Consider the following 107,619-nt stretch of genomic DNA (forward strand, 5'->3'; position numbering starts at 1 on the left):
CCCTATCGGGCACCTTCTCCCCGTGAACGGGGAGAGGGCTAGGGTGAGGGGCATTGGAGGCTGAAAGAGATTGGCGATATACCGAAGCTTCACATCCCCCGCCGCCCGCGGCCCACCGTCCGCGTCAGCATCGCCGCGATCTGTCCCTCGGACTTGCGGAAACTCTGCGCGTCGGATGCTGTGACGTTGAAGACGACATTCATCGGCGCCGCACCGCCCGAAGCGGCCACGCCGAGCGCGCCGTCAGCACCGCGTTTCAACGGCAAGATAGCCTCCGATCCCGCTTCGCCCATCAGCCCCATCTGCCCGTCCATCGGGAAATAGGTGGGCGCCGAAACGACGCCGCCAGTGGCAAAGGGCGTCACCCGGCCCGGCACCCCGCCATCGGCAAAGGCCGTCGCCCCGCTGAAGCTGCCAGCAAGCCCCGACAAGGCCGAGCCCAGCAACCCCTCCAGCGGCTTCAATCCCGCCGAAAGCGCGATCTCCGTCAACCGTAAACCGGCGCTGCGCAACACATCCTCCAGCCCCTTGCCGCCGCGCGTCGCCGAAGCCAGCGCACCCGTCAGCGCCGAGCCGAACGAGCGCGAACGCCGCTCCAGATCGTCGAGCACGTCCTTCAATGCCTCCGCATCGTCCGCCGCCGCCGAAAAATCCGTCTCGTCAGTCATCGTGTCTCTCCTCTAGGAAATGGCGAATAGCGAGTAGCGAATAGGCGACGAGGTCCCCTATTTCACTACTCACTACTCACTACTCACTACTCACTACTCACTACTCACTACTCGCTGTCCGATCCGGAAACGCCCCCATCAGCGCCTCCAGCCCTGCACGCTCCGGCATCGCCGCGCGTGGTCGCAGCCCGCCCAGCGCCGCCTGCAACTCGCGCGGCGTCATCGCCCAGAAATCCTTCGCCGGAAGCCGCAGCAGGCAAAGCCCGGCATGCATCGCCGCGCTCCATGGAAATGGCGCGGCCTGATGATCCCCCTCGCCCGCTGCGGCCCTCAAGGGTTTGGCAGTTCCTCCGCGCCGCCGAAGGTCGCCGTCAGCAGTTCGCCGGTCAACCGCGCCAGACCGGCAATGCCGCCCTCGACGCTCATCTCGGCGACATCCTCGTCGGAGACCAGATTGCCGCCACCGCGCAAACCGGCGCTCAGGATCCGGATCATGTCCGCCGCCTTCAGCCGGCCGGAGGAAAATCGCGCCGCGAGCTCCATCAGATTGTCGGCCGCAAAAGCCGTTTCCAGCTCGGCAAGACTGCCGAGCGTCAGGCAAAGAATCCGCCGCTCGCCGCCAATTACCGCCTCCACCTCGCCGCGATGCCGGTTGGCCCGGCCCGTAGCCACATTGTGCCGCACCATCGTCAGAGCGCCGCAAAGGTCAGCGCGCCCGCCGATTCAAGCGCGGTTTCAAACAGGATCTCGCCATTGTACTGGCCGGAATATTCGAGCGCCGTCACCTGGAAGGCGCCGGTCAGCGTGCCGAAATCGGGGATGACGATCTCCCAGTTGAGGATCGAGCCGTTGAAGAAGGCCGCGCGCACCAGCGCATCCGAACTCTGGTCCTTGAAAATGCCCGCACCGGAGACCGAAGCCCGCTGCACGCCCGCCCCACCCAGCAGTTCCCGCCACCGCCCCGCCGATTCCGCGTCCGTCGCATCCACCGTCTCGGCATTGAACGCCAGCCGCTTGGAACGAAGCCCCGCCACGGTCACATAACTTCCGCCATTTTCGATCTTCAAAAGAAGATCCTTCCCCTTCTGCGCCACCATGTTTTGTCCTTCCTGAAACGAAAAAAGCGCCCGCGAGGGGCGCCTTTCGAGAGAAAACGAGATTGATTTTAGATCGTAGCTTGCAGGGACATCGCAATGTCCTTCGTCGGCAAGAGCAATGTTCGCTCCAGCCCCTTCGCAGCCCGAAAGCCGTATTTCGCATAAAACATCTCGGCCTCGTCATCCAGCGCATGAACCATCACGGCGCGAAAGGCTACGAGTTGGGCGGTTGATATTACAGACAGCAAAGCATTTTTCAGCAAGGCAAGGCCAAGACCTTGGCCCTGATACCGCCTGTCGACCGCCAGTCGCGCCAGTAGAGCGACAGGAATTTCCTTCGGCGCCTGATGCCCCTTTACCTGCCGCGGGGCATTTTCCCGGCTGATCATTCCAGCACACAGAGAGTGGTAGCCAGCAACCCGGTAATCCGCATCGGCAACGACGAATGTTCGGCTATAGCCCTGATGCTGGTTGTAGAGCGCCATTTCCTTCAGAAAGGCGTCCAAGGAAGGTTTGCCGCTGTCGAAGTCGTCTACCCTGTGATGGTCGCCAAGCGGAGCCGGTTTCCGAAACATCGACGCTCAGTCAATCCACTCGCGGTTTGCCTTGAACAGTTCGACGAGCCTCGGATGCACCTTTGCGGGTTCCGAAAGCAGTGTTTCGACGGCATCGAAGACAGTGGCATCGACACCGACAAACCGATGATCGAGAAGTTCCTTCTGTGCCGAGGAATAGGCTGCCTCTGTCATGAAGGAGGTCACAGATTTTCCGCAGATTGCAGCAGCCCGCGATATGACCTCGCGCGTCCTTGCATCCATGCGCAGACTGATGGTTTCATCTTTCCTTGAGGCAGACATTTTCGGTCACTCCGTGCAGCACGCTCCTTATGTAATGGATCGTATGGACATTGTAAATACATCCACTCACCTAAGGAACAGCGACACAAGGTCAGTCACTCCGTCACCGCCCGGAACACCATTTCCGCGACATGTCCCTTGGCCTTCGCTTCCCTACCAATCCGGGTGCGCCGGTGAAACAGGCTGACGAACGCGAAGCCGTCGAGCACCAGCTTGGCGTCATCCAGCAGAACCCGAACGCGTGCCGTAATCTGCTGCGCCATCCGGTTGCCACTCTCGCCGGTGCGAACCTCCAGCGTGACAAGATGCTCTTCTCCCGCTTCGCTCGCGGTCGAGGCATCGCGGCTCTCCAGGCTGACAATCCAGACGCCGGGCCGGTGCGACCCCGTCTGCAGATGATCCCGCACGCCGCCATCCCCGATCAGCGCGATCAACGCGGCGTCGCCCGCCAGTCTCTCATAGATCGCCTTCTGCAAGGCCGCCGCCGCGCTCATCGTCCCTCCTCCGTGCACTGGCAAACGAGATAGCGCCTCGTCTCGTCTGGGTCGTACCATGCCCGCAGAGCAAAAAGCCGCTCGCCCTTGTGAAACCGCATGCCCGCCACCAGGTCCTCGCGAAACCGGATCCAGATGCGGTGCGTCACGGTGAAAACTTCCTCGTCAGCGCGCTCTTCGTCCTTGAACGAAACCGGCTCGATCCGCGCCCAGAGCGAGGTGACGGCAGCAAAGCCGGGCACGATGCCACCCTGCCCGTCGCTCGCATCATCGCGCCTCTCCAGGTCCAAGCGCGCCGACATCTGACCGGGATCGAGAGCCTGCATGGTCAAAGCCCCCGCCGGCGAAACGGCGCAATCAGCCGGTCGTATCCGGCCGGCACCGCCGCCGGCTGGTCCTCGGGCGTCACCGCGCCGCGAAACTCGTAGAGCAGCGCCGCGTGCAGCAGCATCGCCCGCTTCAGCGTGTCCGGCACGTCGGCGCCTGTCGCCCCGAAACCGGCGGAAAAATCGATCTCGATGCCATTGATCGCCCGCCCCGGCGCCGGCTGCTCAGGCAGGATCAACCGCGCCGGACGCGCCCGGCCGTCGAGCACAAACCCGGAAACATCGATCTCTCCCGGCGTGCCGTCCGCATCGTAAACCGTAACGCCTTCAATCGTTTGCACCGGCCCCCTGACAATCTGAATCACCCGTGTTGGCGGCCAGTCGTCGAGATAGAGCCGGAAGGTGCGGGCCAAGAGCGCCAGCCCCGTCTCCCGCTCCAGATGCTCGCGCGCGGTGCGGATCAGGGATGAAATCAGATCGTCCTCGGCGCTGCCGTCGATGCGCAGATGCGCCTTCGTCTCGGCAAGCGTCAGCGGCTCGCCGACGGGCGGCGTCAGTTCGGTGATGGTCATGGAAATCTCCGTTTAGCGCAATGCCAGGAAAGGTGCGAAGCGGCTTTCCGTCCGGCATTGCGTGAAATAAAGCGGTCGAGCGTTTTCGTGGCTCGGAGAAAACGGAAACGCTCGAAGGGCGGGAAAATGGACGGACGCGGCGGGAGGGGAGCCGCGTCCGCCCTCGCGCCATGCGGCAGGGAAGACCGCCGGCGCGAATGATCTGCATCCCTTTGAGAAAGGGCTGCCCCGCGCCTTTTCAAGATGCTGCGAATTTGACGAGCTTGATAGCCTCGAAATTTTGCACTCCGCCGCCGACGCGCTTGGTCGTGTAGAACAGCACATAGGGCTTGGCGGAATAGGGATCGCGCAGCACCCGCACGCCGGTGCGGTCGACGACGAGGTAGCCGGCGGCAAAATTGCCGAAGGCGATCGAGGTGCTGTCGGCGGTGATATCCGGCATGTCCTCGGCCTCGGCGATCGGGAAGCCCATCAGCGAAGCCTGCTGGCCCGCTGCCGCCGGCGGGTGCCAGAGATAATTGCCGTCGGCATCCTTGAACTTGCGGATTTCGGCCTGCGTCTTCCGGTTCATCACGAAGCTTGCATTCTGCCGGTGCCCGGCCTTCAGCGCATAGATCGTGTCGATCAGCGTGTCGGACGGGCCGCTCGCCTTGAAGGCGCCGGCAGCCCCCGTGGCGATATAGCCGATATTGCCCCAGCTCCAGCTCGCCTCGGCCACATTGGTGTAGCTCAGGAACCCCTTCGGCTTGTTGGTGCCGTCGCCGGACACGAAGGCCGTGCCCTCCTGCTCGCCAAAGGCGATATCGACCTCCGACGCAATCCAGTTCTCAATATCGACCGCCGCATCGTCGAGCAGTGCCGCCGTTGCTGCCGGCATGGCGTAAAGCTCCATCGTCGGGAAGGACAGTTCGGCCAGCTGCGGCGTCGTCGTCTGCGGCCGCGCCGCCGTTTCCGCCACCCAGCCGGTCGCCATGCCCGCAAGCGCAAAAGGCTTCTTCAGCACCGAGCCGGACACCTGCCTGACCGTCGCCATCGCCCGGATCGGCGAGACGACGGAAAGCCGCCGCCCTATCTCGGTATCCGTCTCGTTCGGCACCAGATAGCCGCCGTCACTCGCCGAGCCGATCGAAAACGCCTTGGCCTCCAGCTCGCGCAGCGCCTGCTCGTCGCCCCTGCGGATATAACTTTCAAAGGCCGCCTTGTGCTCGCTCGCCTCCAGGCTCGTCTCGCCGCTGCGGCCAAGCGCCGGCCGCGCCTTCTTCAGCGCCATCTGGTCGACCAGCCGCTTCTGCTCGTCCATCGTGCGGCTGATCCGGTCGATCTTGTCGCGGGTGACGACATCAGCCGTCAGCTTGCTTTCCAGCTCGCCCAGCCGCCGATCATTGGTTTCCTTGAACGCCTCGAAGGCCCCCATGAAATCCTCGAAGGCGGCGGTCATCGTCTCCGGCCCCGTCTTGATCTCTGGAGCTACCTTGATCTCGGGGGCTACCTTGATCTCGGGCGCCACACTGCTCGTCTTACTCATTGGCATATCCTTCTTGTCAGAGCTTCATCATCCGGGCCGCCCGCCGCATGGTGCGCACGAGCTCCGTTTCCTTGTCGCGGAAGAACCGCGCATTCTTCACGTTCGAGACCCGGGCCGATGGCAGCATCGGGAAGGTCACGATCGAGATTTCCCAGAGGTCGGCTTCGAGGATACGGCGCACGCCGCCCCTGTCGGTTTTTGCCTTCACGGTCTGAAAACCGATCGACAGCCCGTCGAGCGCGCCCGCCTTCATCAGCTGGTGCACCTCCTTGGCGCGGGCGACGCCGGGCGAAAGCAGCCCCTCGACATAAAGCCCGCGCCTATCCTCGCGGATCGTCTTCCAGGCGCCGAGCGGCTCGCCCGGATCGTGCTGGAACAGCATGCGCACGCCACCGGCGCCGCGCCGCGCAAGCGATTGTGAAAACGCCCCCGGCTCGATCGCGTCCTTGCCGAGATCGACCTCGCCGAAGATGCTGGCATAGCCGGAAAAACGCCCTTCCCCGGTCACCCCGGCAAGCGTCAGATTGGCGAACTTCTTCGTTCGCCAGACAGGCAGGCTGTCGGTCGTCATGGGTATCTCCGATGTCTGGAATGGGACGGCGATCGCCGCCGTTATTTTCTGCCGTAGCGTTCCGCTACCCGCGCCACCGCGCCGAGCACCCACCAGGCCGACAGGCTGGCAGCCGCCGATCCGGTCAGCATGACCTCGGTGCCGGAAAGGCTGCCAGCGATGCCGAGCTTGGTGACAATCCACAGGCCCGCGGGCCCGCCGAAGATCAGCCCGCAGAGCAGGCCGCTAAAGAAACGGGATCCCGCCTCGCGCTTGCCCTTCGGCAGCATGTAGACAAGCGATACGGCAGCGCCTGCCGCCGAGCCGATGCCCTTGGCCGCCCAAAGGCCAGGGTCATTGCCAAAATCAGCCATTTGTTAAGCCCTTGATGCTATTATTGGAATTGATCATTGTTGACGTAACTGCAACCTTCTCACCGAGGGTCAGGCACCGCTTGACGCTGCGTCAGCCACGGAAATTCCCGAGTCTTTTGAACCGCTTGGCTGCCCCTCTTCGAAAATCGATTCAGGGTGCTCAGAATTTGATTCAGGGTCGTCGCCGATCGAATCCGGATCGCCCGGCAAGCCTCTGAAGCATCTTGCAAATCAGGCTCGCGGCAAGTGCTCAATACCCCACCGCCTGCCGCTTCTCCTCGTCGGTCAGGAAATCCGCGTCCTTCACCCGCGCCCAGACTTCGCTGCGCTCGCCCGTCAGCCCGGTCACCTGGTCGAGGTCCGGCACCAGCTTCAGCGTTTCGCCAAAACGCGCAGACAGCCAGCCGGACAGCGCCGAGGCGGTGCGCCCGATCATCGGCAGGACCGTCAGCCGATAGAAGGCCCGGTTGGCCTCCTGGTAATTGGCATAGGTGTTGTCGCCGGGAATGCCGATCAGCATCGGCGGCACGCCGAAGGCGAGCGCTACGTCGCGTGCTGCCCCGTTCTTCGCCTCGACGAAATCCATGTCCTTCGGCGAAAGCCCCATCGCCTTCCAGTCGAGCCCGCCTTCGAGCAAGAGCGGGCGGCCCGCCCGCATCGGCCCGGAATAGCCCTCGTCGAGTTCCGTCTTCAGCCGGTCGTACTGGTCGGCCGAAAGATTGCCACCCTCCTTCGGCTGATAGACGAGCGCGCCCGAAGGCCGGGCCGAATTGTCGAGCAGCGCCTTGTTCCAGGTCGCCGCCGCATTGGAGAGATCGAGCGCCATCTGCGCCGCCGCCAGCGGCGGAAATCCCAAGTGATCGTCGAGCGGATGAAAGAGCCGCAAGTGCAAGAGCCCTCCCTCGCCCGCCGCGATCCGCCGCACATGGTTGCCGACCCGGTATTCATAGGCCTCCGGCCAGCCGTCGCGTCCCTCGCGGATGCTGACGCGGTCCGGCCGCAGGAGATGCAGTTCGCGCACTTCCTCGCCGACACTGACCGCATCGACATAGGCATTGCCCGACAGCAGCAGGTGACCGTAGAGCGTCTCCAGGAAATCGACACCCGCCATGCGCCCATTCGGCCGTGCCATAAGCGAAAGCAGTGGATGCTCGCTGCGTTCCCCGCTCCCCTCGTAGAGGAGCAGCGGCACCGCTGCCGCCGCTTCCGAAATCAGCCTTACTGCCCGGTGCGCCACCGGGTTCCTCATGAAGCCCTCGCGGGCAAGTGCTGCATAGGACCGCCCGGTCCAATGCGCCCGGCCCTCATGCGCGATCGCGATGAAGCCGGACGTCGCCTTGGTTTCGCGCAGGCGCTCGCCCTCCGCCGGGCGCCGCCACGGCAGACGAAATGGGTTTTTCATGATGTCTCAATCCTCGAATGCACCGATGAGTGGGTCTGAAACCGCAATAGACGACGCGGCCCTTTCACCCCCCTCTGCCCTGTCGGGCATCTCCCCCTCAAGGGGGGAGATTGGCTTGGGGCGGGCCTCTTACTCCCGATCTCCCCCCTTGAGGGGGAGATGTCACGCAGTGACAGAGGGGGTACTCTCAAAACTGTCGTGTCCTGGACTCGGGCTTTCACCGGAGTTGCTCTCCGTTAAGCGGCGGACCGGCCAAGCGCCGACGGCGCGCCGGACGCGAGCCGCAGGGCCGCGAGATACTGTTTGCCGTAGCTTGCCACCAGTTCCGCCTTGTCGCGGCCGTTGATGATCCGGCGGGCGCCCGTCCAGCTCTCCCGGGAAAGAGAGAAATAGTCGCCGAGTTTCTTGCCGGTAAAGGCGCCGCTCTGCATGCCCGCAAACAGGATATCGACGGCGACCGGAAGCTCCATCGCCCGCTCCGGATGCGCCAGCAGGTCGATCCCCGTTGCCGCCGCCATCTTCGCATAGTTCTCCCTGTGCGTCAGTTGCACCAGCCCGCGCCCGAGCCAGCTCTTGCCCTCGCCATCGCGCCGCCAGTACGCAACCGACACCGACGGCAGCCTGCCCTTGCGAAACGATGCCTCCAGAATGGCGATCGCCCGCTCGTCTGTCTTTGCGAAGGTTTCGCGCACCGGCTGCATCGTGCGGCCGGTGTCGTGATGCGCGGTCGCCAGCATATAGGCGAGCCAGCGCCTGTCGGCCGGCGCAGGCATCTGCGCCCAACGATCAAGAATCGCCGTCAACCCCTCGACCTGGCCCTGCTTCAGGACATCGTCGAAAAGTGACGCACGTACCGCTTTGAAAAAGGCTGCCCGATTCATCGCCATTGTCGCTCCACCGCCATTCATCCCGTTGAAAAAAGTCGTGAGTCTAAATCGATTTAACCAATTTAAATCGTTTAAACTATTTAATTCACTGATTTACTTTGTCTTTAGGATGTGGAATTTGAAGACAGCAATATGACATTGCCCTTTCGTCAAGGAGGATCGCATGAACGCAGAGACGAAGATACAGGCCGGCACCATCCGCTCGACGGTCCCCCAGCACATCCTGGACCGGTTCGAGAGCGAATGGCAGCAGATGCGCCTCAATGCCTCCTCCGCCCAAAAGCCGTCCACCGGCAACGACGAAAAACGCTGATTATCCCATCCTGATTTTTCCGCCGGCAACGCCGCGCGGCGCGGAACCTTTCAGCGCCGTCGCCATTACCGGACGTTGCAGAACCAAAGAGAGGATCGCCCATGCCGGCCCAGCAAATTTCCCAGGCCCAGTTCGAACGCCTCGAAAACGAATGGCGCCAGATGCGCGAAAGCGCCTCGGCAAACCCCAAACCCTCCGCCTCCACACCGCGCAAATAGCGATGGCGAACACCCTCCCCTTGAGGGGGAGGGTCGGAGCAAAGCTCCGGGGTGGGGTGAACTTTTGTGCCAAACAGCGGGTCACCCCCACCCGCCGCTTTGCGGCGACCTCCCCCCTCAAGGGGGAGGTGGGTCTCCCTCTTCTCCCCAGCGGGAGAAGTGCCGAGCGCAGGCGAGGCGATGAGGGGGTCTTTCGGCAGGCTTCGCACTCGGTGGCTTCTCATCCGGCCCTGCGGGCCACCTTCTCCCCGGCGGGGAGAAGAGGAAGAATGCCGCGCCGTCTCGCATTGTCGTCGTGCGCTTTCTCCCCACCGTCACGCCTGTCTCAGGCTTGGCCGGGTCGGCGCCCGTCCACCCTCCCCTTGAGGGGGAGGGTCGGAGCGAAGCTCCGGGGTGGGGTGATCTCTCGGTTTAGGTTCAAGTGTGAGCCATTCGGTTTCCACCAGTTCGCTTTGCAAAAGCACCATCAAATCCCCCGCACCCGCGGCTCGCCGCCGCCTTCCAGCATCAGCGCCGTTAGCGCCCAGACCAGCGCGTCCAGCCGGTCCGGCGAGCGTCCCGATGACAGTCCGTCCGGCCCGAAATCGCACATCTGGTCCTCGAGCGCCGGAAACGAGCCGGCATGCACCACCCGCCCCTGCTCGTAGAGGGCCGCAACCGGTTCCGCCCTCAGCCATTTTCCGCGCGACGCCCTGACCGCCGTCACCGGCAATTGCGCGTCGATGCCCTTCAGCACCGCCTGCACCATGTCGCCGCCCTGGTTGACCTCGGCAACGATCCGGTCGGCATCAAACCGCCGATAGGCCTTGACCACCGCGCCGGCCCATCCGGCCGGGCTCGCGCCCTCGACCGAACAATCCGCCAGCACGACGCCGCGCCCGGTCCGGTCGAGGCCTGCCACAATGATACCACAACAGGATTCTCGGCCCCCGCCGGATGGCGGATCGACCGCGACGACGATGCGGCCAAGCGGCCCGGCGTCGCGCAGTTTCAATGCCTCGATCCCCGCCCGCGACCAGAGCCCATCCTCGCGGTCCTCGATCATCTCGCCGTCAAGTTCCTGCCGCCCGAGCCGCGTGCCGCCATAGCGCCCGGCCATGGCGTCGAGGAATCCCGGTGCGAGGTTATCAACGTTGTCGCTGGTGCGGATCCGCCGCGTTACCGTCCCGGGATCGGCGACCAGCGCCTTCAGGGCCGGCACTGGCCGCGGCGTCGTCGTCACCAGCGCCCGCGGATCGTCGCCAAGCCTGAGCGCAAACTGCAGCATATCCCAGGTTTCCTGCCCATGTTTCCATTTGCCGAGTTCGTCGCACCAGGCATAGTCGAACTGCGGCCCGCGCAGGCTTTCCGGATCCTCGGAGGAGAATATCTGCGCCACCGTCCCGTTCGGCCAGACGAGCCTGCGCCGCGATGCCTCGAAGTCCGGCCGGTTTTTCCGCGCGATCCGGCAGATGCCGGAAACGCCGTCAATCATCACCTCGCGCGCATCGCCCAAGGTCTCGGCCACCAGCGCAATGCGCAATCCCGGCCGCGCATCCTTGCCGCCGGCCAGGTCCTGCACCCATTCGGCACCCGCCCGCGTCTTGCCCGAACCGCGCCCGCCCATCAGCAGCCAGACCCGCCAGTCGCCGGGAGGCGGCTTTTGTTCGTCGCGGCGCGAACTGCGCCAGTCCCGGCGGTAGCGAAGGAGGAACGCACGCTCGACGCTGCGGATATCGAAGGGCGACGGCGCGTTGCCGGGGCGATCCGCCTCAGGAATTCCAGCAGACCGCGCCCCTTCTTCCGCCGTCGCCGGCAGTGCGGGCAAAGCGATCGCCGCTTTGCAGTCCGGCAATTTCTCCCTGCCCTCGATCGCGGCGGGGACGTGGTCATTCTCGGGTAGCGGTATATCGCAGCCTCGAGAATGCCCCCCTCCGTCACCTCGTGACGTCTCCCCCTCAAGGGGTGGGATAGGAAGCGAGAGGTCAGCCCCGCGTCGATCTCCCCCCTTGTGGGGGAGATGCCCGACAGGGCAGAGGGGGGTTGAAGGGCCACTGTCGTGTACGGTGTTCTGACACACCGGATCTGCCTCTGCCTGCAGCGTCCGTGCGCCTGCGATGTCGATTATCCCCTGCAGCGTCTCGTTCGCGCGGCGGAAATCGCTGTCGATCCCCTGCCCGCGATATTTGAAATCCACCGTGATCTTCCCCGTCTTACGGCACCTTGCCTTCGTCCGAAGTCGGTCCTCGCGCTGCTCCGGGCGGGCTGTCGCCCGCGGTCCCTCGACTGCTTCGGGCGCCCCCGCCGTCATCATCGACGTCCGCGTCCTGCCCGGCATTTCTGGCGGAGAGGGCTTTGGCGCGCGCTTCGATGCGGAGCTCGATTTCGGCCACGAAGCTTTCATAAGCCTCCTCGTCGAAGGCGGATTCCGCCCGTACTTCCCGGTCATGCGCAATCGTCCTCTGCAGGCTGTCGATCTTTTCAAGCGTGCGCACGATCAGCGACATCGCCTCGATGCTCGCCTTGGCGTCCGCCTGGATCAGCTTGCGGTCGATCTCCTCGCCCGCCTCCACCTCCCGCAGCCGTGCCGCATCGCGCAGCCGCTGGAACTGCTGCATCTGCTCGCGCAGTTCCTTCGTCATGCCGTTCAGCATGTCCTGCAGATCGTCCAGCGAGGTGCGCTCAGCCTTGGTGTCGAGAATGACATGTCGCGCCATAGCCTCGAGTTCTGCCTCACCGCCCGGCCGCAGCCCGTCATAGACCGGCGCCTTCGGCCACAGGCCAAACAGCTCCGGATCAAAATCCAGATCAGACGTCATCGCAATGTCCTTGAGAGCAGCGTTCGTAACGCCGATGATGCCAAGCGCCGGATACCCACCCTCCCCTTGAGGGGCAGGGTCGGAGCGAAGCTCCGGGGTGGGGTGACCCTTTCGAGGAGAGGCGAAACCGCCACCCCACCCGCACTTTTCCGACTATGCCATAACCCTATCAAACCACCGTCACGGCGTCAAGGATTATTTTCCTAATTGTATATTTGACGTATCGCGACTGGAAATGGCATGATTCGCGAGCGTGACAGGCCGGAAAAGATCGTGATCTCCCTAGAAATGCTACAGGCAGACTCAGCCTACCTAAGTTACCGGGATTCTGACAGGCTTTTGGAGGATGCTTCATACGAAGATATCGCAAGCCTAGTCCTTGTCGTCTTGTCGAAGGGGGAAGCGCATGCCGAACTGGATGATATCGTTAGCGAGTACACGGCAGCCTGAAGAAAAATCTATAAGCTCAGACATCCCGATTGGGTTGTCGGGGGAAAAGTCGAGGTTCCCTGCGCTGAAGTATGCAGGCATGAGACGGGGTTCTAGCTCTCCCATTTCCTTGTGAGTCGAGACGGGTTGATTCTTGTGCCAGTGGCTCACCTGCCAGTGGGCGATTTTGTGCCGCATCTCTGACTTGCGCCTAACGCGCTGCATGATTTTGTCAAAGTCTTCCAGATTTCCTCCTGATAGGCAGTGCGGCCCGATGGACCTGAGCATTCGGCATTTGATTTCTATGTGCCGTGCTGCGTCAAATGATAGCAAACTCAATTTACGCGGGGCCGGGTGCATCAGGGTTGCATAGAGCATTGCCAAGAACGACTCCACAGACGAGAAGGCCGCTATGCACTTGCCGACTTCGGCCTGCATCGGTTCCAGTGACGGAAGAACGATAGGTTCAGAATCTGACATGATAGACACAACTCCAAAAGTTGACGAGGAAAAGGGCGACGAAGTCCTTCGGCGCATGCTGAAGACGCCGCCTGAACCAAAAACCCCTCCCAAGCCGAAGCATGGGAGGAACGTTGCGCCGGATGGATCTATGGACAGTGAGGGAGCGCCAAGAGATTGTTAGGCTCGATCCCGTCTGATTCCGTTTTCAGATATTCGCGACCGTTCCTTTCGGCCACGATTATCCAAACAGAATTGTTTTTCTGATCGACGGTCCAAAACTTATCGCCTGCCTTAATAAGGCTAATCAGCGCATCAATCGTCCTGTACCAACCGTCTCCGCCAGGGCCTCCTAGGCCCTGCAGGCGTCTGTCACGATCGTAGTTGTCGGGTTTATGGCATGTGACCTGGAATGTATCGGCCATCTAAGGCTCCTATGTTTTTTACCATAGGACGGCTTGACTAGACCGATTCGAGGATTCAGAGTCTTTACTGCCAACATATCGAGCCGTCCTATGGCTTGGTTGCAAGGTGACACCGAAGTTGCGATTCGGTGTCACCTACTATTTGGCAGGTAGGTTTTCCTTTAAAGCAAGAGGGCGTTCACGGTTTATACCGTGTTTTCCTGTGGGTTCTTAGAATTTTGTGTGCCTTTTGCTTAGGCGCGAGCGCTTTCGTCAATCCGCCGATAAGTAAGACGCTTGCCGCGAGCGCGAGCAAGAAGCTGTTCTGCGCGTTCGGCATCTGAGATTTTCAGAGCGGTGCGCCGGTTATACCTGAAATCAAACTCGGCAAGGTATGGCGAAGGTGGGCTTCGCCGCAATGTTTAAAAGTGAATAAGATTATTTTCCTATTGGGATAATTTTCTTAATTTTGTACATTTGGCGATGCGTGGTAATCTTCCGAAATGAGGACCGAGGACCTGGAAAAGCGGGCTTTGAGCCTGCCGGGCGCGGTTGAAAGCGCCCATTTCGGAAAACGCGATTTTCGCGTTGGCAATCGTATTTTCATGTCCCTGCCGGAAGCCGGCCGGGCCGTCTTCAAGTTTACGCCCGATCAGCAGAGGATGTTGATCGAAACCGAACCCAGCGTCTGCGCCGCGGTCCCCGGCGGCTGGGGCGAAAAGGGCTGGACCTCGGTCTGGTTCATGGATGCCGACGAGGACATCATCGACCACGTGATGGAAACCGCCTGGCGCAACGTCGCGCCAAAAACCCTGCAGAAGACGGAGGAAACCCTTCAGAAGACGGAGGAAACCCCGCAGAAATCCGAGGAGCCTGCGGAATAGCTTACCGTTTCGCCTCCGCCCCCACGGTCAGCGGCCAGTCCACCAGATAATCCTCGAAATCCTCGACACCGACGCCATCCTCGCTGACGGTGCGCCCGCGCGCGGAAATGCCTGCCTGGTGCACCGTCTCCGGGTCACCGGAAACCAGCGGATGCCACCAGTAGAGATCATGCCCGTCGCGCACCAGCCGGTAGCCGCAGGTCGGCGGCAGCCAGGTGAGCGTCTCGACCTCCTCCGGTGTCAGCCGGATGCAATCCGGCACCGTCGCTTGCCGGTTCGGATAGTCCTTGCAGCGGCAAGTCTCGCCGTCGAGCAGCGTGCAGCCGATATTGGTCCAGGCGATCTCGCCCGTATCCCAATCCTCGAGCTTGTTGAGACAACAGAGCCCACAGCCATCGCAGAGGCTTTCCCACTCCGCATTCGTCATCTCGGCCAGGCTTTTTATCTTCCAGAAGGGCTCGGCGCCCATGATTTTCGTACTTTCCTGTGTTGGTTTTCTGCGACAATTTTACAAAAGATTGCCGGTTTTTTAAGGCTCATTAGCGATATCGGCGTAGAATAGAAACCCGCCCCATGCAAATATCGACCGGGAAACCCACTGCATAGCTCCTGAATTCGAACTCGATTTGAGGAATTATGCGGCAGATTGAAGTGCTCCTGCGTCCCTTGCGCATCGAAATTGACGCGCGGCGCAGTAAGCCATCAGGACGCAGACCGCCGTGCAGGATCCAAGCCAAGACGACAACCAGACCCGGAGCGTCCCGCAGGATGATCGCCCAAGGAAGCGCCATATCCTGCTGCGCATCGACAGCTGGATCGATTCGACCGTCTGGAACGCCGGTTTCCGCCTCGGCGTCTGGTGGGAGGACATCACCATCTTCTTCCGCCGCTTTACCGTGCGCGGCTGGAAGAAGGCGCTGTTCGAGGTGCTCGGCGAGTGCATGACCTGGGGCACCGCCGGCTCCGTGCTGATGCTGGCGCTGGCGCTGCCGGCCTTCGAGGAGACCAAGGGCAACTGGCGCGCCCAGAGCGATTTCGCCGTCACCTTCCTTGATCGCTACGGCAACGAGATCGGCCATCGCGGCATCATCCATGAAGACTCAGTGCCGATCGACGAATTGCCGGATACGCTGATCAAGGCGGTACTGGCGACCGAGGATCGCCGCTTCTTCGATCATTACGGCATCGACTTCCTCGGTCTGTCGCGCGCCATCTCCGAGAACGCCCGAGCCGGCGGCGTCGTCCAGGGCGGCTCGACGCTGACGCAGCAGTTGGCGAAAAACCTGTTCCTGTCGAACGAGCGCACCATCGAGCGCAAGATCAAGGAGGCCTTCCTTGCCGTCTGGCTGGAATGTAACCTGTCGAAGAAGGAAATTCTGCGCCTCTATCTCGACCGCGCCTATATGGGCGGCGGCACTTTTGGCGCGGCAGCGGCGTCGCAGTTTTATTTCGGCAAGAACATCACCGATATCAATCTCGCCGAAAGCGCCTTGCTCGCCGGCCTGTTCAAGGCGCCAGCCCGCTATGCGCCGCATGTCAACCTGCCGGCTGCCCGCGCCCGCGCCAACGAGGTTCTGACCAACCTCGTCCAGGGCGGCCTGATGACCGAAGGCCAGGTGATCGCCGCCCGTCTCAACCCGGCGACCGTCATCGACCGGGCGCAGGTCCGCGCCCCCGATTTCTTCCTCGACTGGGCCTTCGACGAGGTGCAGCGCATCGCCGCCGCGTTCGCCCAACACTCCCTCGTCGTGCGCACGACGATCGACATGGGCCTGCAGCAGGCCGCCGAAGAATCGGTTGAATCGAGCCTTCGGCAATATGGCGAAAGCTACAAGGTCAGGCAGGGCGCCATGGTGATGATCGAAAACGGCGGCGCCCTGCGCGCCATGGTCGGCGGAAGGGATTATGGCGAGAGCCAGTTCAACCGCGCCACCAAGGCGCTGCGCCAGCCGGGCTCGTCCTTCAAGGTCTACACCTACACGGCCGCCATGGAAAAAGGCTTCACGCCGGAATCGACCATCAGCGACGCGCCCATTACGTGGCGCGGCTGGTCGCCGCAGAATTACGGCCGCAGCTATTCCGGCCGCGTCACGCTTCTGACCGCCATCGCCAAGTCGATCAACTCCGTTCCTGTCCGCCTCGCCAAGGACGAGCTCGGCACCGAGATCATCGCCGCGACGGCCAAGAAGATGGGCGTCGAAACCCCGCTCCGCACCGACAAGACCATGCCGCTCGGCACGTCGGAAATGACGGTCCTCGATCAGGCGACGGCCTACGCCGTCTTCCCCGCCGGCGGTCTCAAGGCCCGCCGCCACGGCATCAGCCAGATCCTCAATTACGACGGCGACATCCTCTACGACTTCGGCCGCGACGAACCGCCGGCCAAACGTGTCGTCAGCGAAGAAGCCAATGCCAACATGAACTACATGCTGACCCAGATCCCGATCATCGGCACCGCCCGCAAGGCAGCCCTCGACAACGGCATCGTCGTCGGCGGCAAGACCGGCACGACGCAGGCCTATCGCGACGCCTGGTTCGTCGGCTTCACCGGCGACTACACCACCGCCGTCTGGTTCGGCAATGACGACTACACCTCGACCAACAACATGACCGGCGGCTCGCTTCCGGCCATGACCTTCAAACGGCTGATGGACTATGCCGAGCAGGGTATCGAGCACCGCGCCATCCCCGGTATCGAAAACCCGCTGCCTGGCCCCGACGCCAAGAAGAAGGAGGCCGAGGTCGCAGCCGCCAAGCCCGTGGATGAAAACGCGCTTCCGCCTCTCGTGCGCCCCCGCTCGCTCTCGTCCGACGTGACCCGCCTCTTGAAATCGATCGCCGAGAAATTCAACACCGCGCCGCCATTGAAGGTGCCGGCCGACCTTCCCGGCAAGGTCGCCGTGATCGATCCTCAATCGACCGGCGATATCGTCAAGGGAGGACGGAATGCGGGACGCTGAGTCCAGCGCTGAAAGCGTGATGGCAACGGCTGACCGCTCGCCCAGGCGCCCCCCTCTGTCCCGCCGGGACATCTCCCCCACAAGGGGGGAAATTGTTGGCAGGTCCACCCTCCCCTTGAGGGGGAGGGTCGGCGCGAAGCGACGGGGTGGGGTGACCCCTTGTGCGTCCCTGACGATCACCCCCACCCGCAGCTTCGCTGCGACCTCCCCCCTCAAGGGGGAGGTGGGGCCGCCCATCTCCCCCCTTGAGGGGGAGATGTCCCGGAGGGACAGAGGGGGGTATGCCGCGACGAACTCAACACGCCGTTCGCCTGCCATTCAACTTTCATCCCCAAGGTAACCCTCTTGTTCCGCATCCCCCTCCTCGTCGCCCTTGCCCTGTGCGTCGCCTTCGGCGTCGGCATCGTCTCGACTGTATCAGCCTTGAAGGCAACGGTCGGCTTCGGGGCGATCGCGCTCGGCCCCTGGGTCGCCTTTCCGGATGCGCAGACGCAAGACACCGACCCTTATGCCAAGGCGCACCGGGCACGCGCAGGCAAGCTGCTTTATGGCGGCGCCGAAGGCCTGCCGTTCACGGCATCCATCGACAGCGACGGCAAAAAGCTCTCCTCCGGTTGCGCCTACGACATAACCGGCATTACCCCGCCGGCCCGCTTCTGGACGCTCTATGCGACCGGCGCCAACGATCAGCCCATGAAGGCCGATCCAGCCTTGCCCGGCGCGATCAATGCCTGGACGGTCCTGCGCCAGCCGGACAGTTCCTTCGTCATCCATGTCTCACCAGTCGCTGAGCCCGACAACTGGCTGGCAATCAGCCGCATCGGTGCCTTCAAGCTGGTACTGACGCTGCTCGATACCCCGACCGCCGGCTCCTCCGGCCTCATCGATCTCGCCATGCCGAAGATCGTCAAGACGGGGTGCCCGGATGCGTAGTGTTCTCTTCGCCATCCTCGTCGGTCTTGTCGGTGCAGCACTGCTGCACATCGTCATCATCCTGGCGCTGCCGCAGTTCACCGGCAAGGATGCCTATAGCCGGGTGCTCGGTCTCTACGAGATGGACAGTTTCTTCCCGCTCACCAATGAGCCGGGTCCGACCGGCCTTGCCAACGAAGACCCCTTCCTGCGCGTCGCCGTCTGCGGCTTCTCGGTCGATACGGCTCCCGCCCGGTTCCTCGCCAAGGGCCTGGTCCCCTTCTGGTCGCTGTCGATCTACGACGCTGATTCCAACGAGATTTTCAGCATGAACGACCATACGGCAGTGAACGGCAATCTCGATCTTGTGATGGCAACGCCGATCCAGCTGGTCGATCTCAGAAAGACGCCGCCCGAAAGCCTCGCCCAGTCGATCATGGTCGAAATGCCGGAGGAGGAAGGTTATGCCGTGCTGCGGGCGCTCGCCCCGACCGACAGTTTCGAAGAGCCAGTGCGTAATTTTCTCGCCGAATCGAGCTGCGAGCCGTTCCGGCGCTGAAGCGCAAAAGTCAAAATTCAGGGGCGTGTGTCAGAAAAGGTGCGGCGGGGATGAGACGCGCCGGCTCTAAAAATATCTCAATGTTTCTTTGTCTGGTCAGGAACCGGTTTCGGCGGCGTTGCACCCCTATGCCCGTCCAGCCGCTCGTAGCGGATGCCGGTGAACAACAGGATGACGGCGTTGCTCGGCGCAACGGGACCCATCGCCGGCTTCGGCGGTGCCCGCGTAAGGCGGTCCTCTATTCGAATAACTTCTGCCATGCTCGTCTCCAAAAATCTGGTTGAGACGGATGAACTATCGTTTATTTCACCCTGCCCGTTCTGCGGGCCGACGCGTTCCTCAAGCTTTCGCCCGGACATCTGCGCCTTTCTCGTTTGCTCCTTCTTCCGGGACACCCGGATGTCATGCCATTCTTAAAAGCGGGGCCGCCTGCGGATCGCGTGATCTGCCACCGGCTATCCGATAGAGCCATACGATAGTTAATAGCTCCTTAATGGTCAAAACCCTAATCCTAGCGATAGAAATCGCTTCTCTCGGTTAATTTACCGACCTGATTTGCCCGGACGATACCACCGGACAAAGCCTTCCGCTTTCAACATGACAATAGACGAGCAACTGAGGCGCCGCCGTTCCGAAGGGAACAGGGCAACCACCCCGATGATCAGCGCCTTGCCAGCAAGCCGATGACGAAGGCGACCCCGGCGATCGCCAGCAAGGTCGAAACGGGCTCCTCGCGGACACGTTCGCGCAGGCGTTCCGTCAGCACTTCGGCTTCGGACGCCACGACCGCCTTCGCACCCGTGCCGATGGCTGAAACAGTTTCTGTCAGCCGGGTAATTTCGGCGCGCAATTCGGCGATCTGGTTGTCGAGATCGGCCCTTACGGCATTTGCTTCGACGTCGACGTCGTTCGGTACGGATGCGAATTTCTTTTCGACCATGTCAGGGGCTCCTTTTCCAACGTCGTTTCAACGCGCCAGCCTGTCTTTGGTTCCCGGTTTTTCGCTTGCTTTGTTCCCCGCGGACGCCTTTCGCACCTCCTCGGAACGAAGGGCATGGCTTTGGCGTTTCTCCATGAAACACGCACGGCCTTGAAAAGGTGTCATCTCAAAAAAGACATAAAAACAAAGGTGTGTGCGCCAAAGAATGGCACGGCCGCGAGAGCGGATCGACGCCGATCGATAGGGATGGAAAGCTGATGACGACACATCGGAAATACGCATTGAAGGCCGCTTTGCTGGCGCTGGCAGCGTTTCTGCTGCCCGCCGCCGCACAAGCGGCAGCAGGCTTTGCCACGGCCAATGTCAATATGCGATCGGGACCGAGTACGCGCTATCCGGCGGTCAGCGTCATTCCCGTGGGAACGTCGATCGAAATCCACGGCTGCCTTGCCGACATTCCCTGGTGCGACGTCTCCTACTACTACGGTCGCGGCTGGGTCGCCGCCCGCTACGTCCAGGTAGAGTACCGGCAGAGCCGTGTATACCTGGAGCCGGATTATTACGACACGCTCGGCATTCCGTTCGTGACCTTCGAGATCGGCAACTATTGGGACCGCTACTACCGCAACCGCGACTTCTACAGGCAGCGGGACTATTATCGCGGTGATCGCGACGACTACCGCCGCAACCGCGACTACTATCGCCGCGATACCGACGGGGATCGCTATCAGCGCGATCGCCGCATTCGCCGCGACTACGAGGCCTTCGACCGCATGCGCCGTGGCGATGACGACGAGGTCTTCGAGCGCTCCCGCCGTGACCGCGATCGGGCTCGTATCGAACGCCGGCGCGATGACAACGAACGGCAGTTCCGCAACGACCGCGACAACCGCCGCGACAGGGATCGGAACCGCGCCGAACGGCGCCGCGATGATCGGCAGCTCCGCATCGACCGCGATAACCGCCGCAGCGGGTTCGAAGGGCGCCACGACAGGGATATGGACCGCGAGCGTCGGCTCCGCCGGTGCCGCCCGGGTGACGACCGCTGCAACTGACCTGATTTCCCGCAAGCATTGCAACGGGCGGCATGATGCCGCCCGTTTTGCGTTCCAACGCAGCCTTCCGGCGGCCGCGATGCCGCGTCACATACATGATGCCCAATACCGTCCTTCCCGATCGGTAAACGAAATGTTAACCACGTCGCCGTACTCTCTCCCAATCATTCAGCCATGATCGGCAGGGTCGGCATGAACTGTGCAGGTGCCAATGTTTTCAGTGCTTTAGCGGCATTGGCCACGACGTTCGAAGCTATGCCCCTCCGATTTTGCCTGAGATTTCGATATCCCTTCGGATGACCGGAAAGACCGTGCGTCCGAAATCGGGACAGTGGTGTGTATGTACGAGTAGGTGTATCCGTGGCGGACCGGTTTCGTGAGTTGGAAAGGCCGCAGGCAGGACGGCTGAAGGACGTCGTCCTGATGGCGACCGTGACCGGTTTCGAGGGATTGCGCCATCCGCGCCGGTCCGACCTCAAGCAGTTTGCGGAACTGTTCGAACCGCTGTTTGCCGCCTCCAGCGACGAAGCACGCCGCCAGGCGGCAGCCGCTCTCTCGCAATGCCCGCACGTACCGCAATCCGTGGCGCTCGTGATCGGCAACGCGCCGATTTCCATTGCCGCGATTTTCCTCACCCGCTCGACCTCGATCAGCGACGCGACCCTCATGCAGATCATCCGCGCCCAGGGTCAAGCCCATGCGACCGCCATTGCCCGCCGCGACAATCTGTCCGTTCACGTGGTCGATGCGCTTGTCGAGCGCCGCCAGACGGCCAATGCAACGGCAAAAACGGTTGACGTCCCTGCCGCTCCGGAAATGCATCCATCGGACACTGCGAAGCTGCTGCGCGAAGAAAAATTGCGCAGCGATATCAAGGCGCTTGCCCGCGCGCCCAAGCAGGGCGGGCCGGCTGAGCCTGCCATTGAGCCATTAAGCCCGCTTCACGAGGCGCTTCTCGTCCGCTTCGCCCGCTCCGGCGAGGCCAATCTTTTCGCCGCCAGCCTTGCCGCCGCCTTGCCTGCCAGCGTGGAACTCGGCGAACGTATCCTTCTCGACGTTTCCGGCCAGCAACTGGCCATCGCCCTGACGGCGCTTGGCATGCAGCCCGCCGACACGCTTTTCGTCCTTGGCGCGCTCTATCCGGATCTCGGCGAACGCTTCGGCGGCGCCACGCGCGGCGATGCCCTCATCGCTTCGCTCACGCCAGAGACAAGCCGCGCCCGCCTTCAATCCTGGCTGCGCACGGAGCAGGAAGAAACGGCGGCCAAGCCCGAACACCAGCCTTATCTTGCCCCCGAACGCGGTGCGGATCCGCGCCGCACGCCGATCGCCAAGGAAAAGACCGCGCGCGACAGCGCAGTCACCCAGCAGCACCGGACTTTCGGGCGCGGGCGCTGAAATCCGCCGTCAGCCTTCCCTTTCGACGGTGACATCGAACAGATCGCCGCGGCCATCAACCTCGATTTCCACCACCCAGCAATCCGGATCGAAACGCACCTCGCGGGCAATCGCCTGATCGACAGCCTCGCCGTCGGCCTCTTCAAGCCGGATCTCGAACAGCCGGCCGGGTGCGGGACCATCAAAGAAACTCTGGGGTGCGGGGGCATAGAGCGTTTCGCTGCCAAGCCGCGACCGCTGCCGGATGAAAATCGCCCCGGCGTCTTCAGCGCCCTTGCGCAGCACGGCCGCGTAATCGCCCTGGTTAAAAACCCGGCGAAGCAGAGCGGAGACGAAGAGTTCGGATTTCAGGCGCATGGAAGGCAGATACACCGGGGCGGGTTGCGGCGCAAATATTGCTGCGGCCTGCGTCGAAAAACTCTAATAAATAAACAACAATTTATGTCCCGAAAAACCAAGCAACTCGAGAGCGATAGCGAGACGATGGAAACTACCAAAAAAGAATCATCACAACGCCAGACGAAAAGCGCGATATCGCATTTCCAGGACGGAAATTTAGACTGCGCAATTACCTTAGCATCGGCTGCAGAAAATATCCTTCCTACTACAGACGATCCTTATCTCTTCATCTCTCAAGCCTCACAATGCCGAGCTAGATCTCAATCTTGTTATTAACTGGCTGAAACACCCCACAGGGGCAGACACGGCGACGATCAGCGAGTTTGAGGCGGTCATAGTAATTACGAGAGCCATTACGAAGTTTGTAGCGGTCTATCACGAAAGCTGCGAATCCTTCGAGAGCTTTCTGATTTGGGGGCACAACGCCGGCCATCTACCGAAGCTTTACGTCTAAATTTATTCAAAGTGTGACGTGCTCTGGCGCGTTTTGGATGCATGTCGGAGTAGCGAGAGCCCTAAACCCTGATCGCCAACCGGAACCCAACATGCGGCGGTTTCGGCAATTGGCCGTGTTCCGGTCGGCATCTCCCGGTCAGCGCGGATGCGTAGACGCTCCAGCCTCAGAGCGCGCCGATTTCCTTCATCTTCTTCAGCACCTTGTCGCTCGGCTGGCCGGTTTCGGGCAGCCGGTAGTGCTTCTCGAAATGGCGGATGGCCGAGCGGGTCTGTTCGCCGGCGACGCCGTCGATCGAGACGTCGGTATAGGCAAGGTTGCTCAGGCCCTTCTGGATGTTCATCACCAGTTCGCTCGAGGCCGGGATATCAACCTTCGGAATGAACTCAGGGTCGACCTCGGCATTGCGGATCGCGGCAGCGACCGGGTCGAGCTCGCCCTTGCCGCCCTTGACGTTCTCATAGGGCCGTTCGGCAGGCCGGGCGGCGGTCCGCGTCCTGGCTGTGGCCGGCTCCTTCTGCAGGGCGGCGAGCAGCGTTTCGCTGGCCGTGCCGGTTTCCGGGCGGCCGGCCTGTTTTTCGAAGCGCAGGATCGCGGCTGTGGTCTTCGGGCCGGTCTTGCCGTCGGCCGGGCCGTCATAGAGGCCGCGCCGGGCCAGTTCCCTCTGGATGCTCGTCACCAGCGCCGAGCCCGTCACCGGCGTTGCTTCCGGCTGGATCTGCGCCGCTTCTGCCTCAGGTTCCGGCTTTGGCTGGTCGATGGTCGCTGTTGCGGTTTCGGTCTCCCGCCGGATGACGAAGGTCGTTACCTTGCGCGGCGAGGCGCCGCCCGGCTCCTCGTCGAGACCGGCGGTCTGCGGATGCGTGAACGGCAGGCGGGTGCGCAACAGCGGCGACGGATGCGCCCCCGGCTGGTACCACATCGCATTCGCCGCGACGAAACTGAACGCCACCACGAAAGCGGCAGAGCCGCCGAAAAGACGGGGATTGCGCGAGACGAGGCGGCCGGCGACGATCAGACCGCGGCCGATCACCACAAGGCCCATCATCGCAAGACCAGGCCCGCGCTGCGCCTTCTTTTTCCTCTCAGGCTGTTTTCGCTTGCGAGCCGTCATGACCAGCGCCTCCAATCATCACGTCGACATCCGCCCGGTCCGTTTCCGAAATCACCCGGCCGTTCGTTGTCTTGCCTGTGCGCTCCTTCAGGCGCGGCGGAAACTCCACCATTGTCTGTTCCACAACTTCATGCTCGTCCGCGACACGGATGCCGGAGCCATCAAGCGGAATTGTGACCGTGATCACTGTCCCCTCGCCGGACCGGCTGCGCAGGTCGAACTGGCCGCCATGCAGCGCCACCAGTCCCTTGACCAGCGACAGGCCAAGACCGGTTCCTTCATATTTGCGGGTATAGTCGTTCTGGATCTGCACGAAGGGCTGGCCGAGCGTCGCGAGCTGGCTCTCGGCGATGCCGATGCCGGTATCGCTGATGGTCAGCTTCAGATCGCTGCCGGAAACCTCCGCATCGATGGTGACGAGGCCGCCGCGGTCGGTGAACTTGATCGCATTGCCGACGAGGTTGATCAGGATCTGCTGGAGGGCGCGCTGATCGGCATTGACCTCGCCCACCGTGCGCATGATGCGGCTGGTCAGTTGCACGCCCTTTTCGCGCGCCTGCAGCCCGAGCATCGCCTCGCAGGCATTGACCACCTCCGACACCCGGAACGGTTCCGGCATCAGTTCGTAGCGGCCAGCCTCGATCTTGCTCATGTCGAGCATGGTGTTGACGACGGACAGGAGGTGCGCGCCCGACTGGTTGATCAGCGCCACATATTCGCGCTGGCGGTCGTTTTCGAGCTTGCCGAAATATTCGCCGGCAAGGATGTCGGAGAAACCGAGAATGGCATTGAGCGGCGTGCGCAATTCATGGCTGACAGCCGCCAGGAAACGGGTCTTGGCGTCATTGGCCGATTCGGCGAGCCGGGTCTTCTGGACGGCCTCGGCACGCAGGCGCGCCTCCTCGGAGACGTCGCGCGACTGGACGAGGATCGAGGCAAGCCGCTCCCCGCCATTGCCGAGCGCGGTCATCTCGCAGCGCATGTGCACGAACTGCTCCCCCTCGGCAAAGACATTGGGCCGCTCGAACCGGATATCGATCGTCGCCTGGCGGTTGCCCTGGCGCAATTCATCGATCGCCTGCAGGAAGAGGATACGGTCGGAAACGTGGATCTGCTCGATAAAACCGCGGCCCAGCGGATTGCGCATCCATGCCACGTAAGATTCCGCGTCGCGGCCGTGAATGGCAGTGACCGAGCCCCTGATATCGTGGATCGTGACGAGGCCGGCGAAACAATCATAATGCCGCGCGCCGTTGTCGGCAGGCGCGGGCTCGGCCACCGGCAGGACAACCGGACGGTTGCGCACATAGGCGATGCCGCCCGCCGCCGTCATCAGCGCGGCGGCGCCGACCAGTGCCGCACCGACGGGCAAAGCGAGCGAAACCGGCAGGGCAACGGACAGCGCCAGCGGAACCGAGGGGAAAGCAACGAGAGCGGTGGCGGCAACGGCACGAACGACGGCGAGCTCACGGCTTCTCTCCGGCTCGCCGGCCACCCGGCGAGGCAGCCACAGGCGTGCGGCATCGTCGACGCGGGACGCCATCCTGCCAGCAATGTTACGCAATACGCTCACGTTCAGCCCTGTACGCTCGTTCTTTTTTGCGGAATCCATCATGGTTCCGTCCTTGTGCGAGGCCGTCATCTCAGGCCCGAAAATGGGCTTGCCGGAAGATGACTTCGCCTATCCGAATTTCGCACCGGCGGCTTAATGAAAGGATAAATCAAATTGCCGCAAGGCCCGCGGAATCGCCCGAAAGTCCCATTCCGGGACAAATCGCAACAGCTTTGTCTTTTGTGGTTAATGGGGCGTAAGCAACGGATTTCAGGAGGTTTTTCCCAGGCCATTAACCTTTGTGGCAGCACACCCCTTCCGCGCGCCCCGCGTTTGCGGGACCGCCGCCAGCAGCATCGCCATGATCCTTAATGGCGTCCGTTAAAATGCACGTAAAATGCCGTTCAAATGCCGATATCTACACTTTTAGGAAAAGACGGTGCAAATGCGAACGGTTTTGGCAAAGGCATGTTCCGAATCCCCGCCTAAGGTGTGATGACAAGGCGCCAAGAAGAAAATCCGGCAAAGACCGGACGTGAGGCGCCGGACCATAGGATGGGCAAAACAATGTGGTTTCTGATCAAGGGAACATTCTGGTTTTCGCTGGTGCTGGTGCTTCTGCCGTTCCTCGACCCCTCGAGCAGCGCGACGCTTGAGAGGGGTCCGAAGGTGGATGTCGGCGACACGGTGTCGGCAGCGACCGAGGCCTTCGGCTATATCAGCGCGCTCTGCGTGCAGAAGCCGGACGTCTGCGAAAAGGGCGCCGAGACCTTCGTGGCGCTCGGCCACCGGGCCCGCGAAGGTGCCAAGATCGCCTATCTCTTCCTCGACCAGCAATTCGCCGAACCGAGCGACACGGTGACGACCGGCACCATCACCACTCCTGTGCCGGCCACCACCATCACGGCGCAAGAACCTGCCTCCGCCGAGGCCGAGCCACTGTTCAACAAGGTGCCCGTGCCGGAGAAGCGCCTCGAACCGAAAGCGGCGCTATCGAAATAAACCGCGCCGGCTTTCCGTTTATCCTGCCTGAACTGCCGATCTGCGACAGCCGTGGGAACGCCCGTTCCTCACCGCTTTTTCCTTCTACGGTCCCCATTTCCCGGCCAATCGGCGGATTCGGATGCCGGGAACGTGATGTTTTCCGAAAACGCTTCACACTTTTCGGCATCGCGCCTATATGAAGGGCATGGATCAGATGAACATATCGCGGATCACGCCGCTGGCCGAAATCATCGACAATTGCTCCTATCTGGACGATTGGCAGGACCGGATGAGCTATGTCATCGAGCTTGGCCGCAAGCTGCCGGAGATGCCCGAGCAGAAGCGCACGGCCGAGACCAAGGTGCATGGCTGCGCCAGCCAGGTCTGGCTGGTCACCCATGCCGACAGCGCCAAAGGCGATCCGATCCTCACCTTCGAAGGTGAATCGGACGCCCATATCGTGCGCGGCCTCGTCGCCATCGTGCTGTCGATCTTTTCCGGAAAGCCGGCCTCGGATATCGTCAGGATCGACGCGCTTGACCTGTTCGGCCGCATGGGCCTGATCGAATACCTGACGGCGCAGCGCGCCAACGGCCTGCGCTCGATGATCAAGCGCATCAAGGAAGAGGCGGCCCGCTATCTGGCCTGACGCCTGTTACCAGGCCGCTGCCATCCGGCCGATACCCCTCCGCTCCCCAGACATGGCTTTGCCTGCCCGCAGGACGCGGCGGCGCATAGTGACGGGCAAGCGCCATCAGGGCAGCGCGCAACATCAGCTTGGCTGAGCGCACCGGCCATTGCCGCTCCCGCTCGACGAGCTCCAATCCCTTCTGAAAGCAGCAGACATCGAGCGCGACGCCGCAGAGCTCCGGCCCGATCGCCTCCATCGCCCTGCCGACCCGCATGCGTGCTGCAAGCGCCGTGTCGCAGAGGTCGGCCGTGCCGCCAGCCCCTCCCTTGGTCTTGGACGCAAGCCGCGGCTCGTAGGCCATGGTCAGGCGCGGCTGCAATTGCGCCCGGGTGAAATCGGCATGCAATCGCTCGCCTGCGGCCAGCGCTTCGGGGGCCAAGAAGGCCTGGCCCGACTTCTCCTTCAGCCGGGCGATGGCGCCGAGCGGTGATTCCAGCGGGTTGACGCGCACGGTCTGGCGGATGCCATCGACGGAAACGGTGCGGTTTTCAGTGTCCCGATGCTGCTCCTGAAACGCTTCGTCGGGCGCCAGCAAGGCGCGGCGCAGGAAAGCCTGGGCTTCGCTCGTGGCGCGAACCCGGTTGCCGTCGCAGACGACGAGGCCCGACGCGCAGGCTTGGTCCAGCGCGCCTTGCGGGAAATGCCGCGGCGGCCGGTCACCGCCGGAAGAGAGCGTCACGCGCCCCTCCACGGGCTCCATGAAGACCGCCGAATGACTTGCAGCGTATCGGACGAGGCGGACGATGGTCTTGTGACCGGCATCAACGGCATCACTCATGCTCGCGGCCTCCCGGCGCGCCGAAAACCGAGGTGATGACGCGCTCGACCGAGGCGACGAAATCATCGAAGGCCGGATCGTCGCGGCGGTCCTCGACGACATTGCAGGCATGGCTGACGGTCGTCCGGTCGCGGCCGAAGGCGTAGCCGATATCGGTGAGCGAGATCTGCAGCACCACATGGCAGACATACATGGAGATCTGCCGGACATGGCAACTGGTGCGCCGGCGGTCGCGCCTCAGCGGCACCCGCTCGCCGACCAGCATCACCATTTCCGCCGTCAGCTGGCGCACGACGCGGCAGCGCAGATGGGCGGCGACCGGCAAGACCGGTCCCCAGGGCTCGGCAATGGTGACCGTACCGCCGAATGGCGATGGCGAAGCCGACTTGAATTCCAGCGGCGGACGTGGGCCTGCCGCTGCACGGGTGCGGTTCGGCGGCGTAAATTGGTGGGCGGGAAGAGGGTCAGCTTTGCAGAGGGGCATGATCTACTCCTTTAAATAGGAAATAATTCATACACCCTAGTGCGACAACGGGGATGAAAGGAACCGCCTTTCCGCAACCATCCGTTGTTTTTTCGAGGTTTTTAATCATTTATCCGAAGAAAATAGGTATATTTTCCTCCACCCGCAAATCTGATGTCTCTCTCTTGCGGCTCGCGGGTGATAAAAAACCGGCCTGGTCTCGCCGGGCCGGTTTGCTGTTTAAAGGGCTGGAGCGCCCAGCCCCTACTTGGCGCGGCGCTTGCGGCGCTGGCCGAGACCCATTTCCTTGGCGAGGCGCGAACGCGCTTCGGCATAGGCCGGAGCCACCATCGGATAGTCGGCCGGCAGGTCCCACTTCTCGCGATAGTCTTCCGGCGACAGGCTGTGGTGCGTCATCAGGTGGCGCTTCAGCGACTTGAAGGTGCCGCCACATTCCAAACAGGTGATCTGGTCATCCTGAACCGACTTGCGCACGGACACGGCCGGCTTCGGCTTTTCAACGGCAACAACGACCGGAGCCGGGCTGCTGGTGTTGTTCAGGGCGGCATGCACATCGCCAATCAGCGTCGAGAGTTCGGCGACCGGTACGACATGATTGCTGACATAGGCTGCAACGATCTCTGCGGTGAGTTCAACCAGAAGATCGTGGCCCGAGCCAAGCGTTAGATCCGTCATTCTTTCTTTCTCCTATCGGAATTCTTCAAACATGCGCACGACGGGTATCGTGAACACAACCAAAACATGCGAAGAAAATGTCCGAAAAGCGCGGTAAACGACTCTGATCCGAAGATTTCCCTCGACAGAAACCGTAAAACCTCGACAAGCTCTCATATTACTCCTAATTCCGGGGTTTGAATACATCGCCAAAGCGCCGGGACATACCGGCACCTCAAAGCAACAACCAATATACACAACCCATGCTGGAAATTTATAGGGAATTAATATGGAAACGGACACTTTGCCTTTACTCGATTAACACCGATCAAAGAAAAGTCCAATAATAATTTGTGCGATATCTAGCCTATTCATCTTGAAATGTGGCGCAAACCCTCACCGTGATGGAAACATTACGTTACATCCAAAAAAAGACACAGCATTGTGTTGGTGGGCGAGCGATTCTCTACGTCCAAACTGCTGCAGTGTTTGCGGATGCTAGAGACTGCCGGACTTCCGTTTTGCCAATGGCAATTGGTCGGTAACGGACAGATTGGTGAGCCTGTATCCCGCCTGATGGGCGGCCTTGGCGAGAAGATGGGCGGAAACCGGCGCCGTCAGAACGAAGAAGGCGAATCCGGCGAGCGCTCTCAGCAGAATGGCGACATCGAGCGCGTGCAGCCCCGCAGCCAGCAACAGCAGTCCGGAGCCGACAGTGCCTGCCTTCGAGGCCGCATGCATGCGTGTGTAGAGGTCCGGAAAGCGCAGAAGTCCAAGCGCTGCCAACAGGCTGAAGATCGAGCCAACCACCAACAGCACGCTGACGGCGATCGCCACCAGCATATCCGGATCGGTGCTCATCGGCGGCCTCCCTTCTTCTGGCGCCGCGCCGGGGCCAAGGCCTTGCCATGCTTCGGCGCCGGTACGGCACGTCTGTCGTCCAGGGGGCCACTGCCTGATTCCGGCGACAAGCCGCGGGCCAGAATGAAGCGGGCAAAGGCCACGGTCGCAAGAAAGCCGACAAGGCTCAGCGCAATCGCGATGTCGATATAGAGATTGAAGCCGCTGCGGATGGCGATGACGGCAATGAAGCCGATGGCGACGGCAACGAGCATATCGAGCCCGAGCACCCGGTCCGGCAGGGTCGGTCCGCGCACGATGCGGGCCACCGTCAGCAACAGGCCGAGCGACAGGATGACAAGCGCGAAGATGGTCGAGAAGGAAAGGATGGCGGACGCGCTCATGCCGGAAAAGCCTCCCGGATACGGCGCTCGAAGCCGGTGGAGATCGCCCGCCTTTCGGCCGCCGGATCATGGCAATCGAGCGCGTGCACATAGAGCGTCTTGCGGTCGTCCGAGACATCGACCGACAAGGTGCCGGGCGTGAGCGTGATCAAATTGGCGAGAAGGGTGATTTCGAAATCGCGCGTAATCGTCAGCGGAAAGGCGAAAATCCCCGGCCGCAGCCGCATGTTCGGCCGCAGCACCATCACCGCGACCTTGATTGCCGACAGCGTGAGTTCCTTGAAAAACAATCCTGCCAGCAGCAGCACTTTCACCGGGCGGACGCGATGCAGGCTGGCCGGCAACTGCTCGCGCACCAAGAGCAGCGACAAGGCGCCGATCAGGAAGCCGAGCGCCAGATTGTGGAGCGTGTAGCTGCCGGTGACGACCACCCAGACCAAGGTCAACAGCAGATTGACGATGACGAATCTCATGGCGCGCTCCCGGCCGGAAAGACGGAATTGAGATAGGCGGCCGGCTCGTTGAGCGTCAAGGCGGCCTTCTGGACGAGGCCGAGCAATGTCTCGGGAAACAGTCCGATCAGGATGCTCACCGCCGTCAGGGCAATCAGCGGCAACAACGCCGTTGCCGGCAAGGCGGCCTGTGCCAATGATGCGCCAGCGCCCGCCGGCCGCCAGTAGGCGAGCAGGAACAGCCGTCCCGTGGCGATCGTCGTCAAGAAGCCGGTGAGAAGCAGGGCACCCGCCAGCCACCAGATGCCGGCGTCGAGTGCGGACTTGACCAGCATCACCTTCGGCCAGAAGCCGGAAAAGGGCGGCAGGCCGGAGACCGCGAAGAACAGCATCAGCGACAAGGCCGAAAACAGCGCATGACGCGTGTAGAGCCCGCTCAGCGAGGACAGCGAAAAGCCTCCGCCGAGACGGGCGGCAAGGCCCGCTGCCAGATAGAGCGCCGTCATCACCACCATGGAATGCAGAGCGTAGAACACCGCACCGCCGATGCCGCCCGGTCCGCCGACGGCGATACCGGCCAGCATGGAGCCGATGCCGGAAATGACGAGGTAGCCGAGCAGGCGCCGCGTGTCGGTCTGCGCCAGTGCACCGAGCGCGCCGGTGATCATCGTCAGCGCGCCGGCAAACGCAATGACGAAGCTGAGTTCTTCCCGCCCGAGCGGAAACAGCATGACGGAGACGCGGATCAGCGCATAGATGCCGACCTTGGTCAGCAGCCCGGCAAACAGCGCCGAGACGACGATGCGCGGCGTATGATAGGAGGCGGGCAGCCAGAAATTCACCGGGAAGGCCGCTGCCTTCATACAGAAGGCGAAGACAAAGAGCGCGATCAGCGTCGTCAGCGGCGCCGTACCGTGCAACTCGCCGGCCTTGCGGGTGATGTCGGCCATGTTGAGCGTGCCGAAGATGCCATAGAGATAGCCGGTGGCGATCAGGAACAGCGTCGTGGCGACGAGGTTGAGGAAGCCGTATTTCACCGCCCCGTCGATCTGCTCGCGCTCCGAGCCGAGCACCAGGAGCCCGAAGGACGAGATCAGCAAAACCTCGAACCAGACATAGAGGTTGAAGATGTCGCCGGTCAGGAAGGCGCCGCTGACGCCGGCCATCAGCAGCATCAGCAAGGGATAGAAGCCGTAGCGGCGGCCGCTGTCGTTGATGTCGGTGACGGCGGCAACGGCGCCGGCGAGCGCCACCACGGCCGCCATGAGCGCAAACAGCGCGCCGGTGAGATCGACCGTAAAGGCGATGCCGAAGGGCGGCAGCCAACGGCCCATGACCATCGTCACCGGGCCATTTTGCGAGACATGCCACAGAAGTGCTGCGTCGAGCCCGGCAAGAACGCCAAGTGCCGCAATGGCGATCAGCGGTTGGAGAAAGGTCCGGTGCCGCATCATCATCAGGACGGCCCCGATGCCGATGCACCAGGCGACGGGCAGGATCACCAGCCAGTCGAGCGCTACCACCGGTTCGAGAACCAGCGCTGCGGACAGATCGGCGGGGGGTGAGGAAACGGCGGCCATGGTCGCGTCAGTATCCCAGCGGCGGCAACGCGGCGTCTTTCGGCTCGGCCACGCGCATCTCATCGGTGTTGTCGGTGCTCAGCGTGCTATAGGCGCGCCAGGAGAGCACCAGCAGGAAGGCGAAGAACGAGAAGGAAATCACGATCGCCGTCAGGATCAGCGCCTGCGGCAGCGGATTGGCGACCGGCCCGGCGGGCACGTCGAGACCCGGCCCGATCACCGGCGGCACCTCCCGCATGATCCGGCCGCTGGTGAAGATCAAAAGGTTGACGGCATTGCCGAGGATGGCGACGCCGATGAGCATACGGATGATGAATTTCGACATCATGAGATAGATGGCGATCGTCAGGAAGATGCCGGTCAGGAGCGCGAAAACGGGTTCCATCAATCCTCTCCCCTTTCCTCGAGCGACAAAGCGACGGAGGTGACCGCGCCGACGACGACCAGATAGACGCCGATATCGAAGGTCATGACGCTCGACAGCGGCACCTCTTCGCCAAGGATGACCGGATAGGTCCAAAGCCCCGACATGAACGGCACATGGAACACCATCGACATGAGGCCGGACAGCGTCGCAAGCAGCAGCCCAGCCCCCGCAATGGCCAGCGGATGAAAGACGATCGCCCGGCGCACGGTCTCGACGCCGAAGGCGATGCCGTAGATCGACAGGGCGGCAACCGCGATCAGCCCGCCGATAAAACCGCCGCCTGGCTCGTTGTGGCCGCGCAGCAGCACGAAAATCGAAAACAGTACCATCAGGCCGACAATCAGCGGCGCGACCGTGCGGAAGATCAGCGATCTCATCGGCTCGCATTCTCCGCGTCGGGATCATTGTCGGCGATGCGCCGCAGCGATCCGGCCCTCAGCCGGACGAGCGACAGGATCGCCAGCGCGGCAATCATCACCACGGCGATCTCGCCGAGCGTATCCGTGCCGCGGAAATCGACGATGATGACGTTCACGACATTGGCGCCATGGGCGATCGTCTTCGAATACTGGTTGAAGAAATCGCTGAGCCCCGCGTCGAACGGTCCCTCCGTCACCTTGAGCAGAAGCAGCGTCGCACCGAGCCCGCAGGCAGCAGCGATCGCCGCATCCGGCAGGGTCTCGCGAAACGGGCGATGGTCGGACGGCGAAAGCCTGAGCCGCGTCATCACCAGCGCCAGGATGACGACGGCCAGCGTTTCGATCATGAACTGGGTGAAGGCGAGGTCCGGCGCGCCGTAGATGAGGAAGATCACTGCCACCGAAAAGCCCTGGATGCCAAGCGAAACGATCGCCGTCAGCCGGTCCTTGGCAAGCACGACTGCAACTAGCCCGATCACCGCAATGGCCATAATGGCGAGTTCATGCAGAGGAATGTCCTGCGGAAAGACCGGAGCCCGCGCCAGCTCGCCGTAAAGGAAGGGCGGTGCGATGAGGACGACCGCCAACAGGAGGAAGGTGGCCGTCATATAGGTGTCGAGCCGGCCATTCTGCAGCCGTCTCGTCATTTTGGAAGACAGGCGGACAAGGCCGCGCATCGCCTGGTCGAAGCCGCGATCGGGCCCCCAGCCGATAGCGGCGAGAACAGCGGCGATCCCCGCGCGAAGACGCGTCAGCCCAAGATAGAAACCGATGCCGAGAGCGACGGTCAGCACGGACAGCATGAGCGCTACGCCGGCATGCGGCTCAAGCGAGATAGCAACGGTACGCGCCTCGCCGGCAATTGCCGAGGCCATCGGCGAGGAGATCAACGCATGAACGGTGGTGGACAGGAAAGCGGCGACGAGGCCGGCGAGCGCCAGCACGGCCGGACCGAGCCAGAGCAAAACCGGTGCCTCGTGCGGGGCCTGCGGCGTTTCCAGCCGCTTGCCGATGAACGGTTTCATCCCCACGGCGAAGGCGACGGCGAACATCAGCGCATTGCCGACAACGGCCAGAGCCGCAAAAGTGATCGAGCGCATGTCGAAGGAGGACAGCGCCGTGTAGACTTCCTCCTTGGCAAGAAACCCGAAGAATGGCGGCAGGCCACCCATGGAGATCGCGGCGGCGAGCGCAATGGCAAATGTCAGCGGCATGGCGGATCGCAGGCCGCCGAGCCGGGTGACGTCCCGCCCCCCCGTTTCGTGATCGATGATGCCGGCGACCATGAACAGCGCGCCCTTGAACAGGGAATGGGCCACTAGGTAGAGCGCTGCCGCCTCGATCGCGTAGGGCGCACCGAAGCCGGTCAAGAGAACCAGAAGACCGAGCGACGACACCGTCGTATAGGCGAGCATCAGCTTCAGGTCGGTCTGGCGCACCGCCAAAAGCGCCCCGATGATGAGCGTCGCTGCGCCGAAGACCGGCAGGATGAGCTGCCACTCCGTCGTTCCGCCGAGCACCGGATTGAGCCGCATCAGCAGATAGACGCCGGCCTTCACCATGGTCGCCGAATGCAGATAGGCCGAGACCGGGGTCGGCGCTTCCATGGCGTTGGGCAGCCAGAAATGGAAGGGAAACTGCGCCGATTTGGTGAAGGCACCGCCAAGCACGAGGATCAGCGCGGCAAGATAGAACGGGCTCGCCTTGAGCTGCGGGCCGAAGGAGGTGAGCAACGAAAACTGGGTGATGCCTGAAATGTTCCACAGGATGATCAGCCCGGCGAGCAGGAACAGCCCGCCGCCGCCGGTCACCACCAGAGCCTGCAGGGCTGCGCGCCGGGCCGCTTCGCGCTCATGATCGAAACCGATCAGCAGGAACGAGGTGATCGAGGTCAGTTCCCAGAAGACGAACAGCATCAGGAAACTGTCGGACGCCACCACTCCCAGCATCGAGCCCATGAACATCAGGAGGAACGAGAAGAACCGGCCCTGATGCGGGTGTCCCTTCAGGTAACCGCCGGAATAAAGCACGATCAGCGCGCCAATGCCGGAAATCAAAAGGATGAAGGTCAGCGACAGCCCGTCGATCAGCCAGGAGAAGCTGACATTGAAGGACGGCACCCAGATATAGCCGCCGGTCACCACCCCGCCGCGCGCAATCTCGCCCGAGAAGCCGGTAAAATGCAGGAAGATCGCCACGGGAACGAGTGCCAGCACCCAGGCGGCATTGTGACCGAGGATGCGGGTCAGGAGCGGCGCCACGATTGCGCCCAGGAACGGCAAAAGGAGTGCCAGAAATGTCAGATCGGCGACATTCATGGTTCCGATTGTTCCTTTCAAGGGTTGCGGGCGGCAGGAGACGGCAACAAGGCGTAGCGAACGAATGTCGGCGGCGGACAATCTTCGGGATAAGCCAAGCGATGAGCAAACTCAAGGTTACGGCGGGAAAAACGGCCGCTCTCCCCAGATTGCCACGGGTTGGAGCGCAATTGAACGTGGTGATGGGGTGATTGCCGGAACGCCCCGCCCTCCCTATATCTTGGCAGCAAATCCGAGGAGAGACCGATGAGCGACACCAGCACCTTGAAAATATTCAAGACCAATGAGGAATGGCGTGCGCAGCTGACGCCGGAACAGTACCGCATCACCCGCCAGCACGGCACCGAGCGCGCCTTCTCAAGCCCGGATTTCGACTTGAGCAAGAAGGGTGTCTATCACTGTGTCTGCTGCAACCGGCCGCTCTACCTCTCGCAGGTAAAGTTCAATTCCGGCACCGGCTGGCCGAGCTTCTACGAACCGATCTCGCCCGACGCCGTGACGAAACATCACGACACGTCCTATGGGATGAGCCGGACGGAAATCCGCTGCGCCGATTGCGACGCGCATCTCGGCCACGTCTTCCCCGACGGCCCGCCGCCGACCGGCCTGCGCTACTGCATGAACGGTGTTGCCTTGACCTTCGAACAGGAGTGAATTTGCCGGCCGGGCGGGCACCTGACCGCGCACGGCGCGCTTCAGGATGGCTGCCTGATGCTTTCAATAACAGTCTCCGGCGCGGGTGACATGCCGAAGACATGGGCAAACAGAGCGTAAAGACAGAGCGCCAGGACGACAAGCGCCATCAAGGGAACGAACAGGAAGACAAGGATGACCGACCAATTGCGGCCCGTCGTCATCTCTTCATCCGCTTCGCTCCAAAGGGGGACGCCCTTGTCATCGACGCCGTAGTTTGAACGCTCACTTGAGATGTTGCGGTTTGCGGCATTACGTGGCTCTGACATTCTCCCTCTTTCTCGGTGTGTCTCCACCGTTTTGACACAGAATACATGCTTTTCCGGCAAATTCTTCTATATTACTAATATATCGTTAATCGCGTAACCCTTACCACAGTTACCCCAGGCCCCCTCTACGGTTCTAGTCGAAAGATGGTTTTTCAACCCATTGTTTTTTTCTTGCGATTCGCCGTGAATACGTTTCCGGCGCGCTCCGTCTCAAATGAGAACACAATGGCCGCCTGGCGGCGTACTTCAACAACGGAGGCGGCCTTGAGACATGCGCTGTTGCTGATAGCAGCCCTTTCCGTGAGTTCGCCTGCCCTCGCCGCGGACGACTGGACGCGCTATTCCAATCCGCGCTTCGGATACAGCGCGGCCGTGCCGCCGGGGTTCACGCTTCAGCAGGAAGCCGACAACGGCGACGGCGCGACGTTCCGCGCCGACGACGGGCGTTCCGAGCTTTCGATCTACGGCACGACGGTCGAGGGTGGGGAATTTGCCGGCGAAGCGCGCAAGCGCATCGACCGGGACAGGGCTCGCGGATGGACGATCACCTATGACAAGGTGACAGAGGGCTGGGCGAGCTATTCCGGCTCGCGGACGGCAGATGTTCTCTATGTCCGCGGCATCGCGCTCTGCGACGGGAATGCCGCCTATTTTCGTCTTCGGTATCCGCGCGACGCGCTGAAAAGGTTCGACGGCGTGATCGGCCGGATGGTGAAATCCCTGCGGCTCGCCACGGGATGCGATCGGGCACCGCAGAAGGCTCCCGGCGCTGCACCGAACTGACGTGCACCATGGCGGATGTTTCCGGTGAGGCAGCGGCTCAGGCCGAAGCGCTGCTGATGCAGGTGAGAACGGCGGAATAGTGCACGGCGGAAGCCGTTACCACGAAGCCATGCCAGATGGCGTTCTGGAAGCGCAGCTTTTCCCAGACATGGAAGATCACGCCGCAGGAATAGACGATGCCGCCGATCAGGATGAGGATCAGCGTCGTTTCCTTCAACTGCGACAGGAGCGGGCCGGCGGCAAACACTCCGCTCCAGCCCATGGCGAGATAAAGCAGGATCGCCACCTTGTCGAAGCGGCCGGGAAAGACGCATTTGATCAAAACGCCGACAAAGGCGATCGCCCAGATGCCGATCAGCATGCCGAACAGATAGGGATCGTCCCAGCCGCGCTGCAGGAACGGCGTATAGGTGGCGGCGATCAGCACGAAGATCGACGAATGGTCGAAGCGGCGCAGGAACCATTTCGTCTTCGACACAGGATAGAGATTGTAGAGGAAGGAGATCGACAGCGTCGCAACGAGCCCGGCACCGTAGATCCAGGCGGCGGCCAGTTGCCCGGACGTGCTCCAGACGGTCGCATAGAAGATCATCGCCGTGACGCCGATCAGCGCCGAAACGAGGCCGATCCCGTGGATGACACCATCGGCAATCAGTTCAGAGCGATCGTAATCCCATTTGATGCCCTTGATTTCCACCAGAGCCCCTCGACACTTCATTTCAGTCCGGTTTCACGATGCTGCCAGCAAATTGCCCACCATAGTTCGCAGCATCATATCGCCACCGCAAGCGCGCGGCAGCCATACAATCTGACACAGGCAGGCGAGGCGAAAAAGGGCCGGAAAGATCAATCTTTGCAACAGATCGACATCTCACCGCAGCGTGCGCACCGCTGTTCCCCGGGAGACTACTTCAGCCGCGACCAGATGCGTGACAATTCCGACAACTGGTCGCTGCCCTTCCGCAAGGCACTGCAGCGGCGCCTTGCCGACCAGAGACTCTATTCCGGCCCGATCGACGGCGGCCTCGGCCCGCTGACACAGGCGGCGATCGACAACATTTTCGGGGTGCGGTGAGGGTGATGACGAACGTAAACGGAAGAGTTGCGCCGTTGCAGTCATTGCCAGTATTGCGGAAATCCTTATCCTGCGACGTCGCAAATGTCCAATGCAGTGGCAGAGGTAAGCATGTATTCAGCGCGGCCTATCCTAAACACAGACACTGGAAATCTGGTTGAGCTCTGGCGGCAAACATGGATTGCTACCTATACGGAAAGCCTTGGCGCGGATGCTTTGGAAGCCATGCTATCCAACCTTGACGCTCATGGTGCTTCTGCATTGTTGCCAGACAATGGTGAGCAAGGTTACTGCGCGGTTGTGGATGATGAGATTGTGGGGAGTGCGATCTTTGCGGATCGTGGCGGCACAGCATACCTTTGGGGCATGTACGTTAGCCCTCTCCACCAACGAGGAGGAGTCGGAACGCTTTTGCTGGAAGCCGTTTCATCCGCTTCAAACAGTGATCGTCTTGAAATTCGTGTGTTGTCGGCAATCGAGCCGGCACTGAGCTTTTATACGAAGCAGGGTTTTAAGATCACAGGCCAAGAGGAGACCGAGATCATGCCCGCAATTCACGCGAACTCGCTGATCATGTCCCTCAAGATCGATCGTTCGCGAATCTCCTTAGGATTTCTGCGAAGTGCGACCGGCATAATCGGGCGGTAGTTGATATTTGACGTTGTTGTTTCACAGTGTGCAACGAGGGTTAATCCCGCAGAAGACAAGCAGGTGATGCGAATGACCGTTCCTTTCTCACTTGTTGGCATTGATCACCTCGTCCTTCTGGTTGATGACATGAAGGGTGCGCTCAGCTTCTATTTCAGTGTCATGGGCTGCCAGCCTGGCTACTCATATCCAGAGCTTGGCATGGAGCAAGTGTGGTGCGGATCGTCCCTGATAGTGCTGTGGGACATCACACATCCTGGCGGCCGAAAGGCGGCTCCCCCAGTATCAGGCGGCCGCAACGTCGACCACATCTGCATCGCAACCGGCCCTTTCGACCACGAGGCGATGCGGGCACATTTGAAGGGCCATGGGATCGAAATTCACCAAGAGGCCTTTCATGGGGGATCGCGCGGAATGGGCCACTCCTTCTACATTCACGATCCTTTCGGCAACAAGATCGAGATCAAGGGACCAGCGGAATACCCTGACGGGAGAACAACCATCACAACTTGATGAAGCTATCGCACACGCCGGAACCATTCGTTTTTCTGCGTGGCTCTAATGTGGTCAAGATCGAGGTCGGCAATAACAAGCTCTTGGATCGTTCCGCCCATAGTAACGACCTTACCCAAAGGATCGACTGCAAAGGACCGCCCGTCGTCTTTCGGCTCCGGATAGTTGGCCACAGCCACTCCCACGACCGATTGGAAGGCCATTGCGCGCACGCCCGCCACGCGTATGTCTCCGACACCTACGTCATCGACCAGCGGGCTGCTGTTCGGGACGAGAATAATCTCTGCACCAGCCCTCACGAGGTCCGATGCAACATCAGGAAATTCACGGTCCATGCAGATCATAATGCCGATGGCGATCTCGCCGGCTCCAGTCTGAAGTCGGATTACCTCAGAACTCTCACCAGGCGCACAAACTTCCTCCGGGATGGCAAAGAAGCAGATATGTCGCTTCCTTTGATGAAGGACGATCTCGCCGCTGCTATCGATCAGCACGGCGGAGTTGAAGGGTTTGACTTTCCCTCTCTCAAGAAACGTTGCCACAACGGCAACGCCATTCCTGCGGGCTGCGCTCCGAAATTTGTCAATGAAAGTGCCATCAAGTTCAACCGCTGCATCGATCCACGATTTCTGAGATGCCTCATCTTCAGGATCGAAACGGCTATACCCATTTGAAAACATCTCAGGAAATACGACGACATCGGCGCCGGCTTTAGCCGCGGACGCGATATAACCATCGCTGTCGGCGTCCGGCATAACCTGGGCCAAAGCGACACGAAAATAGCTGCTTGCCAATGAACTTCCTCCTCATCTCCTCGATAACACCGAGCTTCATCACTTGTCTTGGAAACGCGGCTTGCTGAAGGCGCGCCGGCATAGTCATGTCGCGAATATCCCTAATACTCGCGACAAAATCGGCCGCATTGAAAGACTGAATTTCCGTCGCAAAAATCGATCGCAGAACTCAGATTTTTGCGACCGAAATTTGCGACACCCGAGTTGCGGCTTCGGACCAAGCGCAGCCGCTGGCGGCAATTGCTGCCGCATAGGCGACAAGCACCTTCGGCCTTCAGCGATCGATCAGCACCGCGCATTTGCAATGGCTGGCGACGCGGCTTGCGGTGGAGCCGATGAAATAGTCGATCAGGCCGGGCCGGTGCGAGGCGATGATGACCAGATCGCCCTCCATCTCTTCGGCAAAGGCGTTGATGATGCCCGCAGCGCCGCCGACGCGGATTTCGACGCGGCCCCTGACGCCGTGTTTGCGCTTGAGGTCGGTCAGCGTGTTGGCCGCATGCTTGCGGGACGCCTCGATCATTTCCAGCGGAAAGTCGACAATCATGTAGCCCTGCGCATAGGCGTTCAGATCCTCGACCACATTCAATAGAATGATTTCGCCACCCTCGTCGAGCAGCGACTTGGCGCGCTCCAGGACCTTCTCGCCGTGCTCCAGCTGGTCCATGGCAATCGGGACGATGATTCTCGAATACATGACTGTCTCCTCGGGTTCGCCGCGCCGGCAGAGAGGCAAGATGTCCTGCCTCATGGGCCGCTGTTTTCACCAACCCTCGCTGCCTTGCGCGGATAGACTAGAATATAGGTGTGTCCGGGAAAAAGTCACAACTTGCCATGTGGCCGCAGGCGATTGTCAACAGGTTGAGAACGGTACTTCCTCAATACGCCCCCTTTCGCGAACGCTACGCGCGCGCCATATAGTTTGCAACAGTTGCAAACGGGATCGCGCCATGGCCAGCTTCGACAGACGCACCTTCATGAAGTTTTCAGCAACAGCGCTGGTGACGGGAACCGCTGCGACCACGGCCAAGGCAGAAAGCACGACGATGACAGAGCAAGCCGCCACACACGCAGTCCGCATGCCGGCCTATATCGATCACTCGCATCTGGTGGTGCGCGATCTGCCGATGGTGTCGTCGTGGTATCAGCAGATCATGGGCCTGACGCCGATGGACAAGACGGCGAGCGGCGAGACGCTCGGCGTTGCCGGACGGCCGCTTCTGACGCTGACGACCGAGGGCAATGCCGCTGTTGCGCCGCGCAATGCGCCCGGCCTCTTCCACACGGCCTTCCTCGTCCCGGATCGCACCGAGCTTGGCCGCTGGCTGGCCCATATCGCCCATAACAACGTGCCGCTGCAGGGCGCATCCGACCATCTGGTGAGCGAGGCGATCTATCTCGGCGACCCGGAAGGCAACGGCATCGAGGTCTATCGCGACCGGCCGCGCGAGGAATGGAACTATATCGAGGACGGCATGGTGAAGATGGCGACGCTGCCGCTCGACCTGCAGGCGCTCTACGACGAGGCGCCGAAGGACAAGTGGGACGGCATGGCGGACGGGACGGCGATCGGCCATATCCACCTGCAGGTGTCGGATATTCCGCAGGCCAACGCCTTCTTCCGCGACGTGCTCGGGCTCGACCTGATGGCCACCTATCCCGGCGCCAGCTTCTTCGCCTCGGGCAAGTATCACCACCATGTCGGCGCCAATATCTGGAATTCACGCGGCGCGCCGAAGCGGCAGGGCAACATGACCGGCCTTGCCGACTACACCGTGCATTTCAACGATCCGGCCAAGCTGCAGGCGGCGATCGCCAAGCTCGACGAGTTGGAAATTCCGGTGACACGCAACGGCGCCACCGTTTCACTGGTCGACCCATGGGGCATCGGGCTGAAGCTGGTGGGGTGAATGCAAAGGACTGAGCAGACGCGTTCCCGGTGCTATGCCGTGGCGAGATGCCAGCAGTTTGCTGGCAATGGCTATCTTGCAACCCCTCATTGAACTGACGCCAAAATCTGCGACGTGACTTCAACCCGTGAACTTGAGCGAGTTCACCAGATAGCGCGTTGGATCAGCCGCCGCAGGCCGCCGCCCGTCCAAGGAGGAAGGCTCGTTCGCGCTCGTTGCGGGTGAGCGCGGCTGCGCGCTCGAACGCGGCCCTGGCTTCGGTCAGCCGGCCGGCCCGGAACAGGAAGTCCCCCTTCGCGGCCGGCATCGGGGCGTAGTCGCGCAAGGTCCCTGCCCGCTCGATCTCGCCCACGAGCGCCAGACCTGCCTGCGGCCCGAAGGCCATGCTGTGGGCCACGGCCCGATTGAGATCGACGACCGGTGACGGCATCACCTCACGCAGCGTGTCGTAGAGCGCGGCGATCCTCTGCCAGTCGGTCTCCTCCGCCTTGCGCGCCCTTGCGTGGCAGGCGGCGAGTGCTGCCTGCAGGGCGTAGGGTCCGTTCGCGCCACCGAGCGCATCGGCGCGTTCGAGGGCAGCGAGGCCCCGGTGGATCAGGAGTTGGTCCCAGCGGGCGCGGTTCTGTTCGGTCAGGGGAACGAGCGAGCCGTCCGGCGCCGTCCGGGCGTTGAGACGCGAGGCCTGGATTTCCATCAGCGCAAGCAGACCGAAGACCTCGGGCTCCTCGGGCGCCAGGCCGGCGAGGATGCGGCCGAGGCGCTGGGCCTCGGCGCACAGAGCCGGACGGATCAGGTCTTCGCCGGCGGTGGCAGCATAACCCTCGTTGAAGATCAGGTAGATGACCTCGAGCACCGAGGCGAGGCGTTCCCTTCGGTCCGGCCCGCGCGGCACTTCATAAGTCAGGCCGGCCCTGCCGAGCGTCTTCTTGGCCCGGACGATGCGCTGGGCGATGGTCGCTTCATTCGAGAGGAAGGCACGGGCGATCTCGTCCGTCGTCAGCCCGCCGATCAGGCGCAACGTGAGGGCCGCGCGCGCCTCCGGGGACAGCACCGGGTGGCAGGCGGTGAAGATCAGGCCCAGCAGTTCGTCGCCAAGGTCGTCATCCATGGCCGCCTCGATGTCCGCGACAGGGTCGACACTTTCGTTCTCAAGGTCCCGGCCGATCTCGGCATGCTTGCGCGCCAGCATCTTTTTGCGGCGGAAGCCGTCGATGGCGCGGCGCTTGGCAGCGGCCATCAGCCAGGCGCCGGGATTTCTCGGAACCCCGGTCTTCGGCCATTCCGAGAGGGCCGTCACGAGGGCGTCCTGGGCCAGGTCCTCGGCCAAACCGACGTCCCGCACCATTCGGGCCAGGCCCGCGATGAGCCTGGCCTGTTCGATCCGGAAGATCGTCTCGATCGTTTGATGGGTTTCGACCGCCGCCATGCTTCCCGCTTAAGGGAGGTGCGAGGGCCACGTCAAGCGGCAGTGGCGACGGATGAGGTGTCAACGGCCGGCCGTCTTTTCGCGGAGCCGCTCCTCCTGCTCGGCGAGCTCCGGCGTCAGGGCATCGCCGAAGTCGGCGGCTTCGAACACCTGGCGGATCTCGATCTCGCTCGGACCCAGCATCGGATTGGGGCAGCGCCTGACCCACTCCACCGCCTCGGCCATATCCTTGACCTCCCAGAGCCAGAAGCCGGCGACCAGTTCGCGGGTCTCGGCGAACGGGCCATCGATGACGGTGCGGCCCGGCCCGTCGAACGCGACGCGCTTGCCCTTGACCGAAGGGTGCAGCCCCTCGCCGGCCATCATGATGCCGGCGTTGACCAATTCCTCGTTGTACTTGCCCATGGCTTCAAGAAGCTCGGTCGTGGGCATGATCCCCGCTTCGCTTTCCTTCGTCGCCTTCACCATAACCATGACGCGCATCGTCTTTTCTCCTCTGATGATGGAAGCCACAATGGCCTTCCTGATCATACGACGAACGCGTGACGGGAAAATCGACATGCCGCCAAAACTTTTTTCAAGAAAAGCGGCGACGCAGCCGCAACAGCTGCAGCCGGCGTGAAGGATCATTGCCGTCGTGCAAGGAATGCGGTTACCGATGGGGCGGTCGGCTCCAGGTCGTAGAAGCCCAAACCTCTGTTCAAACCGTTTTCTTTTCGCTGAAAACGCCGCGTTTCTTCAGCTGGCTGATGAACGCGGTGGCGATGCCGGTCAGAACAATGAGAGTTGCGAGGATGGACACATACCGGGCGTCGGCAGTCGGAACCGAGCCCGCCACGTGCTCGTAAATTTCTGCCAGCAGCAAGCTGATCAGTGCGGCCGACGCGGTTGAATAATCCTTGGCAATAACCCGCTTGAAATTGAAATCCATGCCCTCAGTGGCCTGGGAAAACTTGCCGAAGCGCGGAAGCCAGCGCGGGACATCGGAGCAGTAGGCCTTGTAGCCTTCCCCGAACTTTCCCTTAAGGAACGCCTCCTCGGCGTAGACGATGCATTGGTACATGAAGCAGAACAACAGGATACCGACGACCGTCACCACCGGGTTGCCATGCATGAGGAAGACCGCGCTGTAGATCAGGACGTTGCCGACGTACAACGGATTGCGGCAGATGCTGAACATGCCTTCGGTGACAAGATTTTTGGCGTAGACCTTCTTATTCAGGCCGCCCCGCTGGATGTACGCATAGCCGATGACGATCGCACGGAACGCCAGCCCGGAAAATGCGATAAGCCATGCGACCATGTCCTTGGCATTTTCGAGCTGCTTGCTGCCAAACATTTCCGTTTCCGGCGCGGCGGAGAGAAAGAGCGCGACGATAATGACGGGGAATAGCTGGTTTCGATACCGGAACAGAAAGTTGCCGATGGAGATCATCAAGGATTTCATTTTTTTCTCAGCTATTTGACCGCGATGATGCCGCAGAAGTTGTACCAGCGGAAAAACACCTCGATGTGCTTGAATCCTGTTTCCCGGAGAAGCTGGATATTCTCTTCCAGTCGATAGGGGATGAGGACATTTTCCAGCGCTTCCCGTTTCTTGGATATCTCGATCTCCGAATATCCGTTTCGCCGCTTGAAATCGTAATAATGCTGGATGAACAGGCGGTTGAAGGTCGTGTCCTCGCTCGTCAGCTTTTCGATCAGGACCACGCAACCCTGTTCATTCAAGCCGGAGTAGATCATCTTCATCATTCGCTCGCGGTAGAGCGGACGAATGAACTGAAGCGTCAGCAGCATCGTAACGACGCTGGCATTCTCCATATACAGGCCCTTGTGCAAATCGGCCGTCTGCAGCTCGATCGGCCTTTGCGTACCGGTCTGGGCGATCTTCTGCCGTGCCTTCTCAAGCATATCGGGGGCGTTGTCGACGCCAATGAACGTGACGCTGGGATCCAGAACAGGATCGAGGGCCAGCAGCGTCGTCGCAGTCGAGCAGCCGATATCGTACAAGTTGGTATTGGGCTTGGCAAAATCCAGCGCCAGTTCGCAGACCATCCGCTGCATTTCTTCGTAGTGCGGCACCGAGCGGCTGACCATGTCGTCAAACACGTCAGCCACCTTGGCATTGAAGGAAAAATCGCCGACCGGTGGCTCGTCCTGACTGAAGACGGTGTCTTTCCGCTCAGTTTCGAGGACGATATGCAGTGCTTTCTTCTTCATGTTGTCCACTCTGTCTCGACATATTGGCGCGGCCGCCTGGCCGCACAAATGACGGAAAGGACACCACAAAGCTGACACCCACCTGAACGTATCCTCTGATGTCGGGGCTACAGCGCCGCGCGTCTTTTCAGACGCGCAAAGGTCTCTGTAAGACTTTGACATGCTGCATATTTTTATCCTTAAGTCGATCCCGATTTAAGGAATTATGTGGTAGGCGGAGACACCGACAACGAGCCCTCATCGAGCACGCAGCCGTGCGCCGAAGCGGCAGGGCGACATGACCGGCCTTGCGGACGACACCGTGCATTTCAACGATCCGGCCAAGCTGCAGGCGGCGATCGCCAAGCGTGATGAAATGGAAACTCCGGTGACGCGCAATGGCGCCACCGTCTCGGTGGTCGATCCCCTGGGGCATCGGGCTGAAGCGCGCGGCACAGGCTAGACGCCGGTATCAGCCCAGTCGCATCGGAAGGCCAGCATGGGCTTCGAAAATCCCTTCAGCCGCCGGCGTGTCGCGTGAGCGAAGAGATCGGCGGGGCCGTACTCCCGAAAAATGTTTTCCGACACCAGGATCTGGTCGCCGGAGGCCACAGCGCACAATCGTGCTGCAAGTTGCACCGTAGAGCCGAACAGGTCGTGGCTGTCCTCGATGGGCTCGCCGCAATCCAGCCCGATGCGAATATGAATAGGCTCGGCGTTGCCGCAGTTGTAACGTTTGAATTCCTGCTGGATCGCCCTTGCGCAATCGACGGCTGCGGCTGTCGAGGCAAACGTCGCCATGATGCCGTCGCCGGTGTGCTTCACCTCGCGGCCCGAGGCGTGTCCGACACATCTGCGCACAATAGAGTCATGCGCCCTGACCAGTTCGGTCGCCATGCGGTCGCCGAGGCGCGATGTCATCGCGGTCGAGCCGACGATGTCGGTGAACAGGATTGCCCGGTGGCCGCAATCCATTTCGGCCGAAGTTTGTCCAGGCGCCATCTCGGGGTCTTGAATTCGGCCGAGAAACGCCTCGACCGCCGACAATGCGACCTCGACAACCTCGCCGGCGATGAAGCCGTGCGCCTCGCGGTGCACGCATTGAGCGGTTTCGGCGTCGGGCGCGTCCACTAGGCAAAACGCGGTTCCGCGCCGCTGGTCGAACCAGTAGGTCAGGAACTTAACCCCATACCGGTCCTGAATCTCGATATCCTTGCGATGCGCCTCGGCGGCGTCGGCGGCTGTGATCCCCGCGAGATCATGCCGGTCCATGAAGATAGTCATTTGCGCCTCCTGCCTACAGGAAGGCTTCATTCTACGACCTGGATGCAGCCCGGTCCACCTTTCGGACGGTTTGTGAGGCCGGTGCTTGCCGCTTTCCAGCGCGGCGATGCAAAATGCGTGAGGGGGAGGACACAGGTCGTCCTCCCCTCACCTTTCCGTTTACGTGCTCGCCGCCGCTCAGGCCGCGTAACGGGTGCGCTGCTGTGGCTGCGATGCGCGATTTGCTTCTTCGAGCTTGAAGCGGGCAAGCAGGGTCTGCAGCTGGCGGCTCTCTTCGGCAAGTGTTTCGCTCGCCGCCGTCGTCTCCTCGACCATGGCGGCGTTTTTCTGCGTCATCTGGTCCATGTGGTTGACGGAGGTGTTGATTTCGGCAAGCGCCGTTGACTGTTCGCGCGCCGCGGTCGCGATGCTGTCCACATGGTCGTTGACGCGCAGGACGAGCTTCTCGATCTCCAGCAGCGCATCGCCCGTTGCCCGCACCAGCGAGACGCCACCTTCGACTTCCGAGGCAGAGGCGCTGATCAGCGTCTTGATCTCCTTGGCGGCATTGGCCGAGCGCTGCGCCAGTTCGCGCACTTCCTGGGCGACGACGGCGAAACCGCGTCCCGCCTCGCCGGCGCGGGCCGCCTCGACGCCCGCATTGAGTGCCAGAAGGTTGGTCTGGAAGGCGATCTCGTCGATGACGCCGATGATCTGGCTGATGCGGCTCGAGGAGCCCTCGATGCGGCTCATGGCGCTGACGGCGCTGCGGACGATCTCGCCCGACTTGCCGGCGCTCTCCTTGGTTGCGCGCACCATGTCGCGGGCTTCGTTGGCGCGCGAGGAGGAGGCGCGGACGGTGGCGGTGATCTCGTCGAGGGCTGCGGCGGTTTCCTCAAGCGCTGCGGCCTGCTGCTCTGTGCGCTTGGAGAGATCGTTGGCGGCCGAGCTCAGTTCGGCGGAGCTTTCCTTGATCGTGCCGGCAGCCCCGCGCACATTATGCATGGTCGAGCGTAGCGTCACCATCGTCGCATTGACGTTCTGCTGCAATTCGGCGAAGGCACCCTGGAACCGCCCTTCCATGCTCTGCGACAGATCGGCATCGGCAAGAGCGGCGATGACGCGGCGCACTTCGGCGACGGCGTCGTCGATGCTGTCGACCAGTTCGTTGACGCTGCCGGCGAAGCGGTTGAGGTCGTCGTTCTGGTAATCTTTGCCGATACGGCCGGTGAAATCGCCGGCAACGGCGGAAGCGACGACGGCGCTGATGCTCGACTGCAGATCGCTGCTCAGCGCATGAAGGGCTGCCTCCTGCGCCTTCATATCGCGCATCGCCAGCGCATTGCGGCGGAAGACTTCGACGGCGCGGGCCATTTCGCCGATCTCGTCCTTGCGGGTGGCGTCGGTGCCGGTGTCGTCGAGATTGCCTTCGGCAAGGCCACTCATCGCGGCCGTGATGGCGCGAACCGGTGCCGAGATGCCGCGGCGGGCGACGAGAAGGCTGACGACCGCTCCGAAGATGATGCAGGCCGCGGCCGACGCGAGTGCGATGACAAACGCGATCGACGAGGACTGGAGAGCGTCGGCACGGGCCGTGGCAAGCGCTTCGCCGGAATAGGTGCTGTATGCCTTGACCGCGCTGGTGACCGTCTTTTGCGCGGCGAGCGCCTTGCCGAGCCCGGCCTTGATCGCAGCAGCATCCTCACCGTTCTTCTCGGCGATATCGACCATGGCGCGGATTTCGCCGAAATAGGTTTCGAGCGTCGAGCGGATCGTCTGCAGCTGCTTGAGTTCGGTCTGGTCGGCGGCCGCTTCGATCTTCGGCAGGCGCTCGAGCATTTCCTTGGAGCGCTTTTCCGTTTCGGCGCGGAAATCGGCCGCCTTTTCAGGCTGGGCGGCGAGCTGGTAGGTCATGCGGCTGATGGCGATGATATCGACGCGCAGGTCCATCGCCTCGCGGGCGACCTCCTCCTTGTTGCCGACGGACACCATGGCCTGCTCCAGCGCAAAGATTCCCCTTGCGCCGACAAAGGCGATGACCAGCGAAGAGAGCCCCATGACGAACACGACGAGGCCGATCTTCTGGAGAATGGAAAGATTGCGAAAGGTCATGGCTGAACTCCGGCAGGGCCGATGGCCCGCTAGTTGAACGAAAAAGGGAGGTTCAAGGCATGATGCCTCTGGCAAAGCGCACGGGAAAACGACATCGCGCCCTGAGGCCCAATCTGAAGGAATTGCGCTAACGTACGGTTAAAGCTTTCCTATGTGAAATCGCCGCCTACGCTCTACTTACGAACGGTCACGGTCCACAAGGGCTCTGAGAATACCCCCCTCTGTCACTTCGTGACATCTCCTCCTCAAGGGGGAGATTGGCGTGGGGCCAGCCTCTTGCTCCAATCTCCCCCCTTGAGGGGGAGATGCCCGACAGGGCGGAGGGGGGTGGCCGCTGTCGGGCACGGTGACGCGTTATGCCGCGCGCGCAAAAGACTATCCCACCTCGCCGCGAAACGCCGCTTCGAGCGCGGCCGCGTCGAGCTTGACCATGTCGAGCATGGCCGTCATGGCACGCGCGGCTGCCTTCCTGTCGCTGCTGGCGATGAACTCGGTGAGGTTCTTGGGAACGATCTGCCAGTGCACGCCCCAGCGGTCCTTCAGCCAGCCACATTGCACGGGCTGACCGCCGTCGAGCAGCGCATCCCACAGCCTGTCGACTTCGGCCTGATCGGCACAGGTGACCGAGATCGACATGGCATGCGTATATTCGGCCGGCTCGAAACCGTTCAGCCCCATGAAGGATTTGCCGTCCAGCGTGAAGTCCACCGTCATCACGTCGCCGGTCCGGGCGTTTCGACTATCGATCGGATAGCGCGTAATCCGGTCGACCCGGGCGTCCGGAAAAAGCGACACATAGAAATTGGCGGCCTCCTCGGCCTCGTCCACATACCACAGGCAAGTCGCGATGCTCATCTGATCCTCCATTCGCCATGAACGCGATACTGCGCAACGGCCAACGAGCGAATTTGTTCAGGCGGTCTGCGTAATGTCCGGAGCTTTTTCCTTGAACCTTGCGCACCCGGCCTCTATCTCCGATATACACCCCTCGCATTTTTCCCGGAGACATCCTTGTCCATTTTCAAGAACCTGCCCGCCGCTCCCGTTGCTCCGAAGAAACCGGTGACGGATACCCGCCACGGCATCACCCGGACGGACGACTATGCCTGGCTGCGCGCCGACAACTGGCAGGCGATGTTCAAGGACCCCTCGATCCTCGACCCGGAGATCCGCAAACACCTGGAAGCCGAGAACGCCTATATGAAGGCGGCGATGGCCGATACCGAGACGCTGCAGAAGACGCTGTTTGCCGAGATGAAGGGCCGTATCAAGGAAGACGATAGTTCCGTGCCGATGAAGGACGGGCCATTTGCCTATGGCACCTTCTTCGTCACCGGCGGCGAGCAGCCGCGCTATTTCCGCATCCCCCGCGATGGCGGGACACGCACCGTCCTGCTCGACGGGGACAAGGAAGGCGACGGCAAGGCCTATTTCCGCCTCGCCGGCATCGACCACTCAACCGACCACAGCCGCGGCCTCTGGGGCTATGACGACAAGGGCTCGGAATATTACACGCTGCGCGTCCGCGATCTCGCAACCGGCGAGGACCTCACCGACGTCATCGAAAACACCGGCGGCGGCGGCGCCTGGGCGCCGGATGGCAAGAGCTTCTTCTATACCGTTCTCGACGACAACCACCGGCCGTCGAAGATCTTCCATCATATCCTCGGCACGCCGCAGAGCGACGACCGGCTGGTCTACGAGGAGGAGGATCCGGGCTTCTTCATGGGCGTCGGCGGCTCGATGCTCGACGATTTCATCTACATCGACATTCACGACCACGAGACCAGCGAATACTGGCTGCTGCCGACATCGGACCTGACGGGCAAGCCGCAACTGGTATCGGCGCGCGAAACCGGTCTCGAATATTCGCTGACCGAGGGCGGTGATGTCTTCTACATCCTGACCAATGCCGACGGCGCCAAGGATTTCAAGATCATGCAGACGCCGGTTGACAAACCTGGGCGTCAAAACTGGACCGACGTCGTGCCGCATACGCCGGGCCGACTGATCATCAGCCACATGGCCTTTGCCCGCCATCTCGTCTGGCTGGAGCGGGAAAACGGGTTGCCGCAGATCAAGATCCGCGACCGCAAGACCGGTGAGGAACATGCGATCGCCTTTGCCGAGGAAGCCTATTCGCTCGGCCTCTCCGGTGCCGGCGAATACGACACCGACGTCATCCGCTTCTCCTACTCCTCGATGACGACGCCGAGCCAGCTCTACGACTACAACATGGCAACGCGCGAACGCACGCTCCTGAAGACGCAGGAAGTGCCTTCCGGCCATAATCCGGACGACTACGTCACCCGCCGCGTCATGGCGCCATCCTTCGACGGCGTCGAGGTTCCGGTGACGCTGCTCTACCGCAAGGATGTGGCCCTCGACGGCTCGGCGCCCTGCCTGCTCTATGGTTACGGCGCCTACGGCATCAGCATTCCAGCGGGTTTCAACACCAACTGCCTGTCGCTCGCCGATCGTGGCTTCGTCTTTGCCATCGCCCATATCCGCGGCGGCAAGGACAAGGGATTCCAGTGGTACGAAGACGGCAAGATGGGGAAGAAGACCAACACCTTCAAGGACTTCATCGCCGCGGCCGACTATCTTAATCAACAGAAGTTCACCTCCTACTTAAACATCGTCGCCGAGGGCGGCTCGGCCGGCGGCATGCTGATGGGCGCAATCGCCAACATGGCACCGGAGAAGTTCAGGGGCGTGATCGCCGCCGTCCCCTTCGTGGATGTGCTCAACACCATGCTCGACGACACGCTGCCGCTCACCCCGCCGGAATGGCCGGAATGGGGCAACCCGATCGAGAGCAAGACGGCCTACGAGCGCATGGCGGCCTATTCGCCCTACGACAATGTTTCGGAAAAGCCCTACCCCGCCATCCTCGCGCTCGGCGGCCTGACCGATCCGCGCGTGACCTATTGGGAACCGGCCAAATGGGTGGCGAAGCTGCGCGAAAAAACCACCGGCTCCGCGCCGATCCTGATGAAGACCAACATGGACGCGGGCCACGGCGGCGCCTCGGGGCGGTTCCAGCGGCTAGAGGAGATCGCGTTTGAATATGCCTTTGCGATCAAGGTGGCGGGGAAGATGTAAGGGCGGCAGGCTCAACTTCTGCTACAGCGCCGCGCGTCTTTCAGACGCGAAAAGGTCGCTGTAACACTTTGATCTGCTGCATAATTTTGTCCTTTGATCGTTTCCGATCCAAGGAATTATGCAGTAGCATGAGGCTGCTCTTCGCGTTCATGACAGCTCATTCTCCCCGTGGCCTGCGGGGAGAATAGATGGAGAGATCAAATGCCTGTCCATATCGCTCTTCTGCGCGCCGTCAATGTCGGCGGAACCGGCAAGTTGGCCATGAGCGACCTGAAGACGCTTTGCGAGAAGGCCGGTTTCTCGGACGTGAAAACCTATATCCAGAGCGGCAATGTGCTCTTCCGCTCCGAGCTTTCCACCGCGGACAGCGCGAAGGCTCTGGATGAGGCGCTCGCCGAATTCATGGGCAAGGCACCGGGTGTGATGGTGCGCAGCCGCAGCCAACTGGAAGCGATCGCCGAGAACAATCCCTTCCCGGATGCCAAACCGAACTACCTGATGGTCAACTTCCTGCCAGAGGCGGCGCCTGCCAATGCCCTCGACAAACTCGTCGCGCCGGATGGCGAAGAGGTGCATGCCGCGGGCCATGAAATCTACGTGCATTATCCGAACGGCTCGGGCCGCTCGAAACTGAAACTGCCGGCGCTGAAGCATGCAACATCGCGCAATCTCAACACGGTGCGGAAACTGGCAGAGCTTGCAGCGGATATGGAAAGCACCGGCGGTTGAGAGACGATGTTGTCCCGGCGTCCGGGTCTCAGGCGCTGCGGAACCAGATGGGAAATTGCAGTGCCTGCCCGGCAACAGACGATGGAAGGCGAAATCCGCAAAGAAGCGTTTGAGAAACCCCATAAAATCTTAATGGTTTCTTTCATCTTTCTAACATTAGAGATCAGTAACATTCCTCCCTAATTGCCAGTCCATATAGAGGGGGTAGCTATGCGGCGGCCATTCAAAGCGTACATCGATCATTTCCTTGGTGACGAATCGGGTAATTTTTCCACTCTGACCGCCATTGCATTCGTTCCGGTCATCGGAGCCGCTGCTGTGGTGATTGACCTTGGAGCCGCATACATCGAGGCAACGAAACTGCAAGCGGCGCTTGACAGCGCGGCCCTTTCGGCAGTCCGATCCTTCGGGGAAGGTTCCAGCGAAGACGAAACGACCAAGGAAGCGAGCGACATCTTCTTTGGCAATTTCACTGTTCCGGCAAATTCCGAGCCGCTGCCCGAGGAAGACAACTTGTCGAGTTTCAGCTTGACGCTCGTTGACGGCGCGCTCGAGGATACGGCAACGGCGGCGTACGGCTTCAACTACAAACCAATGTTCCTGGAGCGGCTTCCCTTCGAAATCAGCAAGCGCGCCATTGCGGCCCGGGTGCCTGGAATAGAGGCATGCATTCTTGCCCTGCACCCGACGAAATACAGATCATTCGAAGTCAGCGGCAGTGCGGCCATCGATATGAGCGGCTGTACCATCACGGCGAACTCCACCGACGCAGAGGCGATCTATGTCGGCGGCTCGGGCAGCCTGAAAGCTGAATGTCTCTATTCTTCCGGAGGCATATCGATCGATCCCAATGCGGTACAACTGGCCTGTCCCGATCCGCATGAGAAATCGCCAAGGGTTCCGGATCCCTTCAAGAACAAGAAACTCCCGGTTACCGCCCCGTGGGTCGACCTTTCCGGTTGCGGTCAAAACTTCGTCGATGGCGGTGGCGGCAATGGAAATTGCAATGGAACCGGAAAGACGCCGAACGGCAACAACGCCGGTTACGTCGTCACTTTGAAGCCGGGGACCTATGGAAGCCTCGAACTCAAGGGGGCGATCAATCTCGAGCCAGGTTCATACATCATCGACGGCGGTTCTCTGCAGTTGACCAGCCAATCGGTGGTGACCGGTCACGGCGTCACGTTTTTCCTGGTGAACGACGCCAGCCTCGTAATTCACGGCGGCGCCACGTTCGATATCTCGCCATCACTCTCGGGAGACTGGGCCGGCTTTTCGATCGTGGCAGAGCATGGAAACACGGAACCAGCCGTGATCAACGGCAACAGCTCGTCCTCGCTGACCGGGATCGTTTACATGCCGGATACGCAAGAAATCCAGTATTCCGGAAACGGAGCCACGGGCGGAGAATGCATTCGCCTGGTCGCGCAGGAGATCACCCTGACCGGAAACAGCTATTTTAAAATGGATTGCGATCCGGAGCTGGCAAACACGACAATCAACAACCCCGGCGCGATCCGTCTTGTGCAATGACGACGGCGCGACAATGCCAGCCTCTCGGTATCGAGGGGCTGGACCCGATGCATAACCTCGGCGTGAGGCCAACGCTCAAGCCCTGAACATTCAGGGACACCGGCATGATCCCATCGAACAGCGGCGGAAAACCAAGGCCTTGCAATGCAAGCCCGCACGCACGATATCCGGCTCACCGATAGTTTGCGGATGCGATATCATGCGCAATCCGCTGACGGACACGGTATTCGGTGGAGATCAGGACAGCATGGACCATAGCCAAGCGAAATCCGGGAGAACCGCCGCGATTGCGCCGATCCCATTCGACAACAGCTATGCGCGGCTGCCGGAGCATTTCTTCGCCCGCGCCAATCCGACGCCGGTGGCGGAGCCGTGGCTGATCAAGTTCAACCGGCCGCTGGCTGAAGAGCTTGGCCTAGATGCCGATGCGCTTGAGCGGAATGGCGCCCTGATCTTTTCCGGCAACAGCGTTCCGGAAGGTGCCGAGCCGCTCGGCATGGCCTATGCCGGGCATCAGTTCGGCCAGTTCGTGCCGCTGCTCGGCGACGGGCGGGCTATCCTGCTTGGCGAGGTGATCGACAGGAACGGCGTGCGCCGCGACATCCAGTTGAAGGGCGCCGGCAAGACGCCCTACTCCCGCCGAGGCGACGGGCGCGCGGCACTCGGGCCGGTGCTGCGCGAATATATCGTCAGCGAGGCCATGCATGCGCTCGGCATTCCCGCCACCCGGGCGCTGGCGGCCGTCGTTACCGGCGAGCCGGTCTATCGCGAGCGGGTCCTGCCCGGCGCCGTTTTCACCCGCGTGGCAGCGAGCCATATCCGCGTCGGCACCTTCCAGTTTTTCGCCGCGCGCGGCGATGCGGAAGGCGTCAAGACGTTGGCGGACTATGTGATCGACAGGCACTATCCGCAGATCAAGGGACATCAGCGCCCCTATCTGGCGCTGCTTGAGACTGTGGCCGGCGGCCAAGCGGCGCTGATTGCCCGCTGGCTTTGTGTCGGCTTCATCCACGGTGTCATGAACACCGACAATTGCGCGATTTCCGGCGAGACCATCGATTTCGGCCCCTGCGCCTTCCTCGATGCCTACGACCCGGCCAAAGTGTTCTCCTCGATCGACCAGGGCGGGCGCTATGCCTATGCGAGCCAGCCGGCGATCGGCCAGTGGAACCTGGCGCGGCTGGCCGAAACGCTGCTGCCGCTGTTCGACCCGGAGCCCTCCGAAGCCGTCAATCTCGCCAACGACGTGATCGCCGGCTATGGCCCACGCTTCCAGAACCATTGGCTCACAGGCATGAATGCCAAGATCGGCCTCATCGCTGAAGAAAACGGCGATCTCGATCTCGTCCAGGGCCTGCTGATGCTGATGAAGGAGGGACAGGCGGATTTCACCCTGACCTTCCGGCGGCTTGCCGATGTTGCGGAAAGCGACGCCGCACAGGACGCCTTTGCGGCCACGTTCCGCGATCCGGCGGCGATCGCATCCTGGCTTGCCGAATGGCGTGCCCGCCTGTCGCGCGAGGCGGAGACGCCGCGCGAAAGGGCGCAGGCGATGCGGCTGGTCAACCCGGCTTTCATTCCGCGCAATCACCGGATCGAGCAAGCCATCCGCGCGGCCGAAGACGACGGCGATTTCTCGCTGTTCGAGGCGCTTCTTTCGGTGCTTGCGAAACCCTATGAGGATCAGCCGCGCTTCGCAGCCTATGCCGCGCCACCAGTGCCGTCCGAGGAAGTGTTGAGGACGTTCTGCGGAACGTAAAACTGAAATCCTTTCGCAATTCACCCTTGGCATCTCCAGGAAGGGAAAATCGCCGTCCGCTGGCCGGTCACGCCATCCCGGCGATCAATTTGCCGACCTCGGCGAAGATAGGCTCGAGTTCCTTCACCGGCTTCGTCGCTTCGGCGATATAGACGGACGCCAGGATGGTGTGCCCCTCGCGAGGCCGCATGAAGCCGACATCGCCCGCTTCCCCATGACCGCTGGTGCCGGTCTTCTCGCCGATCGTCCAGTTGGCGGGAAGCCCTGCCCTCAACCGCCGGCCGCCCGTCGTGTTGGCGACGAGCCAGGCGGAGAACTGATCGCGGGATGATGGCGAGAGCACATCCTCAAACAGCAATCGCCCAAGCGTCCGCATTATCGCCGCGGGTGTCGTAGTGTCGCGCGGATCACCCACCTTCGCCTCGTTGAGCGCAGGTTCCGTCCGATCGAGCCGGGTCGTCTCGTCGCCGATTGAGCGCAGCCAGGCCGTCAGCCCCTCCGGCCCGCCAAAACTTGCGAGAAGGATGTTGGCGGCGGCATTGTCGCTGTAGGTGACGGCGGCGTCGCAAAGCTCGCCGACCGTCATACCGTCGGCGATATGTTTTTCGGCGATCGGCGAATGGGAAAGGAGGTCTGCCTTCGCAACGGCGATGCGCCGGTCGAGTTTCTCCTCGCCCTTGTCGACACGCGCCAGCACAAAGGCGGCGGCAAGCGCCTTGAAGGTCGAGCACATGGCGAAACGCTCGTCCTGCCGATGGCCGAAGGAAACGTTGGTAGTGGTGTCGAGGACGGAAACGCCGAGACGGCCGCCGGTGCGCTTTTCCAGCGCGGCAAGCTGTTGATTGATGTCGTTTTCGGCGGAAAGGGCGGTGCCGGCAGCAAGGCCGACAGCGGGAAGAAGCAGACTGGAGCCGATGATGAAAGACCGGCGGCTGAGCGTGAACGGCATGTGATGGGTTCTCCCGTGATGAATCTGGAAGCGACAACAAGCCATTGATAAGAATGACGAATATTAGTCATCCCTCAATGGACCGCACTGTCGCTGATCACGATCGGTAGGCAGCGAATGTGGCTGCTCTTTGCTTGAAAGATGGCGGCCGCGAATCTTGTTTTGGCCGTAAAAATTAACTCTGCCGCGATTTCCGGTTGACAAAATTCCCGAAAAGACGACATTGCCCCCATGATCAGAACCGCGAACATCGCCCGTTGGTATTTTACGCTGCTCCCATAGGTGCGGCTGACTGATCTCGTTCAACAGGCCGCCATCAGGCGGCTTTTGTTTTTGGACGGCACCTGATGGCAGGAAGCCATTCAGGAGCCTCGAAATGCTGCAGACCGCCATCCCGACACATCATGCCCATCCGGCCACACGCGCGCCGATGGTGACCATCCGCACCGCCAGGAGCCGCGACTTGGCCGAACTCCGCGAAATGATTGCCGAGCTTGCCGCTCATCACGGCGACACCGCTGCCGTCACGCCGGAACATCTGGAGCGCGACCTGTTCGGCCGCATGCCCTGGATCACCGCGCTGGTTGCCGAAGCCGGCGGCGAACTGATCGGCTACGCCATCCTCGTGCCGCTCTACCGCGCCCTGCAGGGTGTGCGTGGCATGGAACTGCACCATCTCTATGTCCGCCCGGCCCATCGCGGCACCGGCATCGGCCGCCACCTCGTCGGAAAGGCCCGCGAACAGGCGCGCATGGCAGGCGCCACCTACCTCTCCGTCAGCGCCGCCACCGGCAATTTCCAGGCCCACCGCTTCTACGAATCGGAAAATTTTACGCCAGGCCCAGTGACCGGCATGCGCTATCTGCAGACGCTGGCGTGATGTTGCGTGCACCGGCATGTGATGCCCAGCATGTTCAGCAGCTCGCTCCCAAGAATAACAGCGTTGATTTATACACATCAATGTGTATAAATCAACATATGCTGAGCTCCGATGTTATCAACCGCGCTAAGAAAAGACGGCTGGTTCGAGGTGGCGAGAAAAGGCAGCCATGTCCAGTTCAAGCATGCGGACAAGCCGGGTCGCGTTACGGTCCCCTCATCCCAAGCGCGACATTCCTATCGGAACGCTCAAAAGCATTGAAAAGCAAGCCGGCCTGAGTGTCGGTCCACAAAGAAGTTGAATGATATGAATCGTTTGTGATTCCATGCAGTTGAATTGATTCGATGAGGGCATGGACGCGATGTGGACGAAGGCTAACCGAGGGAAATACAATCGAGATTGTCTGCGCTATCCGAGCGATTTGACGGATGCGGAATGGGCGCTGGCTGAACCCTTGATTCCGCCTGCCAAGCACGGCGGTCGCAGGCGTGAGGTCGATGTCCGGGAGGTTCTCAACGGCCTGCTTTATGTTCTCAGCACGGGTTGCCAATGGCGGGCAGTGCCGAAGGACCTGCCGCCGAAGAGCACGCTGTTCAGCTATTTCGACCTGTGGAACTGGGACGGCACGCTCGGCCGCATTCATGAGGAACTCTACGTGAAATGCCGTGAGGCGATGGGCCGCGAGGCCAGTCCGACGGCGGCAATCATGGACAGCCAGAGCGTCAAAGGCGCTGAAAAAGGGGGCGCTGCATTGACCCGGGCGGGTATGATGCGGGGAAAAAGATCAAAGGCAAGAAACGCCATATCCTTGTCGATACGGTAGGCCTTCTGCTGCATGCGCTGGTTCATCCGGCCGACATCCAGGACCGCGACGGTGGCGTGCTGGTTCTGAAGACGCTGTTCGGGCGCTATCCGTTCTTGAAGAAACTGTTCGCCGATGGTGGCTATCAGGGGCCTGTCTTCGCCAAGGGACAAAAGAAGGCAATGCCAGGACTTGCGACCGCGATCGTCAAGCGCTCCGACACCGCCAAGGGTTTTGAGGTTCTGCCGAGGCGCTGGGTGGTCGAACGGACGTTCGCATGGCTGGGTCGATGCCGCAGGCTGGCCAAGGATTTCGAAAATCTGTCGCGCAACGCGCTCGCCTTCCTCAAGCTGGCGTCTATCCGCCTCATGCTGCGAAGGCTCTGTTCAAAATGAATAACTTTCCGGACCGACTCTAAAACTGAGGTAGCTCCATGCGTCATTACATCGGATTGATCCATAAGGATACTGACAGCGACTACGGCGTGTCTTTCCCCGATTTTCCATGCGTGATTTCGGCGGGGGCCGATCTTGACGAAGCACGGCGTATGGCAGAGGAGGCCCTGGCATTGCATCTCCAAGGCCTCATCGAGGACGGAGTTCCCATTGTGGAACCCTCCAGCCTCGAAGCGGTGATGGCTGACCCGGACAATAGGCAAGGTGTCGCTATCCTCGTCGGGTTCAAGACAGACGCGAAGAAGGCGGTGCGGGTGAACGTGACGCTGCCGGAAGATGTTCTACGACAGATCGACAGTTTCGCCGAGGCGAACGGGCTGACACGATCAGGATTCATCGCGCGCGCAGCGCTTCACGAGATCAACCGCAGCGACGCGCACCGTCAAAGCCGGCTCAAGCCGCTTTCGACGCGGCCTTTGCCAGTACCTCCGCCGCCCATTGATTGAGGCTTTTGCCGGAGAGTTCCGCCGCCTTGGCTGCCTGGGCATGCACTTCCGGATCGACACGGAACATCATCTTGCCGGAATAGGGCTTCTGCGGGTTCTTGCCGATCTTCGCGCAGGTTTCGATATAGTCTTCCACCGCCTCATGAAATGCCGCCTTCAGGTCTTCTACCGTATCGGCATGAAAGCCGATGCCGTCAGTGATGCCCGCCAGTTTTCCAAAGAAAATCTCATCTTCCGCATCGAACTCAATACGTGCTGAATAACCCTTATAGGACAGGACATTCATGGTGTTACTCCTATGCGACGCAGGAATTCTCTGACGGCTCGAACTTGGTATCTCTTTGCTTCCTTGGCCGGATGCGGCCGGTGAAAACTTTCCACATCGGCGCCAAAACAGAACCTCACGCGCGATCCGCTGCCTTCAATCACGGTACAACCGGCTGCGACGAGCAGGCTCTCAATATCCGCCCATTCCAATGTGCCTGAAACAGGATCCTTGAAAACTGCGACGAGCGTCTTCCTGTGTCTGCTGTTCATCGCGGCATCATAACTATGCTTGCAGAAAATGCAAGCATTCCTACTCTCTCGCCGGCACGGCTTTCAAATACGCCGCGATCGCCTCGCGATCGCCTGCGGGCAGTTTGGCCATGTTCTTCTGCACTTCGACCATCGAGCCGCCGACCGAGTCGAAATCGGGTGTGAAGCCGGTTTCGAGGTAGTTGACGATATCGCTTTCACTCCATCCGCCGATGCTCTTGGAGCCGGGCGTGATGTTTGGGATGCGGCCCTTGCCTTCCGGGTTTGGCGCACCCGCCAGCCACTGGTCGGTCTCGAAGCCGCCGAGGGCGTTGCGCGGGGTGTGGCATTCGCCGCAATGGCCGGGGCCTTCGACGAGATATTGGCCGCGGGCGAGCTTCGGATTGCTTGTATCGACGGTCACGCGCGGCTTGTCTGTCAAGAACAGGAGCTTCCAGCCGCCGAGCGACAGCCGGATATTGTAGGGAAACGGCAGCTCATGCGGCGGGGCGACATTGGCGCTTTTCGGCAGGGTTTTCAGGAAACCCCAGAGGTCGTTGATATCCTTGGGCGTCAGCCGGGCATAGGAGCCGTAGGGAAAGGACGGATAGAGATGTTCGCCGTTGCTCCCGACGCCGCGCGCCATCGCATTGCCGAAATCGGCGAGCGTCCAGCTGCCGATACCGGCCGTCTCATCCGGGGAGATATTGGGAACATGGAAGGTGCCGAACGGGCTCTTCAGCGGCAGCCCGCCGGTCAGTACCATCTTGGCCTCGCCTTCCGATTTCGGCGCCGCATGACAGCTGGCGCAGCCGCCGGCCCAGAAGACCTGCTCGCCGCTGGCAAGATCCGGCTCGCCGAGGCCTTCCCAATGGCCGGCCGGCCAAGGCTCGGGCTTGGCAACGAACCAGGCGCCGCCGCCGACAACAACGCCGAGGAAGATCACCGCCGACATCAGTTTTCGAACCCGCGCGCCCATAAGCCCCGCCCTCTGCCTTATCCGGAAAACACTTTTGGCGCGCCAGGCTCAGACCCGGCGCGCCAAAGGATTACATATTCTGGGGGATGCGACCCGCCGTCTCACTTCTTGAGGCGGTAGGTCTCATGACAGCCGCCGCAATTCTTGCCGATGACACCGAGTGCTGCGCCGACAGCGGCCTGGTCTGCGGGAAGCTGGGCGAGCGTCGCATCGACATCGGTGCCAAGCTTGGCGGCCTTGGCCTTGAAGTCGGCCATGCTGTCCCAGATTTTCGGGCTGGCTTCCGATTCCATTCCGGTTTCGGATCCGGCCGGGAACTGATCGGGGAAGGCCTTGACGTTTTTACTGATCATCGTCAGCGACGCCGTGACCACAGCGCCGTCATAGGGTTTTTCACCCTTGGCGATGGCGACAAGCGCGCCCATCGATTGCCCGACCCCCTTCATCAGGCCCTGACGGACCACCTGCGGCTCGTCTGCCGCCATCACGGCGGTCATGCCGCAGCCGGCGATCGCAATGGCAATAAACACGGTTCTCAGTTTCATGAAATTCTCCTGGTCCGACGAGGCCGCGGCAGTTTCCGACGCGGCCATTCCTGTCAATGCGCCGGCATGATTGCATTTTGCGTTCACGAAGGAAGTAACATTTTTTTGAGAGCGAGTTTATTACGGCCTGCTGCAACAACCTGAATTAACAGGAGTTTTTTACTCAAGATTTATCGCTTAGGCAACGGACGTCCAGCCCTGCCAGGCGGTCAGCATTGCCACGACGATCAGCACCAGGCCAACGGATTTACCGACCAGGGCCGTCGCACGCGGGCTGGCGACCAGCATGTCGCGGCTGCGCCCGGCGGCAAGCGCGAGGCCGCCATAGACCGCCAATTGGGTGACCGAGATCATGATCGCCATGATCAGCGCCTGAGACCACAGGGGACCGAACTGCGGCTTCAGAAACTGCGGATAGACCGCCAGCATGAACAGGTAGGCCTTGGGATTGAGGATGCTCGTCAAGGCGCCGCGGCGAAAACTCGTCCAGAGCGACCGCCGGGCGCCCGGTTCGACGGAGGCGATGGCGATGCTGCTTCTCACGAGAGAAACGCCGATCCAGGCGATATAGGCGGCACCGAGCAGGAGCAGCACGTTGAAGAGTTGCGGCACCATATGCAGGAGCAGACCGACGCCGAGCGCAGCATAGAGCGTATGGAAGACACCGCCTGCCATGATGCCCGCCGTCGCCGTCAGGCCCGACGCCCGGCCGCCCGTCAGCGCATTGGCCATGACGAAGACCATGTCCATGCCGGGAACGATGATGATGCCGAAAAGGAGGGTGAAGAAAAGCCAGAGATTTTCCGCGTAGGTCATGTCAGTTGTCCGTCTATCAAGAGATGTGCGTAATGAGCGCAGTGTTTGTTTTTCAAACACTTGAGGACGTGGTATAGCGCGATCCAACTGACAAGGTTCTGTCAGGAGCGTTTCGCCTGATGAGGAAAAGGTGGCCCATGCGCAAGGCATCGCGACTGTTCGAGATCATCCAGATCCTGCGGCTGGCGACAAAGCCGGTGACTGCTGCGCAGATCGCCGAAAATCTGGAAGTGACCGTCCGCTCGATCTACCGCGACATCGCAGCGCTTCAGGCGATGCGGGTGCCGATCGAGGGCGGGCGCGGCATCGGCTATATCCTCAGGCCCGGCTTCGACCTGCCGCCACTGATGTTTTCGATCGAGGAGACGGAGGCGATCGTGCTGGCTTTGGCCCTTCTGGCGCGCACCGGCGACGAGGAATTGAAGGACGCCGCCAAACGCGTCAACCAGAAGATCGCCGGCGCCATGCCCGCGCCGCTTAGGCAAGCGATGCGCTCCAACGCGCTGCACGCCTGGGGCACCATCGCGCCGCCGCCCTCGGGGCTCGACCTCGCCATGGTGCGCCGGGCGATCCGCGACGAGCAGAAACTGCTCGTCAACTATCGCGACGAATTCGGCCGGGCGAGCACGCGCACGATCCGGCCGCTGGCGCTGATCTACTATTCGGCGACCGCCGTGGTGGTCGCCTGGTGCGAACTGCGCACCGCCATCCGCAATTTCCGTGCCGACCGGGTGGAACATTGCGACGTGACGGACAGCCATTTTCGCGGCGAAGGCGACGGCTTGCGCGATCTGTGGATCAGGGGATGGCGGGTGGTGCCGGATGCTGCGGGACAGCATGGCACATGATGCTCGGGAGTGGATCCTCGGGTCAAGCCCGAGGATGACGACCTTGGGGGTAGCAGCCAGGCACCCCGGACCCATGTTTCCGCCGCCAGCATCCCTCCCCTCCGTCATCCTCGGGCTTGCCCCGAGGATCCACGCGCAAGCATCATTCGGCCATTGCGGGCTATGTCTACATCCTCACCAATCACAAGCGAGGAACGCTTTACATCGGCGTGACCTCCGATCTCGAACGCCGCATCTTCCAGCATCGTGAAGGCACGACGCCCGGGTTCACCGCTAAATATGGCTGCAGGCAACTCGTCTGGTACGAGGAGCACGGATCGATCGGCACGGCGATCCAGCGCGAGAAATCACTCAAGCGATGGTATCGGCAGTGGAAGATCGAATTGATCGAGGCGATGAATCCGGACTGGCGGGATTTGTATTATGAGCTTTGGTAGGTTTGGGAATGGATCCTCGGGTCAAGCCCGAGGATGACGACCTTGGGGGGAGGTAGCGGCAATAACCACTTCAACAACCTCCTCACATCGGCGGCTTGCGCGTTTTTGTGCCAAACCCCTCTCCTCCGTCATCCTCGGGCTTGACCCGAGGATCCATGCTCCCGGATGCTGGAGAATTGTGTCGGCAGCGATTGCGTCTGGGTCGGATGACGGAGCAAGAGGCAGCGATCTTCTCAGGCCGGACGAGAATGCCCTTTCCCCAGACCCTCGCCGGTCGTCCGGCTGCCCTGCCCCGTCAGTGCATCATCGCCAGCGCGGCGGTGAAGAAATCCTCGCCGCCGAAGTTTCCGGATTTCAGCGCCAGAAGCATGTCGCCCTGCGCATTGCCGACCGTGCGCAGCACCGGCACGCCGGGTGCGATCTCGGGGCCGATCAGAAATGCGGGAATGGCAAGCCTGTCGACCGCGGCACCCGAGGTTTCGCCGCCGGCGACGACCAGGCGCCGCACGCCTCGTGCCACCAGTTCGCCGGCGATGATCGACGTCGCGGTTTCGATCGCGTGGCCCGAGGCCTCTCGTCCGTATTGCGATTGCAGCCGCGAAACGGTTTCCGGCGACGCGCTCGCGGCGACGACGACGGGGCCGGCGGAAATGCGGTCACCGGCCCAGGAAATCGCCGCGGAAATCTCGTCGGGGCCGGCAAGCAGCTTTTCCGGGTCGAGCCGCAGAACGGGCATCGAGCGTTCGGCGACGTCGAGCTGCCGGAGCGTCGCTCTGGAGCAACTGCCGGCAACGATCGCGGAAAGCCCGCCCACCGGGCGAATGGCGTCCGCCGTTGTTGCCTCCCCGGAGGATGCCCGGCCGGAGCGGACGAGTGCGCGGGCAAGGCCGAGGCCGAGGCCCGACGCGCCGGTGGAAACCGGAGTTTCGAGCGCGATCTCGCCGAGCGTTTCAAGATCCCGTTCGAAGATCGCATCCGCGATGGCCGCAGTGACGCCTGCCGTGCGCAGGGCATCGAGCCTCGCCTTGACGGCGCCGGGTCCGGCCGCGACCGCCGCCAGATCGATGAGCCCGATGGCGCCGCGCGATTGCCGGGCGAGAACCCGCACCAGATTGGCATCATGCATCGGGTTGAGGGGATGATCCTTGAGCGGACTTTCGTTCAGTGGTTGCCCGCCGACAAAAAGATGGCCGAAATAGACGGTGCGTCCCGTTTCCGGAAAGGCGGGCGTAACCAGCACCAAACCGCCGCCGCCAGCGGCGCTCAGGGCCTCCGTCACCGGACCGATATTGCCGGCATCGGTGGAATCGAAGGTCGAGCAGATCTTGTAAAGCACATGGGCCGCTCCGCGCTGGCGCAGCCATCGGTCGGCTTGCGTCGCCGCAGTCACGGCGTCGGAGGCCGCGACCGAGCGGATTTTCAGCGAGACGACGACCGCGTCGACATCCGGCAGCGCCAGCGACGGGTCGGGAATGCCGACCGTCTGCACGGTGCGAAGGCCGTTCTTGGTCAGCGTGTTGGCAAGGTCTGACGCGCCGGTATAATCGTCGGCGATCGATCCAAGCAGGATGGTCATCAGCTAGCTCCGTGCAAAAGGTCTGAACCAGTCGAGGCCGTCCAGCGTGTGGCCCCGGGGGATGTATTCGCAGCCGACAAAGCCGCCGTAACCGAGCCGGTCGATTTCCTTAAACAGATAGGGATAGTTCAACTCCTCCCCGTCCGGCTCGTTGCGTGACGGCACGCTGGCAATCTGGATGTGGCCGATGATCGGCAACAGGCGGCGCAAAGCCATGACGACGTCACCGTGCAGGATCTGGCGATGATAGATGTCGAACTGGAGCTTAAGGTTAGGCAGACCGAGTTCGGCAATAAGCCGCTCGGCCGCGCCGAAATCGTTGAGGAAATAGCCCGGCATGTTGCGCCCGTTGATCGGCTCAAGCAGGAGGTCGATGCCCTCTTCGGCGAGCCGCCCGGCGGCGTAAGCGACCGAGCGCCGGTAACAGGAGGCCGCATCCTTGTCATGAGGATCGGCAAGGCCGGCCATCAGGTGCAGTCGCCCGACGCCCGTCGCTGCCGCATAGTCCAGCGCCCTCTCCACATCCGACTTCAACGCTTCGAACCTTCCGGGAAGGGCCGCGATGCCGCGCTCGCCGGCTGCCCAGTCGCCCGGCGGCAGGTTGAACAACGCCTGCTGCAGATTGTTGCGGGCGAGCCGTTCGGCGATTGCCTCCGGTGCGGCTTCATAGGGAAAGAGATATTCGACGGCGGCAAAGCCGGCATCGGCCGCGGCGTCGAAGCGGTCGAGGAACGGCCATTCGTTGAACATCATCGTCAGGTTGGCGGCGAAAACGGGCATGTTGGCGTTCCCTTACGGCTTCTGCGGCTCTTTTGCCGCACCGGGCAATGCCGCGCCTGAGAGCTGGGCGTAGAGGCGCGCGAGCGAGGAATCGTCGTCACGGCCCATGCCGGCGCCGGAGGCGGCGAGATACATCTGCAGGGCCGCGGCCGCGAGCGGCACCGGATAGCGCTCCGAGCGGGCCATGTCCTGGACGATGCCAAGATCCTTGACGAAAATCTCGATGCTGCTCAGCGGAGTATAGTCTCCCGTCAGCACGTGCGGCACGCGGTTTTCGAACATCCACGAATTGCCGGCCGAGGCCGTGATCACTTCATAGACCTTGTCGAGATCGAGGCCCTGCTTTGCGGCAAAGGTTATGGCCTCGCAGGCGGCCGCGATGTGCACGCCGGCGAGAAGCTGGTTGATCATCTTGAAGGCAGCACCAGTTCCGGCCGCGTCGCCGAGCTCGTAGACCTTGCCGGCCATGGCGTCGAGACCCGGGCGGGCTGTGTCGAAAGCCGGTCTGGAGCCGGATGCCATGATCGTCAGTTCGCCGCGCGCCGCCTTGGCCGCGCCGCCGGAAATCGGCGCGTCGAGATAATGCAGGCCGAGAGCCTCCACCCGTTGTGCCAGATCGCGCGCGACGGCGGGATCCATGGTTGCCGACGAGATGAAGACGGCTCCGGGATTCATCGTGCTCGCGACGCCGTGGGGGCCGAACAGAACGGCCTCGGTCTGCGCGCCGTTGACGACCACGGAGACGACAATGTCGGCGTCCTTTGCCGCACCGGCGGGTGTGGCTGCGCCACGTCCGCCGTCGGCGATGAAGCGGTCCACCGCCGCAGGCGTGATGTCATAGCCGACGACGTCGAGACCTGCGCGCTTCATCGACCGGGCCATTCCAAGCCCCATGGAACCAAGACCGATGACGGCCGCGACAGCGGCGGGGCCTGAGTTTTCAGCAAGCGGTGACATGACGATATTCTCCAGTCTCGTAAGGTGAGGGCTGCGCCCCTCCGGGGCCGTCCCGGAGGGGCTGTGGTTTAGCGATTGACGGTTTTCGGGGGAACCGTCAACACGGCCAGCGAACCAATGACCAGAGCAGCAGCCAGCAGATACATGCCGGCGCTGTTGCTGCCGGTAAGATCCTTCAGATAGCCTACCAGGAACGGCCCGAGGAATCCGGCGAGGTTTCCGACCGAATTGATCCAGGCAATGCCGGCGGCAGCGCCCGTACCGGCGAGAAATGCCGTCGGAAGCGACCAGAACAGCGGCGCGCAGCTGATGGCGCCCGCAGCGGCCAGCGAGAGGCAGACGATCGAGACCGTCGTGCTTGTTGCCGTCGTTGCTGCGACAAAACCACCGGCGGCGATGAGCGCGGGGATGACAAGGTGCCACCGCCGTTCGCGCAGCCGGTCGGCGGAGCGTCCGAGCGCCAGCATGGCGACGAAGGTGCAGATATAGGGGATCGCGGAAATCAGGCCGATATTCAAGTTTCCGGTGACGCCCGAGGCCTTCACGATCGACGGCATCCAGAAATTCAGGCCGTATTGCCCGAGCACGAAGCAGAAATAGATCAGGCACATCAGCCAGACGCGGCGGTCCGTCAGGGTTCCGGCAATGCTGTGGGGGCTCGAGACCTTGGCCCGGTTCTCCGCCTCGATATTGGCCGTCAGCACGCGCTTTTCGTCTTCGTCCAGCCATTTCGCCGCACGGATCGTATCATCGAGGTAGAAGAACGTGGCGACGCCGAACAGGATGGCCGGAATGGCTTCGATGAGGAACATCCACTGCCAGCCGGAAAGACCGTGCGTGCCGTGGAAGCTGTCCATCAAGAGGCCCGAAAGAGGATTGCCGAAAATGGCGGAAATCGGGATCGCCGACATGAAGATGGTGATGATCTTGGCGCGGCGGTGCGCCGGATACCAGGACGTCAGGTATAGAATGATGCCGGGGAAAAATCCGGCTTCCGCAACGCCCAGCAGGAAACGCAGGACATAGAAGGCGGTTTCCGACGAGGTGAACATGAACGCGGCGGAAATGATGCCCCAGGTGACCATGATACGGGCGATCCACACCCGCGCGCCAACCTTGTTCATGATGACGTTGCTCGGCACTTCAAACAGAAAATACCCGATGAAGAAAATGCCTGCGCCGATGCCATAGGCCGCTTCCGAGAGGCCGAGTTCGCTCGACATCTGCAGCTTCGCGAATCCGACATTGACGCGGTCGAGATAGGCGACCACGTAGCAGAGCATCAAAAAAGGAACGATTCTCCAGAATACCTTGCCATAGGCACGGTCTTCCACCGCCTGTGCGGGGTACACGCCATCGACTGGCGCCTGCGTTTGCAGCGTCATGATTTCTCCTCCAAGGGTTTACCGCGATCTCCTTCCGCGGCGCGCCGGGCCAATAATGGCAGCGCTGCCATTTTCTTTAGTCCATTTTGGCAGCGCTGCCAACAGTAAATTGGTAGCGCTGCCAAAAAAACCTTGCTTCTTGAGGAGAGCGGTGAAAAATGGTGACGGCGCGGTTGGTCATCGAGTGGACATGCCGCCACCGAGGCAGCCGCCCGAGAGCTGGATTCAAAAGTGACGATGGAATTCAAACATCAGGCGACAGTAACGCTTGCCGAGGTCGCAGATGCGGCCGGCGTCGGCGAGAGCACGGTTTCGCGCGTGCTGCGCAATCACGGCTCGTTTTCCGGCAAGACGCGGGACCGGGTGATGGCGGCTGTCGAGCGGCTCGGCTATGTGCCGAACCGGATCGCGGGAACGCTCGCCTCCACCGCTTCGCGTCTCGTTGCCTTCGTCATTCCCTCATTGTCCAACATCGTCTTTCCCGATGTGCTCCGAGGCGCCAGCGCCATTCTGGAGGAAAACCGGTATCAGGCGGTTTTCTCCGTCACCGACTATGACCCTGAGAAGGAGGAAGCGCTTGCCGCCGCGATGCTCGCCTGGCGGCCGGCGGCAGTCATGCTTGCGGGATACGAGCACACCGGCGGCACCGTGAAAATGCTGCGCGCAAGCGGGTGCCGGATCGTGGAACTGCTCGATCTGGACGGTGATGCTCTCGATATGGCGGTCGGTTTCTCGAACCGTGCGGCCGGACGCGAAAGTGCCGCGTTCCTGCTCAAGCGGGGTTATCGCCGGATCGGCTATGTCGGCCACGACCTGAACCGCGATACCCGCGCCGGCAAGCGCTTTTCCGGCTTTTGCGAAACGCTCGGCGCGGGCGACGCCCCCCTCGCCGGCCGCGAAATTCTCGCGGGCGCATCATCCGTGGAGAACGGCAGGCTGGGGCTGGAGCGGCTGCTTGCCCGAACCCCCGATCTCGACGCGGTTTATTTCTCGAACGACGACATGGCGCTGGGCGGTTATTTTCACTGTCTGGCGCGGGGGATTTCGATCCCCTCTGAGCTTGCCATTTTCGGCTATAACGGCCTCGATATCGGCCGGGCAACGCCGCAGCCGCTCTCGACCATCCGCACGCCGCGCGTGGCAACCGGACAGGTGGCGGCACAGCTTGTCGTCACCAATGCGCCACCCCAGGTCGTCGATCTGGGGTTCGAACTGATCGAAGGGGCAACCGCCTAGAACAAAGATCGAGCGGTTCCAACGGAAACCGAACACTGCACGACAGTTTTGGGAATACCCCCCTCTGTCACTTCGTGACATCTCCCCCTCAAGGGGGAGATGGGGAGCAAGAGGCACGCCCCACGCCAATCCCCCCCTTGAGGGGGAGATGCCCGACAGGGCAGAGGGGGGTGAAAAGGCAATTGTATGTACTGTGGAAACTGAACCGCTCTGATACTGGAGGAACTGTCATGTCCGACGCGCGCCTGCGTGAGGAAATCTGCCGCTACGGCCGCTCGCTGTTCGAACGCGGGCTGACGCCCGGTTCGTCAGGCAATATCTCGCTGCGGCTGGAGGATGGCGGCTGGCTGGTGACGCCGACCAACGCCTCGCTCGGCTTCCTCGACCCGGCCCGCATCTCAAGGCTCGATGCTAGAGGCCGGCTCCTGTCCGGCGACAAGCCGACCAAGGAAATTCCGCTTCACACGGCGCTCTACGATACACGCGGCAGCGCCCGCGCCATTGTCCATCTTCACTCCACCCACGCGGTCGCGCTGACCATGCTGCCGGAGATCGATCCGCGCGCCGCCCTGCCGCCGATGACGCCCTATTATCTCATGCGCGCCGGCGAGACCGCGCTGGTGCCCTATTACCGTCCCGGCGATCCGGCAGTCGCCGACGCGATCCGCGGGCTGGCGGGAAAATATTCGTCGGTGCTTCTGGCCAATCACGGGCCGGTGGTCGCCGGCGACAGTCTGGAGGCGGCGGTGTTCGCGACCGAGGAGTTGGAGGAGACGGCAAAACTCTATCTGCTGCTGCGCAACCTCAACCCCCGTTATCTCAGCCCGGCGCAGGTGGCCGATCTCGTCAAGACCTTCGGCCTCGAGCTACCGTCGCATCACGATCACGACCATGATTGAACGCGCTATCGCCTGAAACGGGCACTCATTCCTTCACCGCCCCGGTCATGGACGACACGTAATAATCGACGAAGAACGAATAGAGGATCACCACCGGCAGCGAGCCGAACAGCGCGCCGGCCATCAGCGCTCCCCATTCGAACACGTCGCCGCGGACCAGTTCCGTCAGCACCCCCACGGGCACGGTCTTGTTTTCCGAAGACTGGATGAAGGTCAGCGCATAGATGAACTCGTTCCAGGAAAGCGTGAAGGCAAAGATACCGGCCGAGATCAGTCCGGGGACGGCGAGCGGCAGGATGATCTTGATCAGGATCTGCCAGCGCGTCGCGCCATCCACCAGCGCGCTCTCCTCGAGCTCGAACGGGATCGACCGGAAATAGCCCATCAACAGCCAGGTGCAGAAGGGAATGAGGAAGGTCGGATAGGTGAAGATCAGCGCCAGCCTGGAATCATAGATGCCGAACTTGAAGACGATGAAGGCTAATGGAATGAACAGGATCGAAGGCGGCACGAGATAGGCGAGAAAGATCATCAGGCCGACCGGCCGCGAGCCCGAAAACCGCACCCGCTCGATCGCGTAGGCCGCAAAGACGGACGCCGCCAGCGACAGGAACGTCGAGCAGGTCGCCACCAGCATCGTGTTCCACAGCCAGCCGGGATAGGAGGTCTCGAACAGCAGGTACTTGATATGATCGAGCGTCGGCCCGACCACCCAGAAGGGGCTGTAATTCGTATAGTCGGTCAACTGCGAATTCGGCTTCACCGCGGTGATCGCCATCCAGTAGAACGGAAAGAGCAGGACGAAGACGAATACCGCCATCGGCAGATAAACCACCACGATCCTGCGCGGCAGGCGGTTGAGATAGCTCATTCCCTGTACGTCGTCGGTGAGAACGGCGTCGTCGGATTTCACGGTCATGGTCATCGTCATTCTCCCTCAATCAATCCTGGCCGCCCTGCTGCCATTTGCGGCGTTGCAGACCGAAGAAGCTGAACATGATGGCGGCAAGCAGGAAGGGGATCATCGCAACGGCGATCGCCGCCCCCTCGCCTAGCTGTCCGCCGGGAATGCCGCGCTGGAAAGAGAGTGTCGCCATCAGATGCGTCGCATTGACCGGCCCGCCCTTGGTGAGCACATAGATGAGCTGGAAGTCGGTGAAGGTGAACAGCACCGAGAAGGTCATGACGACGGCAATGATCGGCGTCAGCATCGGCAGCGTCACATAGCGGAAGCGTTGCCAGCTCGTCGCACCGTCCAGCGACGCCGCCTCCTGCAATGAGGCCGGAATGGTCTGCAGTCCTGCCAGCAACGAAATGGCAACAAAGGGAATGCCGCGCCAGACATTGGCGGCGATCACCGAGGCACGGGCATTCGTCGGATCGCCCAGGAAGTTGATCGGGCTGTCGATCACGCCGAGCTGCATCAGCGACCAGGAGATGATCGAGAACTGCGCATCGTAGATCCACCAGAAGGCAAGCGCCGAGAGCACGGTCGGAACGACCCAGGGCAAGAGTACGATCGCCCGGAAGAAGGACTTGAACGGCAGGTTTTCATTCAACAACAGCGCCAGCCAGAGCCCGAAGACGAATTTCAGGATCGACGCGACGACCGTGTAGAGAAGCGTGTTGAAGACCGAGAGCCAGAAGACCGAGTCCTCGGCAAGGAAGATGTAGTTTTCGAGCCCGATGAACACCCCGTCGCGACCGATGCGCGTGTCGGTGAAGCCGAGCCAGACGCCGAGACCGAGCGGATAGGTCAGGAAGCAGACAAGGAAGACGGCGGCCGGAAGCATGAAGAGGAAACCGATCATGTTCCTGTTCTGCATGAGCGAGGCCATCGCGGATGGCGGCTTCCTGGATGACACTGTGGACATCGGACATCTCCCGTATAGCGAATTGGGGAACGGGTATCGGCGGGGGCATTTCCGCCGATACCCTGTCTCAGCGGCCCATGCAGGCCGCTTTGGGATTTAGACCCGGTAGTAGCGGTTTGCCCGGCGCTCAGCCTCGACAATCGCCTCTTCCGGCGTCATCTGCCCCGTGACCGCGGCGGCGAACATGTCGACCAGCACATAGTCGGCCATCACACCGGCGGACGCATAACCGAGCGGTCCGGCATAGCCGTTGGGGCGCAGCGTTTCCGAGGCGCGCGCATAGGGCGCGTGGATCGGATCGGAGGTCCAGACGGGGTTGTTGGCGAATGCCTTGAGCGGCTGGCAGCAATAGGCGCTGGAGCCCTGTATCCAGGCGTTCATCTGGTCGGCCTCCATCATGAACTTGATGTAGGCCTTGGCCGCTTCCGGATATTTCGTATGGCTGAACAAAAGCAGCGAGCTTGTCTGATGCAGTTCGACGCTCTGGCCGACCGGACCGACGGGGAAGTTCGTGGTGCGGATGTCGGCCGAGAGTTCCGCCATCGCCGGGTCTTTCTTCGACGCATAATAGAGCGAGACGCCGTTCGCCGTCAGCGACACCTGGCCCGCCAGGAAGGCGCGGTTGTTGTTGATGTCGAGCCAGCTCTCGGTGCCCGGAATGAAGGTCTCGTAAAGCGCCTTGGCGTAGTTGATCGCTTTCAGCGTTTCCGGACTGTTGATGACGACCTTGCCGCCTTCATCGACCATCTTGCCGCCATGGCTCCAGAGCAGCCAATGGGCATAGTTGTTGCCGTCGCCGACGGCCTTGCCGTGCGGGAAACCGGCGGGTGTTCCCTTGGCCTTCATGGCCTTGCAGAGTTCGAGGAACCCGTCAGTATCCTTCGGAAATTCGCTGAACCCCGCCGCCTTCATGTGACTGTCACGGTAGCAGACCGCGTTGCCGATGGCCGTCAGCGGCATGGCGATGAACTTATCGCCGCGCGACGCATAGCCCTTCACGCCATCATACCAGCCGCCATATTTGCCGCCGAGGTAATTGGCGAGTTCGGTCACGTCGACGAGCTTGTCGGGATATTGATGGGCGTCATCGAACCAGCACATCACCATATCCGGCCCGGAACCGACATTGGCGGCAACGGCCGCTTTCGGGCGAATGTCTTCCCAGCTTTCCTTGTCGATGCGGACCTCGACCCCGGTCGCCTGGGTGAATTTTGCGGTATTCGCCAGCCATGCATCCTCGTCACCCTTGACGAAGGGCGTCCAGCGCAACAGCCTCAAGGTTGCACCTTCCTCCGGCTTGTAGGCCGGCTCCGCACCTTGGGCGAAAGACGGACGGATGCCGAAAGGCGAAAGTCCGGCCATGCCTGCAACCGCTGCGGATGCGGCAAGAAAATCACGTCTCTTGAAAGTCATAATGCTCCTCCTGGTGACACGGGACATGGTCCTTTCCGGCACCCGCCGTCCCGTTTGGCGAATGCTTAAGGCAATGGCTTCCGACACTGCCGGAAATGCCGGCCCGAAACCGGATGCGTCAGGGCTCCTCTCCCGACGCAGCGGCAAAACGGGGCGGTATCAGTCGATCAGCCGCACCCCCGTTTCGGCGTCGAACAGGTGAACATGATCGGCATCGATCGACAGGTGGATCGCCTCCCCCGGTCTGGCGTTCACGCGTTCGCGGAAAACGCAGGTGACGTCCGTGCCGCCGAAGCGCACGATCAACTGCGTCTCGTAGCCGGTGGGCTCGATAACCGCGACGGTGACGGGAAACCCGTTCGGGTCGAGCGACATATATTCCGGCCGCAGACCGTAGATGAGATCGCGCCCTCTTGCCGCCGATGGCGGCCGCGCGACCGGCAGTGCCATGCCATCGGTCGCGATAAAGCTGTTCGGATTTTGCGGATCGAGCCGGCCCTTGATCATGTTCATCGCCGGCGAACCGATGAACCCTGCGACGAAAAGATTGGCGGGACTGTCGTAGAGATCGAGCGGAGCGCCGATCTGCTCGACAATGCCGTCATGCATGACGACGATCTTGTCGGCCATGGTCATCGCCTCGATCTGGTCATGCGTGACATAGACGGTGGTCGTCTTCAGCCGCTGGTGCAGTTCCTTGATCTCGGCGCGCATGGCCACGCGCAGTTTCGCATCGAGGTTGGACAGCGGTTCGTCGAACAGAAACACCTGCGGATCGCGCACGATCGCCCTGCCCATCGCCACGCGCTGCCGCTGGCCGCCGGAGAGCTGGCGCGGATAGCGGTCGAGCAGCTTGGAAAGCCCCAGAATTCCCGCTGCGGTGCCGACACGCTTGTCGATATCGGCTTTCGGCGAGCCGTTCAGCATTAGCGAGAAGGCCATGTTGTCGGCGACCGTCATATGCGGGTAAAGCGCATAGTTCTGGAACACCATGGCGATATCCCGATCCTTGGGCGGCAGGGCGTTGACCACCTTGTCGCCGATGCGGATCTCACCCGCCGAAATGTTTTCAAGCCCGGCCAGCATTCTCAGAAGCGTCGATTTCCCGCAGCCGGAAGGGCCGACAAGGATGACGAATTCGCCGTCCTCGATTTCGATGTTCACGCCCTTGATGACGGGAAAGGCTCCGAATGATTTTTTGACATCGACGAAATCAACGCCTGCCATATGCTTTCCTCCCATAGGAATTTCATCTGAAATCGGCGGATTGTCCGGCGGCATTTCCTCATGCCGTTCTCGGACGCCTCCGGTTCCCTCGACTGCCCTTACCCCCGCCCGACCAGCGGCATCTTCGTCGCCATCACCGTCATCGTCAGCACGTTGGCCTCCAGCGGCAGGCTCGCCATATAGACGACGGCCTCGGCGATATGCGCGACAGGGATCGTCGGCTCACTGGCGGTCTCGCCATTCGCCTGCAGCACCCCGGAATTCATCTTCGACGTCATGTCGGTGGCGGCATTGCCGATATCGATCTGGCCGCAGGCGATGTCATAGTCCCGCCCGTCGAGGGCGCTCGACTTGGTCAGCCCGGTGATCGCATGTTTCGTCGCGGTATAGGGAGCCGAGTTCGGACGCGGCGCCTGGGCCGAAATCGAGCCATTGTTGATGATCCTGCCGCCGCGCGGCGCCTGGGCCTTCATCAGCCGGAACGCCTGTTGCGTGCAGAGAAAGGCACCCGTCAGGTTCGCGGCGAGAATGCCGCTCCACTGCTCGAAAGTCACTTCTTCCAGCGACACCGGCGGAACGTTGGAGCCGGCATTGTTGACAAGCAAGTCGAGCCGGCCGAACTCCGTGCGGATCGCCTCGAAAAGGCGGGCGACCGCATTGGGATCGCCTATATCCGCCGAAATCGCACGCACGGTTCCTCCCGTTTGCGACGCCATGTCGCCGGCGGCTTTCTCGAGCACGTCGGCACGCCGGCCGGTGATGACGACGGTATAACCTTCGGCACTCAAGGCCTCCGCGATGCCGCGTCCGACGCCGGTGCCGCCGCCCGTCACCAATGCAATCTTGCCCTCGCCGGATCTCAAACCGCGAACCATGTCAGACATGTCCTCCGAGCTCGTCGTCGATATGGATCCTGATGATCTCGTCGAAATTGGTCTCGGCCTTGAAACCGAGTTCGGACGCACGCCGCGCATCGAAATCGGCCGGCCAGCCTGAAACAATCGAGCGGATAACCGGATCCGGCTTCCGGCGGATGAGCTTGACGGCCTTCTCACCGGCGACGCGTCGAAGCGCCTCGATCTCTTCGCCAACGAGGGCAGAAAGTCCGGGCATGGTCAGGTTGCGTCTCGGGCCGATCACGGACGTATCCATCCGCGCGGCATGAATGAAGAAGCCGACCGCCGAGCGCGGGCTTGCAAACCAGTGGCGCACATTCTCGTCCACCGGCAACACCGCCTCCTGACCGGCGAGCGGCTCGCGGAGAATATTGGAGAAGAAGCCGGACGCCGCCATGTTGGGTTTGCCCGGGCGGACGCAGATCGTCGGCAGCCGGATGCCGACGCCGTCGAAAATATCGCGCCTCGAATAGTCGGCCAGAAGCAATTCGCAGATCGCCTTTTGCGTGCCGTAGCTCGTCAGCGGCGTAGTGAAGAACTCATCGCCGATCTTTTCCGGGAATGGCTGCCCGAAAACGGCGATCGACGAGGCAAAGATGACGCGCGGAATGTAGGGCTCCCGCAGCCCCTCATGGCGGATCGCCTCGAAGAGCGCTCGCGTACCGTCAAGGTTGACCTTGTAGCCCTTGTCGAAATCAGCCTCCGCCTCGCCGGAAACGATCGCCGCGAGATGGAAGATCACGCCGGGCCGCAAAGCGACGAGTTTCTCAGCGGCGGCGTCCTTTGAAAGATCAAGCGCAAGCGTCGTCGCAACGGCCGACAGCGCTTGCGGCACAGGCGGCTCGATCACATCCACCAAAGTCAGCTTGCCGATGTCGTAGCCAAGCGCGCCGTTCTCCGCGGCGAACTTTTCCACCAGCTTGCGGCCGACCATCCCGGCCGCTCCAATCACCATGACATGCATTACCGGCGAACCTCCCTGTCTGCCACCCGGCTACAGCGCCGCGCGTCAAACATGACGCGCAAAGGACGCTGTAGCACTTTGAAACTGCTGCATAATTTTATCCTTAAATCGATTCCGATTTAAGGAATTATGCAGTAAGCCGGATCAAGCTTTAGTCCCGCTCTTGCTTTTTTCCCGCTTCGGCTGCCCGCTCACGCCAAGCAGTTCCTTCGTCGTGTCGTAGATTCGGGTGAGATGCTGGCGAAACGCTGCGATCACCGCATCCCGGTCGCGCCGCTCCAGCGCCTCCACGATCTCGGTGTGGTCGTCATAGCTGGCATCGATGGCGCCCGGCCGAGACATGGCGCTGCGCCGGTAGTCCATCATGTAGGTGTAGAGATCGGTGACGAAATCGGAGAGCAGCGGGTTTCCGCAAGCCCGGTAGATCGCCACATGGAATTCGCGGTCGCAGATCAGGAAGCGCATGGCGTCATCGCCACAGATCTTCTGCGCCTCGAGCAGGCTTCTGAGCTTGCCCAGCGTCTCTTCGTCAATCCTCTCGGCAGCATCGCCGACGACCTTCAACTCGATATGCAGCCGGGCCGCGTGAACATCGTCAAGGTCGTAGCTGTCGATGGCGTTGGGCGACGCGATGGTAACGGTGAGATGGCTGAGATCGACATTGCAGACGCGCGTGCGGCTGCCCTGAGACACCTCGACGATGCCGCGCGCGGCAAGCGTCTGGATGGCGCCACGCACCGTCTCGCGGCTGACATGAAGTACATTGGCGAGTTCGCGTTCCCCCGGCAAGACATCGCCGGGGCGCAGCATGTTGGTGGCGATCAGCACCATCAACTTGTCGACGATGACATCGCGTGCCGTGCGCCGGTCAAGGCTCTGCCCGACCTTCGGCACCTGGGTGAGTATCGGACTGCCTTCCATCGCCGTCTCCAACTGACCTACTGGTTGGTCCAGCAGATCAGTTGCGATGGAACTGCCAAAAGCCTGCCGCGTCAAGGCAACTTCGTCGCTGCACTGCACCAAAAATTTGCACGTAGTACGTGTATAATCAGTCGAGCCGGAATGCAAGTTCTTGTTGCGCTTGGGCCGGAGTGGTTCTGAAAGCCCGCGATCATTGACGCCGGAACCATCGGCCACGTCGCCGACGGCGGCGATGACAACGAAGAAAGGTGCGCGACCGCGCCGGACCTTTCAGCCAAGCGGCATCGATGTCCGGCACGCAGTTTTCCGGTTACTTGCAGATCGCCGCGGCCAGGAAGCCGCGCATGGCATCGCCGAAGGGCGGGCGCATCATGTACTCCGCTTCCACCATCTTGCTCTGATGATAGACCGCGCGCGGATGCGAGAAGGCGAGGAAGCCGAACTTGCCGTGATAGGCCCCCATACCCGAATGGCCGACGCCGCCGAAGGGCAGGCCTTCGGCAGTGACATGGCTCATGCAGTCGTTGACCGTCGCCCCGCCAGAGGTCGTGTTGGCGAGCACACGGGCCTCCTCTTCCTGATCCCGGCTGAAGTAATAGAGAGCGAGCGGGCGCGGCTTGGCATTGATGCGGTCGATGACGTCGGCGATATCGCGATAGGGAACGACCGGCAGCACGGGTCCGAAGATTTCTTCCTGCAGCACGCGCATATCCTCCGTCGGGTCGAGGATCAGGGTCGGAGGCATCCGGTGGGCGGATTGCTGGGAGAAGTTCTCCCCGGCCGGATTGATCTCGATGACGCGCGCGCCCTTGGCACTTGCATCGTCGATCAGGCCCACGATGCGGGCATGGTGGCGGGCATTGACGATCGAGGTGTAGTCCGGATTTTCCTTCAGCGCCGGATACATCGCGCCAACCGCTGCGACCGCGTGTTCGGCAAAGGCCTCGACGCTTTCCTCGGGCACATAGACATAGTCCGGCGCGAGGCAGATCTGGCCGGCGTTCAGCGTCTTGACCGTCATGACGCGGCGTGCCGCATCGGCGAGATCGGCGGAGCGGCCAATGACGACGGGCGACTTGCCGCCGAGTTCCAGCGTCAGCGGCGTCAGGTTTTCCGCCGCCGCGCGCATGACATGATGGGCGATCGCGGTCCCACCGGTGAAGATCAGGTGGTCGAAGGCGAGGCTCGTAAAGGCCGTGCCTGTGGCCGGGCCGCCCTGAACGACGGCGATCTCCGTTTCGTCGAAAGCGCCGGCGATGAGCTCCGCCATCAGCGCTGCCGAGGCCGGTGTGACCTCGGACGGCTTGATCATGGCGCGGTTGCCGGCGGCGAGAATGCCGGCGAGCGGCGCAAGGGCGAGCTGATAGGGGAAGTTCCAGGGGCTCAGGATCCCGACGATCCCCTTCGGCTGATAGACGACTTCGGCCACCGCGTCCGGGAACAGTGCCTCGTGCTTTTCGGGCATCAGCCATTCGGCGACATGGGCCTTGGCATATTTCAGCGAGCCGACGCAGGTGAAGACGTCGAGAAGCAGGCTCGCCTCGACGCTGCGGCTGCCGAAATCCTCCGAAAGGGCCGCGGCAATCGCGTGCTTGTTGTCGACGAGCAGGGCAATGACGCGGTCGATGCGATCGATCCGGGTCTCGATGCCCGGTGGCCCTTCCTTGAGGAAAGAAGCCCTCTGCCGGGCAAGCAGCGCCTTCATGGCTTCGGGACTGGTGTCGGCGGCAGTGATCGGGGTGACGGTGTTCATTGTTTCCTCCCTTGGACGGTGTCAGACGGCCGGCTGGCGCACGACCGGTTTCAATACAATGCCTTTTTCCGAATCCTCGACCGCCTGGTTGATGTCGGCGAAATCATAGAACGTGACGAGCCTGTCGAAGGGGAAGCGGCCCTGCCGGTGGAGGTCGATCAACAGCGGGATCAGCACATCCGGGTTGGAATCGCCCTCGACGATGCCGCGGACCCGCCGTCCGCCCGACAGGATATGGGTGAGGTCGAGCGTCAGCGTCGCGCCGGCGGGCGAGGCGCCTACGATGCCGCAGGTGCCGCGCGGCGCAAGCACGCGCACGCACTGGTCGATGACGGCCGGAACGCCGGAGGCATCGATCGAATAGTCGACGCCGGCGCCAGTCAGCCCCATGATCGCGGCGACCGCATCCGTCGCCTTGCCGTTGACAATGTCGGTCGCGCCGAGCTCTGCAGCAAGCGCGAGCCGGGTCTCGTTAACGTCGACGGCGATGATCCGTGACGCGCCGGCGACCCGCGCCGCCATCACCGCGGCAAGCCCGACCGAGCCCATGCCGAAGACCGCCAGCACCTTGCCCGGTTCAACCTTGAGCGCGTTCATCACCGCGCCGGCGCCGGTCTGGATGCCGCAGGCGAGCGGTCCGAGCAGCGCCAGATCGGCGTCTTTCGGCACTTTCACGATATTACGTTCATGGCAGAGAGCATGGCTGGCGAAGGAGGATTGTCCGAAAATATTGCCGTGGACCGGCGCGCCTTCGCAGGAGATCCCGCTCGAACCGTCGGCGCGCGAACCGAAGAAATTGCGCGGAAAGAATTCGTGGCAATAGGTCTCCTCGTGATCGTTGCAGCTCGGGCAATGACCGCAGGAATTGAAGGTCATGACCACGTGATCGCCAGGCTTCACCTTGGCGACGCCCGGCCCGACACGCTCGACGATGCCGGCGCCTTCATGACCAAGCACGACCGGCTGCGGCACAGGCAGATGCTGGTCGCGCATGACGATATCGGTGTGGCAAACCCCGGTCGCCACGACCCGGACCAGGATTTCGCCCTCGCGCGGCTCCTCCAGATCGAGCCTTTCCAGCGAAAACGGCATATGCGGCGCACGCGCCACCGCGGCATGGATCTTCATTATCTTCCTCCTCCCGATGGTCAGCCCGCGAACGGCCCGGCGTGCCGGGCCCGTTCCCTCAGCGGGCGCGTTTGTAGGCGCCGAGCCCCGGCTGATAGGTCTTGTCGTCGAGGAACTGCTTCAGCCCCTCGTCGCGTCCCTTGGTTTTGTCGAGAAACAGCATCTGCTCGAGCTTGGCATAGATGTAATCGTCGGCGAGATCCCACGGCAGGTCGCGCACGCGCTTGTAGGTGTCCTTGGCGGCCTTCAGCGTCACCGGGTTTTTTTCGAGCAGGCTGGCGCAGATCTTGCGGACCCGGGTTTCAAGTTCTGCGAGCGGCACGGCCTCGTTCACCAGGCCCATTTCGGCCGCCTTGCGCCCGCCGAAAAGTTCACCGGTCATGATGTAGTAGAGAGCGTCGCGATGGCGCATCACCTCGGCGACCGCGCGGGTGACGTTGCCGCCCGGCAGGATGCCCCAGTTGATTTCGGAGAGGCCGAAATTCGCCTCCTCGGCGGCGATGGCGAGATCGCAGGAAACGAGCGGCGTGAAGGCGCCGCCGAAGCACCAGCCATTGACCATGGCGATCGTCGGCTTTTCGAAATACATCAGCCGGCTCCACCAGCCGCCCGATTGCCGCCGCGCCTTCAGCGTGGCGTCGCGCGGCTTGCCGTCGTTGTCGCGGAAATATTCCTTGAGATCCATGCCGGCCGACCAGGATTCGCCAGCACCCCGCAGGACGAGCACGCCGCAGCGCTCATCACCTTCGAGTTCGTCGAGCACCTGAAGCATGCGGGCGTTCAGGGCCGGGTTCATCGCATTGCGCTTTTCCGGGCGGTTGAGGGTCACAAAGGCAATGCCGTTGTCGAATTCGACCAGAACCGGCGATTTTATTTCAGTCATGGGTTACTCCATAGGTTTCGGGGTGAATGGCCGAGGCCGTTTCACAAAGCTTGTCGTTGAAGGGTTTCGTCGGGGTGAACCTGGCGCAGAACATGTTTCTGCACCTTGCCGGAGGCGGTACGGGGAATGGTCTCGACAAAGAGGATGCGAGCCGGGCGCTTGAAGGCGGCGAGCCGTGCCGCGCAATGGCCGGCGATCTCGTCGCCCGTTGCCATCGCGCCCGACCGCAGCACGATATAGGCGACGCCGCATTCGCCCCACCGGCTGTCGGGAACGCCGACCACCGCGGCATCGAGCACGTCCGGATGGCTTGCGAGCGCCGCTTCGACTTCGGCCGGGTAAACATTCTCCCCGCCGCTGATATACATGTCCTTCAGCCGGTCGACGATGCGGTAGAAGCCGTTCGCCTCGCGTTGGCCGAGATCGCCGGTGCGGTACCAGCCGTCGGCGAAGGCAGCGGCGGTTTCCCGCGGCTTGTTCCAGTAGCCGGGCGTCACCGCCGGCCCGCGCAGCCAGAGTTCGCCGATCTCGCCTTCCTTTACCTCGTTGCCCTCTGCGTCGACGATGCGAATGTCGAGCAGCGGCGCCGGAAGACCGACACTGCCGGGATTGTCCTGCACCGCGCGCCGGTCGATCGGCACATGCAGCACCGTTCCTGCCTCGCTCATGCCGTAACCGTTGACCAGCGCCACGCCGTCGGCGAGATAGCTTTCGATCAGCGCCTGGGTGAGCGGCGCGCCGCCGACGAAGATCGCGTGAAGCCCTTCAAGAGCGGCGGCGCTATAGGCGGGATCGTTGCGCAGCGCGAGCGCGATTTGCGGCACGGCGAAATAGTGGGTTATGGCGCGCTGCCGGTCGGCAAGTGCTGCGAGCGTTCTGGCCGGCGTGAAACGATCGGAGATGACCAGCGTGCCGCCCATCATCAGCGTGGTGCGCGCAACCGCGATCAGCCCGATCGTATGGAAGAACGGCAGGTCGCAGAGCGCGACCGAACCCGGCCCGATCTCTCCGACGAAGGAAAAATTGACGGCGGCGAAAAAGGCGTTGCGACGGGTGATGACGACGCCCTTCGGCTGCCCCGTCGTGCCTGACGTATAGAGAAGGATGCAAGCCGCGTCGGCATTGACCGGCACCGGTCCGGCCGGATGGCTTGCCTCGATCCGGGCGGCGAGACCGTCCGGACCGTCAGCGGTCGATATCATCGCCATCTGCGGAACGGCGCTCGCAATGCTGGCCGCCGTTGTCGCGAACTCCTCGTCGTGGACCAAGAGAGCGGGCGTGCAATCGGCAAGGATCGGCCGAAGCTCGGCGGCGTTGAGGCGCCAGTTGAGAGGGACATAAACGGCGCCCGCGCGCTGGCAGGCAAAGGCAAGCACGATCGAATCGATGGAGTTGCGCGCCAGCATGGCGACACGCGGCCCGTCCTGCCGCGCCCCAAGCACCCCGCTCAGGAAGCCGGCGCAACAGGCGATGCGGGCATCGAGCCCGGCATAGGTGAGCTGCCGGCCGGTGGCGATCTCGAACAGGGCCGGACGATCCGGCGCGACCCGGGCCCGGTAAAGGATCGGGTCCTCCTGAACCAGTCCGCAATCTGTCGGCGAAACCATCCCGAAAAAGGATTCTGCCATTTTCTCCTCCCATGCCCGCCACCCCTCCGCGGCAAGCATTTAATTTGTATGTAACACATACTAATATTTTTTGGACGGAATGCAAGAGCCTGCTGGACACGAAACCGATCATGCGAATTGGCGCGCAGAAACGTTTCCGGCCGCCTCAATGCGGAATTTAACCAAACCGCTGATTTTGATGGTTATGATGCCTCGACGAAGCGAGAACAGAATCATGGGTACAAAACCACCGCAGGACGACTTCCAGAGCGACGACGCTGCCGCAATGCCAGGGCTCGACGTCGGCCGGCTTGGCGATCTGCTCGGGTTTCATCTGCGCATGGCGCATGTCGCGATCTATCGCGATTTTTCCGAAACAATGGCCGAACTCGCCCTGACGCAGAAGCAACTCGCGGTGATGGAACTGATCGCCGGCAATCCGGGCGCATCGCAAATCGACCTCGCCCATACGCTCGGTACCGACCGGGCGACGATGATGGCACTGGTAAACCGGCTGACGGCCCGCGACCTGATCGAGCGCCGCCCCTCGTCGGCAGACCGCCGGCGTCAGGAGCTTCATCTGACGAAGGCAGGAAGCGCGATGCTGACCCGGGCGCGCAAGCTTATCGACATCCATGAACAGCGTTTCATTGCCCTCTTTTCGCCCGACGAAATGGACGCGTTGTTGGTGGCACTGAAACGAATATATGCAGAGCGCTGACGGCGCGACGGCAGCCAACAGCCGGTCAATACCGCACTAAAATCTCAGGCGTCGCTCAAAGCCTTTGCAGCAAGGCGCGACCGATGGCTTTTGGCGGCTCGCTGCGCAGAACAAGCGATGTCGTCACCGCCCCGTATCGGGCGATCGTATCGACGATCGTCTCCAGTTCTCCCGGCGTCGGAACCAGCACCTTCAGGAGAAAGCAATCCTCGCCGGTGAGGCGCAAAACCTCCATGACGTGTGGCATTTCGGAAAACAGCTTGAGGCAGGCGCGAATATGCTCATGCGTCGTGCGCAGGCGAATGACCGCCATCACTCCGAGGCCCAGGGCCGCAGCGTCGATGCGCGCCGCATAGCCGGAGATGATGCCCCTCTCCTCCAGCCGCTTGACCCGCTCCGATGTCGCCGGTTGGGAGAGCCCGACCCGTCGCCCCAACTCCGAAATCGCGATGCGGCCGTTCTCCTGCATCACTTCGATAATCGCGATATCGGTCGGGTCGAGGACGGATCGATCCGTTTCGGCAGTTCCCATGTTTCACCTTCAATTCATCGGCAACCGGTGGTGTTTTCCGATGAGTTCTCATTCAAAATCGGCGGCATGTCCATCATCTTCGCAATGGTCCAGATATTTTAAGGAGAGACCATGACGGACATCATCATTCTGCCGGGGATCGGCGGATCGGGCGAAAGCCACTGGCAAACGCGCTGGGAGAAAACAGATCCGCAGATGCGGCGGTTCCAGCCATCGGATTGGGACCGGCCGGAACGCAAGGACTGGATTGCAGCTTTGGAGCGCGAGGTCAGGCTTTCGGCGGACCCGCCCTTGCTGGTGGCGCATAGCCTCGCCTGCCTTCTTGTCGCGCATTGGCAGCGGATTTCGGCTTCGCCCGTCGCTGGAACATTCCTGGTCGCGGTTCCCGATCCCCGCTCCGGGGCCTTCCCGGAGGAGGCACAGGAATTCGCCGATCCGCCAGCCGGAGCGCTGCGCATGCCTTCGTTGATCGTTGCCAGCAGCAACGATCCTTTTGGGACGATGCGCTACGCCAGAGAACGGGCCGAAGCGTGGGGGAGCGATCTTGTCGACATCGGCGCAGCCGGCCACGTCAACGGCCAAAGCGGCCTCGGCGACTGGCCAGATGGCAGGACCCTGCTGACCGCGTTTGCCGCCCGGATTGCGGCGTCGCGTTGCTGAAGGAGATTGCACAAAAAACCCGGCATCACTGCCGGGTTTCGTGTTCATCGTAATGGAAAACCTTACGCGGCTTCGTAGAGTTCGAGCACGTAATCCCAGTTGATCAGGCTGTCGACGAAGGCTTCGAGGTACTTCGGGCGGGCGTTGCGGTAGTCGATGTAGTAGGAGTGTTCCCAGACGTCGACGCCGAGGATCGGGGACGCGCCGTGAACCAGCGGGTTTTCGCCGTTCGGGGTCTTGGAGATTTCGAGCTTGCCGTTCTTGACCGAGAGCCATGCCCAGCCCGAGCCAAACTGGCCGGTTCCGGCAGCGATGAAATCGGCGCGGAACTTGTCGTAGCCGCCGAGATCGGACTTGATCGCCGCATCGAGCTTGGCCGGAAGCGCGGTGCCGCCGCCGCCCTTCTTCATCCACTTCCAGAAATGCACGTGGTTGTAGTGCTGGCCGGCATTGTTGAACAGCGGCTGGTTGGTGCCGTAGGACTTCTTGACGATTTCTTCCAGCGACAGGCCGGAGAGACCGGCTTCCTCGGCAAGCTTGTTGCCATTGGTCACGTAAGCGAGGTGATGCTTGTCGTGGTGATACTCGAGCGTTTCACGCGACATGTAGGGCGTGAGCGCGTCGTAGTCGTAAGGCAGGTTCGGCAATTCGAAAGCCATGATGGTATCTCCTCTTCGTGGCGGGGTCCATGAAAGCCGGGTTGGAATTCATGAAAGAAATCGGTGAGGCGGAACATAGGGACCACCGCTGAAACAGGCAACCGCCGCCATGCCAAATTTCGCTACAGCCATGGAAAATACTTTCGCCGACAGAATGTTCCATCGCGACGCTCTTGCACCCTGCGGGCGCCTTGACGGTCCGCCGTTGCGAACCAACATAGGATTTCGATTGCACAGTCATCGCGAACCTATCAAAATCCTATAGGTTCGCGGTTGCCAGCGCTATTTCCGCCAGGCAGCGACAGACGGCGGACGGTCTGATTTTTCTGCGCATTGATAGTCTTGATGGTCATCATTTCAGGGGGAATTTCCATGGCCAATCCGTTGTCCACGCTCGGTATCGTCCATACCGTCATCAGCGTCGTGCCTGTTGTCGCCGGTCTCTACGGCTTTTCGAAATACGGGGCGATCGTTCCGAAATCCAATTCGGGGCGGATCTATGTCATCACGCTCGTTCTTTCGGCTCTCACCTCCTTCGGCCTGTCGAGCACCGGCGGCTTCAATGCGGGACACGCGATCGGCATCATCGCCATTCTTTCGGTCGCCTTCTCGCTGATCATCGCCAGGCTCGGCCGGTTCGGCCGCCTCAACCGCTACCTGCAGGCGCTGTCGATGTCCTTCACCTTCTTTCTCCTGATGATCCCCGGCATCAACGAAACCCTGTCGCGCCTGCCGCCCTCAAGCCCGATCGGCAACGGCCCGGACTCAGCCCCGGTGCAGACGGTGACAGCCATCTGGGCGGTGATCTTCCTGATCGGCATCTGTCTTCAGGCCTGGACGATGCACCGCCGCGCAGGCAATGCGATGCCGGCCTGATTGTCATCGGCAAGGCCCGGCGCTCTGCTGAAATCTGAATGCCGTGTTTACGAAGGCGTATGCGCTGATGCGCGAGATGGCGGAGTCGGTCGCATTTGCGAAGAAGAAGCCGTTGCGGCTTCCGCTACGCGCGGAACGAGAACGCCAAACACTCCCTACCGCGCTTTCGGACGACTAACGCGCTCTTTGCGCTATCAAGATGGCGATTCGGCGAACAGGCAGCAGCAACGATGCCAACTCCATCAATTGATTGACCCCGGGCAGACGTAATATCCAGCCCGCGAACGCACATAGACCTCCGAGATGCTCCAGCGCGCGGCCGAGCGCCGCAATACCGGTGGCATTCAAATCGGCGTCACTGCTCAAATAGCGCAAACGGTGACGCGCCACCACTGGGCGCACCGGTGCTGTTTCTATCACCAACCCATCGGCGGCATGGCGCATCAACCAGGCAAGCAGCCGCGAATCCCGGCCGGAATCAGGAAAATACAGGGTAGCGGTGCGCGCGATGTAGGGCCTGCTGCGCGGAATCCAATCCCGCACTGCAACCCTGTACTGACCCCAGTCTTCCGGCATGGCAAGTGCGATGTGGGTGCGATTGTACCAGGCGGCAAAGATGCCGTCGAAAATCAGGAATGCCACCGGTATCGCCCATGCGGCGGTGGAACTGGTGAGAATAGCAAGGGACGCCATCACAAGGGCGGATGTGATCTGCATGGGGTTGGCGATTGACGCATAAGGTCCGCTGGTCACCACCCTTTTCGGGGGATCATAGGGAACAGGTGTGCCGCGTCCGACAAGTGCGAATTCATGCGCCGCAGCCCAACCAATGAGCAGACACGGAAAACCAATTGCCAGGACGACGACCCAGCGCATGACAGACGCCGATTCGAGAGCCTCGATGTAGCTTCGCCCCTCCCAGGCCAGCACACAGGCGGGCAAAACCAGAAGCATGTAGCCGCCCCAGCCAAGGCCATGAAAGCAGGTTCTCAGTACGGGCCTGCTGTCGGCCTCCGTCAGCCGCGCAAGAACCAGGCACGGCACAAGACAGAACAAAATTCCAGCGGCCTCTCCGACCAACCAACGTCCACCGACCACGACCAACGGCTCCAGAAGAGGCATCGAGACAACATCGGCAGCAACGAACACGACGATCATCAACACGGTCGGGACTCGCCGCGACAAGATCACAGCAACCGGCCCCCAGAAGATGGACCAGCCAATCCACAGATCGACGGGAAGTCCTAAAACAGCGACGGCATCAGGCTGGAAACGCCACCAGCCGAAACCTTGTGCAGCCATGTTGAGAACGAGAAGTGCCGGCAGTTGCCAAAGGCCGCCGAGCAGCGCCGCAGTCGCCTGTCGCGGAGTGGGTAGAAAGAGGATCAGCAGCAACATCGTCCCGCCAACTGGGCCTAGCAACAAGGCTGCCCGTGCGAGCGCAATCAGGTCGACGCCGGGATATGCATCAATCATTGCCTCGGCCCTCCATCCACCAGCCGATGGCAACGGCGAGCGCGAGCATGGCGGGAACGGCAAGGATCATCGGAGCAAGCAGAGCACCGGCGAACGTGCCGACCGCACAACCGGCAGCGGTCATGCGCTTTGCCATCCGGGAAACCAAGACTGGCGGATCGGGAGCGAAGGCAAGCGTAACACCCATTAGCGCCGGCAAAACAACCATCAATGCGAGCCGATCAACAGGCCAGACGGTTGCGTGCACAGCGAGAGAAACGCCCATGCAGACGAGATTTGACCCGGCAATGATCTGAGACCAACGATTGTGAAACTGCGGCCGCAGCGGCGACAAGCCGTAGGGATAGTCCGGTCTGCCCTGATACTGCGGCATGCAGCCTCCATCGTTTCGGCTGCAACCTAAGGCATAATCGTTGAGAACCATATCTGATAAAAGATAAGATTGTTGGCTTATCCCAAGTGCTGCAGCCACCTCAAAAGCAGGAAAGACGCGTGCGCCTCCGGGGTCGATGAGAGGGCTGGGCTTACAAATCCGGCCGGCCCGCCGAGTGCGCCCAGTCCATGTACAAATCCTTCGCCTTGGCGGCGATCGGGCCTGATTGCAGGTCGCGGTCTTCGAGGCGGGTGACGGGCAGGACCTTGGAATAGTTGCCGGTGGTGAAGATTTCGTCGGCGGTTTCGAAATCGGACACGGTCATCGTCGCCTCGACGACATCGAAGCCCGCATCACGCAGCAGGCCGATGACGCGCAAGCGGGTGATGCCGGCGAGGAAGGTCTTGTTGGCGGCCGGGGTGAAGACGACGCCGTCCTTGACCATGAAGACGTTGGAGGAGCCGGTTTCGGCGATATTGCCGAGCATGTCGCGTACCAGCGCATTGTCGAAGCCGCGCGAACGGGCCTCGGCCAGGATGCGGCCGTTGTTGGGGTAGAGGCAGCCGGCCTTGGCGTCGGTCGGCATGCATTCGATCGTCGGCCGGCGGAAGGGCGATACGGTCACCGACATGCCGCCGTTGGCCCCACCCATCGGCGCCTCGAACAGGCTAAGCGCGAAACGGGTCGATTCCGGATCGACGGTGACGACACTGCTCGCCGAGCCATGCTCACCCCAATACATCGGCTTGATATAGACGGCGGTCTTGCCATCGAATTTCTTCAAGCCCTCCCAGGCGAGGTTTTCGATGTCCTCGGCGGTCACCACGGGCTTGAGCCCGAGCGCCAGCGCCGAGCGGTTGACGCGCTGGCAATGCAGGTCGAGATCCGGCGCAATGCCGTCGAACCAGCGGGCGCCGTCAAACACCGTCGAGCCGAGCCACATGGCATGCGAGGTCGGGCCGATCAGCGGCGGATTGCCGGAAAGCCATTCGCCATCGACATAGGTCCAGGTGGTGCTGCGCGGGGATGTATCGACGGCCATGACGGTCTCCTGTTTTTGTCTTGCTCATATCCGCAATAGCCGGAAAATCGAGAAACGGGGTAAATAGGTACATCAAAAAAAGTCATGGCGGTTATCGCGACGGCTCTCTAGCCAAGCCTTTGAGGAGAGTTTACCCCCCTCTGTCACTGCGTGACATCTCCCCCACAAGGGGGGGGATCGTTCTTTTCCCTCACTGGCTTTCATGTCAGGAGAGCGCAATGGTTGCGGTCAATCTCCCCCCTTGTGGGGGAGACGTCGGCCCCCAGGTCTTGCCTCCGGCAAGCCCGAGGACAGGCTCAGCCGACAGAGGGGGGTTTACGCGGCACGATCTCACGATAGGTTCAACTCTCCGCATCCGCTCCTGCACCGAACTGGTTTCACTGTCACATGAAGGACCATCCGATGAAAGCCATGTATTACGACGCCTTCGGCAAGACGCCCGATATCCGCACCCTGCCCGACCCGACACCGGGCAAGGACGGTGTCGTCATCAAGGTCGAGGCGACCGGGCTCTGCCGCAGCGACTGGCACGGCTGGATGGGGCACGATCCGGACATCGCGCTTCCGCATGTGCCGGGGCATGAACTGGCCGGCACCGTGGCCGCCAAGGGCAGGCAAGTGATGCGCTACAAGGTCGGCGACCGGGTCACCGTGCCCTTCGTCTCCGGCTGCGGCCGCTGCGGCGAGTGCCATTCCGGCAATGCCCAGGTTTGCCCGAACCAGTTCCAGCCGGGCTTCACCCATTGGGGCTCGTTCGCCGAATATGTCGCCATCGACTATGCCGACCAGAACCTCGTGCATCTGCCCGAAAACCTCGACTATGCCACGGCCGCCAGCCTCGGCTGCCGCTTTGCCACCTCGTTTCGCGCCATCGTCGACCAGGGCCGCGTGCGCGGCGGCGAATGGGTGGCGGTGCATGGCTGCGGAGGCGTCGGCATCTCGGCGATCATGATCGCCTCAGCGCTTGGCGCCAATGTCATCGGCATTGACATTTCCGAGACGAAACTCTCCTTCGCCCGCGAAGTCGGCGCCGTCGCCACCATCAACGGCAGCGTCACCGCCGATGTCGCGGAGGCCGTGCGCGAGATCACCAAGGGCGGCGCGCATGTCTCGATCGACGCGCTCGGCTCGCCCGTCACCTGTTTCAACTCGATCAAGAACCTGCGCCGCCGCGGCCGCCACGTGCAAATCGGCCTGATGCTCGGCGAACATGCGGCACCGCAGATCCCGATGGCGCAGGTGATCGGCCACGAACTCGAAATCTACGGCAGCCACGGCATGCAGGCTTGGCGCTACCAGGCGATGATGGCGATGCTGGAAACCGGAAAGCTCAACCCGCAAAAACTGATCGGCCGCCATATCAGCCTCGAAGAGGCGGTACCCGCTCTGATGACGATGGACACGGCGCAGGATCTGGGGATCAGCGTGATCACCCAGTTTTAGCGCAGACCGGCCGCTGCGCATGCGGCGCGCCTTGCGGAGTAGCGTTCTGGCGCCTGCGGCGCCTCAGCGCCACGGCGGCGTCGTGCAATCCCCGCGATTAATTCCGCCCTGCTCCGCTTTCAGTCGGGACGGCGCGCGCTATTTGAGCCATAGTGGCTGCCACGCGCCGTTTTCATGAAGCAGGATTGTTGGCATCATCGGCACGGCGAAAATATCTTGCGATCCACTGACTGCGACGGAAGCGCACTCTGCCGCCACATCCCCTTTAACCTTTCAAAGCGAGTTCATCCCATTGGTCGATAAAAATGCCGTCAAGGCACCTGCCAAGGTCACGGTGCGACGCAGCCAGGACGAGACGTCCGCCGCCGCACTCGGCATCATCAACGCCGAATTGGTGGCGCGAAACAAAAAGACGGCCATGCTGAAAGCCCTGCGTCTCAGTCAGGAACAAAGCCAGGAAAAGCCAGTCAAAAAGGCAGCCTCCAAAAAGAAGTGAGGGCCTTTCCAGATCGCCGGTCACAGCAACCGAGACGGTTATAATTTTTTCGCGAAAACATTATAACCGTCCGATCCTTTGACACTGCGACCATTCTGGTTCGCGTCGGACGTATCGGCAGTTCCGGATTGATGATCCAAGGTCCGTTTCAATATGCTGTAGTCGTCCGGATTTTCGCCAATCTCCTGCATGCCCTCGCGCAGGATGGATGTCAGTTCTTCGTTGCGTTTGGCTGCGAGAAATGAAACTCCCTTTCTGATGCCATCCTGCCATGCTTGCCCGCGGTTCCAGGCTTCGGAAAAGGCGATCGCCAGATCGGAATGACGCCTCGTCTGCCCAAGGGCCTCGAACAACAGAGCCGCCTGCATGACGTCTTTATCCCGTTTCAGGATGCCGTTGTCGTCGTTCTGACGCCGCGACGCCACGATCAGCTTGTGGACGGCGTAGCGCTCTGGCGCGGGAACGTTGACAGAGATACCGCTCTTCCAAAGCATCACGGTTCGCACCGGCTCGTAAATCAGGTAGTCCAGAAAACGAAGCGGTTCCGCCGATGCGCCGCCGAGGGCGGGCATGTCCACCGGCTTGTCCTGATTGTCGTCGCTTCCCGTGTTCGGCGTCAGGAATTCGACCTTGTAGCGGCTGGCGTTGATGAACTGGGTCGACTTCCGGTTATGGTTCATGTGAGGAACCTGCCGAAAGGTCTCGTCAAGCTTTTGCAGCACGTCCAGAATGGGAGGGATGCTGTCGCCGATCGCAGCCGAGATCGAATGGAATTGCGCGAAGTCGGCGTCTGCGGTCTGCATGGAGGACGATGGAAGCCGGACGCCCAGAATTCCGGAATATGTCTGAAAGGCTACGGTTCCCACAAGAACGGATCTCAACCTGAACAGGCCTGCATTTGCCAGCGCCTCCACCACGTCTCCGGTAAACCGCTCGGGTGCGCTCATTCCCGCCTCGCGGGTCAAGGTGGAAACGAGCTTGCGCCTCGATTTGAGGTCATTCTTCACATGGCCAAAAGCCGATACGCGCTTTGTGATTTCTGCGTCGCTTTTCGGGCCGACATACGACCTCTTGTCGCCATTGCCTGTCGGCATATCGAAATACCAGTATTCCTTGCCCTTCACAGGAACGGTGACAAATCGCCCCTCCAGCGGAAAGTCGCTTGCAAAGGTCCCGTCGAGCGATCTTTGCCCGAGTTCAGCGAACATCGTCCTATAGGCAAGATCGATTTCCCTCACGGCCGTCTCCGAGTTATAACTATTTCGCAAAAACATTATAACTGGAAGCCCTTAACAGCGCAATCCGTTTTGGACGATGGCCATTCCGGCGGCATACGTTCCGGAAAAACCCCTCCGCTTCGCTCCGACCCTCCCCACAAGGGGGAGGGTTAAACCGTGTCCGCCGCCCATTTCAGCATGAAAAGCGAACTTTGGAAAACGGGAGCAGCCGGCAAGCGAGGGGCACCCCCTCCCCCTTGTGGGGAGGGTTGGGGAGGGGATTTTTCAGCAGCAACCCTCTCGGGCCAGATCACGCAGCCCGGCGATAGGCGAAGGTCCTGCCGCCGTCGGTGGTGGAGATCAGACCCATGCGGTAGAGCGCTTGGGCCTCCGGCACCCGCCTGCGATGAGCATCTTGCAAGCGGCAAAACACCCGCGATGTCCCGCCGCGGTTGTATTCCTCAAAATCCCTCTTCCCCGCCTCCCTCCCCGCCGCTATTTTCATGACAGCAAAAAGGAATCATGAGGCGACCCATGGCACTTGCAGCTGAAAGGCGGGCGGCTGAGAAGCAGATGGATGCGCTCTACGCGCCCTTGCTTGGCATCAATCCTGACCATCCGAACGGCTGGCCAATCAGGCTGATCGTCGCGTCGCAGACCGAGGCGCGGCACAATCGTGCCCTGTGGGCGCCGAGCCATCTGATCTCGATCCGGGCACAGGGGACGAAACTCCTGTCGATGATCGAGCTGCCCGGGGAGCGGCATCTGGAATTGCTGTTTGGCGATGTCACCGATCCGGACGAGCCGGATGCGGCTCGGATCGAGGCGATCGAACGGACCTTCGCCTTTATCGACGGCCTGCCGGAGGATGCACCTCTCCTGATCCATTGCCTGCGCGGCATCGGCCGTTCCACGGCTTTGGCGCTCGGTATTCTCGCCCGCTACATGGAGCCGGAGGAGGCCGCGGCGGCGCTGCATGGCTTAAGGCCCGAGGCAAAGCCGAACCGGCATGTGACCGGTCTCTGCGACACGATGCTCGGGCTCAAGGGACGATTGGCCAAGCAGGCGCTGCGGTTTCCGGCCAAGGTCTGGAAACCCGCAAGGAGCTGAACCGCTTTCTCTTCGAGAACGATTGTGCGATGCACAAATTTTTGACATGATCCCGGCAAAGAACCGTAGACAAACGGCGATCAAGGCGCTGCCATCTCTCTCGAATTTTAAAAGGGATGAGCGCGAAGGGAAATGACGGGAGGTTTTGATGCATCATGCGGCCTATGTGTTCGATGCCTATGGCACGCTGTTCGACGTGCACGCGGCGGTGCGCAAGCATGCGGGCGCGATGGGGCCTGACGGCCAGGCCTTTTCCGACCTCTGGCGCGCCAAGCAGCTCGAATATTCCTGGATCCGGACGCTGATGGGCGCGCACGCCGATTTCTGGACACTGACCGAACAGTCGCTGGACCATGCCTTCGCGCGGTTTCCCTCGGCCGACCGGAAGCTCAGGACAGCGCTGCTCGACGCCTACTGGCACCTCGACTGCTATCCGGAAGTGCCAGCCGTGCTGAAGAGCCTGAAGCACCGCGGCGCGCGCATCGCCATCCTGTCCAACGGCACGCCGCAGATGCTGCAATCGGCGGTGAAGAAGGCCGGTCTCGACCTCATCATCGACGACATCTTCTCCGTCGAGACGGTCCGGGCCTTCAAGACCTCGCCGGCGGTCTACGACATGGTGACGACCACCTACCGGCTTTATCCGAACGCGGTCTCGTTCCAGTCCTCCAACCGCTGGGACGTGGCAGGCGCGACCAAATTCGGCTTCCGCACCGTCTGGATCAATCGCGGCAACATGCCGGACGAATATGCCGATTTCGGTCCCTCGCTGATCCTGCCGTCGCTGGAAAGCCTGTAAGGCGCGAAAGGCGCTTTTTATTTCGCACCTATCTACGAAACAAAGGCTCTTGCTACAGTTGAGATGTTAGGGCCCTTTCCTACTGCATAATTCCTTAAATCGGAATCGATTTACGGACAAAATTATGCAGCAGATCAAAGTGTTACAGCGACCTTAGGACGCTCCGAACAATAACTGAATCGTCATTTGTCGAGGGTGCGTCTGATTGACTCATGTGCGGGGGATTCCCGGCCGGATCAGATAGACGTATGTCGATGGCATGATCGACGAGGATGGCATCAGATACCGCTGGGAGACAGTGGGGCGCAAGCTCGATGAACGCGGGCGTCGGATGTTCGCGGCGGCCGAGGCGAGCACGGCGGGATGGGGCGGGCTTGCGGCAGTCTCGCGGATCACCGGGTTGGCGCGGTCGACGATCAATCGCGGACAGGACGACCTGGATGCCATGCCTCTGGGGCTGGGTCAGGTTCGGCGTGCTGGCGGCGGGCGCAAGGCGGTGAGCGCGCTTGATCCTGGGCTTGTTGCGCAGTTGAAGCGACTGGTGGAGCCGGCCACGCTGGGCGATCCCGAGCGGCCCTTGCTCTGGGTGTCGAAGAGTATGGATAAACTCGCCGACACGCTGACGGCGATGGGCCACCCGATCAGCGCCGACACGGTGGCCAAGGAGTTGGTGAAGCTGGGCTTTTCGCGTCAGCGCAACCGCAAGGCGGACGAAGGCTCGCACCATCCCGATCGCAACGCCCAGTTCGAGCACATCAACACGAAGGTGATTGCGGCCCAAGCCAAGGGCCAACCGGTCATCTCGGTCGATACCAAGAAAAAGGAACTGGTGGGCAACTACAAGAATGTCGGCAGCGACTATCGCCCGAAAGGCACGCCGATCCGCGTCAAGGTGCATGACTTCGAGGACAAGGAACTGGGCAAGGTGGTGCCTTACGGCATCTACGACGTGACGGCGAACGCGGGCTTCGTCAGCTTGGGCATTACCGCCGATACGGCCGAGTTCGCCGTCCAGTCGATCCGGTGCTGGCTCGATCGCATGGGACGAGAGCGCTATCCCAAGGCAAGTGAACTGACCGTCACGGCCGACTGCGGCGGCTCAAACGGCGCGCGCGTCAGGCTATGGAAGTTGGAATTGCAGAAACTGGCCGACGAGACCGACTTGGTCCTTCACGTCCACCATTATCCGCCCGGCACCTCCAAGTGGAACAAGATCGAACACCGCCTGTTCTGCCACATTACCCAGAACTGGCGCGGCCGCCCGCTCGAAAGCCGCCTGGCCGTGGTCGAACTGATCGGTGCCACCACGACAAAGACCGGCCTCAAGGTCGAATGCGCCCTCGACACCCGCACCTACCACAAAGGCGTCAAGGTCTCCGATGCCCAGATGGCAGGCCTCCATGTCAAAGGCGACGCCTTCCATCCAGAGTGGAACTACACCATCACCCCAAGAAACACGTAGCGGTTATTCTGCGAACTGTCCTTAGCGCGTCTTAAACGACGCGCGGCGCTGTAATGTAGACAGGATCGTCCTCTTCTCCTTCGTCGGCGGTGTTTGATGTCGCGAGGCGAATGGTCTGCCATGCCGTAGAAGCCTCGGCAATTCCGAAATCCTCCTCCATCCACCGGATAAAAGTCCTGGTCCCCATCATGGTGAGGTCTGCACGGACGGCCCTTACAGCATCACGGCAATTTCGGTCGTCGATGACGGCAATGATCTCTTCGACGACCGAAATGGCCTGCTTTAAATCTTGGACAGCCGACAAAAGACTGCGCTCACCGCGATCACTCCATGAAGGACGAAGATCATCGGGCTTGCCAGCTCTCTCCCAAAGCTTCATCTCACGAGCATATCGGATGCCTTCAACCGTCTCCAAAATCGTAATTCTGTCGCGATTGCTTTCCAACCACTCACCGATGTAGGCCCGGACACCACGCCGTTGATCCCGTCCTTCTCCGGGATCGCGAGTTGCCTCAGCGACCACCAGGTCGGTAATCATTACATCGCACCCGGGCTCAAAGAACCAATCCAAGGCCTTTATACATCCCAAGAGGGACAAAGGCGTGTTGTCCATGATTAGGAAGCGAGGTGTTCGAATGTCGCGGCTGTCTGGTTTGTCAATCATCGATGAAGTCCTGGGAACTTTTGCCTTACGGCATCTAGCTCGGCTTCAACAGCATCGTCGTTCACTTCGGAGATAGCCTCGTCCGCCATCTTCTGCGCGACTGCTTCGAAGTCGCTTACGTCATATCCAAGAGGGTCAGGTAGGTGGCGAACCACAACTGGCTTGCGGGGTAGCAAGCCAACGGGGATGGGTTCTCCAGCAACGCGTTTAAGGCGGCAAAACTCCTCGACCGATAACATGACGTTTCGGGGTTTCCCGTGCGCTGTGATGACGGCACCTTCTTGGGTTGCCGCACGCTGTACGTCACCGGTTTGCTTCTGAAGATCAATCGAGCTGAAAGTCAACATGGGCACCTCCTTCTGAAAATACGTATTTTACGTCTTTTTATCATCGGCGCAAGATGTAACGCTATGGCATCCTCAATGCTCATTGCCTTTGTTTGGTAGATAGGCGCTTTTTTATTTTTATCTTGCGCCTGTCGTTACCCCAAAACCGCCGCACAATTTTGGGCAACATGCTTGAGCGCCAAAGGAGACAGCCGATGGCCTGGTCCGCCGAACAATATATGAAATTCGAGGACGAGCGCACCTGGCCGGCGCACGACCTTTTGGGCCACGTGCCAAATCTGCCCGAGGGCGCCCTTTACGATCTCGGCTGCGGGCCAGGCAATTCGACGGAGCTCGTCCAGGACCGCTTTCCCGCCTATCTTCTGACCGGCATCGACAGCGACGAGAACATGCTGGCGGCAGCGCGAAAGCGGATGGCGCATACCCGTTTCGAAAAGGGTGATCTGGCGCGATGGGAGCCGCGCGAACCGGCTGCGCTGTTCTTCGCCAACGCGGTATTCCAGTGGCTGCCGGACCACCTCGATGTCTTCGACCGGCTGATGGATGACCTGATCCCCGGCGGCACGCTTGCCGTTCAGATGCCCGACAATCTCGATGAACCGGTGTATGCCTTCATGCGGGAGTTGGCCGAGCATCCCCGCTTTTCGGAATTCCATGTCAACCGCGGCCGCCGCAACGCCCTTGCCGCCCCCGCCGTCTATCTCGACAGGCTTGCGCCGAAGTCGATCAAGATCGATGTCTGGCATACGATCTACTATCACCGCCTGAAAAATGCCGAAGCGATCGTCGAATGGGTGAAAGGCACCGGCCTTCGCCCCTATCTCGGCGTCCTGCCGCCAGACGTACGCGAGGCCTATCTTGCCGCCTATCTCGAGCGTATCCGAGACGCCTATCCGCCGCTCGCCGACGGGCATGTGCTGCTGAAGTTCCCGAGGCTGTTTCTGGTGGCGGTCAGGCGCTAGGGCCGGTCGCACTTCGAAGATCATCCCTCTGGCGCCCCGCACGAGATCAGGGCATCCTGTGATGGCCGAGAATTGTGCTTATGGCAGGTGGAGGACCGCCCATGCGCTGCTTTACTGTACTTGGACCCTCGCAGACCGGAAAATCGACCATCGTGGAAAAGCTTGGCTCGCTGGAGGGGGCGCCGAGAAAATCCATTTCCCCTTATGGATTGAACCTGACGGAGTTCAATTTCGGAAACGAAGCGTGGTGTGCGCTGGATGCGCCGGGAGGGGGCGAAGCGCTGGTGCATGCGCAACATGCGCTTCTGGCCAGCGACGCCTGCATCCTTTGCGTTTCGCCGGCACCCGACGAGGCCGTGCTCGCCGCGCCCTATCTGCGGGTGATCGAGGCGTCGGGAACGCCCTGCATCCTCTTCGTCAACCGGATGGACGAACCAAGGGGGCGGCTCAGGGACGTGATCGCCACGCTCCAGGACTACGCCAGCCACACACTTCTCCTTCGCCAGGTACCGATCCGCGAGGATGACAGGATCGTCGGCAGTTGCGATCTGATTTCGGAACGGGCATGGCGCTACCGGGAAGGCCAGCCGTCCGCGCTGATCGCGATCCCCGAAAGCGCTGCCGAGCGCGAAAGCGAGGCGCGGACCGAACTCCTCGAGCACCTGTCCGAATTCGACGACTGGCTTCTCGAGGAACTGATCGAAGACCGCGAACCGCCCAGCGACGCGCTCTACGCGATTTCCTCGCGGGTTCTCAAGGAAAACAGGATCATCCCGGTCCTGATCGGCTCAGCAAGTCATGGCAACGGCATGATGAGGCTGATGAAGGCGCTGCGCCATGAGGCGCCGCCGGTTGAAGCACTTCGCGAGCGCCTTGCCCGCGCAGGCACTGTCGACGAAGGCAAGCTGGCGGCCGTGAGCTTTCATGCCTACCATCGCCAGAATGTCGGCAAGACGGTCCTCGTGCGCGCGTTTGGCGAGGGGCTGAAGCAAGGCGCATCGCTGGGCGGCGCCAGTCTGGGCGCCGTGCAGGATCCCGCAAACGGCCGATCCAACTCGGCGGCTACACCGGCGCCGGGGGATGTCTTCGCGACGGTCAAGTCCGACCACTTGGCCGTTCCGTCGCTTCTGACCTCCGAGGCGGCGGCTGCCCCGCCGGAGTGGACGGAACCACCGACGCCGATGCTCGAGCGGATCCTCGTACCGGGCAGCGAGCGCGACGAGAACAAGCTCTCCGAAACGCTGGCAAAACTCTCCGAGGCGGATCGCGGCCTGAAAGTCATGCAGGAGGAAGGGACCGGTGCCCAACTCGTCTGCGCCCAGGGACCGGTGCACCTGCGCGACCTCTGCCGGACCCTGTCCGACGTGTTTCACATCGCCGTCACCGACCGGACACCGAGCCCGATCTATCGCGAGACGATATCGAAACCATCCGAAGTCCACTACCGCCATCGCAAGCAAACCGGCGGCGCCGGGCAATTCGCCGACGTGAAACTGAGCATCCACCCCAACGAGCGCGGCCATGGCTTCAGCTTTGGCGAAACGGTCAAGGGCGGCGTCGTTCCGCGCAATTACATCCCCGCCGTCGAAGCGGGCGCGCGCGAGGCGATGGACAAAGGTCCGCTCGGCTTCCAGGTCATCGATGTCGGCGTGACGCTGACCGACGGCCAGCACCACACCGTCGACAGTTCGGAATACGCTTTCCGGACCGCGGCGAAAATGGGGGTGCGGCAGGCGCTTTCGGAAGGATCGGCCGTCTTGATGCAGCCGGTCTTCCGCAGCGAAATTCACATTCCATCGGTCTATTCGGGCAGCCTCGTGCAGATCGTCTCCGCCCTCAAGGGGCAGGTTCTCGGCTTCGACCGGGATGAAACCGCCAAGGGGTGGGACATCTTCCGGGCTCTTGTTCCGGGCGGCGCGCTCGACGAACTGGCGCGAGCACTGCGCTCGGCGACGCAAGGAATAGGCTATTTTTCCAAAACCTTCGATCATTTCGAGGAGTTGTACGGCAAGGAAGCGGACGCCATCGTCAGGGCGCATGGAACGCAACGCGCCGAGCACTGAAGCGACGCGGTCAAACGCTACGAGAGCTTCCCCTTGCGCGGGTGGAAAGTTTCGCCGCGGGCGAGCATGGCGACCAGCTTGTCGATGGTGCGGGCGCGGGCTTCCGGTTTCGTCGCCGTGTGGACGCGGTAGAGCACGGAATAGCGGTTGGCGCTGTCCAGCGTGTCGAAGAAGGCTTTTGCGCTTTCGTTGCCGTCGAGCGCCCGGCGCAGATCGTCCGGAACGGTGGCCTTGCTCTGCGGCTCATAGGCCGCGGCCCAGCGGCCGTCCGCCTTGGCCTTTTCGATCTCCGCAAGCCCGGCCGGACACATCCGGCCCTCGTCGATCAGCGTCTGCGCCCGTTTGCCATTGATCGCCGACCACTTGCTTTTGGGGCGGCGCGGCGTGAACCGGATCAGCCAGTGGTTCTCGTCAAAGGGCTTGAGCTGGCCGTCGATCCAGCCATGGCAGAGAGCCGCGTCGATCGCCTCCTGTTTCGAGACGCTCGGTACGCCCGACGCCTTCTTTGCGAACTTCAGCCACAGGCCATTCGAGGTCGCGGGTTGGACGTCAAGCCAGCTTTCCCATTCGGCGGCGCTGGCGAAGGCCAGCACCGGCAGATGGGTTTGATTGTCCGGCATGACGTATCCTCCCAAGCGCGCCGTTACAATGACGACGCAACGGCTGACAGGTGGATCGATCTGATCTCCGCGGCCACAAGCTGTTGCAGTCGCCAAAGGTTGCGGTCGCGAATGCCGAAATCCTCGAGATGAGAAACGGTGTTGTACAGATATTCCGCGCAGGACCCGAGATGACCGCATGCACGTGCCAGGATGCCTGCGACCTCATCCAGCGGCCGGCGAGACAGGATCCGCTCGCCCGTCGCCCCGACCCAGAAACCCAACGCCCTGCACGGGCCGCTCTCGGATTTTACCGGCAGCCACCGGACGGAATCGATATTTTCGAAGGCGCTGACTTCTCGCCGCAGCATGCGTTCGATCTGCCCGACGCGATCGCCGTCCGGCAGACGATAGATGACGCCGTCGCACCGCCCGCCGCGCTCCAGCGCCATCATCAACCCCGGCTGATCGCGCGAGCCGCGCCAGCGATTGACGTGCAGACAGAAGGATCGGTGCCAGCCGAACGCGGTCGCCCGCTGCCTGTCGATCGCTTCAAACTCAGGCTTCCAGATCAGCGAACCATAGGCGAACACCCAAAGCGGCTGCCCGAGGCTCTCCCGATCGAGCCGTTCGGCGAGTTCGCTATAGCCTTTGTCGCTGATGGCGGTCCAGCGCCCGTCGGGACCGGGATCGGCAATATCCCGGTGACAGAGCGCCACCAGATCGAGCGTCAGGGACATTTCTCGCGGCTTTGGCATGTGGTCAGGACTCAGATTGCAGACGGTCTGGAAGGAGGATGCGGATCGTCTCGTCAAATTGCCAGAGCCATCTTGCCAGTCAAGCCAGGACCACGCTGAAGCCTGCCCGAATAAGACCGCTGAATTTTCACGGGCGGCGAGCGGGCGCCCTCATACCCGCTCCGCCAAAAAATCGATGAAGGCGCGGATGCGGGCCGCGAGATGCGCGTGGCCCGCAAAGACCGCGTAGACCTGTTCCGGCTCGATCGGATTGTAGTCCTCCAAGACCTCGACCAGAGCGCCGCTTTCAAGATCGCGTTCGACGTGGAATTTGCCGATGCGGGCGATGCCGAGCCCCTGCAGGCAGAGCTGCCGGGCAATCGAACCGCTCGCCGCCTGCACATTGCCCGCAGCAGGGCTCAGATACACGGCCGTGCCGCCGGGGTCACGGAACGGCCATTCGCCGGGCGTCCTGCCGAAGGTGAAGGTGATGCAGTTATGCGCGGCGAGATCCTCGGGCGTTTTAGGCTCGCCGCGGCGCTTGATATAGCCAGGCGTGGCAACCGTGATGCGGTGGCTGTCGAGCAGCTTCCTCGCCTTCAGGGACGAATCGCGCATCGGGCCGACGCGGATCGCCACGTCGGTGCGCTCCTCGATCAGGTCGATGAGGCCGTCCGTCAGCGTCAGTTCGAGCCGAACCTCCGGATAGAGCGCCAGGAATTCGCCAGCGAGCGGCAGGATATAGCATTCGCCGAAGCCGACGGTGGCATTGACACGCAACAGGCCGCGCGGCGTTGCCCGGCCGCCCTCGGCAACAAGCCGTTCGGTCTCGGCGATGTCGCCCAGAATGCGTTGGGCCCGGGCGAGGTAGATTTCCCCTTCCGGCGTCAAAAGCAGCGAGCGCGTGGTGCGGACCAGAAGGCGCGTGCCGAGCCTGTCCTCGATGCGGGTGACGAGCTTGCTGACGGCCGAGGGCGACAGCTTCAGCCGCCGCCCGGCCGCCGAAAAGCTCTTCAGCTCCGCCGCCGCCACGAAAACCTCCATCTCCCCTGCCCGGTTGTCCATCCGGCTTCTCCTGTGAATTGACTTCACAGGTATTTATCCATTCCCGCGGATTATCGCGCAAGTGCCTCTGGCCCATATTCCGCCCAACGCAACCAAGGGCGGTCAAGAACCGCCGCCAACCCAAGCCCGGCCTCCCGCGGGCGACCAAAGGTGCTGCCATGCCTCTTGCCCTCTATGCATTGACGATCGCGGCCTATGCGATCGGAACCACCGAATTCGTCATTGTCGGCCTGTTGCCGACCGTTGCCACCGATCTCGGCATCACGCTGCCGCTCGCCGGGCTGATCGTGTCGATCTACGCGCTCGGCGTTACCTTCGGCGCGCCGGTCCTCACCGCCTTGACCGGCCGGATCGCGCGCAAGCCGCTGCTTCTCGGCCTGATGGCGCTGTTCATTGCCGGCAACGCGATGGCGGGCTTGAGCCCCTCCTATGAGACGCTGCTCGTCGCCCGTATCCTGTCCGCCTTCGCGCATGGCGTGTTTTTCTCCGTCGGGGCGACCATTGCGGCTGATCTCGTGCCGGAAAACCGCCGCGCCTCGGCCATCGCCCTGATGTTCATGGGCCTGACGGTCGCCATCATCACGGGCGTCCCGCTCGGCACGTTCATCGGCCAGACGTTCGGCTGGCGCGCCACCTTCTGGGCCGTTGCCGGCCTCGGTGCCGTCGCCCTGACTGCGATTGCCGTGCTTCTCCCGTCCACCCTGTCGAAGGCTGCCCCGGCCGGCATTCTCGATCAGATCCGCGTGCTCGGCTCGGGCCGCCTGCTGCTGGTCTTCGGCATGACGGCGCTCGGTTATGGCGGCACCTTCGTCACCTTCACCTTCCTTGCGCCGATGCTTGAGGAAATCACCGGCTTTGCCGCCTCCTCCGTCAGCCTCGTGCTGGTGCTCTATGGCCTGGCGATCGCCGCCGGCAACATCGTCGGCGGCCGCATTGCCGACCGCAATCCGGTGAAGGCGTTGAACTGGCTGTTTGCCGCCCAGGCCGCCGTGCTGGTGATCTTCACCTTCACCTCGGTCTCGGCGATCCCCGCCCTGATCACGCTTGCAGCCCTCGGCTTCCTGTCCTTCGCCAACGTGCCCGGCCTGCAGTTCTATGTCGTGCAGCTTGCCAAGCAGCACCGCCCCGGCGCCGTCGATGTCGCCTCCGCGCTCAACATCGCCGCCTTCAACCTCGGCATCGCCGCCGGCGCCTGGATTGGCGGTCTGGTGGTCGCCTCGCCGCTTGGCTTGCAGGCGACGCCATGGGTCGGCGCGATCCTGGTCGCCGGTGCGCTGGTTCTCACGATCATCAGTGGCATGCTGGATCGCAGGCCGGACGCTGTTGCCCAGACCGCTTGACCATAGGGCGGCTTGACCCGCCCGGCAAACGCCACATCTATAACCCTGCCCTGTTCAAACGCCCGGCGGAACCGCCGGGCATCCTCGAGAAGGAGAACTCCATGCAACCGATCGTCAACGCCAACGGCGCCGCCATTCCCGCCCTCGGTTTCGGCACCTTCCGCATGCCCGGCCCCGAAGTGCTGCGCATCGTGCCGGAAGCCCTGAAAATCGGCTTTCGTCATGTCGATACCGCGCAGGCCTACGGCAACGAAGCGGAAGTCGGCACCGCCATCCGGCAATCGGGCATTCCGCGTTCCGATATCTTCCTCACCACCAAGGTCTGGGTCGACAACTACAGGCAAGGCGCCTTTGCCGCCTCCGTCGACGAAAGCCTCACGAAGCTGAGGACCGATTATGTCGACCTTCTTCTTCTGCATTGGCCGGGCAGCCCGGTGCCGCTCGCCGAGCAGGTCGAGCGCCTGAACGCAGTCCAGAAGGCCGGCAAGGTCCGCCATATCGGCGTCAGCAATTTCAACACCCATCAGATGGACGAAGCCGCAAAGCTCAGCGTGACGCCGCTGGTCACCAACCAGGTCGAATATCATCCCTATCTCGACCAGTTTAAGGTTCTGGAAGATGCCGACCGGCTCGGCATGTCGATCACCGCCTATTGCGCGATGGCGGAGGGCCGCGTGCCGAAGGATCCGGTTCTCAACGAGATCGGCAGCCATCACGGCAAAACCGCCGCCCAGGTCGTGTTGCGCTGGCTGATCCAGCAGTACGGCGTCGTCGCCCTGACGAAAACCGCGACGCAATCACGGCTGGCCGAAAACTTCGACATCTTCGATTTCGTGCTGTCGGTCGACGAGATGAAGGCGATCCACCTGCTTGCCAAGCCGGACGGCCGCATCGTCGATCCGCAGGGCCTCGCTCCGGTCTGGGACGAGGCGGCCTGAACGGAAAGGCCTTTCGGCCGCCGAACACCCGGCGGCCGTTTTGCATTTCCTAACGTGCCAGTTCGGCAACATCGGCGATCAAGCCGTGCGTGTCGGCAAGTCCAGCCAGCGTCGCCCGATGCAGGTCAGCTGCGAGCACGATGCCTGAGGGCAGCGCGAGGTCGCGCGTGGCGCAGGCATCGCCTGCGACCGTAATCGAATAGTCGCGATCGCGAGCGGCCCGGACGGTGGACGAGACGCAATTGTGCGTCATGAAGCCCGCCACGACGATTTTCTGGCCGGCCGGGCCGATGACGGCTTCGAGACCGGTTCCGGCAAAGGCATTTGCACGGGTCTTTTCGACGATCGCTTCGCCTTGGGCAGGTGCGACCGCCGGGATAAAGGCACCCCTGAATGCGGCCCGGTCGAAGAGACCACCCACCTCACCCCTATGGGCCACATGGATGATCCGCGCCCCGGCGGCGCGAGACGCCTGCAAGAGGATCGCCGCACGCTCCACCGCGGCCTCCGCCCCGGCCAGCATCAAGGGTCCAGTGAGATATTCGTTCTGGTAATCGATCAGGATCAGGGTCGTGTCCGAAAGGACGGGTGGCGTCAAAACCACGCCTGCGAGCGAGAGGATCGTGGGGGCGGAAATGGCGGCGGCTGTCATGAAAAACTCCCTTGCGGATTGGAACGGCCAAGATTATCAATCTGCACCAACACAGGGATATCCGAATTTTTCGAGGATCAATCTGCATGAACGCAGGATCGCATTGGGCCGACCTCGAACTTCTCGATCACATTCTGCGGCATCGCACCTTGTCAGGTGCTGCCGCAGCGCTGGGCGTCGACCAGACGACAGTGTCGCGTCGGCTGGCCGCCCTTGAGCGCCGGATCGGCAGCGCGCTGTTCGACCGCATCGACGGCAAGCTCGTTGCGACTCCGCCGCTTTCCGGCATCCTCGACCGGTTGCGGACCATCTCGCAGGAAGCTTCGCTTTCGATCTCCTCATTGATGCGGGCGACTGCGGAACTGAAGGATCATGTCCGCGTCACCAGCGTCGGCTTCGTGCTTTCGACCCTTCTCGCTCCGGCGCTTGATATCTTTGCCAAGCAAAACCCCGGCATCAGCCTCGACTTTGTCGCAGACGATCAATCCCTGAGTTTCGAGCGGCGCGAAGCGGATATCGCGCTTCGCTTTGGCAGGACTGCAGAGCAGGACACAAAGATCCGCAGCCTCGGAACCCTGCGCTTCCATCTCTGCCGCCCGGCTGGCGTCAACGAAGGAACGGCCGGGAAGGTCGTGGTGCGCTATGGTGAGCGCTTGGCGCATGTTCCGGAAATGCAGGCGTTGGACCGGTTGCGGCCGCATGCTCGCACGGCACTGACATCGACCCGCCTCGACGTGCTGATTGCCGCCTCGCTGGCTTTGGGTGCCGATCTCATGCTGCCGGAGAGCTTTGCACGCCAGGATGCGCGATTCGGCCTGGTCGAGGAACCGAACGCCACCGCGGAGCGCCCGCTTTTCCTGCTTACGCATCCGGAGCGCACCAAGGTGCCCGCCGTGGCGGTGACGGCCGAATGGGTCGCCGAGACCGTCAAGGCCTGGCAGCCCTGAGCGACGTCTCAAACGATCGTGAAATTCGCCGCCGTCAGCGGATGGTTCTTCGAAAGCAGATACCGGCCCCGCTTTTTCGCTCGCCTATGCGGCTGGCAGCGAGCTCGGGCGTCATCGGCGCCGTCAAGGACGCTCTCGGCCCCTCGGCCGCGCCTATTGTCTCGGCTTGGCGCTTACCGTGTTCACGGCCGCCTCGACGAAGCAGCCGTGAACATTTTCCAAGTCTGATATCAGACGAACTGGCTGAGGCCCGGAACCGAGGCGACGACTTCGTCGACGACATCGGCGCCAGCCTTTTCCTTGGCATAGCCGATGGTTTCCTTGGCAAGCGAGGTGATCTCGCCCATGCCGAGGCCTTGCGACATCAGCTGCTGGCCGAGCGCCATGACACCGCCGCCGGCGCCGACGGCGCTCAGGAGACCGCCGAGCAGGCCGCCGCCATTGCCCGAGCCTTCGCCGTTGAACTTTGCGACCATTTCGGAAGCGCCGGGAATGGCTTCAATCATCCTGGCGACCGGGCCGTCGGCCGCTTCGCGCTGCAGGAAGCCGAGCATCATGCCGATGGCCTTTTCAGCCGTTGCCGGATCGATGCCGACGTTTTCCGCAACGCGGGTGACCAGTTCGTTCATGGATGATTCTCCTGATTTATTTGACGTGTACGTCAAGGTAAGTTATCTCGAATGGAAACTCAAGCGCTGTTCGGATCGGCTGTCCACAGCGCGAGCCCGAACATCGTTTCATGCATCGCGGGCGATTACAATGCGGCCATCCGGCGCGTTCGACCGCCTCTCTGCTACAATCCTTCTGTTGCCGGTTGCAAGCACT

At 61.8% G+C, this 107,619-nt stretch carries 120 protein-coding genes and 2 pseudogenes; 41 read left to right on the forward strand and 81 right to left on the reverse strand.

Going from position 1 to position 107,619, the window contains the following annotated elements; translation table 11 throughout:
- Positions 1 to 89 precede the first annotated feature (89 nt).
- The 14 genes from ACSQ3F_RS00005 to ACSQ3F_RS00070 all read right to left on the reverse strand — a co-directional run bounded on the left by ACSQ3F_RS00005 (position 90) and on the right by ACSQ3F_RS00070 (position 8,752).
- Positions 90 to 668 carry a phage tail tape measure protein gene (locus ACSQ3F_RS00005; RefSeq protein ID WP_436098321.1) on the reverse strand — a complete coding sequence of 193 codons (579 nt, stop codon included), beginning with the start codon at positions 666 to 668 and terminating at the stop codon, positions 90 to 92.
- Between the two features lie 100 nt (positions 669 to 768).
- Positions 769 to 1,002 (reverse strand): rcc01693 family protein, encoded by a 234-nt coding sequence (locus ACSQ3F_RS00010; RefSeq protein WP_436098322.1) that lies wholly within the window; start codon positions 1,000 to 1,002, stop codon positions 769 to 771.
- Positions 999 to 1,355: a gene transfer agent family protein gene (locus ACSQ3F_RS00015; protein ID WP_436098323.1), complete on the reverse strand. Its 357-nt coding sequence runs from the start codon at positions 1,353 to 1,355 to the stop codon at positions 999 to 1,001. Before ACSQ3F_RS00015 ends, ACSQ3F_RS00010 begins: the two co-directional genes overlap by 4 nt.
- A gap of 2 nt (positions 1,356 to 1,357) precedes the next feature.
- Positions 1,358 to 1,765, reverse strand: a complete 408-nt coding sequence (locus ACSQ3F_RS00020; RefSeq protein WP_436098324.1) for a phage major tail protein, TP901-1 family — start codon at positions 1,763 to 1,765, stop codon at positions 1,358 to 1,360.
- A gap of 68 nt (positions 1,766 to 1,833) precedes the next feature.
- Entirely contained in the window at positions 1,834 to 2,250 is a 417-nt protein-coding gene (locus tag ACSQ3F_RS00025) for a GNAT family N-acetyltransferase (protein ID WP_436098325.1), read from the reverse strand.
- A 96-nt stretch (positions 2,251 to 2,346) separates the two neighbouring features.
- The gene (locus tag ACSQ3F_RS00030; RefSeq protein ID WP_436098326.1) at positions 2,347 to 2,622 is read right to left on the reverse strand and encodes a DUF1778 domain-containing protein; all 276 of its coding nucleotides are present in this window, start codon (positions 2,620 to 2,622) and stop codon (positions 2,347 to 2,349) included.
- A 95-nt stretch (positions 2,623 to 2,717) separates the two neighbouring features.
- The gene (locus tag ACSQ3F_RS00035; protein ID WP_436098327.1) at positions 2,718 to 3,116 is read right to left on the reverse strand and encodes a DUF3168 domain-containing protein; all 399 of its coding nucleotides are present in this window, start codon (positions 3,114 to 3,116) and stop codon (positions 2,718 to 2,720) included.
- Entirely contained in the window at positions 3,113 to 3,442 is a 330-nt protein-coding gene (locus ACSQ3F_RS00040; protein ID WP_436098328.1) for a phage head closure protein, read from the reverse strand. Before ACSQ3F_RS00040 ends, ACSQ3F_RS00035 begins: the two co-directional genes overlap by 4 nt.
- Positions 3,443 to 3,444: 2 nt before the next feature.
- Positions 3,445 to 4,014, reverse strand: a complete 570-nt coding sequence (locus ACSQ3F_RS00045; protein WP_436098329.1) for a head-tail connector protein — start codon at positions 4,012 to 4,014, stop codon at positions 3,445 to 3,447.
- 238 nt (positions 4,015 to 4,252) lie between these two features.
- Entirely contained in the window at positions 4,253 to 5,539 is a 1,287-nt protein-coding gene (locus tag ACSQ3F_RS00050) for a phage major capsid protein (RefSeq protein WP_436098330.1), read from the reverse strand.
- Positions 5,540 to 5,555: 16 nt separating this feature from the next.
- The gene (locus tag ACSQ3F_RS00055; protein WP_436098331.1) at positions 5,556 to 6,110 is read right to left on the reverse strand and encodes an HK97 family phage prohead protease; all 555 of its coding nucleotides are present in this window, start codon (positions 6,108 to 6,110) and stop codon (positions 5,556 to 5,558) included.
- 41 nt (positions 6,111 to 6,151) lie between these two features.
- The gene (locus ACSQ3F_RS00060; protein ID WP_436098332.1) at positions 6,152 to 6,463 is read right to left on the reverse strand and encodes a DUF6107 family protein; all 312 of its coding nucleotides are present in this window, start codon (positions 6,461 to 6,463) and stop codon (positions 6,152 to 6,154) included.
- 250 nt (positions 6,464 to 6,713) lie between these two features.
- On the reverse strand, positions 6,714 to 7,865 hold the full coding sequence (locus ACSQ3F_RS00065) for a phage portal protein (RefSeq protein ID WP_436098333.1): 1,152 nt from the start codon (positions 7,863 to 7,865) through the stop codon (positions 6,714 to 6,716).
- Positions 7,866 to 8,101: 236 nt separating this feature from the next.
- Complete coding sequence (locus ACSQ3F_RS00070) at positions 8,102 to 8,752, reverse strand: hypothetical protein (RefSeq protein ID WP_436098334.1); 651 nt, start codon at positions 8,750 to 8,752, stop codon at positions 8,102 to 8,104.
- Positions 8,753 to 8,915: 163 nt separating this feature from the next.
- Here ACSQ3F_RS00070 and ACSQ3F_RS00075 point away from each other — a divergent pair, with 163 nt between their 5' ends.
- Positions 8,916 to 9,065 (forward strand): hypothetical protein, encoded by a 150-nt coding sequence (locus ACSQ3F_RS00075; RefSeq protein ID WP_436098335.1) that lies wholly within the window; start codon positions 8,916 to 8,918, stop codon positions 9,063 to 9,065.
- Between the two features lie 684 nt (positions 9,066 to 9,749).
- Here ACSQ3F_RS00075 and ACSQ3F_RS00080 read toward each other — a convergent pair.
- The 5 genes and pseudogenes from ACSQ3F_RS00080 to ACSQ3F_RS00100 form a co-directional block, all read right to left on the reverse strand.
- Positions 9,750 to 10,997 (reverse strand): DNA-packaging protein, encoded by a 1,248-nt coding sequence (locus tag ACSQ3F_RS00080; RefSeq protein ID WP_436101991.1) that lies wholly within the window; start codon positions 10,995 to 10,997, stop codon positions 9,750 to 9,752.
- 478 nt (positions 10,998 to 11,475) lie between these two features.
- Positions 11,476 to 12,081 (reverse strand): hypothetical protein, encoded by a 606-nt coding sequence (locus tag ACSQ3F_RS00085; protein ID WP_436098336.1) that lies wholly within the window; start codon positions 12,079 to 12,081, stop codon positions 11,476 to 11,478.
- 372 nt (positions 12,082 to 12,453) lie between these two features.
- Complete coding sequence (locus tag ACSQ3F_RS00090) at positions 12,454 to 12,990, reverse strand: hypothetical protein (protein WP_436098337.1); 537 nt, start codon at positions 12,988 to 12,990, stop codon at positions 12,454 to 12,456.
- 128 nt (positions 12,991 to 13,118) lie between these two features.
- Positions 13,119 to 13,394 (reverse strand): DUF3892 domain-containing protein, encoded by a 276-nt coding sequence (locus ACSQ3F_RS00095; protein ID WP_436098338.1) that lies wholly within the window; start codon positions 13,392 to 13,394, stop codon positions 13,119 to 13,121.
- A 233-nt stretch (positions 13,395 to 13,627) separates the two neighbouring features.
- Positions 13,628 to 13,800, reverse strand: a pseudogene (locus ACSQ3F_RS00100) (IS1595 family transposase); the annotation flags it as partial.
- A gap of 76 nt (positions 13,801 to 13,876) precedes the next feature.
- On the opposite strand from ACSQ3F_RS00100, the gene ACSQ3F_RS00105 reads away from it, so the two are divergent.
- A complete protein-coding gene (locus ACSQ3F_RS00105) occupies positions 13,877 to 14,257 on the forward strand; it encodes an MmcQ/YjbR family DNA-binding protein (RefSeq protein WP_436098339.1) in 381 nt (126 codons plus the stop codon).
- 1 nt (position 14,258) lies between these two features.
- On the opposite strand, the gene ACSQ3F_RS00110 is transcribed toward ACSQ3F_RS00105, so the two are convergent.
- On the reverse strand, positions 14,259 to 14,726 hold the full coding sequence (locus ACSQ3F_RS00110) for a YcgN family cysteine cluster protein (protein ID WP_436098340.1): 468 nt from the start codon (positions 14,724 to 14,726) through the stop codon (positions 14,259 to 14,261).
- Between the two features lie 250 nt (positions 14,727 to 14,976).
- Here ACSQ3F_RS00110 and ACSQ3F_RS00115 point away from each other — a divergent pair, with 250 nt between their 5' ends.
- The 3 genes from ACSQ3F_RS00115 (at position 14,977) to ACSQ3F_RS00125 (ending at position 18,688) form a co-directional block, all read left to right on the forward strand.
- Positions 14,977 to 17,217, forward strand: coding sequence for a transglycosylase domain-containing protein (locus tag ACSQ3F_RS00115; RefSeq protein WP_436098341.1), 2,241 nt, complete (start codon positions 14,977 to 14,979; stop codon positions 17,215 to 17,217).
- Between the two features lie 345 nt (positions 17,218 to 17,562).
- Positions 17,563 to 18,150, forward strand: a complete 588-nt coding sequence (locus ACSQ3F_RS00120) for a DUF1214 domain-containing protein (protein ID WP_436098342.1) — start codon at positions 17,563 to 17,565, stop codon at positions 18,148 to 18,150.
- Positions 18,143 to 18,688, forward strand: coding sequence for a DUF1254 domain-containing protein (locus ACSQ3F_RS00125; protein WP_436098343.1), 546 nt, complete (start codon positions 18,143 to 18,145; stop codon positions 18,686 to 18,688). Before ACSQ3F_RS00120 ends, ACSQ3F_RS00125 begins: the two co-directional genes overlap by 8 nt.
- 77 nt (positions 18,689 to 18,765) lie before the next feature.
- Here the strand turns inward: ACSQ3F_RS00125 and ACSQ3F_RS00130 are convergent, their stop codons facing one another.
- Positions 18,766 to 18,948 carry a hypothetical protein gene (locus ACSQ3F_RS00130; RefSeq protein ID WP_349433472.1) on the reverse strand — a complete coding sequence of 61 codons (183 nt, stop codon included), beginning with the start codon at positions 18,946 to 18,948 and terminating at the stop codon, positions 18,766 to 18,768.
- A gap of 401 nt (positions 18,949 to 19,349) precedes the next feature.
- On the reverse strand, positions 19,350 to 19,628 hold the full coding sequence (locus ACSQ3F_RS00135; protein ID WP_037132821.1) for a hypothetical protein: 279 nt from the start codon (positions 19,626 to 19,628) through the stop codon (positions 19,350 to 19,352).
- Positions 19,629 to 19,909: 281 nt separating this feature from the next.
- On the opposite strand from ACSQ3F_RS00135, the gene ACSQ3F_RS00140 reads away from it, so the two are divergent.
- On the forward strand, positions 19,910 to 20,683 hold the full coding sequence (locus ACSQ3F_RS00140) for an SH3 domain-containing protein (RefSeq protein ID WP_436101992.1): 774 nt from the start codon (positions 19,910 to 19,912) through the stop codon (positions 20,681 to 20,683).
- A gap of 360 nt (positions 20,684 to 21,043) precedes the next feature.
- The gene (locus tag ACSQ3F_RS00145) at positions 21,044 to 22,081 is read left to right on the forward strand and encodes a DUF2336 domain-containing protein (RefSeq protein ID WP_436098344.1); all 1,038 of its coding nucleotides are present in this window, start codon (positions 21,044 to 21,046) and stop codon (positions 22,079 to 22,081) included.
- A gap of 9 nt (positions 22,082 to 22,090) precedes the next feature.
- On the opposite strand, the gene ACSQ3F_RS00150 is transcribed toward ACSQ3F_RS00145, so the two are convergent.
- The 3 genes from ACSQ3F_RS00150 to ACSQ3F_RS00160 all read right to left on the reverse strand — a co-directional run bounded on the left by ACSQ3F_RS00150 (position 22,091) and on the right by ACSQ3F_RS00160 (position 25,591).
- A complete protein-coding gene (locus ACSQ3F_RS00150; protein ID WP_436098345.1) occupies positions 22,091 to 22,438 on the reverse strand; it encodes a DUF1491 family protein in 348 nt (115 codons plus the stop codon).
- 662 nt (positions 22,439 to 23,100) lie between these two features.
- Entirely contained in the window at positions 23,101 to 24,048 is a 948-nt protein-coding gene (locus tag ACSQ3F_RS00155) for a peptidoglycan-binding domain-containing protein (RefSeq protein ID WP_436098346.1), read from the reverse strand.
- Positions 24,020 to 25,591, reverse strand: a complete 1,572-nt coding sequence (locus tag ACSQ3F_RS00160) for a sensor histidine kinase (protein WP_436101993.1) — start codon at positions 25,589 to 25,591, stop codon at positions 24,020 to 24,022. Before ACSQ3F_RS00160 ends, ACSQ3F_RS00155 begins: the two co-directional genes overlap by 29 nt.
- A 576-nt stretch (positions 25,592 to 26,167) precedes the next feature.
- Between ACSQ3F_RS00160 and ACSQ3F_RS00165 the strand changes: the two genes are divergently transcribed.
- Both ACSQ3F_RS00165 and ACSQ3F_RS00170 read left to right on the forward strand, forming a co-directional pair.
- On the forward strand, positions 26,168 to 26,602 hold the full coding sequence (locus ACSQ3F_RS00165; RefSeq protein ID WP_436098347.1) for a DUF5330 domain-containing protein: 435 nt from the start codon (positions 26,168 to 26,170) through the stop codon (positions 26,600 to 26,602).
- A 211-nt stretch (positions 26,603 to 26,813) separates the two neighbouring features.
- Entirely contained in the window at positions 26,814 to 27,233 is a 420-nt protein-coding gene (locus tag ACSQ3F_RS00170) for a SufE family protein (protein ID WP_436101994.1), read from the forward strand.
- Here the strand turns inward: ACSQ3F_RS00170 and ACSQ3F_RS00175 are convergent.
- The 10 genes from ACSQ3F_RS00175 to ACSQ3F_RS00220 all read right to left on the reverse strand — a co-directional run bounded on the left by ACSQ3F_RS00175 (position 27,202) and on the right by ACSQ3F_RS00220 (position 35,631).
- Positions 27,202 to 28,053: a DUF6456 domain-containing protein gene (locus ACSQ3F_RS00175; RefSeq protein ID WP_436098348.1), complete on the reverse strand. Its 852-nt coding sequence runs from the start codon at positions 28,051 to 28,053 to the stop codon at positions 27,202 to 27,204. The genes ACSQ3F_RS00170 and ACSQ3F_RS00175 overlap by 32 nt on opposite strands.
- A complete protein-coding gene (locus tag ACSQ3F_RS00180) occupies positions 28,046 to 28,537 on the reverse strand; it encodes a helix-turn-helix domain-containing protein (RefSeq protein ID WP_436098349.1) in 492 nt (163 codons plus the stop codon). Before ACSQ3F_RS00180 ends, ACSQ3F_RS00175 begins: the two co-directional genes overlap by 8 nt.
- A 243-nt stretch (positions 28,538 to 28,780) precedes the next feature.
- Entirely contained in the window at positions 28,781 to 29,212 is a 432-nt protein-coding gene (locus ACSQ3F_RS00185) for a MucR family transcriptional regulator (protein WP_436098350.1), read from the reverse strand.
- A 477-nt stretch (positions 29,213 to 29,689) separates the two neighbouring features.
- A complete protein-coding gene (mnhG, locus tag ACSQ3F_RS00190) occupies positions 29,690 to 30,052 on the reverse strand; it encodes a monovalent cation/H(+) antiporter subunit G (RefSeq protein ID WP_436098351.1) in 363 nt (120 codons plus the stop codon).
- Positions 30,049 to 30,435, reverse strand: coding sequence for a cation:proton antiporter (locus ACSQ3F_RS00195; RefSeq protein ID WP_436098352.1), 387 nt, complete (start codon positions 30,433 to 30,435; stop codon positions 30,049 to 30,051). Before ACSQ3F_RS00195 ends, mnhG begins: the two co-directional genes overlap by 4 nt.
- On the reverse strand, positions 30,432 to 30,908 hold the full coding sequence (locus tag ACSQ3F_RS00200; protein WP_436098353.1) for a Na+/H+ antiporter subunit E: 477 nt from the start codon (positions 30,906 to 30,908) through the stop codon (positions 30,432 to 30,434). Before ACSQ3F_RS00200 ends, ACSQ3F_RS00195 begins: the two co-directional genes overlap by 4 nt.
- A complete protein-coding gene (locus ACSQ3F_RS00205) occupies positions 30,905 to 32,467 on the reverse strand; it encodes a Na+/H+ antiporter subunit D (protein WP_436098354.1) in 1,563 nt (520 codons plus the stop codon). The genes ACSQ3F_RS00200 and ACSQ3F_RS00205 overlap by 4 nt, the downstream gene beginning before the upstream one ends.
- Before the next feature lie 7 nt (positions 32,468 to 32,474).
- Positions 32,475 to 32,852, reverse strand: a complete 378-nt coding sequence (locus ACSQ3F_RS00210) for a Na+/H+ antiporter subunit C (protein WP_436098355.1) — start codon at positions 32,850 to 32,852, stop codon at positions 32,475 to 32,477.
- Complete coding sequence (locus ACSQ3F_RS00215) at positions 32,852 to 33,271, reverse strand: Na(+)/H(+) antiporter subunit B (protein ID WP_436098356.1); 420 nt, start codon at positions 33,269 to 33,271, stop codon at positions 32,852 to 32,854. The genes ACSQ3F_RS00210 and ACSQ3F_RS00215 overlap by 1 nt, the downstream gene beginning before the upstream one ends.
- Entirely contained in the window at positions 33,268 to 35,631 is a 2,364-nt protein-coding gene (locus ACSQ3F_RS00220; RefSeq protein WP_436098357.1) for a putative monovalent cation/H+ antiporter subunit A, read from the reverse strand. The genes ACSQ3F_RS00215 and ACSQ3F_RS00220 overlap by 4 nt, the downstream gene beginning before the upstream one ends.
- Positions 35,632 to 35,877: 246 nt before the next feature.
- On the opposite strand from ACSQ3F_RS00220, the gene msrB reads away from it, so the two are divergent.
- Positions 35,878 to 36,285, forward strand: coding sequence for a peptide-methionine (R)-S-oxide reductase MsrB (gene msrB, locus ACSQ3F_RS00225; RefSeq protein WP_436098358.1), 408 nt, complete (start codon positions 35,878 to 35,880; stop codon positions 36,283 to 36,285).
- 41 nt (positions 36,286 to 36,326) lie between these two features.
- Here the strand turns inward: msrB and ACSQ3F_RS00230 are convergent, their stop codons facing one another.
- On the reverse strand, positions 36,327 to 36,593 hold the full coding sequence (locus ACSQ3F_RS00230; protein ID WP_436098359.1) for a hypothetical protein: 267 nt from the start codon (positions 36,591 to 36,593) through the stop codon (positions 36,327 to 36,329).
- Between the two features lie 264 nt (positions 36,594 to 36,857).
- Here ACSQ3F_RS00230 and ACSQ3F_RS00235 point away from each other — a divergent pair, with 264 nt between their 5' ends.
- A complete protein-coding gene (locus ACSQ3F_RS00235) occupies positions 36,858 to 37,376 on the forward strand; it encodes a hypothetical protein (protein WP_436098360.1) in 519 nt (172 codons plus the stop codon).
- Positions 37,377 to 37,413: 37 nt separating this feature from the next.
- Here the strand turns inward: ACSQ3F_RS00235 and trhA are convergent, their stop codons facing one another.
- Complete coding sequence (gene trhA, locus ACSQ3F_RS00240; RefSeq protein WP_436098361.1) at positions 37,414 to 38,094, reverse strand: PAQR family membrane homeostasis protein TrhA; 681 nt, start codon at positions 38,092 to 38,094, stop codon at positions 37,414 to 37,416.
- 135 nt (positions 38,095 to 38,229) lie between these two features.
- Here trhA and ACSQ3F_RS00245 point away from each other — a divergent pair, with 135 nt between their 5' ends.
- The 3 genes from ACSQ3F_RS00245 to ACSQ3F_RS00255 all read left to right on the forward strand — a co-directional run bounded on the left by ACSQ3F_RS00245 (position 38,230) and on the right by ACSQ3F_RS00255 (position 39,612).
- Positions 38,230 to 38,451, forward strand: coding sequence for a peptidoglycan-binding domain-containing protein (locus ACSQ3F_RS00245; protein ID WP_436098362.1), 222 nt, complete (start codon positions 38,230 to 38,232; stop codon positions 38,449 to 38,451).
- A gap of 84 nt (positions 38,452 to 38,535) precedes the next feature.
- The gene (locus tag ACSQ3F_RS00250; protein WP_436098363.1) at positions 38,536 to 39,099 is read left to right on the forward strand and encodes a GNAT family N-acetyltransferase; all 564 of its coding nucleotides are present in this window, start codon (positions 38,536 to 38,538) and stop codon (positions 39,097 to 39,099) included.
- 72 nt (positions 39,100 to 39,171) lie between these two features.
- Entirely contained in the window at positions 39,172 to 39,612 is a 441-nt protein-coding gene (locus ACSQ3F_RS00255) for a VOC family protein (protein ID WP_436098364.1), read from the forward strand.
- 5 nt (positions 39,613 to 39,617) lie between these two features.
- Here the strand turns inward: ACSQ3F_RS00255 and ACSQ3F_RS00260 are convergent, their stop codons facing one another.
- Together ACSQ3F_RS00260 and ACSQ3F_RS00265 are read right to left on the reverse strand one after the other, a co-directional pair.
- Positions 39,618 to 40,406: a carbon-nitrogen hydrolase family protein gene (locus tag ACSQ3F_RS00260; RefSeq protein WP_436098365.1), complete on the reverse strand. Its 789-nt coding sequence runs from the start codon at positions 40,404 to 40,406 to the stop codon at positions 39,618 to 39,620.
- Between the two features lie 274 nt (positions 40,407 to 40,680).
- Positions 40,681 to 41,103, reverse strand: coding sequence for a universal stress protein (locus ACSQ3F_RS00265; RefSeq protein ID WP_436098366.1), 423 nt, complete (start codon positions 41,101 to 41,103; stop codon positions 40,681 to 40,683).
- A gap of 349 nt (positions 41,104 to 41,452) precedes the next feature.
- On the opposite strand from ACSQ3F_RS00265, the gene ACSQ3F_RS00270 reads away from it, so the two are divergent.
- Positions 41,453 to 42,316 carry a VOC family protein gene (locus tag ACSQ3F_RS00270; RefSeq protein WP_436101995.1) on the forward strand — a complete coding sequence of 288 codons (864 nt, stop codon included), beginning with the start codon at positions 41,453 to 41,455 and terminating at the stop codon, positions 42,314 to 42,316.
- A 163-nt stretch (positions 42,317 to 42,479) separates the two neighbouring features.
- Here ACSQ3F_RS00270 and ACSQ3F_RS00275 read toward each other — a convergent pair whose 3' ends face one another.
- The 4 genes from ACSQ3F_RS00275 to cmoA all read right to left on the reverse strand — a co-directional run bounded on the left by ACSQ3F_RS00275 (position 42,480) and on the right by cmoA (position 45,962).
- Entirely contained in the window at positions 42,480 to 43,742 is a 1,263-nt protein-coding gene (locus ACSQ3F_RS00275) for an RNA polymerase sigma factor (RefSeq protein WP_436098367.1), read from the reverse strand.
- A gap of 60 nt (positions 43,743 to 43,802) precedes the next feature.
- Positions 43,803 to 44,225, reverse strand: a complete 423-nt coding sequence (locus ACSQ3F_RS00280; protein WP_436098368.1) for a YciI family protein — start codon at positions 44,223 to 44,225, stop codon at positions 43,803 to 43,805.
- 217 nt (positions 44,226 to 44,442) lie between these two features.
- On the reverse strand, positions 44,443 to 45,177 hold the full coding sequence (locus tag ACSQ3F_RS00285; RefSeq protein ID WP_436098369.1) for a methyltransferase family protein: 735 nt from the start codon (positions 45,175 to 45,177) through the stop codon (positions 44,443 to 44,445).
- 23 nt (positions 45,178 to 45,200) lie between these two features.
- Positions 45,201 to 45,962 carry a carboxy-S-adenosyl-L-methionine synthase CmoA gene (gene cmoA / locus ACSQ3F_RS00290; protein WP_436098370.1) on the reverse strand — a complete coding sequence of 254 codons (762 nt, stop codon included), beginning with the start codon at positions 45,960 to 45,962 and terminating at the stop codon, positions 45,201 to 45,203.
- 277 nt (positions 45,963 to 46,239) lie between these two features.
- On the opposite strand from cmoA, the gene ACSQ3F_RS00295 reads away from it, so the two are divergent.
- Positions 46,240 to 46,404 (forward strand): hypothetical protein, encoded by a 165-nt coding sequence (locus tag ACSQ3F_RS00295; protein WP_436098371.1) that lies wholly within the window; start codon positions 46,240 to 46,242, stop codon positions 46,402 to 46,404.
- On the opposite strand, the gene ACSQ3F_RS00300 is transcribed toward ACSQ3F_RS00295, so the two are convergent.
- The 3 genes from ACSQ3F_RS00300 to ACSQ3F_RS00310 form a co-directional block, all read right to left on the reverse strand.
- Positions 46,401 to 47,225, reverse strand: a complete 825-nt coding sequence (locus tag ACSQ3F_RS00300) for a nickel-binding protein (RefSeq protein ID WP_436098372.1) — start codon at positions 47,223 to 47,225, stop codon at positions 46,401 to 46,403. The genes ACSQ3F_RS00295 and ACSQ3F_RS00300 overlap by 4 nt on opposite strands.
- Positions 47,226 to 47,402: 177 nt before the next feature.
- Positions 47,403 to 49,316 (reverse strand): methyl-accepting chemotaxis protein, encoded by a 1,914-nt coding sequence (locus tag ACSQ3F_RS00305; protein WP_436098373.1) that lies wholly within the window; start codon positions 49,314 to 49,316, stop codon positions 47,403 to 47,405.
- Positions 49,317 to 49,691: 375 nt separating this feature from the next.
- A complete protein-coding gene (locus ACSQ3F_RS00310) occupies positions 49,692 to 50,171 on the reverse strand; it encodes a VOC family protein (protein WP_436098374.1) in 480 nt (159 codons plus the stop codon).
- A 156-nt stretch (positions 50,172 to 50,327) separates the two neighbouring features.
- Here ACSQ3F_RS00310 and ACSQ3F_RS00315 point away from each other — a divergent pair, with 156 nt between their 5' ends.
- The 4 genes from ACSQ3F_RS00315 (at position 50,328) to ACSQ3F_RS00330 (ending at position 56,442) form a co-directional block, all read left to right on the forward strand.
- Positions 50,328 to 52,421, forward strand: a complete 2,094-nt coding sequence (locus ACSQ3F_RS00315; protein WP_436098375.1) for a S9 family peptidase — start codon at positions 50,328 to 50,330, stop codon at positions 52,419 to 52,421.
- A 201-nt stretch (positions 52,422 to 52,622) separates the two neighbouring features.
- Positions 52,623 to 53,150: a DUF1697 domain-containing protein gene (locus tag ACSQ3F_RS00320; protein WP_436098376.1), complete on the forward strand. Its 528-nt coding sequence runs from the start codon at positions 52,623 to 52,625 to the stop codon at positions 53,148 to 53,150.
- A gap of 210 nt (positions 53,151 to 53,360) precedes the next feature.
- Entirely contained in the window at positions 53,361 to 54,683 is a 1,323-nt protein-coding gene (locus ACSQ3F_RS00325; RefSeq protein ID WP_436098377.1) for a pilus assembly protein TadG-related protein, read from the forward strand.
- A 247-nt stretch (positions 54,684 to 54,930) separates the two neighbouring features.
- Positions 54,931 to 56,442 (forward strand): protein adenylyltransferase SelO, encoded by a 1,512-nt coding sequence (locus ACSQ3F_RS00330; RefSeq protein ID WP_436101996.1) that lies wholly within the window; start codon positions 54,931 to 54,933, stop codon positions 56,440 to 56,442.
- Positions 56,443 to 56,509: 67 nt separating this feature from the next.
- Here the strand turns inward: ACSQ3F_RS00330 and bla are convergent, their stop codons facing one another.
- Complete coding sequence (bla, locus tag ACSQ3F_RS00335; RefSeq protein ID WP_436098378.1) at positions 56,510 to 57,391, reverse strand: class A beta-lactamase; 882 nt, start codon at positions 57,389 to 57,391, stop codon at positions 56,510 to 56,512.
- Positions 57,392 to 57,767: 376 nt separating this feature from the next.
- On the opposite strand from bla, the gene ACSQ3F_RS00340 reads away from it, so the two are divergent.
- From ACSQ3F_RS00340 to ACSQ3F_RS00355, 4 genes and pseudogenes are all read left to right on the forward strand, one after another.
- Positions 57,768 to 58,271 (forward strand): N-acetyltransferase family protein, encoded by a 504-nt coding sequence (locus ACSQ3F_RS00340; RefSeq protein WP_436098379.1) that lies wholly within the window; start codon positions 57,768 to 57,770, stop codon positions 58,269 to 58,271.
- A 98-nt stretch (positions 58,272 to 58,369) separates the two neighbouring features.
- Positions 58,370 to 58,572, forward strand: a pseudogene (locus tag ACSQ3F_RS00345) (type II toxin-antitoxin system HicA family toxin).
- 60 nt (positions 58,573 to 58,632) lie between these two features.
- Positions 58,633 to 59,468, forward strand: a protein-coding gene (locus ACSQ3F_RS00350) for an IS5 family transposase (RefSeq protein WP_436101997.1) whose coding sequence is annotated in 2 segments (ribosomal slippage) — positions 58,633 to 59,044 and positions 59,044 to 59,468 — 837 coding nt in all. Because the reading frame shifts where the segments join, the coding sequence is not laid out codon by codon here.
- Positions 59,469 to 59,506: 38 nt separating this feature from the next.
- Positions 59,507 to 59,974: a type II toxin-antitoxin system HicB family antitoxin gene (locus ACSQ3F_RS00355; protein ID WP_436098380.1), complete on the forward strand. Its 468-nt coding sequence runs from the start codon at positions 59,507 to 59,509 to the stop codon at positions 59,972 to 59,974.
- Here the strand turns inward: ACSQ3F_RS00355 and ACSQ3F_RS00360 are convergent.
- The 5 genes from ACSQ3F_RS00360 to ACSQ3F_RS00380 all read right to left on the reverse strand — a co-directional run bounded on the left by ACSQ3F_RS00360 (position 59,922) and on the right by ACSQ3F_RS00380 (position 62,830).
- Complete coding sequence (locus ACSQ3F_RS00360) at positions 59,922 to 60,260, reverse strand: type II toxin-antitoxin system HicB family antitoxin (protein ID WP_436098381.1); 339 nt, start codon at positions 60,258 to 60,260, stop codon at positions 59,922 to 59,924. The two genes, ACSQ3F_RS00355 and ACSQ3F_RS00360, sit on opposite strands and share 53 nt — an antisense overlap.
- Complete coding sequence (locus ACSQ3F_RS00365) at positions 60,257 to 60,511, reverse strand: type II toxin-antitoxin system HicA family toxin (protein ID WP_436098382.1); 255 nt, start codon at positions 60,509 to 60,511, stop codon at positions 60,257 to 60,259. The genes ACSQ3F_RS00360 and ACSQ3F_RS00365 overlap by 4 nt, the downstream gene beginning before the upstream one ends.
- A 40-nt stretch (positions 60,512 to 60,551) precedes the next feature.
- Complete coding sequence (locus ACSQ3F_RS00370) at positions 60,552 to 61,469, reverse strand: c-type cytochrome (RefSeq protein WP_436098383.1); 918 nt, start codon at positions 61,467 to 61,469, stop codon at positions 60,552 to 60,554.
- A gap of 101 nt (positions 61,470 to 61,570) precedes the next feature.
- Complete coding sequence (locus tag ACSQ3F_RS00375; RefSeq protein WP_436098384.1) at positions 61,571 to 62,014, reverse strand: c-type cytochrome; 444 nt, start codon at positions 62,012 to 62,014, stop codon at positions 61,571 to 61,573.
- 177 nt (positions 62,015 to 62,191) lie between these two features.
- A complete protein-coding gene (locus ACSQ3F_RS00380) occupies positions 62,192 to 62,830 on the reverse strand; it encodes a LysE family translocator (RefSeq protein WP_436098385.1) in 639 nt (212 codons plus the stop codon).
- Between the two features lie 137 nt (positions 62,831 to 62,967).
- On the opposite strand from ACSQ3F_RS00380, the gene ACSQ3F_RS00385 reads away from it, so the two are divergent.
- Together ACSQ3F_RS00385 and ACSQ3F_RS00390 are read left to right on the forward strand one after the other, a co-directional pair.
- On the forward strand, positions 62,968 to 63,678 hold the full coding sequence (locus tag ACSQ3F_RS00385) for a helix-turn-helix transcriptional regulator (protein ID WP_436098386.1): 711 nt from the start codon (positions 62,968 to 62,970) through the stop codon (positions 63,676 to 63,678).
- A gap of 152 nt (positions 63,679 to 63,830) precedes the next feature.
- On the forward strand, positions 63,831 to 64,115 hold the full coding sequence (locus ACSQ3F_RS00390) for a GIY-YIG nuclease family protein (protein ID WP_436101998.1): 285 nt from the start codon (positions 63,831 to 63,833) through the stop codon (positions 64,113 to 64,115).
- A 295-nt stretch (positions 64,116 to 64,410) separates the two neighbouring features.
- Here ACSQ3F_RS00390 and otnK read toward each other — a convergent pair whose 3' ends face one another.
- From otnK to ACSQ3F_RS00410, 4 genes are all read right to left on the reverse strand, one after another.
- A complete protein-coding gene (gene otnK / locus ACSQ3F_RS00395) occupies positions 64,411 to 65,691 on the reverse strand; it encodes a 3-oxo-tetronate kinase (RefSeq protein ID WP_436098387.1) in 1,281 nt (426 codons plus the stop codon).
- Positions 65,692 to 65,694: 3 nt separating this feature from the next.
- Positions 65,695 to 66,471 (reverse strand): 2-oxo-tetronate isomerase, encoded by a 777-nt coding sequence (gene otnI / locus ACSQ3F_RS00400; protein ID WP_436098388.1) that lies wholly within the window; start codon positions 66,469 to 66,471, stop codon positions 65,695 to 65,697.
- A 12-nt stretch (positions 66,472 to 66,483) separates the two neighbouring features.
- A complete protein-coding gene (gene ltnD / locus ACSQ3F_RS00405; RefSeq protein ID WP_436098389.1) occupies positions 66,484 to 67,428 on the reverse strand; it encodes an L-threonate dehydrogenase in 945 nt (314 codons plus the stop codon).
- Positions 67,429 to 67,496: 68 nt separating this feature from the next.
- Positions 67,497 to 68,813 (reverse strand): MFS transporter, encoded by a 1,317-nt coding sequence (locus ACSQ3F_RS00410; protein WP_436098390.1) that lies wholly within the window; start codon positions 68,811 to 68,813, stop codon positions 67,497 to 67,499.
- Between the two features lie 237 nt (positions 68,814 to 69,050).
- Between ACSQ3F_RS00410 and ACSQ3F_RS00415 the strand changes: the two genes are divergently transcribed.
- Positions 69,051 to 70,049 (forward strand): LacI family DNA-binding transcriptional regulator, encoded by a 999-nt coding sequence (locus ACSQ3F_RS00415; RefSeq protein WP_436101999.1) that lies wholly within the window; start codon positions 69,051 to 69,053, stop codon positions 70,047 to 70,049.
- Positions 70,050 to 70,279: 230 nt separating this feature from the next.
- Positions 70,280 to 70,948 (forward strand): 3-oxo-tetronate 4-phosphate decarboxylase, encoded by a 669-nt coding sequence (otnC, locus tag ACSQ3F_RS00420; protein ID WP_436098391.1) that lies wholly within the window; start codon positions 70,280 to 70,282, stop codon positions 70,946 to 70,948.
- A 25-nt stretch (positions 70,949 to 70,973) separates the two neighbouring features.
- Here otnC and ACSQ3F_RS00425 read toward each other — a convergent pair whose 3' ends face one another.
- From ACSQ3F_RS00425 to ACSQ3F_RS00475, 11 genes are all read right to left on the reverse strand, one after another.
- On the reverse strand, positions 70,974 to 71,873 hold the full coding sequence (locus tag ACSQ3F_RS00425; protein WP_436098392.1) for a carbohydrate ABC transporter permease: 900 nt from the start codon (positions 71,871 to 71,873) through the stop codon (positions 70,974 to 70,976).
- Between the two features lie 16 nt (positions 71,874 to 71,889).
- A complete protein-coding gene (locus ACSQ3F_RS00430; RefSeq protein WP_349433407.1) occupies positions 71,890 to 72,822 on the reverse strand; it encodes a carbohydrate ABC transporter permease in 933 nt (310 codons plus the stop codon).
- 96 nt (positions 72,823 to 72,918) lie between these two features.
- Positions 72,919 to 74,235, reverse strand: a complete 1,317-nt coding sequence (locus tag ACSQ3F_RS00435; RefSeq protein ID WP_436098393.1) for an ABC transporter substrate-binding protein — start codon at positions 74,233 to 74,235, stop codon at positions 72,919 to 72,921.
- Positions 74,236 to 74,394: 159 nt separating this feature from the next.
- On the reverse strand, positions 74,395 to 75,462 hold the full coding sequence (locus ACSQ3F_RS00440; protein WP_436098394.1) for an ABC transporter ATP-binding protein: 1,068 nt from the start codon (positions 75,460 to 75,462) through the stop codon (positions 74,395 to 74,397).
- Positions 75,463 to 75,560: 98 nt separating this feature from the next.
- Entirely contained in the window at positions 75,561 to 76,337 is a 777-nt protein-coding gene (locus ACSQ3F_RS00445) for an SDR family oxidoreductase (RefSeq protein ID WP_436102000.1), read from the reverse strand.
- Between the two features lies 1 nt (position 76,338).
- Positions 76,339 to 77,322, reverse strand: a complete 984-nt coding sequence (denD, locus tag ACSQ3F_RS00450) for a D-erythronate dehydrogenase (protein WP_436098395.1) — start codon at positions 77,320 to 77,322, stop codon at positions 76,339 to 76,341.
- 144 nt (positions 77,323 to 77,466) lie between these two features.
- Positions 77,467 to 78,243: a FadR/GntR family transcriptional regulator gene (locus tag ACSQ3F_RS00455; RefSeq protein WP_436098396.1), complete on the reverse strand. Its 777-nt coding sequence runs from the start codon at positions 78,241 to 78,243 to the stop codon at positions 77,467 to 77,469.
- Between the two features lie 310 nt (positions 78,244 to 78,553).
- Positions 78,554 to 79,996, reverse strand: a complete 1,443-nt coding sequence (locus ACSQ3F_RS00460; RefSeq protein ID WP_436098397.1) for a coniferyl aldehyde dehydrogenase — start codon at positions 79,994 to 79,996, stop codon at positions 78,554 to 78,556.
- A 21-nt stretch (positions 79,997 to 80,017) separates the two neighbouring features.
- Complete coding sequence (locus tag ACSQ3F_RS00465; RefSeq protein ID WP_436098398.1) at positions 80,018 to 81,124, reverse strand: NAD(P)-dependent alcohol dehydrogenase; 1,107 nt, start codon at positions 81,122 to 81,124, stop codon at positions 80,018 to 80,020.
- Between the two features lie 58 nt (positions 81,125 to 81,182).
- Entirely contained in the window at positions 81,183 to 82,007 is an 825-nt protein-coding gene (locus ACSQ3F_RS00470; RefSeq protein WP_436098399.1) for a p-hydroxycinnamoyl CoA hydratase/lyase, read from the reverse strand.
- A gap of 41 nt (positions 82,008 to 82,048) precedes the next feature.
- Positions 82,049 to 83,635 carry an AMP-binding protein gene (locus tag ACSQ3F_RS00475; protein ID WP_436098400.1) on the reverse strand — a complete coding sequence of 529 codons (1,587 nt, stop codon included), beginning with the start codon at positions 83,633 to 83,635 and terminating at the stop codon, positions 82,049 to 82,051.
- Positions 83,636 to 83,849: 214 nt separating this feature from the next.
- On the opposite strand from ACSQ3F_RS00475, the gene ACSQ3F_RS00480 reads away from it, so the two are divergent.
- Positions 83,850 to 84,335 carry a MarR family winged helix-turn-helix transcriptional regulator gene (locus ACSQ3F_RS00480; RefSeq protein ID WP_436098401.1) on the forward strand — a complete coding sequence of 162 codons (486 nt, stop codon included), beginning with the start codon at positions 83,850 to 83,852 and terminating at the stop codon, positions 84,333 to 84,335.
- A 55-nt stretch (positions 84,336 to 84,390) separates the two neighbouring features.
- Here the strand turns inward: ACSQ3F_RS00480 and ACSQ3F_RS00485 are convergent, their stop codons facing one another.
- Positions 84,391 to 84,867: an Lrp/AsnC family transcriptional regulator gene (locus ACSQ3F_RS00485; RefSeq protein WP_436098402.1), complete on the reverse strand. Its 477-nt coding sequence runs from the start codon at positions 84,865 to 84,867 to the stop codon at positions 84,391 to 84,393.
- A gap of 111 nt (positions 84,868 to 84,978) precedes the next feature.
- Here ACSQ3F_RS00485 and ACSQ3F_RS00490 point away from each other — a divergent pair, with 111 nt between their 5' ends.
- The gene (locus tag ACSQ3F_RS00490; RefSeq protein ID WP_436098403.1) at positions 84,979 to 85,527 is read left to right on the forward strand and encodes an RBBP9/YdeN family alpha/beta hydrolase; all 549 of its coding nucleotides are present in this window, start codon (positions 84,979 to 84,981) and stop codon (positions 85,525 to 85,527) included.
- Between the two features lie 62 nt (positions 85,528 to 85,589).
- Here the strand turns inward: ACSQ3F_RS00490 and ACSQ3F_RS00495 are convergent, their stop codons facing one another.
- Together ACSQ3F_RS00495 and ACSQ3F_RS00500 are read right to left on the reverse strand one after the other, a co-directional pair.
- The gene (locus ACSQ3F_RS00495; protein ID WP_436098404.1) at positions 85,590 to 86,186 is read right to left on the reverse strand and encodes a superoxide dismutase; all 597 of its coding nucleotides are present in this window, start codon (positions 86,184 to 86,186) and stop codon (positions 85,590 to 85,592) included.
- A gap of 251 nt (positions 86,187 to 86,437) precedes the next feature.
- Positions 86,438 to 86,560 carry a hypothetical protein gene (locus ACSQ3F_RS00500; RefSeq protein WP_436098405.1) on the reverse strand — a complete coding sequence of 41 codons (123 nt, stop codon included), beginning with the start codon at positions 86,558 to 86,560 and terminating at the stop codon, positions 86,438 to 86,440.
- Between ACSQ3F_RS00500 and ACSQ3F_RS00505 the strand changes: the two genes are divergently transcribed.
- Positions 86,559 to 87,062, forward strand: coding sequence for a hypothetical protein (locus ACSQ3F_RS00505; protein WP_436098406.1), 504 nt, complete (start codon positions 86,559 to 86,561; stop codon positions 87,060 to 87,062). The two genes, ACSQ3F_RS00500 and ACSQ3F_RS00505, sit on opposite strands and share 2 nt — an antisense overlap.
- 174 nt (positions 87,063 to 87,236) lie before the next feature.
- On the opposite strand, the gene ACSQ3F_RS00510 is transcribed toward ACSQ3F_RS00505, so the two are convergent.
- The 3 genes from ACSQ3F_RS00510 to ACSQ3F_RS00520 all read right to left on the reverse strand — a co-directional run bounded on the left by ACSQ3F_RS00510 (position 87,237) and on the right by ACSQ3F_RS00520 (position 89,953).
- Positions 87,237 to 88,538, reverse strand: coding sequence for a methyltransferase family protein (locus ACSQ3F_RS00510; RefSeq protein WP_436098407.1), 1,302 nt, complete (start codon positions 88,536 to 88,538; stop codon positions 87,237 to 87,239).
- Positions 88,531 to 88,911, reverse strand: a complete 381-nt coding sequence (locus ACSQ3F_RS00515; protein WP_436098408.1) for a hypothetical protein — start codon at positions 88,909 to 88,911, stop codon at positions 88,531 to 88,533. Before ACSQ3F_RS00515 ends, ACSQ3F_RS00510 begins: the two co-directional genes overlap by 8 nt.
- 151 nt (positions 88,912 to 89,062) lie before the next feature.
- Positions 89,063 to 89,953 carry a branched-chain amino acid aminotransferase gene (locus tag ACSQ3F_RS00520; RefSeq protein WP_436098409.1) on the reverse strand — a complete coding sequence of 297 codons (891 nt, stop codon included), beginning with the start codon at positions 89,951 to 89,953 and terminating at the stop codon, positions 89,063 to 89,065.
- 402 nt (positions 89,954 to 90,355) lie between these two features.
- Here ACSQ3F_RS00520 and ACSQ3F_RS00525 point away from each other — a divergent pair, with 402 nt between their 5' ends.
- On the forward strand, positions 90,356 to 91,396 hold the full coding sequence (locus ACSQ3F_RS00525; protein ID WP_436098410.1) for a zinc-dependent alcohol dehydrogenase family protein: 1,041 nt from the start codon (positions 90,356 to 90,358) through the stop codon (positions 91,394 to 91,396).
- Between the two features lie 292 nt (positions 91,397 to 91,688).
- Entirely contained in the window at positions 91,689 to 91,892 is a 204-nt protein-coding gene (locus tag ACSQ3F_RS00530; protein ID WP_436098411.1) for a hypothetical protein, read from the forward strand.
- 38 nt (positions 91,893 to 91,930) lie between these two features.
- On the opposite strand, the gene ACSQ3F_RS00535 is transcribed toward ACSQ3F_RS00530, so the two are convergent.
- Complete coding sequence (locus tag ACSQ3F_RS00535) at positions 91,931 to 93,130, reverse strand: nucleotidyltransferase family protein (RefSeq protein ID WP_436098412.1); 1,200 nt, start codon at positions 93,128 to 93,130, stop codon at positions 91,931 to 91,933.
- Positions 93,131 to 93,682: 552 nt separating this feature from the next.
- Between ACSQ3F_RS00535 and ACSQ3F_RS00540 the strand changes: the two genes are divergently transcribed.
- The 3 genes from ACSQ3F_RS00540 (at position 93,683) to ACSQ3F_RS00550 (ending at position 96,480) form a co-directional block, all read left to right on the forward strand.
- Positions 93,683 to 94,219, forward strand: a complete 537-nt coding sequence (locus ACSQ3F_RS00540; protein ID WP_436102001.1) for a phosphatase — start codon at positions 93,683 to 93,685, stop codon at positions 94,217 to 94,219.
- 148 nt (positions 94,220 to 94,367) lie between these two features.
- Positions 94,368 to 95,018 (forward strand): haloacid dehalogenase type II, encoded by a 651-nt coding sequence (locus ACSQ3F_RS00545; RefSeq protein ID WP_436098413.1) that lies wholly within the window; start codon positions 94,368 to 94,370, stop codon positions 95,016 to 95,018.
- Positions 95,019 to 95,277: 259 nt separating this feature from the next.
- Positions 95,278 to 96,480 (forward strand): ISAzo13 family transposase, encoded by a 1,203-nt coding sequence (locus tag ACSQ3F_RS00550; protein ID WP_436098414.1) that lies wholly within the window; start codon positions 95,278 to 95,280, stop codon positions 96,478 to 96,480.
- Positions 96,481 to 96,511: 31 nt separating this feature from the next.
- On the opposite strand, the gene ACSQ3F_RS00555 is transcribed toward ACSQ3F_RS00550, so the two are convergent.
- Positions 96,512 to 97,144: a hypothetical protein gene (locus ACSQ3F_RS00555; protein WP_436098415.1), complete on the reverse strand. Its 633-nt coding sequence runs from the start codon at positions 97,142 to 97,144 to the stop codon at positions 96,512 to 96,514.
- A complete protein-coding gene (locus ACSQ3F_RS00560; RefSeq protein ID WP_436098416.1) occupies positions 97,141 to 97,491 on the reverse strand; it encodes a type II toxin-antitoxin system Phd/YefM family antitoxin in 351 nt (116 codons plus the stop codon). Before ACSQ3F_RS00560 ends, ACSQ3F_RS00555 begins: the two co-directional genes overlap by 4 nt.
- A gap of 194 nt (positions 97,492 to 97,685) precedes the next feature.
- Between ACSQ3F_RS00560 and tam the strand changes: the two genes are divergently transcribed.
- Both tam and ACSQ3F_RS00570 read left to right on the forward strand, forming a co-directional pair.
- Complete coding sequence (tam, locus tag ACSQ3F_RS00565; RefSeq protein ID WP_436098417.1) at positions 97,686 to 98,453, forward strand: trans-aconitate 2-methyltransferase; 768 nt, start codon at positions 97,686 to 97,688, stop codon at positions 98,451 to 98,453.
- Between the two features lie 101 nt (positions 98,454 to 98,554).
- Positions 98,555 to 100,516 carry an elongation factor G gene (locus ACSQ3F_RS00570; RefSeq protein WP_436098418.1) on the forward strand — a complete coding sequence of 654 codons (1,962 nt, stop codon included), beginning with the start codon at positions 98,555 to 98,557 and terminating at the stop codon, positions 100,514 to 100,516.
- Between the two features lie 17 nt (positions 100,517 to 100,533).
- Here the strand turns inward: ACSQ3F_RS00570 and ACSQ3F_RS00575 are convergent, their stop codons facing one another.
- From ACSQ3F_RS00575 to ACSQ3F_RS00585, 3 genes are all read right to left on the reverse strand, one after another.
- On the reverse strand, positions 100,534 to 101,136 hold the full coding sequence (locus ACSQ3F_RS00575) for a YdeI/OmpD-associated family protein (RefSeq protein ID WP_436098419.1): 603 nt from the start codon (positions 101,134 to 101,136) through the stop codon (positions 100,534 to 100,536).
- A gap of 23 nt (positions 101,137 to 101,159) precedes the next feature.
- Entirely contained in the window at positions 101,160 to 101,873 is a 714-nt protein-coding gene (locus ACSQ3F_RS00580) for a gamma-glutamylcyclotransferase (RefSeq protein ID WP_436098420.1), read from the reverse strand.
- Positions 101,874 to 102,023: 150 nt separating this feature from the next.
- Positions 102,024 to 102,917 (reverse strand): LysR family transcriptional regulator, encoded by an 894-nt coding sequence (locus ACSQ3F_RS00585; protein WP_436098421.1) that lies wholly within the window; start codon positions 102,915 to 102,917, stop codon positions 102,024 to 102,026.
- Between the two features lie 158 nt (positions 102,918 to 103,075).
- Between ACSQ3F_RS00585 and ACSQ3F_RS00590 the strand changes: the two genes are divergently transcribed.
- Together ACSQ3F_RS00590 and ACSQ3F_RS00595 are read left to right on the forward strand one after the other, a co-directional pair.
- Entirely contained in the window at positions 103,076 to 104,257 is a 1,182-nt protein-coding gene (locus tag ACSQ3F_RS00590) for an MFS transporter (protein WP_436098422.1), read from the forward strand.
- A 101-nt stretch (positions 104,258 to 104,358) separates the two neighbouring features.
- On the forward strand, positions 104,359 to 105,195 hold the full coding sequence (locus ACSQ3F_RS00595; protein ID WP_436098423.1) for an aldo/keto reductase: 837 nt from the start codon (positions 104,359 to 104,361) through the stop codon (positions 105,193 to 105,195).
- A 49-nt stretch (positions 105,196 to 105,244) separates the two neighbouring features.
- Here the strand turns inward: ACSQ3F_RS00595 and ACSQ3F_RS00600 are convergent, their stop codons facing one another.
- Complete coding sequence (locus tag ACSQ3F_RS00600) at positions 105,245 to 105,847, reverse strand: cysteine hydrolase family protein (protein ID WP_436098424.1); 603 nt, start codon at positions 105,845 to 105,847, stop codon at positions 105,245 to 105,247.
- 86 nt (positions 105,848 to 105,933) lie between these two features.
- Between ACSQ3F_RS00600 and ACSQ3F_RS00605 the strand changes: the two genes are divergently transcribed.
- Positions 105,934 to 106,794 carry a LysR family transcriptional regulator gene (locus ACSQ3F_RS00605; RefSeq protein WP_436098425.1) on the forward strand — a complete coding sequence of 287 codons (861 nt, stop codon included), beginning with the start codon at positions 105,934 to 105,936 and terminating at the stop codon, positions 106,792 to 106,794.
- Positions 106,795 to 107,024: 230 nt separating this feature from the next.
- Here ACSQ3F_RS00605 and ACSQ3F_RS00610 read toward each other — a convergent pair whose 3' ends face one another.
- Positions 107,025 to 107,459: a DUF2780 domain-containing protein gene (locus ACSQ3F_RS00610; RefSeq protein ID WP_436098426.1), complete on the reverse strand. Its 435-nt coding sequence runs from the start codon at positions 107,457 to 107,459 to the stop codon at positions 107,025 to 107,027.
- Between the last annotated feature and the right edge of the window lie 160 nt (positions 107,460 to 107,619).

Origin of the sequence: Pararhizobium sp. LjRoot238, assembly GCF_964252955.1 — a bacterium.
Classification (GTDB): Bacteria; Pseudomonadota; Alphaproteobacteria; order Rhizobiales; family Rhizobiaceae; genus Pararhizobium.

What these genes read in the sequence shown, in the direction of transcription:
- ACSQ3F_RS00525 (WP_436098410.1), top strand. Translation starts at nt 90,356, where the DNA reads ATGAAAGCCATGTATTACGACGCCTTCGGCAAGACGCCCGATATCCGC.
- ACSQ3F_RS00270 (WP_436101995.1), top strand. Translation starts at nt 41,453, where the DNA reads ATGACAGAGCAAGCCGCCACACACGCAGTCCGCATGCCGGCCTATATC.
- trhA (WP_436098361.1), bottom strand. Translation starts at nt 38,094, where the DNA reads ATGAAGTGTCGAGGGGCTCTGGTGGAAATCAAGGGCATCAAATGGGAT.
- ACSQ3F_RS00300 (WP_436098372.1), bottom strand. Translation starts at nt 47,225, where the DNA reads ATGACTATCTTCATGGACCGGCATGATCTCGCGGGGATCACAGCCGCC.
- msrB (WP_436098358.1), top strand. Translation starts at nt 35,878, where the DNA reads ATGAGCGACACCAGCACCTTGAAAATATTCAAGACCAATGAGGAATGG.
- ACSQ3F_RS00585 (WP_436098421.1), bottom strand. Translation starts at nt 102,917, where the DNA reads ATGGACAACCGGGCAGGGGAGATGGAGGTTTTCGTGGCGGCGGCGGAG.
- ACSQ3F_RS00150 (WP_436098345.1), bottom strand. Translation starts at nt 22,438, where the DNA reads ATGCGCCTGAAATCCGAACTCTTCGTCTCCGCTCTGCTTCGCCGGGTT.
- ACSQ3F_RS00430 (WP_349433407.1), bottom strand. Translation starts at nt 72,822, where the DNA reads ATGTCCACAGTGTCATCCAGGAAGCCGCCATCCGCGATGGCCTCGCTC.
- ACSQ3F_RS00560 (WP_436098416.1), bottom strand. Translation starts at nt 97,491, where the DNA reads ATGTTGACTTTCAGCTCGATTGATCTTCAGAAGCAAACCGGTGACGTA.
- ACSQ3F_RS00385 (WP_436098386.1), top strand. Translation starts at nt 62,968, where the DNA reads ATGCGCAAGGCATCGCGACTGTTCGAGATCATCCAGATCCTGCGGCTG.
- ACSQ3F_RS00470 (WP_436098399.1), bottom strand. Translation starts at nt 82,007, where the DNA reads ATGACTGAAATAAAATCGCCGGTTCTGGTCGAATTCGACAACGGCATT.
- ACSQ3F_RS00060 (WP_436098332.1), bottom strand. Translation starts at nt 6,463, where the DNA reads ATGGCTGATTTTGGCAATGACCCTGGCCTTTGGGCGGCCAAGGGCATC.
- ACSQ3F_RS00380 (WP_436098385.1), bottom strand. Translation starts at nt 62,830, where the DNA reads ATGACCTACGCGGAAAATCTCTGGCTTTTCTTCACCCTCCTTTTCGGC.
- ACSQ3F_RS00330 (WP_436101996.1), top strand. Translation starts at nt 54,931, where the DNA reads ATGGACCATAGCCAAGCGAAATCCGGGAGAACCGCCGCGATTGCGCCG.
- ACSQ3F_RS00480 (WP_436098401.1), top strand. Translation starts at nt 83,850, where the DNA reads ATGGGTACAAAACCACCGCAGGACGACTTCCAGAGCGACGACGCTGCC.
- ACSQ3F_RS00570 (WP_436098418.1), top strand. Translation starts at nt 98,555, where the DNA reads ATGCGCTGCTTTACTGTACTTGGACCCTCGCAGACCGGAAAATCGACC.
- ACSQ3F_RS00030 (WP_436098326.1), bottom strand. Translation starts at nt 2,622, where the DNA reads ATGTCTGCCTCAAGGAAAGATGAAACCATCAGTCTGCGCATGGATGCA.
- ACSQ3F_RS00440 (WP_436098394.1), bottom strand. Translation starts at nt 75,462, where the DNA reads ATGGCAGGCGTTGATTTCGTCGATGTCAAAAAATCATTCGGAGCCTTT.
- ACSQ3F_RS00520 (WP_436098409.1), bottom strand. Translation starts at nt 89,953, where the DNA reads ATGGCCGTCGATACATCCCCGCGCAGCACCACCTGGACCTATGTCGAT.
- ACSQ3F_RS00600 (WP_436098424.1), bottom strand. Translation starts at nt 105,847, where the DNA reads ATGACAGCCGCCGCCATTTCCGCCCCCACGATCCTCTCGCTCGCAGGC.
- denD (WP_436098395.1), bottom strand. Translation starts at nt 77,322, where the DNA reads ATGCATGTCATGGTGATTGGAGCGGCCGGGATGGTCGGCCGCAAGCTG.
- ACSQ3F_RS00280 (WP_436098368.1), bottom strand. Translation starts at nt 44,225, where the DNA reads ATGCGCGTCATGGTTATGGTGAAGGCGACGAAGGAAAGCGAAGCGGGG.
- ACSQ3F_RS00130 (WP_349433472.1), bottom strand. Translation starts at nt 18,948, where the DNA reads ATGGCAGAAGTTATTCGAATAGAGGACCGCCTTACGCGGGCACCGCCG.
- ltnD (WP_436098389.1), bottom strand. Translation starts at nt 67,428, where the DNA reads ATGTCACCGCTTGCTGAAAACTCAGGCCCCGCCGCTGTCGCGGCCGTC.
- ACSQ3F_RS00045 (WP_436098329.1), bottom strand. Translation starts at nt 4,014, where the DNA reads ATGACCATCACCGAACTGACGCCGCCCGTCGGCGAGCCGCTGACGCTT.
- ACSQ3F_RS00460 (WP_436098397.1), bottom strand. Translation starts at nt 79,996, where the DNA reads ATGAACACCGTCACCCCGATCACTGCCGCCGACACCAGTCCCGAAGCC.
- ACSQ3F_RS00495 (WP_436098404.1), bottom strand. Translation starts at nt 86,186, where the DNA reads ATGGCTTTCGAATTGCCGAACCTGCCTTACGACTACGACGCGCTCACG.
- ACSQ3F_RS00220 (WP_436098357.1), bottom strand. Translation starts at nt 35,631, where the DNA reads ATGAATGTCGCCGATCTGACATTTCTGGCACTCCTTTTGCCGTTCCTG.
- ACSQ3F_RS00605 (WP_436098425.1), top strand. Translation starts at nt 105,934, where the DNA reads ATGAACGCAGGATCGCATTGGGCCGACCTCGAACTTCTCGATCACATT.
- ACSQ3F_RS00215 (WP_436098356.1), bottom strand. Translation starts at nt 33,271, where the DNA reads ATGAGATCGCTGATCTTCCGCACGGTCGCGCCGCTGATTGTCGGCCTG.
- ACSQ3F_RS00545 (WP_436098413.1), top strand. Translation starts at nt 94,368, where the DNA reads ATGCATCATGCGGCCTATGTGTTCGATGCCTATGGCACGCTGTTCGAC.
- ACSQ3F_RS00255 (WP_436098364.1), top strand. Translation starts at nt 39,172, where the DNA reads ATGACCGTTCCTTTCTCACTTGTTGGCATTGATCACCTCGTCCTTCTG.
- ACSQ3F_RS00465 (WP_436098398.1), bottom strand. Translation starts at nt 81,124, where the DNA reads ATGAAGATCCATGCCGCGGTGGCGCGTGCGCCGCATATGCCGTTTTCG.
- ACSQ3F_RS00185 (WP_436098350.1), bottom strand. Translation starts at nt 29,212, where the DNA reads ATGACGGATCTAACGCTTGGCTCGGGCCACGATCTTCTGGTTGAACTC.
- ACSQ3F_RS00110 (WP_436098340.1), bottom strand. Translation starts at nt 14,726, where the DNA reads ATGGGCGCCGAGCCCTTCTGGAAGATAAAAAGCCTGGCCGAGATGACG.
- otnI (WP_436098388.1), bottom strand. Translation starts at nt 66,471, where the DNA reads ATGCCCGTTTTCGCCGCCAACCTGACGATGATGTTCAACGAATGGCCG.
- ACSQ3F_RS00595 (WP_436098423.1), top strand. Translation starts at nt 104,359, where the DNA reads ATGCAACCGATCGTCAACGCCAACGGCGCCGCCATTCCCGCCCTCGGT.
- ACSQ3F_RS00075 (WP_436098335.1), top strand. Translation starts at nt 8,916, where the DNA reads ATGAACGCAGAGACGAAGATACAGGCCGGCACCATCCGCTCGACGGTC.
- ACSQ3F_RS00540 (WP_436102001.1), top strand. Translation starts at nt 93,683, where the DNA reads ATGGATGCGCTCTACGCGCCCTTGCTTGGCATCAATCCTGACCATCCG.
- ACSQ3F_RS00035 (WP_436098327.1), bottom strand. Translation starts at nt 3,116, where the DNA reads ATGAGCGCGGCGGCGGCCTTGCAGAAGGCGATCTATGAGAGACTGGCG.
- ACSQ3F_RS00250 (WP_436098363.1), top strand. Translation starts at nt 38,536, where the DNA reads ATGTCCAATGCAGTGGCAGAGGTAAGCATGTATTCAGCGCGGCCTATC.
- ACSQ3F_RS00310 (WP_436098374.1), bottom strand. Translation starts at nt 50,171, where the DNA reads ATGAGCATCGCGACTTGCCTGTGGTATGTGGACGAGGCCGAGGAGGCC.
- ACSQ3F_RS00160 (WP_436101993.1), bottom strand. Translation starts at nt 25,591, where the DNA reads ATGGCGTCCCGCGTCGACGATGCCGCACGCCTGTGGCTGCCTCGCCGG.
- ACSQ3F_RS00375 (WP_436098384.1), bottom strand. Translation starts at nt 62,014, where the DNA reads ATGAAACTGAGAACCGTGTTTATTGCCATTGCGATCGCCGGCTGCGGC.
- bla (WP_436098378.1), bottom strand. Translation starts at nt 57,391, where the DNA reads ATGCCGTTCACGCTCAGCCGCCGGTCTTTCATCATCGGCTCCAGTCTG.
- ACSQ3F_RS00065 (WP_436098333.1), bottom strand. Translation starts at nt 7,865, where the DNA reads ATGAAAAACCCATTTCGTCTGCCGTGGCGGCGCCCGGCGGAGGGCGAG.
- ACSQ3F_RS00050 (WP_436098330.1), bottom strand. Translation starts at nt 5,539, where the DNA reads ATGAGTAAGACGAGCAGTGTGGCGCCCGAGATCAAGGTAGCCCCCGAG.
- ACSQ3F_RS00590 (WP_436098422.1), top strand. Translation starts at nt 103,076, where the DNA reads ATGCCTCTTGCCCTCTATGCATTGACGATCGCGGCCTATGCGATCGGA.
- ACSQ3F_RS00135 (WP_037132821.1), bottom strand. Translation starts at nt 19,628, where the DNA reads ATGGTCGAAAAGAAATTCGCATCCGTACCGAACGACGTCGACGTCGAA.
- ACSQ3F_RS00285 (WP_436098369.1), bottom strand. Translation starts at nt 45,177, where the DNA reads ATGATCTCCATCGGCAACTTTCTGTTCCGGTATCGAAACCAGCTATTC.
- ACSQ3F_RS00205 (WP_436098354.1), bottom strand. Translation starts at nt 32,467, where the DNA reads ATGGCCGCCGTTTCCTCACCCCCCGCCGATCTGTCCGCAGCGCTGGTT.
- ACSQ3F_RS00025 (WP_436098325.1), bottom strand. Translation starts at nt 2,250, where the DNA reads ATGGCGCTCTACAACCAGCATCAGGGCTATAGCCGAACATTCGTCGTT.
- ACSQ3F_RS00580 (WP_436098420.1), bottom strand. Translation starts at nt 101,873, where the DNA reads ATGCCAAAGCCGCGAGAAATGTCCCTGACGCTCGATCTGGTGGCGCTC.
- ACSQ3F_RS00165 (WP_436098347.1), top strand. Translation starts at nt 26,168, where the DNA reads ATGTGGTTTCTGATCAAGGGAACATTCTGGTTTTCGCTGGTGCTGGTG.
- ACSQ3F_RS00265 (WP_436098366.1), bottom strand. Translation starts at nt 41,103, where the DNA reads ATGTATTCGAGAATCATCGTCCCGATTGCCATGGACCAGCTGGAGCAC.
- ACSQ3F_RS00490 (WP_436098403.1), top strand. Translation starts at nt 84,979, where the DNA reads ATGACGGACATCATCATTCTGCCGGGGATCGGCGGATCGGGCGAAAGC.
- ACSQ3F_RS00475 (WP_436098400.1), bottom strand. Translation starts at nt 83,635, where the DNA reads ATGGCAGAATCCTTTTTCGGGATGGTTTCGCCGACAGATTGCGGACTG.
- ACSQ3F_RS00500 (WP_436098405.1), bottom strand. Translation starts at nt 86,560, where the DNA reads ATGGAAATTCCCCCTGAAATGATGACCATCAAGACTATCAATGCGCAG.
- ACSQ3F_RS00230 (WP_436098359.1), bottom strand. Translation starts at nt 36,593, where the DNA reads ATGTCAGAGCCACGTAATGCCGCAAACCGCAACATCTCAAGTGAGCGT.
- ACSQ3F_RS00275 (WP_436098367.1), bottom strand. Translation starts at nt 43,742, where the DNA reads ATGGCGGCGGTCGAAACCCATCAAACGATCGAGACGATCTTCCGGATC.
- cmoA (WP_436098370.1), bottom strand. Translation starts at nt 45,962, where the DNA reads ATGAAGAAGAAAGCACTGCATATCGTCCTCGAAACTGAGCGGAAAGAC.
- ACSQ3F_RS00295 (WP_436098371.1), top strand. Translation starts at nt 46,240, where the DNA reads ATGACCGGCCTTGCGGACGACACCGTGCATTTCAACGATCCGGCCAAG.
- ACSQ3F_RS00455 (WP_436098396.1), bottom strand. Translation starts at nt 78,243, where the DNA reads ATGGAAGGCAGTCCGATACTCACCCAGGTGCCGAAGGTCGGGCAGAGC.
- ACSQ3F_RS00355 (WP_436098380.1), top strand. Translation starts at nt 59,507, where the DNA reads ATGCGTCATTACATCGGATTGATCCATAAGGATACTGACAGCGACTAC.
- ACSQ3F_RS00425 (WP_436098392.1), bottom strand. Translation starts at nt 71,873, where the DNA reads ATGACCATGACCGTGAAATCCGACGACGCCGTTCTCACCGACGACGTA.
- ACSQ3F_RS00485 (WP_436098402.1), bottom strand. Translation starts at nt 84,867, where the DNA reads ATGGGAACTGCCGAAACGGATCGATCCGTCCTCGACCCGACCGATATC.
- ACSQ3F_RS00095 (WP_436098338.1), bottom strand. Translation starts at nt 13,394, where the DNA reads ATGGCCGATACATTCCAGGTCACATGCCATAAACCCGACAACTACGAT.
- ACSQ3F_RS00510 (WP_436098407.1), bottom strand. Translation starts at nt 88,538, where the DNA reads ATGATTGATGCATATCCCGGCGTCGACCTGATTGCGCTCGCACGGGCA.
- ACSQ3F_RS00340 (WP_436098379.1), top strand. Translation starts at nt 57,768, where the DNA reads ATGCTGCAGACCGCCATCCCGACACATCATGCCCATCCGGCCACACGC.
- ACSQ3F_RS00505 (WP_436098406.1), top strand. Translation starts at nt 86,559, where the DNA reads ATGGCCAATCCGTTGTCCACGCTCGGTATCGTCCATACCGTCATCAGC.
- ACSQ3F_RS00040 (WP_436098328.1), bottom strand. Translation starts at nt 3,442, where the DNA reads ATGCAGGCTCTCGATCCCGGTCAGATGTCGGCGCGCTTGGACCTGGAG.
- ACSQ3F_RS00195 (WP_436098352.1), bottom strand. Translation starts at nt 30,435, where the DNA reads ATGAGCGCGTCCGCCATCCTTTCCTTCTCGACCATCTTCGCGCTTGTC.
- ACSQ3F_RS00015 (WP_436098323.1), bottom strand. Translation starts at nt 1,355, where the DNA reads ATGGTGCGGCACAATGTGGCTACGGGCCGGGCCAACCGGCATCGCGGC.
- ACSQ3F_RS00435 (WP_436098393.1), bottom strand. Translation starts at nt 74,235, where the DNA reads ATGACTTTCAAGAGACGTGATTTTCTTGCCGCATCCGCAGCGGTTGCA.
- otnK (WP_436098387.1), bottom strand. Translation starts at nt 65,691, where the DNA reads ATGACCATCCTGCTTGGATCGATCGCCGACGATTATACCGGCGCGTCA.
- ACSQ3F_RS00105 (WP_436098339.1), top strand. Translation starts at nt 13,877, where the DNA reads ATGAGGACCGAGGACCTGGAAAAGCGGGCTTTGAGCCTGCCGGGCGCG.
- ACSQ3F_RS00125 (WP_436098343.1), top strand. Translation starts at nt 18,143, where the DNA reads ATGCGTAGTGTTCTCTTCGCCATCCTCGTCGGTCTTGTCGGTGCAGCA.
- ACSQ3F_RS00370 (WP_436098383.1), bottom strand. Translation starts at nt 61,469, where the DNA reads ATGGGCGCGCGGGTTCGAAAACTGATGTCGGCGGTGATCTTCCTCGGC.
- ACSQ3F_RS00180 (WP_436098349.1), bottom strand. Translation starts at nt 28,537, where the DNA reads ATGCCCCTCTGCAAAGCTGACCCTCTTCCCGCCCACCAATTTACGCCG.
- ACSQ3F_RS00320 (WP_436098376.1), top strand. Translation starts at nt 52,623, where the DNA reads ATGCCTGTCCATATCGCTCTTCTGCGCGCCGTCAATGTCGGCGGAACC.
- ACSQ3F_RS00360 (WP_436098381.1), bottom strand. Translation starts at nt 60,260, where the DNA reads ATGAATGTCCTGTCCTATAAGGGTTATTCAGCACGTATTGAGTTCGAT.
- ACSQ3F_RS00200 (WP_436098353.1), bottom strand. Translation starts at nt 30,908, where the DNA reads ATGAGATTCGTCATCGTCAATCTGCTGTTGACCTTGGTCTGGGTGGTC.
- ACSQ3F_RS00325 (WP_436098377.1), top strand. Translation starts at nt 53,361, where the DNA reads ATGCGGCGGCCATTCAAAGCGTACATCGATCATTTCCTTGGTGACGAA.
- ACSQ3F_RS00155 (WP_436098346.1), bottom strand. Translation starts at nt 24,048, where the DNA reads ATGACGGCTCGCAAGCGAAAACAGCCTGAGAGGAAAAAGAAGGCGCAG.
- ACSQ3F_RS00020 (WP_436098324.1), bottom strand. Translation starts at nt 1,765, where the DNA reads ATGGTGGCGCAGAAGGGGAAGGATCTTCTTTTGAAGATCGAAAATGGC.
- ACSQ3F_RS00515 (WP_436098408.1), bottom strand. Translation starts at nt 88,911, where the DNA reads ATGCCGCAGTATCAGGGCAGACCGGACTATCCCTACGGCTTGTCGCCG.
- ACSQ3F_RS00175 (WP_436098348.1), bottom strand. Translation starts at nt 28,053, where the DNA reads ATGAGTGATGCCGTTGATGCCGGTCACAAGACCATCGTCCGCCTCGTC.
- ACSQ3F_RS00005 (WP_436098321.1), bottom strand. Translation starts at nt 668, where the DNA reads ATGACTGACGAGACGGATTTTTCGGCGGCGGCGGACGATGCGGAGGCA.
- ACSQ3F_RS00575 (WP_436098419.1), bottom strand. Translation starts at nt 101,136, where the DNA reads ATGCCGGACAATCAAACCCATCTGCCGGTGCTGGCCTTCGCCAGCGCC.
- ACSQ3F_RS00090 (WP_436098337.1), bottom strand. Translation starts at nt 12,990, where the DNA reads ATGTCAGATTCTGAACCTATCGTTCTTCCGTCACTGGAACCGATGCAG.
- ACSQ3F_RS00305 (WP_436098373.1), bottom strand. Translation starts at nt 49,316, where the DNA reads ATGACCTTTCGCAATCTTTCCATTCTCCAGAAGATCGGCCTCGTCGTG.
- ACSQ3F_RS00410 (WP_436098390.1), bottom strand. Translation starts at nt 68,813, where the DNA reads ATGACGCTGCAAACGCAGGCGCCAGTCGATGGCGTGTACCCCGCACAG.
- otnC (WP_436098391.1), top strand. Translation starts at nt 70,280, where the DNA reads ATGTCCGACGCGCGCCTGCGTGAGGAAATCTGCCGCTACGGCCGCTCG.
- tam (WP_436098417.1), top strand. Translation starts at nt 97,686, where the DNA reads ATGGCCTGGTCCGCCGAACAATATATGAAATTCGAGGACGAGCGCACC.
- ACSQ3F_RS00555 (WP_436098415.1), bottom strand. Translation starts at nt 97,144, where the DNA reads ATGATTGACAAACCAGACAGCCGCGACATTCGAACACCTCGCTTCCTA.
- ACSQ3F_RS00085 (WP_436098336.1), bottom strand. Translation starts at nt 12,081, where the DNA reads ATGACGTCTGATCTGGATTTTGATCCGGAGCTGTTTGGCCTGTGGCCG.
- ACSQ3F_RS00210 (WP_436098355.1), bottom strand. Translation starts at nt 32,852, where the DNA reads ATGGAACCCGTTTTCGCGCTCCTGACCGGCATCTTCCTGACGATCGCC.
- ACSQ3F_RS00365 (WP_436098382.1), bottom strand. Translation starts at nt 60,511, where the DNA reads ATGAACAGCAGACACAGGAAGACGCTCGTCGCAGTTTTCAAGGATCCT.
- ACSQ3F_RS00445 (WP_436102000.1), bottom strand. Translation starts at nt 76,337, where the DNA reads ATGGTTCGCGGTTTGAGATCCGGCGAGGGCAAGATTGCATTGGTGACG.
- ACSQ3F_RS00415 (WP_436101999.1), top strand. Translation starts at nt 69,051, where the DNA reads ATGGAATTCAAACATCAGGCGACAGTAACGCTTGCCGAGGTCGCAGAT.
- ACSQ3F_RS00070 (WP_436098334.1), bottom strand. Translation starts at nt 8,752, where the DNA reads ATGGCGATGAATCGGGCAGCCTTTTTCAAAGCGGTACGTGCGTCACTT.
- mnhG (WP_436098351.1), bottom strand. Translation starts at nt 30,052, where the DNA reads ATGAGCACCGATCCGGATATGCTGGTGGCGATCGCCGTCAGCGTGCTG.
- ACSQ3F_RS00055 (WP_436098331.1), bottom strand. Translation starts at nt 6,110, where the DNA reads ATGACGACCGACAGCCTGCCTGTCTGGCGAACGAAGAAGTTCGCCAAT.
- ACSQ3F_RS00550 (WP_436098414.1), top strand. Translation starts at nt 95,278, where the DNA reads ATGATCGACGAGGATGGCATCAGATACCGCTGGGAGACAGTGGGGCGC.